Genomic DNA, 115343 nt, shown 5'->3' on the forward strand with positions numbered 1-115343 from the left:
GCCGGTGACGATCGCGCGTTTTCCATTCAGATTGAGATCCACTCGACCACGCTAACCAGCGTGCGGGCGCCGGTCGCCGATCTCGCTCAGGTTGAACCGAACCGTATTCGTATGAGGCCACGTCGTTTTCGGAATGCGAGTCTCCGCTGCTGGGAATAGCGAGCCGCTGTGTAACGGTACGTTGTTTGTGGGCCGTGCACAGAGCGATGGTTCCGACCAGGAGGTTTTCCCATGCGCACTCTTCCACTCACAAAGTCGTTGCACATCGCCGCACGCGTGGCGGCAATCATTGCCATCGCGTCGGCGCCGATCGCCACGACCGCACCGGCATTCGCCGATATCTCTGTCGATTCGCCGACGAGTACGGGCGAAGACTCGCACGGCAGGCCCGATCAGCGGCCGGCCACCGACGCTTGGTCGGACCCGAGCGGCGACTGGGTGAGTCGCGGCGACAGAAATCGGGGCCACTCCGAAGGTCGGTCGGGCTCACTTCCGGGCGGCTGGCCCGGTCTTCCGCCGCAGCCCCCATTCGCACCGTTCCCACCGCGTTCCGGCAGTGGCAGCGGCAGCGCGTCCGGCAGTTTCTGAACAACGCTGGGTATGGCGATGGTGCCGCTGACGCATTCAGGTCCGACTCGGTCGTTCGCAGAGATATGGCCGTATATCACTGCGGTGGTCAGCGGCGCGGTATTGCTGTTCATGATGTTCCAGCCCTGGGTGACGGCGTCGAATTGGAATGGATCGGCGAGTGTCAATGCTTTCGGCCGGGTCGTACATTCGACCAGAAATATGACCATTTGGAGTCAATCGGCACCGGCTTCCGCAAGGATCGACGGCATCTGGGCGATCCTCGCGACCATCGCGATACTCGTCGAGGTGATGGCGGCAATCCAAGCCATGCTGCGACGAAATGAACTGGCAGAGAGCGTCACTGCGATTGCGGCAATGGTGGTCACCGCTCTGGTACTGGTCGACGTGCTGAATCTCGACCGCAGCGTGCCCGAGATTGTCGCGTCGCTCGGGAGAGGCAATGACCTGGGCTCACAACTGGCGCTGGTGGTCGGGGCTGTCCGAGGTACACGTGCCTACCCTTGGCCTGGGCAGGAGATGCCGATCAAGCCCTCTGGGCTGACCCCGTGGGCGCTGGTGTCGATTCTCCTCACCGTGGGGTCGGCCGTCGGCGTGCTCATGCGTTCCTGGCGCGGTGGCCTGCGTGCGATCGTCACCGCCGCCGCTCGGCTGGTCTGAACAGCCCGGCCGGTCGAATCTTCCGGACACTGTGATCAAAGATGAGCTCGTCGTTCATATTCGGTAATAAGAATTTTCTACTTCTATGGTCCGGAAATGTTGTTTCGCACATCGGCTTGCAAGGCGTCCGGATAGCCTATCCGCTGCTGGTCCTCGCGATCACCGGCTCACCGATCTCGGCGAGCCTGGTGGCATTCGCGCTCTCGCTGCCGGGACTGATCTTCGAGATACCGGCGGGCGTCGCCGCGGATTATTGGGACCGCCGGCGAATACTGATGACGTGCCAGCGCGTCGGGCTGGCCGCCACCCTGCTGGCGGCAGCGGTAATAGTCGTACAGCCGCCGGGACTGTCGCTGTTTCTCGCGGTAGCCGCATTCGCGGAGGGTTCGGCATACGTCTTCTTCAATACCAGCGAACTTGTTCTGGTCCGAGATGTTCTCGCCGAGGAAGAGCTCCCCGCCGCGTTCTCGTTTCTGGAAGCCGAGCAGCCGATCGCCAATATGGCAGGCCGGACGTTAGGAGCGATCACGCTGGGTATTGCTCGTGGTCTGCCATTCCTGGCGAACGCCATGTCGTACATCTACTGCCTGTGGACCCTTGCCAAAATTCCTGCCAGAGCCGCAGTGGAACGACGAGCGGATACCGCGAATCCGGGTCCTGCTCGTATTTGGGATTGGGGGCACGTGTGGGCTGGGATGCGAAGCGTTCGAAGTGAACCGTTCGTATACGGCAGCACAGTGATACTCGGGTGCACGAACGTAATACTCCAGGTCTTCATACTGCTGATCACCGTGGAAGTGAAGGACAGCGGTCATCCGACCTGGACCATCGGCATGGTGCTGGGCGCCACCGGCCTGGGCGGTTTGTTCGCCGCCGCTCCCTCGGCCGGACTCGCGGGTCGGATCAACCCGCGAACCGCGCTGACGCTCATGCTGTGGGTCTGGGTCGTGCTCTGCACGATCATGGTGATCACCTCGAACCCGGTGCTGCTGGCGGTGTGCTGGATGGGTGTCGGGTTCATGGCGCCGATCGGCAATGTCCCGCTGACCCTGTATCGAGTGCGCGCTTTTCCGGGCGATCTGGTCGGCAGAGTCTTCGGCGCCAGCAAGCTCATCGCCCATGGCGGCACCGCGCTGGGCGCGCTGATGGCGGGACCGCTCTTGTCGACGCTGGGCATCGCTACGACGGGATGGCTACTGGTAGCCGCATTGGTCTTGCTGGCCCGGCGAGCACGGCGACTGCACGATCCCGGATTGTTCGCCGCTGCGCCACCGGCCGTCCCCGGCAACTGGATCGCGCGCGCTTCTTATCGTGGGCCGGACCCCAGCCGATAGGACACACCCACCCGGCTTCGGGGTTCGTTCATCGGTCCCAGCGCCGGGTGGCTCGGCGCGCGGACCGATCGTCCCGGTAACCGAGCAGTTCCGCCTGCGCGGATCGGGTGAGTGACGTTGTGGCGCTGGCTGTTTCGAAGCGGAGTCGCCGTACCCGATCGAGTTCGGCGCGCCAGGTTGTGCCGCTTTCGGCCAGTCGGCGCTGTAATGATCGGGGGCTGGTGGCGAGTTCGTGTGCCACGGTGTCGAGCGTGACCGGTCCGCGGTCGAGGGCGGCGGTGAGCACGGTCGTGAGTCGATCCGACCAGGTTGTCGCGCAGGGCGCCGGCGCGGGCATGGTCGCCGCGATCTTCTGCAGCAGGGCTGCCCGGCGGCTGTCGGCGGTATCGAGGGGCAGTGTGAGATCGGCCTTGCGGAGCACCACTGTGTCGCGAGGGGCGCCGAAATCGATTGCGGTGGTGCCGAAAGCATTCACCAGGCCGTCATGGGTGCGGGGTGCGGACTGGCGGAATGTCACTCGCGCGACCGCTACCGGCTGCTGAGTGCTCTGCCGGGCGCGCGCGACGACGGCGGTCAGCGCGAACTGCATGGCAAGGTCCCGGCCCCGCCCCTCGCCGTGGATCAGGTCGACATGGAAGCCGATCTCCTGCTCGGTTTCGGGGCCGGGGTCGAAACGGAAGTTGGTGCTGATGGCTCCCATACAGGGACCGCACACCGCCAGCCCGGCGCCCAGTGTCGGCGCCGTCGCGTACAGCAGGTCGTACAGTCCGAGTTCGCCCACCGCATAGCCTTCGGTGACATGCACGGCGATCTCGGGATCCGCGAGGTGATGCTCGGCCACTTCCCAAATGCGCAGGTACTTCTCACTCGGCAGCCGGACGTCGTCGCCGGTCAGTGACCACTCGGGCAATCCGCACTCGCGCAGCAACTGTGCCCGATCCAGCCCCGCCTCGACTGCCCGCTGTATGACGAACCGCGGCAACACGACACTGTCGGTCGAGGGAGGGGGCGCTGTGGTCGCGCGCCGGCCTTTTTCACTCGGCGGCAATGACACTCGCTTTGTCGAGCTTCCCGGCTGTCGCAGATGCGCCAGTGGCGGCACTGGTTCCCGAGAGTTGGCGTGTTTTGGCCTGCCCAAACCGATTGGTATCAATGAGAATCGGAGTCCGGTCCCGGACTCGACGATGGGAAATGTGTATGGACGGTACGGAGTGCACGACGGCTCGGCTCAGGAAGTCGTAGGTAGTTCGGCATGGCGAGTCAGGGCCTGGTCGATCAGGGCCGAGACCGCACGGCTGGCGATCAGCCGGGAGATCTCCCGGTCGGTCTTCATCGCGGCGAAGTCGCCGATCGCGCGTTCGGGTTGCCCGGGGTCGTGTGCGGACATGTGATCGAAGAGTTTGTCGGCATAGCGGGCGGCGAGTTGATCGCAGTCCGAGCTGAGCCGCTCGATGAAATCGAAAGCCGCACTGGGTGTGACGCCGGTTTCGACGAGTTGGGCGACCAGTTCGTGGGACTGCGAATCTGCCGGCCGGCGGCTGTCGAGCGAAATGGGCTCGATGAGCTCCGCATCCTCGGTGGTCGCAGCGGAGAGTTCCTCGCCCGCCTGGTCGGTCACGCCGAGTACGTCGGCGAGTCCCTCGCCGCGGTCCCACGCCTCAAGTAGCTCCCGGATGCCGTTCAGCTTCATGCCGCGGCTGAGCAGCCGGCTGATGGTCTGTAGTCGATTGAGGTGGTCCGGCCCGTAATAACCGGTGCGACCGCGTACTTCGGGCGACGGGAGCAGCCCGCGCTCGTGGTACACGCGAACGCTCCGCACGGTGGTGTCGGCTACCCGTGCCAGTTCATCGATTGTGTAGTCCACTGTGCCGCCATCGCCCTTTGGTATCGAAACCCCTTCCGCGCAGACGGTTCGGGGTTGAACGTGCCGTTAGCCGACGATACAAACAAAAGAACTTCTGGTCAATGTACCGTTGCATAACGGCATAAAGCTTGCCCGGCAGACACTGATCGGTTAACGTTCCAGAACCAGGCTTGAACAGCTGGTTTCCGGGGACTGTCGAACAGCCCTGACGATCCGCCCGATCAGTTGGGGCGCGCGCGAAAACGCGAGTCGCCCACGGCATTTCCGGAGACGGCCATGAGCACTGTTACCTGTATTTCCCTGTCTTTTCCGCACTCGCGGGCGCCCCGGGCCACGGTGACCGCGGCGAAGGCCGATCGGCCGCCGTGCGCGCAGTGCCCGAACGATTGGGACCTGGATGTCGGAACGCCCGAATCGTGGCGAGCGGCGGTCGAGGTCTGCGGCACCTGCCCACTCCGGTCGAAGTGTGAGCAGCTCGCATCGACGCTGGTCACGCGCGGCGATGCGCCCAAGGCGATGATCTGGGCCGGTGTGGCATACGACAATTCGGGCCGAGTGATCGAAAATCTGGATCGCTACCGCGTCACCCCGCTCGATCATCGGCGGCCGATGCGCATCATCCGGACGGGAGCCAGTGCGCAGCCCGCCGAATCCGCCCCGGCGGCACCCCGGCGGCACCTCGTTCTCGGTCGCCCACTGCGGCCGACCGGTACGGGCGGAGCGTAGGACATGTCGGTATCCGGGGATCGAATCGTGTGATGGTGGTTGGCAATTCATGATTGTGCTGGCATTGCAGATCGGTCGGTCGAATTTCGCCGCCGGCAGCGTCGGGGACGAGGACGGTGACCTCCTGCGCATACCGGTACCCGCGCGCGGAGCGTGGGACAGTTGCCGCGACCTGCTGCTGCAGGCGGCGGCCGGTGGCGAAGTCGCCGCGGTGGGCATTGCCTGCGAGGGGCCCATCGATATGGCCGCCGGTGTGGTGGCCCCGGCCGGAATCCCGCAGTGGCGAACGGGATTCGCCTTGGTGGACGCCGTCCGGAAGCTGTTCCCCACCGCCGCGGTGCAACTCGCGCTCGACGGAGTGTGCCTGGCCATGGCCGAGCGCACCTTCGGGGCCACCCGGAGCGTCATGGACTCGCTGGCGATATCTCTCGCGGAGCATATCGGCGGCGGCATCACCATCGGTGGTTTCGGTGTGGTCGGCCGCACCGGAAACGGCGGCAATATCGGGCATGTCTTGGTGCCGGGGTTCGATGAGCCCTGCGACTGCGGCGGCCGGGGCTGCCTCGAGGCGGTGGCCGGTGGCGCCGCCGTGCTGCGCTGGGCGCGGTCGCAGGGCTGGTCCGGGGAATCGATTCGGGCACTGGTGGATTCGGCCGGTGCGGGCGAGGGGGCGGCCGCGGCCGCGATCGCGAGGGCCGGAACCGCTGTGGGCCTGGCGATCTCGTCGGCTGCCGCATTGCTCGACCTGGATCTGGTGGTCGTCGGGGGCGATCTGACAGCGGCCGGGCCCCTGCTGTGGAAACCGCTCGGGCAGGCGGTCGCGGCGCATGCCAGACTCGGCTATCTGCCGGGCTTGCGTGTGGTGCCGTCGGAGCTCGGCGAGGATGCCGTCCTGCTCGGGGCGGGGGTGCTCGGATTGTCCGTCGAAGCTGCTGCGAAGGCCGATATTCCGGCAAGTAGCTAATTTTCAGTGAATACACCCGAATGGATGTATCTGACTCAGTCATTGTGCCGCTGACCATCGGTACGTTAAATTACTGACCAGAGTCCTTCGAGCTGCGAGATCGGAGGCACGGCGGTACAGGCGGAGACGATGCAGAACGGCTCGGTGATTCCATGGATAACAGTGGAGATGTTGACGCCGGAGATCATGTCCGTTGCGTCGGTGGGAAGTTCGCCCCGCGACTTCGCCGGGTGGCAGCGGGTACTGCAGCGCCAGTTGGCGAAAACCCCGGCGATCTACCACGGAATGAAGACCGCCGATATCGCCGAGGCGATCTGGTCCGCGCACAACCGGGCGCAGGACGGCGATCTGACGGTGCCCACCAAGGCCGGCCCGTACTCGGTGCTGATCCGGCTGGTGCTGGGACCGGCAGGTGACGTGCACGCGATCCGGCTCTGGATCGGACCGTCCACCGCACCGATTCCGCCGCCGCCCACCGCGATCGGCGCCATCTGGGACCTCGACTCGCAGACGGTCGCACTGCCGAGCGGCATCACCCGGCTGACCGGATCCGCTGCCGAGGAGTACGCGCCGAGAATGTCGATCGCCGAACTGTTCCATCGGGTTTCGGGATTCGACCGGCACGCCGAAGTCCTGGATCTGCTGTACGAGCCGAAGCAGGGCGGGAAGCTGCAGTTCGAGGCCACGATTGCCGGCGGTGCGCAGCAGCCGGGCCGGTGGCGTTTCACGCTCCGCGCCCGGAACGATGAACGCTGCTGCGGCGCTTGGTTTTTGATAGAGGACATCACCCCGGATCACATCCAGGCGCCGTATCCGGCGCTCGAATCCGTCGGGCTGCGCGAGGCGCACCGGCGCGCGGGGACCTGTCTGGCCATGATCCAGCTCGAGCGCACCAGCATCTCGCACTGGCTGACCGATCCCGCGCCGTGGGTGCGGTGGGACTATCTCTATCAGCCGCGCGATGTCTTCCATCCGGACGATCGGGAGCGATTGGTGGCCGCGAGCGCGCGCCTTCGGGCGGGCGAGACCGTGGGTGTCACCGTGCGCGCACTCAATTACGGCGGCTCGTACACGCCGACCTCATTACTTATTTTTCCCTATCCGGGGTTCTCCGGTCAGCAGTTGGCGATCGCGCAATTCGTGCGAGTCGCCGAGGACTTCCCGATGCCGGAATCGGCGGCCGCGGTATCCGACCGGCCGGAGTGTGCCCCGCCGATCGGCTACGACGAACAGTTGCGCCATCGGCTCCGGGGGCGAATGGACCGCGGGGCGCTGTGCTGATGAACCGAGGCCCTCCGGCCCGGCTTCCCACGAATGGGAACGAGCGGGAAATGCGAAATCGCCCGGCTCTCTACCATTTCCGGAGTGAGCACAGTGACCGGCAGATCGGCGAACTCGGGCGATGCGTTGCTCCGCCGGATGGCAGCCCGCCGCCGCCGGGACAATATTATTGTCGGAATACTGGCTGCTTCCGCGGTGATCGGCGGCGGACATGCGGTATTCGACGCATTCGCCACACCACCGCCCGGTCCCTCGGCGAGCTCGACGATTTCCCTCATCGGCCGTGCGCAATTGGCCGGATCTTTCGCGCGCGAATTCGTGGTGACATATCTGAGCGCCGCCGCCGGTCAGCAGGACCGGATTTCGGAATTCGTCGGCGCCGCACAGCAGATCACCCTGCCCGCGACCGGACGGCAGGTGACCGATGCGGAGATCGTCTTCAGCACGCGCACGGAATCCACCGGCAATCTCGACGTCTGGGCGGTCACGGTATCGGTGCGCATGCCGAGGCGGGCCGGGGCGACCGATGACGCCAGGCAGTACTACCGCGTCGCGGTCTCGGTCGTGGACGGGCGGTTGCGCGCGCTGACCGTGCCCGCCGCGGTGCCGCCGCCCGAGCGCGGCATCGATCTGGTACTCGCGTACTCGAACTCGTGCGCGGCGGATTCGCCACTGGCACAGGTGGCTTCGGGCTTTTTGCAGGCCATGCTGACCGGTTCCGGGGATATAGCGCGGTACACCACACCCGATTCCGGTATCACGGCACTGCGGCCCGCGCCGTTCAGCGCCGTGGAGACCACGGCGGTGACCTCCGACGACAGCGGGTGCGGGGCGAGTGCCGCCAGTGCGCGGGTGCTCGCCTCGATCAATCCGAAGGCCGACGGCGGCGCGGCACCGACGCTGGCGTACCCGCTGGATATGGTCCGCGCGGCCGGACAGTGGCAGGTGCGGTCGGTGGAATCGGTTCCCGCACTGCGCAATCCGATGACGGTGTCCAGCGGTCAGACAGCGAACAACGCGGCGGCCTCTGCCACCGCCGCCCCCACCACCTCGGCCGCTGCGGTGCAGATCCCGCCCGCGACGCAGAAATGATCGCGAAAGGACCTCCCTCATGGGCACTCAACTCGGCAATATTCTGGAAAGCGTACTGCTCGTCTTCCGCTGGATCGGACTGATCATTCTGACGATCGCGAGTATGGCGATCCTCATTTCGGAATCGACCAAGAGCAAACTCTCGCCCGGCAAGGTCCTGGCGGTCGCGGGTTCGGCGATCGTTGCGGCGGTGGTGTTCTGGATATTGCCGACGCTGGTCAATTACGCGCGCGTCGATTCGGACACGATCATCCCGAATGCGCCTATCGGCGGGTACCGGTGAGTCAGGTCATCAAGGTCTTCACGCCGATCAAGCGTGTTCCCACGGTGATCGGCAAGGCGCAGAACGGGCAGAAATTGCCGTTCGGTCCCTACACCCTGCCGCAGGTCGCGGCGGCCGCGGCGCTGCTGGCGATCTCCGCGGTGTGCTCGATGTCGTTGCCGGTCAATCCGGCGGTCACGTTCGTAGGCGGATTGATCGTCACCGCCGTGGCGGTGTTCGCACTCGGCCTGGTCCCCTACACGGGCGTGCGACTGACCTCACGGGTCCTGTGGGTAAGTCGCTTGGTCGCACGCCGCAAGCCCGTCTCGGCCTCCGGAATGCCGGTCGGCGAGGATTCCGCGCGGCACACCATGTTCATCGAGGAATCGGTAGTGGTGATATTTCCGGACAGCAGAAGGGCTTTCGATGGCGTTCGATCGTGATATCCAGCCCACCGCTGCGATTCGAGGGAACCTGCAGTTCACGCATGCGGGACTGGTGACCGCGACCTATTTCGTCAACCCCGCCGGATACGGCCTGCGGAACGCCAGTGACAAATACGACGTGAAAATGGCGCATCATGCGCTGATCGGCAATCTGCCGAGCGGTTCGCTGCTGCTGGGAATTCAGGCGCGGCTGAACACCATCGACGTGCTGAGCAAAATGGTGGAGGGCATCGACCTCGACGAATGCGAGGATTACGCACTGGAGGTGGTCGCCTCCTACGAACGAGTCCAGGCGATCCTCCCGCAGACGCGAATCTTCCTGCTGTCCATACCCGTCGGGTCGCTGAACACCGGAATGTCGGTGGTATCGCGGGTGTGGCGGGGCAATACCACCACCGTGGACGCCACGGCGATCGCGCGCGCCGAATTGGATGCCTACGAGGAGAAGGCGAAAGACATCCTCTCCGGTATCGGTGGCGAGTTCGATCCGGTTCCGGTGCCGGCGGCCCTGTTCCAGTGGTTGTGGGAGCACTATCTCTCGCGCGGCTCCGCGGGTGATCCGGTCGCGCCCACGCGCGTGGGCGCCCTGGACGATGCGACCGCGGCCGTATTCCGTTCCGCCGCACTGGATGAGGGCGCGCAGAGCGATAGCGGGCGGCGGCTGCGGCCCTCGTTCGTCCCGGTGATCAAGGTGGTGCAGCCGGACTTCTCGTTCCGGCCGTCCTATCAGGCGATGCTCACCCCGAACTCGTTTCCCTACGCGGGCATGACCTTTCCCGGCGGCAGCGAATTCCTCAGCGTGCTCGAGGGACTCAGCGACGTCACCGTCGATTGGGGGATGCGGGTCTCGACCAAGCCGGCGGAGCAGGTCCTCAAGTCCAATGAGACGAATCTGCGGCGCCTCGGCGAGCAGATGGACCAGCGTGACCAGGAGGTGTCCTTCGCGCAGAACACCCTCCTGTCGAAAGCGCAGATGCTCGGTGAGTACAACGATCACTTCGAGGTCAACAGCGGTGAATCGGAGGTGCTGTTCACCACGGTGATCGCCGTCGGCGGCCGGACCAGGGAGGCGACCACCGATGCGGTGAACACACTCAAGCGGCGGTACAAGCGATTTCAGATCGACCTCACCGCACCCGTCGGCGCCCAGGTGGACCTGTGGTCGATGCTGATCCCCGGCAGTACGCCGCGGCGCGCTTTCGATGACTTCGCCCATATCGTGCCGTCGGATATGTGGGCCGGTTTCGTGCCGCTGACCACCAGTCAGATCGGGGACGACAGTGGACCGGTGATCGGCGTGAACCTCATGTCCGGGAATTTCGAGCCGATCCACTTCGGGATCATGGAGGCGGCGCTGCACGATCTGTCCGCCTCGTTCGCGGTTACCGGCGAGCTCGGCTCGGGAAAGTCCTACCTGCTCAAGCTGATCGCGGTGCTCGTGCACGATATGGGCGGTCAGTTCCTGGCCATCGACCGCAGTCAGGTCGGGGAGTGGGAGCATTTCGCCTCCGCGATCGACAATGCGGTGATCATCGATCTGGCCGATCCGACGGTGTCGCTGGATCCGCTGCGGCTGTTCGACCCGCGCACCGCGGGGGAGCGGGCGCTGGATTCGATCCTGCCGCTACTTGATCTTTCACCTACTTCGGGCGCGGGTGCGGCGGCCAGCAATCTACTGGCGCCGAGAGGAATCGCTGAACACGGAATACGTAGTCTGCTGGACTTTTTCAAGGTTGTCCGGAAGCTGCGCGACGAGCCGGGAGCGGGCGAGGAATACGCGGATCTGGCGGCGCGACTGGGCACGATCGTCGACCGGGTGCCGGTGCTCTTCGACCAGCGGCTCAAACCCCTGCGTCTCGACGCCGCGGCAACCGTGGTGCGCAGCCATAATCTGGCGCTGCCGACCGCCGAGGAGCTCACCACCCCGCACCTGTACAACCGTTTGCCCCTGACCAAACGGCTCGGGACCGCGCTCTACGAACTTGTCGGCGTCGCTGCGCGAGAAGCCTTCCTGACCGATAACGGACGCTTCGGGCTGCTGGTCGGTGACGAGGCCCATCACTTCACCCAGACCCAGGTCGGATCGTCGGTCACCTCCGATTTCAGTCGTGACGGCCGCAAGCATCTCGCCGCGATCGGGCTGGCCTCCCATGATCCGGCCACCGACTTCCAAGGCGCGGCACACAATCTGATTCCGAACAGGTTCGTCTTCCGCCAGCGTGACGAGACCTTGGCGCGCAACAGCCTGGAGTGGCTCGGCGTGGATCTGAAGGAATCGCCGTTCCTGCTGCAGATTCTGCGGGAGGCCACCTCGCCGCCGGTGGGACCGGGCCGGCAGGTGCCGGAGGAACGGCGGGGCGAGATGTTCATGCGTGATGCGCTCAACCGCATCGGACGCGGGAAGGTGCTCGGCCCGGCGCGCCTGGATCGGGCCGCGGCGATCGGCAGCACGCCGAGCAGCGTGCGCGCACTGCCCGCGGCGGGCCGGGTGGTTTCGTGATCGCTCTTCTCGATCGGATCTCGCGCGCGGAGATCTGGGACTTCGAGCGCTGGCAATTGCGGACGCTTCTCGGGCGGGCTCGCGCCTGGGCCGGCGCGACCCGCAGGCGGCGCTGGATCACCGGTATCGCTCTGATGTTCTTCGTGCTGTTCGTCTTTCCCGGTCTGGTCGGCACGGCGGCCATGGCGGGCGCGGCGGGCTCGGGGTCCTCCGGTGACAGCGCACTGAGCTGGATGGACGTCAAGGACTCCTCCGGCGTGGAGTTGTCGAACTACGTGTTCGCCACGAACAACGGCAGTGTGCTGCATCCGATCACAACCGGTATCGCCCTGGTGATCTCCCTGGAGTTCGCCGGGTGGATGGTGATCGTGACCATCGGGATCTGGCTGATCACCTATGTGCTCAGCTTCCGCTGGCTGGATCTGTTCTCGGCACCGCTGCGGGCGGTGGCGCGGACGCTGAGCGGGCAGATCGCGATACCGATCGTCCTGATCACGGCCGCGACCATCGGCGCCTTCTTCGTAGCGTGGTTCGTGCTGCGCGGCCTGCACGCCAAGGCCGCCATGCAGATCGCGACCATGCTGGGTGTCGCGGTGCTCGCCCCGATATTCCTGGCGGATCCGCTCTCGGATGTGCTGTCCTCGGACGGCTGGCTGGTACAGGGGCGCGATCTCGGCATCGAGATCGCGGCCGGACTGAATGGGCAGAGCAATCCGCAACCGGGACAATTGGTTTCGAGCATGCAGGGTGAGCTCGCCGACAATTTCGCGCGGCGCCCGCTGCAGGTGTGGAACTTCGGGCATGTGGTCGACGTCAGTACAGCCTGCCGCAGCGCCTGGTCGGCGGCCGCGGGTGACGAGGATCAGACCGCGAAGGCGATGCTGGACTGTGGGGACAAGCCGGCGAACGCGGCCGCCGAGAAACCCGGTGTGGGGCAGATCGGCGCGGGAATACTGCTGCTCATCGCCGGCACGCTGCTGCTGGCGTTCGCCGCGGTGCTCGCGATCAAGATCGTCTGGTCGGCACTGGACTCGGTGTACCACGGGCTCATGGCCATATTCGGCTTCGCCGCAGGCGGATTCATCTACGGCCCGACCCAGACCTTCCTGATCCGCAGTGTGGTGCACGGCTTCTTCGCGGCCGCGCGCATGGCGGCCGAGGTCGTCTACCTCGGCGTGTACGTGCTGTTTCTCGGTGATCTGTTCAAACAGGCGCAGGGACAGGTGATGTCGGTGTTCGTCATCGGGGCGATCGTGGAGGTTGTCGCGATCCTGCAATTGCGGCGTCTCACAGCAGGTTTGGAGAAGGGCAACGACTGGGTCGCGAATCGGTTCGCCATGGCCGTTCAGAATGGTGGGCGGGCCCCCGCCGGAGGAGGTTCCGGCGGGGGAACGGTGCTGGGGATGGGCACCCTCGGCGCCAGTCGGGGGATGAGTCCGCTGGCCATGGTGGGGGCGGTGAGCACTATCGGCGCATCGCCGATCACGGAGTGGATGTGGGGGATGACCCGCACCCCGTTCCGGCCACAGGCGCGGAAAGAACGAAAGTCCTCGCTCGCACAGTGGGAGATATGGGGGACACCGGGATTCGCTGGGCCGGCCGGGACCTATGTCCAGTCCTATGCCCACTTTCCGGCGTTCGCCGCCGCTGCGCGCAAGGGTGCTCTGGCTTATGGCGGCATCAACACTGCGATGGGTGCGGCGGCCGCCATTCAGCACGCGGTCGACAGCGGTGCCGGCAGAGTCAATTTGCCCGCTGCCCTCCGCGGCGCCGGATTCACCGACGACAGGATTATCGAGCATGCCATCAGCTCTTGGGGAATCATCGACGACAATGCCCAAAATACGTTCTTGGCTGATAAACAGCTCGGTCGTGTGGTCGCCGGCATGCAGCGTGTGCAACCCGGAGGCAAGCCCCGAAGCGCCGAAGAGGAGGCGGCCGACTTGGCGACACTGCAATCGGCGGCTTACGTCTATAGGCGCGCGAGTAAGGGTGGCAGACCTCTCGACGGCGGGATGAGCACAGGTCGGCAGCGAGATTATGTCGAGAACTATATGGACCGTCCTACCAAAGAGAAGATGGAGGCTTTGAAGAATTTGGCGGATGGATCCACAAAGCCGGGAACCGCCGGGGTCTTTATGACAAGAGGCATACCGCCGCTCAGCGGTATCACGCAAGAGGAAGCGCAGGACATGTTGAGGTGGATCGGTAATGAGCACTCCTTCCGCGTGCTCGAGGCAGCAAACGCGTTGACTGCCGATCGAGGGAATCCGCTGCTCATGCGGCATCTCCAGGCGGAAATAGCCGATGCGCAGGCCACCGACAGTTACGCCAGCGGGATTGCGCCGAGTCCGTGGAAGATTGCGGCCAATCCCTATCCTGCGCTCAGTAGGCCCCGCCCTGTGCCCTGATGGTGATCTCGGCCGTGGGCCACCTGTAGGGAACCAGGAAGTGAGGCTTGGATGATTACACGGCTGGCGATCCTGCTGACCGCGCCGAGTTGGCTGCTGGTCACGGCGGCGGCCACGGCTGGACTCGGAACCATTCTGGCCGTGCTCGTAATCTTTTCCGGTGGAATCGCTTCGGCGACCTCCGCCGATCTGCATTACCAGTGCGACAGCGCGGTCGGGCCCGATCCGGCGGTCACCGAGACCACGACCACGACTACGTCCGCGCCGCCCGAGACGGTGACGCCCTCGGATGTGCCCACTCCCAACCCCTATGCCGAAATGACCGTGGCCCCGGGGGAAACCGGGGTCTCGAACTGGATGCGTGCCTGCCTGCCGGCCATGCGATCCGCGCCATATCAACTGCAGCCGTTGCGAACCGCCGATACCGGGTTCGCGCCCGAATGCGCGCGGCAGATCGCGATGACCCTGGTGGGCGGCGCGACGGGATCGGCTGCGGGAGCGCAGACAGACCCGGCGAGAATGACGGCGGTGGTTATCTCTCGTGCCTCCGCGACTACCGCGACCTGCGAATCCAGCTCCGGTACACGGGATGACGGCACTGCCTTGCGGTCAGGAGGAGTGGCGGTATCCGATCGCTCGGACTCGGGCAGTTGCCCGACCAGTCGAGGCACCGGGACCGTGGTGCTTCCGGATACCGTTGCAGCCCAATCTCTGTGCGGGCAGCGCGTGGACCCTGCCTGGGTATCCGCCGGTGATCTGGTGTACTGGGACTATCGGGACTATCGGGACTACGCCCCGACCCGGGTGGGAATAGCGGTCAGCGCGACGGACATCGTGGCGAGTGATCCGGCGACCGGTGTCATAGCGCAACAGTCGATTCCTACCGGGCCGGATGTCCGGGTGAAGCGTGTGCTCGGAGGATGGTCATGACGAGTCCGCCCAGTGCGGATGAGGAACCCGAGTCGGGGACCGCCGAGCTGTGGGGTGCTGCGGAGGACGCACAGCCGACGCCGTGGAACGCGCGCGTGGCGCGGAAGGACGACGAGACTCGCTCGGGTGCGGGATCTGTGCCCGGATCGATGCCTGGGACAACGACTTCGGGCAAGACAGACGGTCCGGCGACAGATGGCGTAGCGGGCACGCCCCCGGCAGCGGGATCGGGGGACGCCGCGCCAGGCTCACCCGGCGGTGCCGCCGCGCCGGGTGGTGCGCCGCCACCCGCGCAAGGCGCGCCCAGCACTGCGGCGGGGCCGGAAATCGGTGCGTCCGCCGGATCGCCACAATCGGCGGATGTCTCCCATTCCGGTTCCGATGGCACGAATTCGGCTGCGCCCCTGATCGATCCGGATACCGTCGCCAAGATCGCACCCGCCGTCGTGTCGGCGGCGCCGATGCTGCTCGCCATGCTGCCGATGCTCGCTTCGGCGCTCGGCGGCGGGGGTGGCGGCTCGACCGCGCCTGCAGGTCGAACAACCGGTGCCGGAACGGGTTTGACGCCGCAGGCGCAGAAAGCGTTGCAGGCGCTGCAACTTCTGAAGTCGGCCTACGGCAACGGCGGCGCCGATACCCCGGGCGCGAACTCGGCCGGCAGCGGAACCGGTTCGCTGGGAACGAGTTCCGGCGGTGGGTCGAGTACGAGTGGTACGGGCGCACCGGTGACGGGCACGAGTGGATCCGGTTCCACCGGATCGGGATCGACCGGAACCGGGGCCAACAGCTCCGGTGGCGGGTCGACGTCGACGGCGCTCACCGCACTGCGGCTGTATCAGCACACCGCGGCCGCCACCTTCAATAATCTCGACAACCAACTCGCCGCTTACATCACCAGTCTCGCCGGAAGCCAGGGCGTGAATCGTGCGGCGCTCAATCAATTGCTGCGGGAAGTCGATGTGGCACTGGCACATCTGGGCACCGGCGCCTACAGCGCGGCAGGGCAGCAGCAGGTGCACGCCATCATGACGCAGGCACTGGAGCAGGCTCAGACTCTGGTCACCGGTGGGCAGGCCACCTCGAGCGATCTCGCCGCGGCGATCAACCAGCTCACCGGCGAATACCTGTACAACCTGTCCGGGAAGAGCTATCCGGGAACATTGACCGCCGGCACCACAACCACTGCGCAGCACGCTATTTCGGTCGCCCTGAGCGAAGTCGGCAAGCCCTACGTATACGGCGCCGAAGGGCCCAATTCCTTCGACTGCTCCGGTCTGACCCAGTATTCTGCCGCGTCCGCAGGGGTGAGCATCCCCCGGACCGCGGCCGAGCAGTATCAGGAGCTCCCCAAGGTCGCCCCGGCGAACATCCGCCCCGGTGACCTCATCTTCCCCGCCGCCGAATACAACAGTGGCAGTCCGGCACACGTCATGCTCTATATCGGCAACGGCCAATGCGTCGAAGCTCCGCACACCGGCGCTTCGGTCCGCGTTGTCAGCCTGCCGAGCAGCTTCGCCGCCAGTCGATGGACATAGTGAGCGGGGCTGTGGATAAGGCTGCTCGGGGAGATCGGTTCCCATCGGTGGGAATCCCACAGAATAGAGGCAATCGGAGGATGTTTCGGACGATCTGCGCCTGGTCTGCCCGCTAAGGAGGCTGCTGATGGGATGGTGGCCGCACTGGGCGACTGAGGTAGTCGCTACAGCTGTCAGCGTCGCCGCGCCAGTCGTGGGAAATATGCTCCTTCCGGGGCTCGGTGGCTTCATCGGCGCCGGGCTGGGCAATGTCCTCGCGGATGAAATAGAGGGGGACAACCTCAGCGGCGGGCAAATGGCGCTGGCCTTCGGCGTCGGCGCGGCTTCAGAGTTCGTCGGGGGTGCGATCGGCGGCAGACTCCTCGGGAAGCTCGACAAACCAGGCCTGGTCAAGTCGACGGCGGGGGTTATGGGCGGGGGGCTCAAGAATCTGAGGCATCCTGTCAGTACATTTCTCGACAATGGTGACGCGATGCTCAAATATGGAGGCTTGCCACGCAATTGGGGCTATATCGGTAAGACCTTCGGTGGTGGTCTCGGATCGGCCACTGCGTTCGGTGGGACGCAGGCATTCGTGAATGCGACGAAAGGTTCGTCATCGGGCGGCGGGCAGGGCGCTCCGGCTGGGCAGACCTCGATCCCGGTCATACGGGTGCCGGTTGCGGATTCCGCTGATATCCCTGCCGGCAGGACGGCGATGTGGATGCCTAATGGACCGATACTCCGGAATTCTTGGCCTTCGAACTATCAAATGTCGCCGACGTATGACACCTACTTTCCACAAGTGAACACGTTCTTCGGGACCGCGTACGCCAGCCTCGGCAAGGGGGCCAAGACCGATCCGCCGAATACTCCCGGTCCAACGCTCGACATTTCCGGCACGGACCTCAGTGCCGCGCCGAACTTCTTCAATAATTACGCGAATGTGGCGGGGCAGCTCAATGCTGCGGTGACCGCGATGCAGGCGGCGGATACCGCACTGGTGCCGCTGGTGCAGAAGGTCGCCGAGGCCGGGGTCATGGGCCAGCAGGCGATCAACAGCGTGGTGGACACGATGCACCAGAGTGCGGAATCGTTTCCGCAGGAAGGCATGAGCGAGAACGACTGGGTCGGGCAATATCTCGCTGCTGCGATGCAGCAGGCTGAGAACATGCTGGGGAGCATTACCCAGGAGATGACGCTGCTGGCGAGTTCGACCGATCAGCAGGCCGCGACTGATACGGGACTGACCAAGCAGTTGGGAGATCTGTCGACCAAATTCGATGCGCAGCAGGCCGCGTTGGCCAAACTCGCCGCTCCGCCCAGCACCACGGGGGCCGATACAGGAACCGGCACGGGTACAGGAACCGGCACGGGCACGGGCACGGGAACCGTCACGGGGACCGGGGCGGACGGTTCGGGGTATGTGCCTCCGGTACTCGGATCGGGCACGACCGGCGACACGGGTACGACCGGGGACGGCGGGGCGGGCACCACCACGGGTGCGGGCACGACGACCGGCACCGGCCTGGGCACCGTCAGTCCTGCTGACCCCGGCACGACCGGCGGTACCGACAACAGCCAATTGGCCGATGCCATCAACGGTTTGGCGAATCAGTCCGCTGCGACACCGGCGGCCTCGCAGGCTTCGGTTCCGGATTCGGCGTCGTCGCTCGGCTCGGATCCGATGATGGAGAGCGAACTCATGAACAGCCTGCTGGGGCAGCATGGCACGGGCGATTCGGGATCCGGCAACGGGAACGGTGGAATAGACCCGGCGCGCTACGCGGACTACCCGCAATCGGTGCAACCCGCGCAGGCGGCCCCGGCGACCGCGCAGCCGGCCTCGGCCACCACTGCTCCGGCCGCGCAGACAGCGCCGGCCGCGAATCAGCAGCCCGCGCCGAATTCGTCGGCCAGCTCGTCGCAGCCGACCATCGCGCCCGGAAGCAATCCCGCTGCCACCGGTGATCAGGTCTTCACCTTCCCCGATGGAAAGTCGCAGAAGGTGTCGGCACCGGTGTTCAAGGCCTTGCGCGCAGCCGTCGACAATCACGGCTCCACCAATGCCCAAGTGGCCTATGCCGATACGCCGGCCGCCTGGTCGGACAAGAATCAGATCGGCGCCGCGATCGATCCGAGCCAAGCGATGACGGGAGACGTCGCCAGCTGGGACGGCGGCAGCGTCACGGCCATCGTGCGCAGAATGGGAACGGGTACCGACGGCACACTGGATGTCATCGTGAACGGCAATGTCGTACCCCTCGGTGCTGACGACCAGGGCAATATGGTGCCGCTCATATCCGATCAATCCGGCACGGCGCCGGCACCGGGCACGGCACCTGCGCCCGGCACCGCACCTGCGCCCGGCGCCGCGACTACACCCGGCACCACCGATAAGTCCAGCGCCGCAGGCATATTCGTGAACTTCGACGGATTCGCACACCCGAAGGGCATTGAACCCGCCAATTCCGATGACTCGTCGGCCGCCGGATCTAACGGCGCCGATCAGTCCCTGGCCGCCGCACTGCCGGCGCCGGCCGCCCCCACGGCCTGATATGCGGCCGGTACAGGAAGGGAGGCGGCGATGGCGATGAATGTCGATCCCCACGAACTCGTGGGTGTGGCATCGGTGCTCGCCGCGCTGGTGCGGGCGACGCACGGCGCCCTGCCTGTCGCCTGGGTACCGCCGGCGGGCGCGGATCCCGTTACCGCCGAATATGTTCCGCGGCTCAACGCACAGAAGGCCGCGCTGGCGAATCAGGTGATCGGGGCGCTGAACCAGGTCCATCCGATGGCACACCACATCGGAGCGGCGGCCGCCGACTACACCACGACCGACGACCTGTCCGGGCGCACGCTGGGGGGCGGTGGCGGCGATCCGGTGACGAATCCGGTATCGATGATGGAACCGATTGCGGCACAGCAGGTGCCGATCTCGTCGTTCCCGGTCTCATCCGGATCGGTCGACCCGCTCACCCTCGCGCGACAACTGCACGGCGGCCCGGGCCCGGGACCGGCGACCGAATTCGCGAACGAGCTGCGGACCTACCTCGCCGGATCGCATCGCGCGGCGGTGGACGGCCTCGGCGCCGCGTCCGACGCCTTGCAGAATTGGACGCCGGTGGGCACCGCGGTCGCCACTCAGCTGACCGGTCATCGCAACCAACTCGACGAACTCGGCACGGGCCTGAGCGATCTTGTCGACGGTATCGACGGTTACAGCAATGCTTTTCGATCCGCCAAGTCCCGGCATCCGACACCACAGGAGCTGATCACGGCCCGTCAGCAGCTGCTCGCGGCGATGCGGTCGAAGAACGCGGCGGCCATCGCGGCGGCACTGGCGACGTTCAACGAGCTGAATGCGCGTTCGGCGGAGACGTTCTCGCAGTATGTGGCCGAGGTCAATTCCCGCACCACCACTCCGGGATCGGGTAAGGGCGGTACGACCGGTGCGGGGTCCGGCACCACCACCGGTGCGGGTTCCGGTGGCAGCACGACCGGCGGTTCGACCACCGGCGGAACCACTTCTGGCAGTAAAGCTTCCAGCGGTACCGACCTCATGTCGCAGATGCTTCCATCGCTGATCAGCGCGATGACCTCGGGCGCGAACGGCCTGTCCGGGGCGAACAACAAGAGCACCGACGAAATACCGGACGATGTCACCGATCCCTATCAGGACAGTGGTTATCCCGGTATCCCGTCGGTGGTCGGCGGCGGCGCCCCCGGAGATTCCGGCGCGCCGGTCGAGGACATCAGCGGTGCTGGCCCTGCCGGCGTCGATGTGGGTCAGATGCCTATGGTCACCGCTTCGGCGACGCTGAACCCCTCCACTAGCCTGTCGCGGCCCTCCGCGATGGTGCCCTTGGAATCGGCCGGTGCGGGCGCCGCGGGCGTGCGCACCACCGCCGGTGGTTCGCCGATGATGCCGTACATGCCGATGTCGCCCGGAATGGGAGGCGCGGGCGGTGGCGGTGGCGGCGAACGCAATCGGGTGGTGGCCTGGCATCCCGACCGCCTCATGTATGTCGACAACACCCCGTACACGGAGGCGGTGATCGGTGAGAAGCCGACGATCGCGCCGACCGTGACACCGCCGACCCCGGCGCCCGCCACCCCGATTCCGAACTCCTCCGGAGGTTCCTCGTGAGCGATATCCACCCCGATGTGCAGGCGGCCCTGGACGCCGCCCGAGAGCTGCGGCACCGCATCGCCGATCTGCGCGAGAAGATCGACGGCATCCGCGCGCGCCGGCCGTCGCCGAGCGGTGCGGTCGTCCCCGAGGTGGATGCGATGGGGCGGCTGCTGGATCTCTACCTCGCACCCGGCACCACCGAGCGCTTCGACAGCGCCGAACTGGTGGAGGAGATCATGGCCGCCGTCCGGGAGAGCACCGCCGATGCGGGACGGCAGTACGAGGCGGTCACCAATGCCGAATCGTGGCAGGCCGAACCGGACGCCGCGGTACCGGGGCTGCCGGCATGACCGAACCCGCGAGCGTGACCGTGGCCGATACCGTGCACTGGTTGCACGACGAGGGTTTGATCCGATTGACCGGCGTCGCATGGCCGACGGTCGAAACGATTCTCGCGTACACCGTGGAGATAGCGACCGGGACGATCACCGCCTATCCGGCCGTGGGCAGCGCCACCGGTTCGGAACCGCTGACCGTGGAGGCGGACGACCTGCCGCATCCGGCCGGTACCCCGAAGCGCTTGGTCGTGGTGGGTTCGACCATGAGCGATGCCATGCTCGTACTCGATCTGGCCGCCGTCACCGCGCTCGCCCTCAATGCCGATCGGCCCGAGACCACCGCGCGCGCCTGGGTCATGCAGCTACTGCTCAATCCCGAGATCACGCTCACCACCAATAGCGCCGAACTGGCCGTCCCGGCCGGACCACGCTGCCGGTACACCTTCATTCCGGGTGGCGGCACCCTGTTCACCGTGGACGACCGGCAACCACCGGTCACGACGATCAGTCTCAACCCGGTCATCGAGGGCCCCGATCATCTCGATATCGCGGCCGACGGAACCGCGGAGCTGTATCTCGGCACCCGCTGCTGGCCGCTGCGGCGGGTACTGGGCGTCGAGGACCAGGTCTGGTCGGCGCTCACCGCAGAGCTGGAAACCGCAGCCGCACAACTTGATTCGACACCGGCCGAGGGCGCCGGCGCCCACCTCTAGGAGATGCCGATGACAACCGAGCACGACCTGTACGACACCGACGACGAGCTGCCTGCGGCGCCGGACTGGCGGACCATGACCTACGAGGTGTTCAATCCGGACCACACCGTCGGTGTCGCCTGCGACCGCGACGGCGAGATGATCGGCCTGCACCTCACCGACGATGCCCGCGACAACGGCGATGCCTGGCTGGCCGCCGAAATCCTCCGGCTGGCCCGGCTCGCGCATTTGAAATCCCGGGTGGGCCTGCGCGTGGAAATGGAGTACAACGGCACCCGCCCGTTCACCGTCGACTCCTTCGACCTGCCCACCGAGGCCGCGTACCGGGCCACCGAAGCGGCCGAGCTCGGCACCTCCTCGACCTGATCACAGACGGGATACCACCATGCTGGATATCGACGAGGCCGCCGAGGTGCTGGCGGCGGCGAGCCGGTTCACCGGCGCCGCGACGGGCGCGGCCGGCCGGATCGCCACCACCGTGGACGATCTGGAGTTGCGGTCGCGGCCGGAGTCGGCACTCGACCGCGATCTGGTCGCCGCACTGCACTGGGTCAAAACCGCTGTCGCACAGGCGGTGCAGGGCGATGACGGCCAGGCCGACGCGACCTATCTGCTCGCCGTGGCGCGGGTCGACGCGCTGACGGCCACGGACGTCTTCGGCGGAGTGGCCATAGACCGGTACGAATCGGCCTGATACGCAATGGAGCCCGAGTACGGCGGGCAGTACTGGGCGGTCATCGTCGGTGAGCACTGGCCGCGGATCGGTCCCGGCGACTGGTCCACTCTGGAGTCGGCCGTCCGTGACGGCGCTGCCGCACTCGACCTCACCGGCGTCGAACAGGCCCGGCGCGGATTCGACGATCGAGTGCGGGCGAGTGTCAGCCTGCAGGCGGTCAAGGAGGACATGCTCGCGCAGGGACGACGGCTGCGCGAATTGCAGGCGGTGCTCTCGGCCGCCGGGGACGCCTTCCACGAATTCGCCGCGGTGGTCGCCCGCACCCGGAATCGGATCCTCGACATTGTCGATGATGCCGTCGCCCGCATCGGGAATGCGCAAGCAGGACAGGACAACAGCGGTGGGGACACCACGCAGGCGGAGATCTTCGGCATTGTCCAGATAGCAGCGGCGGAGGTCGCGGCGGTGGCCGCGAACGCGCGCGCGATGATCGACTTCGAGCAAGTGCCCGGACTGGTCGCGATCGCCGAACTGCTGGGGCTGCCGTTTCCCTGGCACGGCTGGGGCGGCGGTGCGGGCCTGGGTCGGCAGCCGACGGGGCAGGGGCACCGCGCGCCCGGGGACGGCGGGCACCGCTGGGGCGCCGGGCACGCGCCCGGGTCGACCGAATCTCCGCATCCTGGAGCAGGTCCGGCCGCCGGGTGGTCGAATCCTCTTGCCGTAGTGGAGGGTCTGCTGCACGGGGCAGGGGGCGTGGGAACCGCGGGTCCGCTGGGCGGGGTGCTGCCACCAGATGCGCTGACCAGTGCAGATCCCATATCCGGGGTGGCCGCACCAGGTCTGGCACCCGGTGATGCCGCGGCAGGCCCGGCATCGGGTGACTCCAGTGCGGGACCCGGATCCGGTGACTCGGGCGCCGGCCTCGGAACCGGTGGGGGCTCGACGAGCGCGGATTCCGAAGCAAGAGGATACGGGCCGGTCGGCGCGGGGAGCGGGCACGACGCCGGGGGACACGGCGGCGCGCCGGTGTATCTGCCGCCACCTGATCGATCCATGGCTCCCGATGTCGGGGACCTGCCCGGCGCCTCCGCGCCGGACCCTGGCGGGACACCGGAATCTATTCCGGTGCAACCAGATTCGCCCGGCATATCGGGCCCCGGCGGGCCGAGCGCGGGCGCGTCGGCACCGGAGGGTTCCGAATCGTCCACGGCGGACGGCTCGGTCCTGGGATCGCCGGAGACCTCTGAGGCGCTGCGTGATTCCTCCGGCGCGGACGTATCGGCATTTGCGGCAAGGGATTCGGCGCAGTCGTCCGCTGATCGGATATCGGCGGCCGCTCTGGGCCCTGCGCCGATATTCCTCGCGTCGCCGATCGATATCGCGTCCGCCGGCTCATCGGCGCCGATCACGGCCGGGGGAGCGCAAAGCGCCTCGGCGCAGTCGGTTTCGGCAACACCCGGAATCGATGCACGCGGGGGCGCCCCGATCCAGGCATCCGATTCGCGAGGCGTACCCGGCTCGGCGAACCCGAGCGGCTCCGGCGTCGCGGCACACGGCCCGTACCCGCCGGGGGCGGTATCCGCATCGGGCAAGGCCGCAGCCGGTCCGCGCCCCGCCGGTGCGATTCCCGCCGCGCCGCCGCCCGGAACCGACGGTGCCGCCGCGATGATCCATGATGTCGTCGGCGCGGCCATGGCGGCGGCGGCCGCACCGGGCATCGTGATGGGTACCGGTGTCGACGGTGACCTCATGCTTGCCCGCACGCTGCTGGGCAGTGTGCTTGCGGTAGTGGACGATTCGCCGGTCGCTCCCGCCTGGGCGGTGTCGGTACTGCGGCATTCGGGCGGTGTGAGCGTGTTCCTGACATCGAACGAAGGGCGCGGCTGGCTGCCCGCGGGGCTGTTCCTGCCGCGCGAGATCTCGCTCCCGTGGGTATGGGAGGCCGCACAGGGGCCGCCCTGGGAGGGCGTATCGGATCCGGCGCGGGTACTGCTCGAGTTCGGGCTCGTCTGGGGTGCGGGCACCGGAGCGCGGATTTCGGCGGTGGCGTCCTCACAGACCATCGATGCGGGGTTGCGCGGCCAATTGCGCGATGTCGCACTGGCGGAGGCGGTCGGCGCGGAGGCGGGTATGAATCTCACTGCTCCGGGACCAGGTCTGATCGATCGTCTGGAACTGGTGAGTTCGCGGCGGTTGCTGGAGCGGGTGGCGGATGTTCCGCAGGAATTGATCGGACGCAGGTGCGCCGACCTCGCCTGGGACGCGCACGCCCGCACCGCGCGCATCGCGGGCGCCACCGAGACCTTCGGCGCGGTGGGTGCGCGGACGCGAATCATGAAGGCACTGCGGCAGCACCGCACCGTCTCGCCGGACTGGTGGGAGGAGTTGCGCGACGCGGACGATCTGCTGGCCGCGACCGCCGTCCCGCTGCGCCTCGATGTCACCGCGGTTCCGCTGGGGCAGTTGCGTTCCGAGTCCCGGTCCGCGGTCGGAGAACCGAACGCGTTACGCGCGTTGCTGTTTCAGCGGCGCTGCAACGAATTGGTGCATCTGCTGGCCGTCGAGCCGACCCGTCAGATGCTGCGCGATGCGGTGTACGTCCACGGTCAGCTCGCCGACCATCCGGCCATGGCGGGGACCGGCGCGCCGGCGAGTACCCGGCCGCCCACCATCACCGTCGGTCCCTGAGGTGCGCAGGTCTGGGCTGTGCGCATCGACCTCCACGGCCGCGTCGGCACCGGCTTCCCACCGGTGGGAAGCCGGTGATTTCGTTCCCTGCGAATCGAGTTGGAGATTGGGACGACCCCGCGCCGGTGCGACGGCCGAGCTTCCCTCCCGTGGGAAGGCTCGACAATCATTCGGTATCGGGAGGTTGAGAGGAGAGTTGATCCAGCATGCCGGACAGCATGGATATAGACCCTGCGGTGTTACGACAGCTGGCCGACCAACATGACCAGGTCGCGGTGGATACCCGGCACTGGTCGGAACCTCCCCATGAATGGCTGGGCACCTTCCAGGACAGCTACGGCAAGATCGCCGACCCCGTGCACCAGGCGCTGCTGCGTTACTACGACGCTCGCCAGAAAGCTGGAATAGCGCTCGCGCTCGAGCACAACCACACCGCCGCGGCACTCAGGGCCGCGGCGGACAATTACGAGAAGACGGACCACGAGAGTGCCGCGGCGATCGGTCGGGCCGCGGATCCGCAGGGTAGTGACCGGCACGACGGTCAGGTCCCGGCGACAGCGCCCCCGAATTATGCCGGGGCGCCTGCGAATTCACCGGCCGGCACCGGTCGGGCGCCGGTGAACTCCTTCGATCCGCAGCCCGGGGCCGCCGTTGTTCCGGCGCCGCCCGCGCACGGTGCTGTGCCCGACCCGGGTGCCGGTGCTACACCCGGGAACGCGGGATCCGGTGCGCCGAACGGGGCGGTCCCCGCGGCCGCCGAGCACCCTGCGGATGCGGGTGTTTCACCGGTACAGCCGCCCTTGTCCGACGGCCTCGGAACCTCTCCGGGTGCGCAGATCTCGAATATCGGCGACGGCGGCAGTGCGGCCGCGCCGCTCGGCGGTGACCGCGCGCCGCTCCTGAACGGGTTCGCGGACACCATGATTCCGGGCGGGGGCATGCCGCCGATGTCTTCGGATCAGTCCGCCTCGACCGCCCCGGCCGACGCTACGGCCGGCGCGGGCGACGCGGTCCCGCCGCCGATCCTGCTCACCCCGTTCGGCGCCGCCGTGGCCGCGGCCAAACGGCAGGAGGCCGAGCCCGCGCATGTGGTGAATGCCTTCGTCAATGACGATCTGGTGCTTGCTCGCACGCTGCTGGGCGCGGTGCTCGCGGCGGTCGACGCACCTGCCATCGGGCTCTCGTGGGCGGTGTCGGTCATGCGCGGCCCGGAGGGGTCGGCCCTGTTCATCACCTCCAACGAAGGCCGTGGCTGGCTACCCGCCGGGCTGTTCCTGCCGCGTGCGGTATCGAGCCCATGGGTGTGGGACGAATTGCTCGGTGCGGAGGGCGGATCGCCGTGGGAGGGCGTCTCCGATCCGGCGCGGGTGCTCGCGGAATTCGGGCTCGCCTGGGGTCCCAGGGCCGGCGCCGGTCTCTCGGCACTGGTGAGTTCCGGGCCGATCGACTCGGGCCTGCGCGCACGGTTCACCGAGGTGGCCATGGAGGGACTTGTCGGTCCCGCCTACGACGTCGACCTGCGCACCCCCACCGCCGACACCGCCGACCGATTGGGCCTGCTCGGCTCCGTGTCGGCAGCGGAAATGGTTGCGGCCGTGCCGGATTCGGAGGTACGGGCACGTACGGTGAAGCTGGCGGCGCAGGCGCACGCGCAGCTCGTCCGCGCCCAGCCGACGCCACCGGAATCGGCCGAGGTCCGAGTATTGCGCGACCGGGTGCTGGCCATGGTGCAGGCCGGCCAACCGGTCGGCCGTCGGCAGTGGGACGAATTGCGCGAGGCAGATGAATTGCTCGCCGCCTCCATGCTCTCGCGCCGGGTGGACGTGGGGCGGGTGGACCTCGGCGCATTGCGCATCGACGAGGAGGGATCGTTGTTGCGCGCCATGGTTTTCGAACGCCGCTGCGATGAACTGGTACTGCTCCTGGCGCAGGAACCGTCCCGGCAGGGGCTGCGCGATGCGGCCTACGCCTTCGAGCAGATCATGAATCATCCACGGTTCGTGGAGGTTCCGGCCGCGGTGGCGGTCCCGGAGACAGAAGGTGTATCGCTTCCGGCGGTGTCCGGCATCTCGGTGGTGTCCTCCACGCTCGCCGCCGGTCCGCCGACCGGTGCCTCCGTGAGCGCGCCCGAGTCCGTGCCGGTCGTCGCGGAGCAGCTCGGCGGCTGAACCCATGATGAATTGGATTCTGGCCCAAGTGAGCTGGGTGTTATCGGCGTCATCGCCTGCTGATGAACGGGAGCGCTGATGTCAGGGGAGGGCAGCCCCTCTGCCTCCGCCTCGGGTTCGCCGGAAGACCTTCTGCACGAGTGGGCGCTGGCGCATCCTCCGGCCGCTCCGCCGGTGCAGCCAGGTGTGAGCTCGGCACAGGCGCTGTTGCAGGCAGCGGTGAAATCGCAGCCCGCAGCAACGCCGACGACGACAGAGTCGTCGTTTCAGAAGCAGTTACTGGACGCCGCGGCCCAGCAGACGAAGGCCGATGCCGCTGCTGCCGCCGCGAAGTCGGCCGCCGACGCGAAGGCGAAGCTCGACGCCGACGCATTGAAGGGAGCTACCGATGGCCGGGTAGCGGCAATCCTCAATTCTCCTGAGGCGAAAGCCGCAGCCGCGGGCAAGCCGACGCCGGTGACCGATCTGGGCAACACCCTCGCGGTGGGCGACGACCTCGGTACCGGCCAGCGGCTGACCTCGGCGAAGAACGGCTACACCCTCGGCATCAACAGCGATGGCGACCTCGTTCTGACGCGAGCGGACGGGAGCAAGGTCTGGGAGTCGGCGACCAGTGACAGCACCGGCAAAGCGATGTGGGCGAAGCTCGACGCGAACGGGTCGCTCGATCTGAAGGCGGACGGGCACTACCAGGCGCTCACCAAATGGATGACGCCGGGGAATCTGGCAAATGCCGGCAGTCTTGTGCTCGAGAACGACGGCAGTCTGGTCGTGCTCGCCAAGGACGGCAAGACAGTCCTCTCCACGATATCGGCGGCCGACAAGACCAAGCACCACTACCTCGTCGAGCTGTATCACCCACTCGGTGCACCGGCGGCTCTGAACGGATACCTCGACACCACCCAGCAGTGGCTACAGGACGTCATCGACAAGATGGGGATCGGAAAGGTTGCGGACGTTCCGGATCTCAGCACCCTGATGCACACTCAAGGAATTCTCGACACCAGCGACGCTTCCAAGATGATCGATGCGTATAACAACAAAGTCGATCGGATCAGTTCGATCAACAACGATCTTCTCGGCAAGGATGTCGACGTCAAAGGGCTCGTCAGCAATATAGGCGAGGCAACGGCCACTGCACTCGGTCATATCGTGAATATGATCGATCCACTCAACACCATCCTGCGCGCTCCCTCGAATGCTGCTGGTGCGCCGTCTGTCGTGAAGAGTGATCCGGTTGATATCACTTATACGAAACAGGGAGATATCGACAGCGCGAAACTGAATTCCCAGACCGTCAGCTTTCTCTTCGGTGCGATCTCCGACTGTGTTGGCAAGGTGGAGGAACAGATGGCGTCCGTCACCGGCGCGGCGCACGCCACGGGTTCGGGTGTCGATAAGAGCTCCCCTGATTACGCGCAGGGGCTGGAGGACGGCAAAGCTGCCGCCAACGCGGCCGCAGTGGCCGCTGCCAACGCGGCCGCAGCCGGTAAGGGCAGTGGTCTGGGTGCTGGTTCCGGGACAGATTCGGGAGCCGGGGTGGGAGCCGCCGGAGCGGGGAGCGGCCTCGGGGCCGGGAATACGGACTACAGCGGTTTGTACAGTGACCTGCTGCCGAACGGCAGTGCGACCACCACCGGAACAGCCGGGACCGCGGATGGAACCACGGGCGTTTCGGACGGCACCACCGGTGGCGCAGGAGTGGGCGACACCGGTGCGACCGGCGATGGGACGAGCGCGGACGGCACGACCGGCAATACGAGTTCCGGGGGTTCCTCCTCGAGTACATCCGCCGCGATCGACGCGGCCATCAGCAGGCTGGAGAATTCGGCCTCTGCGTCGGGCGGCGGTGCATCGACCGCCGGCACCGGATCCGGAAGCAGCGGAAGCAGTTCCGATTCCATGCAGATGATGCAAATGATGCAGATGATCGAAGCCATGAAGTCCTCGACGACGGGTGGCAACGGTTCGGGCGGCTCCGATAATTCCGGTGATTCCTCGGATCCCCGGCGAAACGAATATCCGCAGCAGGGCCAGCCCGGGCAGCAGACACCCGCTCCCGCTGCCACCACACCCGCAGCGACCGCTGCCAATCCGCCGGCGGTCACCGCGAACTCCGCCGGTACCCCGCCGGCCACCGCGACGAAGTCGATGGTCGATATGAAGCTGCCGGACGGCTCGACCCAGCAGGTCTCCTCGGTGGTGGCGGCGGCGGTGAACCATGAGGTCAATAATCCGAACGGCAGCGACGCGCGCGGGGCGTACGACGGCACACCCGGTGCGGCCACAGCGACCAGCCCCTGGTCCGCGGTCGGCACCAGTCTGCTGCCCTCGGGCGAGTCCGTGCCGGATCTGCAGACCGGCGATGTGGTGCAGTGGGCCGATCGCACCGCGCTCATCGTCGTCGAGAACGGGCATCCGCAGATGATCCTTGATGGTCATATGGTGCCGTTCGATCCGGCGGCCTTTCTCGATCCGGCCAAACCACAGGATCCGAATATTCAGAAGCTGCTCGGCACGCACGGCGACCCCGGCACCTTCCAAGGGTTCTTCCACCCCAGTGGCGCCGAGCTCGACGCCGGAGCGCAACCGGGGGTTACCGCGGGCAATCCACAGAACACCACACCCCCCGCGGTCACTGCCCCGACTCCGACGTGAACGCTCTCGCGCAATGCGAGTTGACCTGTGCTGCTGAAGCTTTCGTCGACGATGCGGCAGAAGCCCGGGTTCAGGTCGCCGCGGCCTGGGCGCCCTGCGGATCGCCTGCCGGATTTCCGGCCGGGATCGGCGCGCCCTGTTGCGGTGCTCCCGGCTGCTGCTGTGGCGCGGTCGTCTGCTGCCCGGTAACAGTCTTGGCCGCACCGGGATTCGTTGCCTGCTGGTCTCCCGGTCCCTGGTCCTGCTTTGCATCACTATCGTGTTTGTCGTTCTTGTCGTTCGACTTCAGCAGTTCCGGCACGATCGCCGTGATCAGCGGGATCGCCATCATCGGAAGCATTTCCAGTATCGATCCGAGCCCGCCGGACCCCCCATCGCTGGAACCGGAAGTGCCCGCACTCGTCGTTCCCGCGCCGGCGGTGCCGCTTGTGACAGGCGTGGTGTAGCTGGCGTCGGTGACGCCGGAGTCGTTGCCGGTGGGATCCGAGCTGCCGGTGGGGTCGGAACCGCCGGAACCGCCGGAGCTCCCGGAGGAACCGCCGGCCATCCGCGCATTGTCCGCGGCCACCGTCGTGACCTTGTCGTACACCTGCTCCACCGCCGCGGCCACCTGCTGCATCAGGACGGTCTCCTTCGCGGAGGTCAGTTTGCCGGTGCCGACGGCATGTAGCTGCACATTCAGCTGGGTGACGACATGCTGAATCGAGGTGAGCGTCGAGTCCTTGCCCGACTGCATGACATCGGAGACCTGCAGTACCTGGCCATCGAGGGCCAGTAGCGCGCTCTGCCGTGATTCGACCGCGGCCAACGCCTGCTGATAATCGGTGGTGGTTGTTCCTTCGCCGAGATATCCGAAGACGACCGTGGTCATGAGATCGTCGACAGCCGGTGGCGGCTGGGTCGTGCCCCGCCCCAGTAGATCGACCGCGGTCTGCACAGCGGTCTGCGCCAGGCCGATGAAATGTTTTGCCGCCACCGAAGCGCCTGGCGGACAGTATAATTGGACGGTCCAGTAGTGGCCGCTGCCATTGCCGGACGGTGCGCACTGCGTTTGGAGCACCGCCGACCGGCCATCCGCCACATCCGTCGTCATCCGCCGACACCGCCTCCCTATACCGGTCCCATTGTCCGCTGTTCCCGCCGCTGGGAAAGCTCAGCGCGGGCCGCGCCGGTACGTGTACGCCATCAGCTACCCGAAAGTCATTGGCGCGCATGCATTTCGACGGCGATGTCGTCCACCTGAATCCCTTGGCTCTTCAAACGGTCGATGAGCTGGAATGTGTATTTGCGCGACGGTCTGTAGTGACCGCTGTTGTCACTGATCAGAGTGATTCTTCCATCGGAGACACTCAATTCGCCTGCGGCGGCGACCGGATCGCCCGCCAGGAAGCTGGAGTGTTTCAAGGTCACTCCATGCTCGTTCGAGGCATAAATTCGTCCGCGGCGGTCCATTACGAAGATCGCCCTGGCTTCACCACCCCAGTGGCTCACCGCAGTTGCCGTATCGAACGGCACCCCCTGCGCGTTGTACAGATGACCCTCGCGAACTGTCAGGGCGAACTGCTGTCGTTCGATCGGGTCGTAGTAGCGAACGCCCGGTTGCCATCCCCTCGGAAGATATTCCGCACCCGCGTTCTTCATTTCTGTCGTGTCGTATGTCTTGCTGATTCTCAGCGTTGGCGTATCAGGCTCCGTCGATGTGCCACGGAGGCGAACCGTGGGTGTGTCGAGTCCAGCTGTCGATTCGCCGCGCTGGGGAAGGTCGAGTTCACGGACGGTAGGTATGTGCGCACTCCGGGGATCGACCGAGCGATTCCGGTGCAGCCGTGAAGATACCGCGGTGTCGGTGGCCGAAATCCTTTCCGTACTGTCGGTGGCTCGGTGCTCTTTCACGCTGTCGATCAGGCCCCGGCTGCCGGCCTCACCCCGATACAGTTCGTCGGCAGACACGGCGAAGCCGTCCACGCCGGTTCTGAGGGATTGAACCGCGCCCTGGAACAATTTCGCGATCCTGCTTGTCACATGCTTTCCAATGGCCGCCCGTACCGCCTACATTCTCGGGTGTCCCCAGTGCTGGGAGGTGTGCTGTCCGGCGTCTGCTGCATAGTCGTTCAAGACCGAGTATTGGGACTGCCTGGGAGATTCAGCGGGTGGGACGGCGGGCGCTCCGAGGCTGCGAAGCGGTGGGGGAGTGGGAGAGCGGTGGAGCCGATGTCGCCGGTATTGACGGACAATCTGCACGGCGTGCTGCAGTCGCTGCTGGGTCTGTACGGGGCCGGACAGCCCGGTGCCGCGCAGGTGGCGGAGTTGGGGGCGGCGGTCGATGATGCCGTTGCGCATACCGGAGTCGCGGTGAACGCCTACCGTGATTCCCGCGATATGCAGGCCGCGGTCGCCGAATCGCACGGGAACAGGGACGGCGTTGTTGTCAAAACCGTTGCCGCGTCGGGGGACACGAGTACGGCCGGGCGGCTTCGGCTCACCGACCAGATCGCCGACTTCGAGTCGCGGGTGCGAGCGATCGCGACCATCGGTGACACCCGGTTCAGTGGACCGGCGCTGCTGGACGCCTACCAGAACACGATCGCCAAGGCGACCACGCAGGTCGGTACCGATGTCGCGGCGGTTCAGCATCAGGCGGCCCGCATCATGCCGGTTGCGGCGCCCCGGCTCACCACTCGTCGTTCTGCCGCACCGATACGTAACCGGCGCACTCGGCGTACCCGGCGCCGGAACTCCGTACCCACCGACGGCACCGCGGGCGGCAATGCCGTGCGGGCGGCCGGCGCCTATCTCGGCACGCCGTACGTCTGGGGCGGCGGGGGGTCCGGCGGTCCGAGCGGCGGCGGATTCGACTGCTCGGGTCTGACGCAGTACGCGGTCGCACAGGCCAGCGGCGGTCATGTGCAGCTGCCGCGCAGCACCTATGAGCAGATCTACAGCGGGGAGCGTGTGCCGGCGAGCGATGTGCGGGCGGGCGATCTGGTCTTCCCGGCGAGTTCGTTCAGTTCCCGTGGGCCCGAACATGTTCAACTCGCCGCCGGCAACGGCATGGTCATCGAGGCGCCGCACAGCGGAGCCACCGTGCAGTGGTCGCGGATGCCGGCCGATGCCGTCGTCGTCCGGGTGCTCTGAGCCGGAGAACCGTGCATGGCCATCGAGATACCGCACGACGTCGCGATGTTCCTCAATTTCGTGGGCGTCCCGTACCCGGACATCAATGAAGACCATGTGCGCGAATTGGCCCGGCACGTCCGGAGTTTCGCGTCGAATGTGCAGGGTACGCACGCGTCGGCGACCGGTGCGATCAACGATATGAACTCGGTCTACTCCGGATACTCGTACGAACAGCTGGTCGCGGCCTGGAGCCGGATGAGCGCCGGTCACCTGACCGATCTGGATGAGGCGTGCAAAGTTGTTGCCGCCGCGCTGGATATCGCGGCGCAGGTGATCACCGGGGTGAAGGTCGCGGTGCTCACGGAGCTGGCGCTCATGGCCGCCTCCTATGCGACGGCCATGGCGGCGACCGTGGTCACCTCGGGAATGTCGGCGGTGGTTGCGCAGACGATCGCAGCGGCGGCGCGCAAGATCGTGCAGGCCATGGAACAGATGGTGATCTCGTACATCCTGTCCGAAGTCATCATGAAGGCGATCGAACCGCTCGAACACGTCGTGGAGCGGATGGTGAGCGGGGCCCTGCACAGTGCCGCCGCCTACGTCATGGGCGTGACGCCCAGCAGTTCCTCGGTCATGCCGCTGCATATCGAACCCGACGAGGTCCTGCGCTACGCCGGCATGCTCGACAAATACGCCGACGATATGGTCGACCACGCAACGGTTTTCGCCGACAATGTGGCGAACCTGAGCTTCCTCACCTCGGACGGCGGAACCCCCGCGGAGGTCATCGATCCGGCACAGCCCGGGATCACTCCGGATCCGACTCGGCCCGAAACCCTTCCCGGCTCAACCCAGCCCGCGATCAGCCATGGCCCGGTGACTCCTAACGACAGTGGTTCCGGTGGCCCGGCGGCTTTGCAGGCGCGTCCCAGTGTCATGCCCCTGGTCAGCTCAGGCGCGAACCCGAGCTGGATACAAAACTCATTGTCATCCGGTAGTGCTGTGGCGCAGCATGATTCGCCGAGGTCCGGAAATGCGGGCGAACCTTCGAAGGCTATCGCGCCCGCTGTCGGTGCGAACACGAAGGCCGGCACACCTGCGGCGGTGTCGCACCCCGATACTGCGGTGGCCCGGCCCGTCAGCGTCACGCCACCGCCGCACGCCGCCCACGCCGCCGGTGTGGGCGCGGGCGGCGGTGTGGGTTCGACCACAGGCACAGGTGTGGGCGCGCGCGTAGACGCCGGCACGGAGCCGGGCGCGAGTGGGCCGCACTCCCCAGCGCACGTCGCGAGTTCCGCTGCTTCCGTGCCGGAATCCCCTGCATCGCAACCGGATCACGCGGTGCAGAGTGGCTCGCACACCGCCGCACCCGCCGGTGAATCGGCCGCGAAGGCCGCGGATATCGGGTCCGGCGCACGGCCCGACCTCACCGGCTCCGCGTCCGGTCCCGACCCTGATGGGCCGATCGCCGGTGCGGACTCTGTGCCGTCCTCGGGCTCGCCGCAGAGTAATTCAGCATCCTCCGCGCTACCGACGAGTGCGCAGCCGCCTGCGGCGAAGTCCGCGGCGCGTGGTCGCACCCCGATCGGCGCGGCCACCCCGTGGAAGAAGCGTTCCCGCCCGTCGGCTCGTCCGTCTGTCGCTCCCGCCGCAGGGGACGGCGGCGAACGCCGCCAGACCCCTTCGCCATGGTCGGCCCCGGGGGACCGGCCCGCTCCGCCAACTGTGTTCGCACCGAAGACGGAGCCGCCGGTTCCGGAAAGCGCGCCACCGGACAGTCGTGCGCACCGCGTCGATGGAGAGGATGCTCGATGAACCAGGTGGATTCCCCTCAGTGCCTTCAGTGCGCGGGCATCACCGGATGAGTCGCGTGTCGGAGATTCTGCAAGCGGCGGGCGCGCGTATCGTCAAAGTCGCAGGGCGCCTGACAAAGCACGACTCCTCGGTCGCCGTCGGCATGTCGAAAATCCTCGCCGAGAACGTCGAGTCGACGGCGGGCAGCGACGCTGTCGCCGCATCGGCGGTAGCGCGGGCGGAGACGGGTGCACAGGCAGGGGCGAGTGCTCTCGCATCGCGGTCGAATCACCTGATCGAGGAGCTGGCATCGCAGTTGCACGAAGTGTGGCGTAGTCCCCGGTTACTCGAGGACGGAACCTATGAACCGCGGCCCAAGCAGGTTCGTAATGATCCGGCATGGGTTCTCGCGCACGGCACCGATCAGGTGGATATCGCCAATACCGCGTATCGGGATCTGCCTCTGGACTACAAGCTGGAAAACCAGGAATCTGCAAAGGTGGCAATGCCTTTGGTCATCGGCGAGGTGACTTCCGGGCGTGATCCGGGTAGATCCGACTTCATAGAAGATGCGAGCCGTCGAGTTCACGACGCCTGGCTGGACCGCAATCGCGAATGGGCGCCGCCCGAGCAGGATCTGGCGTATTCCGAGCTGTCCGAGCCGGAGAAGGAGAAGGACAGAGTCGTCGTCCGGGCAGCGGTGAAACTTGTCCGGGATCAGCCGAGTGAATGAGGAACGCGGTGGAACCTTCCCACTGCGGGGAGGTCACGACGCTCGTTGTCGCCGAGTACACCCGCATACTCGATCACGCCGGAGAGAACTCATCGCACGGAACAATGGGACACGAGTTGCGAGGTGAATCATGACCGATCCGATTTCCTTGCCGCATCCGGCGGACGCGCCGGTGCTGGATGCCTATGTGGACCATGTCGAGGCGGTGCTGGACGGGCTGACGAAGGGGCTCGGAGACGGGACCGCAGCAACCATGACGGTCACGACCCTGGATGCCATGGGTCCGGATCAGTTGCAGGCCAGTGTTTTACAGAGTAAGTATCACGCCACGCAGACTCAGGCGAAGGAGTACGGCACCGATCTGAATTCGCTGGATACGAAGATCGCTGATCTGGCAGGAAAATCGGCGGATGTGGCCAACAATGTGAAGACCGAGGTCTCCGCCCTCGTGGATGCCATCACCACGATTCTGCACAGCGTTCCGGCCAAACCTACGCTGGCACAGCAGTTCGACGCGATCGGCGCCATCGACAAGGCCGTCGGTGCGGCGGAGAAGACGGTGTCGGATGCGTCCGTTTCACTGGCCGATCAAGCCGGGGATACGGGCGGATCGTCAGGTTCGAACGGCAGTTCCGCAATGCCCGCCGGCTATACGTCGCCTGCCAGTGCCGTCTCGCCCTCCTCCGGTGGCGGCGGTTCTCCGGGTGCGGTCGGGCCCAGTGGGTTCAAATACGGTCCGACCACCACGTCGGCTGACGGTGGTGAGCAGGTATCACCGCAGGATCTTTATCAATACCTGGTCGGAACCCATCACTTCACGGCTGCTCAGGCGGCGGGAATTGTCGGCAATATGCAGGTCGAATCGAGTTTGAATACCGGATCGCAGAACTTGAAGGAAGGTGCGATCGGCTTGTGCCAGTGGGAAGGTGGAAGGCGAACACAGCTGGAGGCGTTCGCGGCCGCAGAGGGCAAGAAGGTCACGGACTGGCATGCCCAGGTTGATTTCATGGTGCAGGAATTGCACGGTAGCCATGCGAATGCCTACGCCCAGATGCGGTCCGCGCAGACTCCCGGTGCGGTGGCGGCGGCCTTCGATCAGTACTACGAACAGAGCGCCGGCACCTCGCGTAGTCAGCGCATCGCCGATGCGACCAGTATCGCGCAGGCGATGTCCGCACTCTCCGTGTAATGGGAGCGGTCAGCGGAGAAGTCGGCCCTCGATATCGCTTCGCGATCGAGAGGGCAACCCTCGATGACGTTCCCGGCATCGTCAATGTCCTGATGGACGCGAGCCGCTGGACTTACCGTCACTTGCCGGTAGACCCTGAGAAGGCAGGCGTGCGAGGTCTTCTCGGCGATTGGGCGGCCCGCAAGCCGCACGAATACGAGACATTGATCCGCGCGGGAAGCGACAACATCTTCGTGCACAGACTCGAAAGTGGGCGGATCGCCGGGTACATTCACGCCACCGCGGCCGCCGAGTGTGTCGCCTGGCATATCGGAGACGAGTTTCACGGCACGGGACTGGCGGGTAGTTTGTTGCGCCGCATGCTCGAAGAAGCGGGGGATAGTGAGATCCGCACCCAGACAACCCGATTCGGAAAGCCCTATTCCACGTTCCTGAGGTTCGGTTTTCGTCCGGAAGGTGATCTCACCGAGACCCCGCCACCGATGGCCACTGTCGGAATCGACGCCGTTCAACAGAGATTGCGACTGTCACGGCAGGCGCGCCGGGATCTGTTGAGCGGACGGCTAGCGGACGCGTAAGCGCGGGAGTGTGGAGTTCGATGTGCGGCCGGTGGGGCGTCCAGTCCACCGGCCGCGTCGGTTGCCGGGAAAGGGGTGGTCCTTCAGCAACCGCATCTTCGAGGGGCGCCGGCGAACCGGATCGCGGCTGAAATGCCGTCGCACCCTGGGGCGGGCCTGAGGATGAGGGGTCTTGGGCCTGCCCGCCAAAAACATATCACCAAATAACGGTACAAGCAATAACGTACCAATGATTAGGTGCATATAACTCGGGTCGAGTGGAGCTGTGAAAGGCCTTGTGAGCGAATGGCACTCGGCCTTCCCAGCGGTGGGAAGTGGCGCTGAGCCGCGCGAATCTACTGTTCCTACAGGTGATCCAGGCGGAAGGAAGTCCGAGTTGTCAGCGGCCGAGGACGCGTTCTACACGGGGGTTCAGAACCTCGGATTGGTTGCCGGTGGGGTGCGCAATGACCAGCACGCCCGCGCGGCCTTCCGAGCGGCGACCGACCTCGATCCGGATATGTGCGATGCCTGGCTGGGCCGGGCCATGGCCGGAGAGGTCGATTCCGAGGTCATCTACGGGGCCTACCGGTCGGTGCACAATCTGTATCGCGATCAGCAGCGCGCAGGTCTCGGTGACCGCTCGCTGTGGTGCCAGGTCGAGATCGGCATGTACGGACTGCGCGTCGCCATGGCCGACCGTGACCAGATCGCCATTGCCCAGACCTGCCGATACGCCGAAGGCGGCGAATGGGAAGAGGCGCACGCGATTCTGGACCAGGTCCCGCGCGACGATGTGGCCGGCTTCGTGCGCATGTCCCTGTACTTCCGCACCCAGCGCTGGGTCGATGTGCTCGAAGCACGCAGCGCCGCGCCGTCTCTCGATGACGCCCTGCTCGATATCGCGGCCGAATTGATGGCGGCGCAGTCGCTCGCACATCTGAATCGCCTCGGTGAGGCCCTCCCGCGCGCGCAGCGGATCGTGGAGGACAGCTCCTCCGGCAATCTGTCCTACATTTGGGCCGATGCGCACTTCCTGCTCGGAATGGTGCTGCGGCACAACGGCGATCACGAAGCCGCCGATCGCGTGCTGAAGGGTCTGCAAGGTTCGGCGCTGTGGTCGCATCGCCCGGAGTGGCAGCGCGCGGTCGCGGACAAGAACTATCGCTTCGAGATCACCACGCCCGAGGTCATCGCCTCGCGCACCGACCGGTGGGATCCGAGCTCCGGCGACAATCCGGCCGAGGTGGCGGCCACGGCAGCGCGCTCGGAGCGGGAATCGCTGCTCGCGGAGGCTTCTCAGCTCCTGCAGGCGCAGATCGGCATGGACTCGGTCAAGGAGCAGGTGGACCGGTTGAAATCCGGCGTGCTCATGGATCAGGTGCGCGCCCGGCGCGGCCTTGCCGTGGACTCCCGCTCGCACCATCTGATCTTCTCCGGCCCGCCCGGCACGGGAAAGACCACCATCGCCCGCGTGATCGCGAAGATCTTCGCCGGTCTGGGCGTGGTGGAGAACGCCGATGTGGTGGAGGTCTCGCGCAACGATATGGTCGGCACCCATCTCGGCCATACCGCACCGAAGACCAACGCGCTCATCGATTCCGCGCTGGGCGGCGTGCTGTTCATCGACGAGGCATACACCCTCATCCAGGAGGGGCTCTCCGGCGGCGACGCCTTCGGCAAGGAGGCGGTCGACACCCTGCTGGCGCGGATGGAGAACGACCGCGACAAGCTGGTAGTCATCATCGCTGGATACGAGGATCAGATCGACCGCTTCCTGGCCTCCAATGACGGCCTCGCCTCCCGCTTCACCAAGCGCATCCGCTTCGCCAGCTACGATGCCGGTGAACTGGTGGAGATCGCCGATCATATTGCCCGCCACAAGGATTCGATTCTGGACGAACCGGCGCGGCAGGTGCTGCGAGCGCGCTGCACGCAGCTGTCCGGCGAGAAGCGCAATGGCAGGCGGCTGATCGATCTGGCGGGTAACGGCCGCTTCGTGCGCAATGTGGTGGAGGCCGCCGAATCCGAACGCGACTATCGCTTCACCCGCGAGAACGTGGATGTGGTGTCGATGACGGACGAAGAGCTCATGACGATCTCCGAAACCGATATCAGCGCGGCGCTGGAGGGGCTGGCACCCTCCGCGGGCTGAACTGCAGTGCCGGAAGAGATTTCGGGGTCGTGCCGACCGTGGTCGGCCCATCCCAGGGTTGTGGAAGGAGCGATGGTCTGTGCCCCGGTTCCGGGTGGTGACCAAACACCAGATCTCCGGCTGGCGGTTCCTGTTCCGCCGCATCGAACATGCCCTGGTCCGCCGGGACGCCTCGATGCTCGACGATCCGCAGCGCGGCCGGTCGACCGCGCTGTCGGTCGGGGTGGTACTGGCCTGCCTGCTCGTCGCGGGGGCCGCGGTGCTGTCGTTCTTCAAGCCCGCCAAGCAGATCGGGGATACGCACATTATCGCCGAGCAGGGCTCGGGGGCATTGTTCGTACATCTCGGTGGCCGATTGTTCCCGGCATTGAACCTGACCTCGGCGCGGCTCATCGTCGGTGCGGCCGAGAATCCGGTGCAGGTGTCCCAGGATGAACTGGCGAAGTATCCGCGCGGGCCGGTGGTCGGAATCCCCGGCGCCCCGGGCAGTATCGTCCAGCCCAGCGCCAAGGACTCCTCCTGGGCGGTCTGCGATACCACCAAGGTCGGTGCGGCCACGCCGGTCGATCAGGACACCGGACTTCCGACCACCCGGATATCGCCGATTCGCGTCACCGTGATCGGCAGCGCCCTCGTCGGCAACGAGGCGATCCGCCCGCTTGCGGACGGGGAGGCCAGACTGCTGCGGGAGGGTTCCACCACCTGGCTGGTCTATCCCGACCATGAGCACGGCGTCGTCCGCGCATCCATCGATCTCGGTGATTCCGCTGTCACCCTGGCCCTCGGAATCGACGCGACCGCACCGGTATTGCCTGCCTCGGCCGGTCTGGTGGACTCGATCCTGGAGGCGCCGCCACTGCGGGTGCCGGACGTTCCGGGCGCCGGGCAGATGACAACACTCTCCTCCGGCGAATCGGTGACGGTGGGTTCGGTGCTGACGGTCTCCACGGTGGACCGCGGCGCGGCGTACTACCTGGTGTCGCAATCGGGTGTGGTGCAGATCAATTCGGTGCTGGCGGCCATGATCCGCAATGCGAATTCACGCGGATCGGTCTCCACGATGACGGTCGATCCGGACGTGATCGCGACCAATCTGCGCCCTGGTGGCTGGCCGGGCACCGCCGCCTATCCGGCCGCCGCGGTTCACATCCTGGATCCGGAGCGGTTCGGAACCACCTGCTATCACTGGGCACGCGGCAGCGCCGATCCCAATGCGGCCACCCAGCTGCTGGTCGGCCGTCAACTGCCGCTCGCGGTCGATGATCAGAATCTGGCGGTCCCGCTGGTGACCGGTTCCGGTCCGCGCGGCAGTACCGCCGACGCCGCCTACCTGGGCCGCGATACCGGCCGCTATGTCCGGGTCACCGGAGCGGATCCGGCGTCGCCGCTACGGGAATCGCTGTTCTGGATCTCCGACAGCGGAGTCCGCTACGGCATCGAAACGAAGATCGACGCGAAACCCGACGGCTCCGACGACCCGACGCTGACAGCGCTGGGACTGCACAACCCGATCCTCGCGCCGTGGAGCATTGTGTCGCTGTTCGCGGTCGGCCCGGATCTGTCGCAGAAGGATGCGCGCATCCAGCACGACGGTATCGCGACCGATAAAGCCGCCGCCGGATTGAATGTGGGACAGCCGTGACGACCACTCGCCGCTTCGTACGCCCGGCCCGAATGGTGCGCGGCCCCAAGGCCCCCGCCGTCACCGAGTTGCGGCTGCAACCACCGACCGAATTGCCGAAACCTGTTCCGCCGTCCCGTATCAAGCTCATCATGCCGGTCGTCATGATGAGCGGTATGGCCGGAATGATGGTCATGATGTTCCGCGGCGGCGGCGCGGTCTCCCCGATGAGCATGTTCTTCCCGATCATGATGCTGGTCTCGGTCTTCGGTTCGATGGGCGGAGCGCTCGGCGGCGGCGCGTCGGGCGGGGCGCTCAATGAGGAGCGCAAGGACTATCTGCGCAGCCTCACCGATAATCGAAAGACCGTCCACGCCTCCGAGATCGAGCTGTACACCTATCTGCGCCACGCCCATCCCGGGCCCGCCGCCATCGCCCGGCTGATCGGCGGTCATCGCATGTGGGAGGTGCAGGTCGCCGGTCAGCAGTTCCTGCGGCTGCGGGTGGGCCGGGGCCGCATCGCCAATCAGGTGCGGGTGATCGTGCCGGAGGCGGCGCCCATTTCGGATCTGGATCCGGTCGGCGTGGTCGAACTGACCCGCTTCGCCAAGGCGTATTCCACTGTCGGCGGTATGCCGGTCGCGATCAATCTGCTGTCCGCACCGGAGGTCGGCTTCGACGGTGATCCCGACGGCGTGGCCGGGCTGGTGCGCTCGATGGTCGCGGAAGCCGTTGTGCTGCACGGTCCCGATCAGGTCGGCATCGCCGCGGTGCTGTCGGATCCGGATGCCCCGGAGTGGGGGTGGCTGAAATGGCTGCCGCACACCCAGCATCCGAGCGAGACCGACGCCATCGGATCGAGCCGGATGGTGTACCGCGGCGTCGGCGAGCTGCGGGCCAAGGTGCTGGCCGGGCTCAACCGCGGCCCGTTCTCGGCCAACAGCCAACCCTCGCTGGAGCGTAAGCACTTCCTGCTGATCGTGGACACCGGTGGCGCGGCGAACGAACGCGAGATCTCCGGCATCGACGGATGTACCTGGGTACGGCTCGGTGTCACCGAACAGCCGCTGCCGCGCGCACTCCGCTTCACCGTGGACGCGGATTTGGCCCTGCACGAGGTCAGCGCGCGGGGTAAGCGCCGCGTCGGGAGCGCCGACAGTATGTCGCTGGCCGGTGTCACCGCTGTGGCCCGGGCGATCTCGCCCTACCGGCTTTCGACGGTGGTGGAGGCGGTCGCCGCGGAGCAGGCCAGCGGCGGCACCACCTGGGAGGAGCTGGTCGGCATCACCGATCCGGGCGATATCCGGGTCGAACGGCACTGGCTCCGGGGCCGCGACAGTGACCGGGCCCGGCTGAACATTCCGTTCGGTTACGACCCGGCCGGTGGGGTGGTGTACCTCGATATCAAGGAATCCGCCGAGGAGGGTATGGGCCCGCACGGTATGTGCATCGGCGCCACCGGCTCCGGCAAGTCGGAATTCCTTCGTACCCTGGTACTTTCGGCAGTCGCCACACACTCGCCCGATCAGCTCAACCTGCTGCTGGTCGACTTCAAGGGCGGCGCAACGTTTCTCGGCTTCGATCGGCTCTCGCATGTGACAGCAGTCGTCACCAATATGGAAGAGGAGGCCGATCTCGTCACCCGTATGGAGGACGTGATCAATGGCGAAATGGCTCGGCGGCAGCGCATTCTGCGCGATGCCGGCAACTTCGCCAGCGTCGCCGACTACGAGCGTGCCAGGGAACAGGGCGCACAGCTCGATCCGCTACCCACCCTGCTGATCATTCTCGACGAGTTCGCCGAACTCCTGGAACAGCATCCGAGCTTCTCCAAGCTCTTCGTCGCCATCGGCAGGCTCGGCCGGTCGCTGCGCATCCATCTGCTGCTGGCCTCGCAGAAGGTCCCGGCCAGCCGGATGGGGGAGCTCGAGGCCCACCTCTCGTATCGAATCGCTCTGCGCACCAACCAGACCAGTGACTCCCGTGATGCCATCGGCACGGCCGACGCGTATCACCTCCCCAAGAAGCCCGGCGCCGGATACCTGCGCGTCGGCTCGGGCGATCTGCAGCGCTTCCAGGCCGCCTACGTCGGCTCGCCCTACACGGCGCCGCTGCAGGCCGTCACCGGAGGACCGCAGCGGGCGCGCCGGGTCAGCGGCGGATACCGTCCACCACAGTGGTTTTCGGCCGCACCCATAGTCGAGGCGGCGCCGGTCGTCGAGCCGGGACCGATCATCATCGAACCCGATGCACCCGAGAGCGAACCGATAACGGTCATGGAGACCGCACTGCTCCAGCTCGCCGGGCACGGCCGCCCCGCGCACAAGATGTGGCTGCCTCCGCTGGGCGTGCCGCCCACCCTGGATCGACTTGTGCAGCCGGTCGCGGGCGGTAGCCTGCGGTTGCCGTGGGCGATCATCGACAAACCCCGCCAGCAGCGGCAGGAGACGTGGTCGGTGGATCTGTCCGCGTCCGGCGGGCACGTCGCGGTCGTCGGCGGTCCGCAGTCGGGCAAATCGACCGCGCTGCAGACATTGCTGATGTCCGCCGCGTTCACCAATTCCCCCGAGCAGGTGCAGTTCTACTGCCTGGACTTCTCCGGTGGCCTGTCAGGTCTGCGTGGTCTGCCGCATGTCGGTTCGATCGCCGCGGCCCGCGATGTCGATCGGGTACGCCGCACGTTCGCCCTGATCACCAATCTCCTCAATGCCCGGCAGAGCTTGTTCGCCGAACTCGGTATCGATTCGATGCGTGAATTCCGGCGCCGCCGGACATCGGCGCGCGAATCCGCGCAACTGACTGCCCGCGGCGACGAGCACGGCGATGTCTTCCTGGTCATCGACGGCTGGGATATCGGATTCGCCGTCAGTGGACCGTATTTCGACGAGTATCTGCCCATAGTGGAATCGCTTGCGCTGCAAGGCCTCAACTACGGGATCCACCTGGTGATCAGTAGTTCGCGCTGGGCCGCCATCCGCCCGGCCGTCAAGGATCTGCTGCAGACCAGGCTGGAAATGCGACTCGGTGATCTCACCGACACCGTTTTCACCGCACACCGCAGCGTGGTCGCGGCAATTCCCGCCAATCGCCCGGGACGCTCCATCTCCACCGATGCGCTGCACATGCTTACCGCGCTGCCGCGTATCGACGGTATCGGTGACCCCGAATCCAGCGGCGCCGGCCTGAACGCCGCGATCGATCAGATCGCCCGGACCTATCCGGGGCGGCGAGCGCCCGAGGTGAAGTTGCTGCCGAGCACGATCACCATGGACCAGATCATGGCGGGACGGCCGGAGCCGGTGTCCGCGGCCCAGCGCCTGGTCATTCCGTTCGGCATTCGCGAATCCGATCTCGCCCCTGCCGCAGTCGATTTCGGCGTCTCCACCCACCTCGTGGTACTCGGATCCTCCGGGTGCGGGAAATCCACGGTGCTGGCCGCGCTACTGGAATCGATCCGCTTCCGGTTCACACCCGATCAGGCGCGCGTGCTGCTGATCGACTACCGCCGTCAGCATCTGGACGCCCTGCCCGAAGAGCAGCTGATCGGATACCTCACCAGCGAAAGGGATCTGGTCGACGGGCTACCGGGTTTCGCGGCCAAAATGCGCGGCCGCCGCCCACCGGACGGTGTGACCTCACAGCAGCTCAAGGAGCGCTCCTGGTGGAGCGGCCCGGAGATCTTCGTCGTCGTGGACGATTACCACATGGTCGCGGCGCGCGGCATGATGAATCCGCTCGACTCGCTCAAGGATCTCATCGTCGACGGGCGTGACACCGGCCTGCACATGATCGTGGCTCGCAATATCGCGCAGGCGGATACGGCGATGTACGACAACGTGCTCGGGCAGATCAAGAACCTCAATTCCTCGGGCTTCGTCATGGATGGCTCGAAACTCGACGGCATGCTGGTCGGCGATGTGAAGGCGACCAAACAGCCCGTAGGGCGCGGGATCTTCGTGGAGCCCTTGCATTCCCGCCGTGACCTGGTGCAAGCCGCCTTCCCAGCGGTGGGAATGCCATAGCGTTATCGGCACGACTCCCCTTCAGTCGGAATCGGTCGATTAGGAGAAGATCCGTGTACGTCAATGTCTCTCCCGAAGTTCTCCCAGCTGTCAGTGCGACTCTCACTGCCGCGCACACCAGTTTGACCTCCCTTGTCGGCGCGGCAATGGGTCCTGCCAAACCGATTGCGGGAGGGCAGGACTCAGTCGGAAAATGGGCTTCTTCGAAGATGGCCTCCTATCACGAGACGTTCTTCGGAAGCACGACTCCCGGATTGGCGCATTTGCTGGACGGAGCCAAGGTCCTTATTCCGGTGGGCGACGACTATGAATTCAGTGATACTTCCGGCGGCGTATCCATAGTCTCATCGGTTTCCGGTCTGCAGGTCTGACCGCTGTGCCGCCGTTCTGATCTCGGAGCTGAGTCATGATTTCACCGCCGGTCGGCGGGTCCGCGGACCCGTTGACGCTCTCCATGGAACTGTCGGCGGGGCCCGGTCCGGTGCCCATGATGGCCGCGGCCGTCGCGTACGCCGCCGTGGCCTCCGGCCTGAACGCCGCCGCCAATGGGTCCGACGGGTCTATGGGTGCGCTGGCTCTGGGATGGCAGGGAGCTTCCGCGGACCGGGCGCAGCAGGCATTTCGCAATCATGCCAACTGGTTACGGGAGCAGGCTCTCGTGGCCGAACAGGCGTCGATCGCCGCCGCTGCCGTGGCCGAGGCCAATGCGGCGGCCCTGGCTCTGATGCCGTCGGTGGCGGCGATCACCCTCAATCGAGCAAGGTTTGTCGCACTGACCGGTGCTGCGCTCCTGTCGGCGGCGACCCCCCTCGCGGAGGTCGGCATCCAGGCGTCGCTCGCCGAAAACGAACTCGAGTACGAGGCGATGCGGGCCCTGGCCATCACGGCGATGGTCACCTACGCGGGGCAGACGACGGCTGCCCTCGGCTCCTTGCCGCCGCCTCTGCCCGCCCCGCAGATTGTCAGTGGCGACGGCGCGCCGGCGTCCCAGGGCGGCGCAGCCGGTGACTACGCCGGTGGTGGCGGGCCGGGGAGCGGCGGCGGGAACAGTGCCGGTGCGCTGTCCGGCGGCGGATCAGCGGCGGGTTCCGGAGGTTCGCCCACGGGTGGCGGGTCCGGCGGGACCGCTTCCGGCGGTTCGAGTTCCGGTGGCACTTCGGGGCCGGGCGGGACCGGAGGAGGTCAGCCGGGCGGCGCGGGTGGCGGGCCCGGCGACGGTGCGGGCCAAGGCGGCCCGGGTGCGGATCCCACGAATCCATCTGCGCTGCAGTCGATGTCACCGCCGGAGAACGCATCGTCCGATCCGGGATCCGGCGGTTCTCAGGACGGCGGTATGTCCACACAGGACCTGGGCTCCGGTGGCACGTCCCCCTCTTCGCCGGCCCTGGGCGGAGGGGCCGGGGGCGTGGGCGGCACCGCTTCGCTCGGCATGTTCCGCGGCGGTCTCGGCGATATGCCGGGCGCGTCCACCGGTTTCCGGATGCCCTCGAACTGGGGTCCGGCAACCCGCGCATTCGGCGCCGGAGTGGGCGAACCGGCCATATCGGGAGCGCCCGCCCGGACCGTGGCCCGGGGCTCGAGCGCACCGGACGCTCAAATGCGGAAGCGGCGCGACAAGGACAAGGAGTCGTCGAAGGTCTTCGTGCCCGGGGCAGCGCAGGATGTGCCGGACCTCGAACAGCCGCCCGCGATCGGCGTCATCGAATACGCCGAGGACGAGCGTGATGAAGAGGAATCGGCCTCCGAATCGGTGCTCGCCGGAATTCTCGAGCCGGGAATCGACGACTCGGATTTCGAATCTGCTATCCCACAGCGTCCTCGGTGAATTGCACCGGGTTCGAAGCAAGTATGACATCGAAAGGGACATAAAATGGCGAGAAGATCTTCTGGTGATCCCGCAGAACTCCAGAGAAGTGCTGACAATACCGCCGATTGCCTCGGGGAATTGGAGACCGATCTCAAGAAACTGGCAGGCCTGCAGGATGATTTCGGCAACGCCCTGAAAAGCCCGGCGGCCGGCATGGCGGTCCAGAACGCCATGGGCAATGCCTGGCAATCAGGTAAGTCGCTGGGCTCCACATTGCAGGACGTCATCACCGTGCTCAAGCAGCATGGTACGAACGTCCACGCCCAGGATCTGGAAGGACAGTCGCGAGTCAACGCGGCCATCGGCGGCGACGGGCATTTGGACGTCGGACAGTGGAACCCGACTCCGAAGGTCGACACGAATTCGTGGGCGTAGCCCTGTCGCAGAATCATCAATGTTCAAGAAAGGTCTGTGAAAATCATGTTGTACGACTTTGAGGCCCTTGCTGCGCATACGCAGTCTCTGCAGACTGTTGTGAACTCTTTGGAGTCGAACGTCACGCGCATCAAGACGCTGCGGGATCAATTGGTTCACGCTTTCGACTTCGAGGGTGCCGCTGCCGAGGGCTACACGGCCACGACGACGGCCTTGACCACCAAGCTGGATCAATACAACTCGACCCTGCAATCGCTGAAGATCGCCATCCACAATGCCGGGCTCGACATGCAGACAACCGATACCAAGGGCGGCAACTCGTTCGCAGGTTTGATGCACTGATGAATGGTGGTGTAGCCCCGGCGTGCCGCGCCTTCCCGCGTGGGAAGTCAGGGCTTCACTCCATCGTCGCCATCCGGTATCCCCATGAACCGTGAACCCATTGCCGTCGAATTGACCGTCGACGCCGCGTTGCTGCTGAAGAACCTGGCCGAGATCGACTCGTACCCCTCGGTGCTGGCCCTGGTGCCGAACAGCTACGGCATCGAGGACGACCCCGCGAATACCGTTGTCGCGGCTGAACTCACGGCGCGCGGCATCGTGAACGACGGCCGGGTGGACCCGGTCGTCGTTCACTGGCTGCACTGCCTGTACCGGCCCGACACCGAGCTCGCCGTGCGCGTCGTGGGTACCGGTCTGGACGGGGAGCGGCACGGAATGCTGCGGTTCTCCCTGGTGCGCAGTGCCGACAGTCATGTGCTCGCGGTGCGTTGTGACGACCACATCGTCATTCAGGCTGTCTACCAGGCGGAACGGCGGTTGGATGCACTGTCGGCGGCACTGTCCGCCGCACTCGGGCCGGCGCAGGCACTGGCTTTCGAGCCGGTGACCGTGGCGCTGGATCAGCTCGCCCTCGTCCCGGCCGAACCCGGGCGCAGGCGCCGGGCACTGCTCGAACTGGGCGCCGCGCCACATACCGCCGGTGTCCTGACCCGAGTGCTCGGTGAAGTGGTGCGCCGGGCGGAGGTGCTGATATTCGAGCATCACGACGGCGCCGATGCCGTTCCCGAATTGTGTATGAGTGTGCTGGACACCCTGTCCGGGCGGATCGTGGTTACCCCCACAGTGGCCGCCGACGGACAGGTGCTGTCGACCTACGCGCCGGGCGATGATGCCTCCCTGCAGGCGGGCATCCGCGCCCTGGTCGACCTGCTGCCCGGCCGGAGTTGGTTCGAAACCAGTCGAGTGTGATTGTCCCTCTGGGATTTTCGAGAGGATGAGGGAAGTGAACCGAGTGCCGAGCACCAATGATCACGAGGTCGGGCCCGCAGCGGCCCGCGGCGGCTACGACGTCTTCTTCGCCGAGTTGATGGAGACCGAGGAGGCCGCCGGGGGCGGATGGCAGAGCACGGCCGGAGGTCGTGGCCACGAACCCCAGGGATCGGCGGCCGCACCGGCGAATTCGGCCGTGGCGGCGGATCAGCCGGATCCGGTTCCGCCACACCCTGGCGTCGTGGGCAGGCCGCCCAACATGCCCGAGCCCGCCCCGCCGATGGCAGCGGGTCAGTCTCGGATGGATCAGTCGCCGGGCGCGCCGTCGTGGCAGGTGGGTTCACCGACCGGGCCGGTGCAGTCGCGCGAGTACGTCGCCCCGCCCTCCGCTCCCGCTCCGGGTTTCGCTGCGCCGCAACCGGTTGCGCAGTCCGCCGAGCTCGCCTGGTCGCCCGGCCAGGTCGGCAGGCAGGAATCCGAGCAGGTGCAGGTGCTGCCGATCGCCCTGACCTCCTCCGATCTGCTCGCCGAACTCGCCGCCAGCAGGCAGGCGCAGTTGCGCTCGACCGCCGGTATGCGCGGTGCGCTGAACAAGGTCGGCTTCAGCCTCGGACTCTCGCCTGTCGAACAGCGCACCGAGGAGCGCCGCACGCGTATTCGCCGGCAGCTCACCTCGACCTATCAGATCGCCGTCATCAATGTGAAGGGCGGCGTCGGCCGCACCACCACGGTCGCGGCCCTCGGCTCGACCTTCGCCGACCTGCGCCCGGATCGGGTGGTCGCCATCGACGCCAATCCGGATTTCGGTGATCTGCCCAGCCGCACCGGCAGACACCCCTACGGTCTGTCCCTGCGCGATCTCGCGCAGGCCACGAATGTGGAAGCCTTCTCCGCGGTGCAGTCGTACACCTCCATCAACAATGCGGATCTGGCCGTGATCGCCTCCCCGTGGACCTCCGCGGCCACCGAGGCGCTCTCGGGTCAGGAGTATCTGAAAGCGGTGGAGGTGCTGCGCCTGCACTACAACCTGCTGCTGATCGACTGCGGCACAGGTGTTCTCGACTCCTCGACCGGGACCGTGCTGCAGACCAGCGACGCCGTCGTCGTCGTCACTCCGGCGACGGTGCGCGGCGTCACCGGCGCGGTCGCGACCCTCGAATGGATGAACACCCACGGGCTGCACCGGCTGGTCGCCAAAACAATGGTGGCGATCGTCTACCAGCATCCGGCCAAACCGGACGTCGAACTCGGCCGGATCGAGGAGCTGTTCGAGGCCGCACACCGCCCCACCTGTGTGCTGCCGTACGACCCGCACCTCGCCGAGGGTGGCGAGATCGACTTGCGACTACTTGCCAAAGAGACAGCGCTGGCCTTCGAGGAGCTCGCCGCCGGACTCGCCGATGCGTTTCCGGCCAATGTGGTTCCCGTGCGCGGAGATCGAGGGGGATGGCGATGACAGCGTCCACGACCGCCGCGCCGCCGCAGCAGCCGGCGGAGGTGGCACGCGCCCGCGTCGCGGTCCTGGTAGCCACCTATCAGGTCGATGTGGTGCTGCCGACGAAGTTCACCATCGAGACCTTCATCGGCGATCTGCTGACCGTGCTCGACGGCGCCATCGGTGACGAAGCCATCGATTTCACCCCCGAGAACGGTCAGTGGACACTCGCCCGACCCGGCGAGCCGCCGATTCCGCGCTGGCGCAGCCTCGGCGATCACGACATCTCCGACGGCGCCCTGCTGATGCTGACGGTGGTGGAGTCATCGGAGATCTTCACGCCGGTCGTGGAGGACATCACCGATGCGCTGGCGCTGATCAACGAGCGTGAGTTCGCCGAATTCGATGCCGATACAGCGGAACTCGCCGGAATCACGGCGCTCGGCGCGGGTGCGCTCTCGGTGGCGGCACTACTGTCCTGGTCGTGGACCAGGACCGGCTCGGTGCTCTGGTGTGCGCTACCCGCCCTGCTGCTCGGTGCGGCCTGCGGTATCGCCGCGCTGGTGAACCATCGCCGCCGGGCACCGGCGCGAATCGGGCTGGGACTCGCGCTGGCGGCGCTGCCGCTGCTGTTCGCCGGGGCCGCGATGCTGGTGCCGCCGGCCTACGGGCGGCCGGGACCGTTCGCGGCGGCGAATTTCGCGGCCGGTTCGGTGACGCTCGCGACCGCGGCGACCGCGATGCTGCGGCTGACCCGTGCGGGGATCGCCGCCCTGATCGCTCTGACCGCCTTGGGATCTGCGGTAGCCGTGGCGGCGATCGCGGCGACATATCTGGATCTGTCCGTGCGTCAGGTCGCCGGCGGTGGAGTCTTCGCCGGACTGGTGCTATTGACCGCCGCCCCTCGACTTGCCGTTCTGGCTGCCGGAATTCGGCCGCTGGACCTGCCGGATCCGGGTAGTGAGGTCGCGCCGGACACACTTGCCGATATCTTCGACGCCGAATCCTCCCGAACCGCGGGCGATGAGGAGTTCGAGGCCGGACGTTGGGACGGTAGTACCGGAATCGAGGCTCGCGCCCGGCTTGCCGTCACCAGTCTGCGCGGGCTCATCGTCGCGGTGTCGGTACTGCTGGCGGGCTCGGCGGTGGTCGCCGCCGGAGTGAGTCCCGGCGGCGTGCGCGAGATGGTGCTCGGCGCCGCCGTGGCGGGGTTGCTGGTGCTGCGCTCACGGTGGTATCCCGATCGGCTGCAGGCGATCACGCTGATCGCCGCGTCGGCGGTCACCGTGATCGGCATCGGATTCGTGCTGGCCGGCGCCTACGCCACCGCACCTGCCCGAGTGGCCGTCGCACTGGTTGTCGCGGCGGCCGCGGCCACGGCATGTGTTGCGGCACAACGTCTACCGGGTGTCCGGCTGTCACCGGTCACGCGGCGGATCATCGATCTGATCGAGTACGCTCTCATTCTCGCCGTCCCGGTGATCGCCTGCTGGATCATGGGCATCTACACCGCGATGCGGAGAATCTGATGCGGTTTTCCGGTGTGTACGCGGTGGCGGTGACCGCGCTGGCGCTGGTCTCGGCCGCGCCGGCGAGTGCCGTTCAGCCACCCCAGGTGGTCCTCGGCGTGGCCCCGGCAGATCCGCCGCCCGGCCCGGAGCAGCCGTACAAACAGGACAAGGGCTGTCTGGGCGCGGGCGTGCTGCCGCACAGTGATCTGTCGCAGCCCGCCCCGCCGGATCGGGCCCTGAACCTGCCCCGAGCTCGATCGCTGAGCCGCGGGGGCGGTGTCACGGTCGCGGTGATCGACACCGGTGTCGGCCCCAATCCCCGGCTGCCCAATCTTGTCGGCGGGGGAGACTACCTGCAGGCCGGCGGTGACGGTCTCACCGATTGTGATGCGCACGGCACGCTGATCGCCGGCATCATCGGTGCGACCGCCGACCCGGCGGACGGGTTCACCGGGGTGGCTCCGGACGCGCGGATCATCTCCATCCGGTCGCGCTCCGGCGCTTTCAGTCTCGCGAATTCGGTGAATTACGATCTGGTGCAACAGGAAGCATCCGATGCCCGGACACTGGCGCGGGCCATCACGCATGCCGCGAATCTGGGCGCCGGCGTGATTACCGTCTCGGTGCCGGTGTGCGTTTCGGTACAGCAACTCATCGATCAGTCCCTGCTGTCGGCGGCGATCGGCTACGCGGTACATGTCCGGGGAGCATTGATCGTGGCGGGCGCGGGCGATACGAATGGCAGTGTGTGCGAGCAGAATCCGGACATCGATCCGGGGCACCCCACGGACCCCCGCAATTGGGAGGAGGTCAAAACCGTCGCGACCCCGGGCTGGTTCGGAAGTGATGTGCTGACAGTCGGTTTCACCACGGCCAACGGCGAACCGATGCCCGATTCGCTGCTCGGTCCGTGGTTGTCGCTCGGTGCGCCTGGTACCGGAATCGAGTCGCTGGGACCCGGCGGCGGCGGGCTGGTCAATGGCGTCGGTGAACCCGACAAACTGGTTCCGGTCGCCGGATCGTCCTTCGCCGCCGCCTACGTCAGCGGCGTTGCGGCACTGCTGCGTTCGCGCTTTCCGAATGAAACGCCCGCCGAGATCTCCGCCCGCCTGCTCGCCAGCGCACACGCCCCGGCGCGCGGCCTCGACAATACGATCGGCGCCGGGGTGATCGATCCCGTTGCGGCGCTCGGCTATCACACGCCACCGCAACCTCCGGCCGGCTCCTTCGGCGGAACACCGCTGGCGATGCCCCCGGCGCCCCGTCCCAAGGATTGGCGGCCCGGCGGTGTCGCGGCGGGCATCATGGCCGCGGCCGTCCTGCTGGGGTGTGGCGTCGATATCGGGCGGCGAATGCTGCGGAGGTCGCGGTGACCGCGCCCCGCCCGCGAGTCGGTGGCCGCGATGCGGGCCCGCTCGCGGTCGTGGTGGTGCTCGGCGGTCCGCTGCTCGCCGTCATGATGACCCGGACCCCGTGGTGGGCCGTCCTGGTGACGGCCTCGGTGCTGCTGGCAACGGTGACCGTCCCGCTGCGCGGGCGAACGAGCGTGCGGTGGTTGCTCGCCTGGGGCGAATACCGCCTCGGCCGTACGGCGCGGGCCCGGAAGCTTCTGTCCCACTCGGTCATTCGTGATATCGAGGTGGTCGCGGGGGTCTGCGGCGTCCAGATCGGAGATGCGGTGCTGGTCGCGATGATTCAGCTCGCACCGGACCTCGACCTGCCTACCGTCATTGCCGAGGACACCGTCTACACCGAGGACACCGTTCCGGTCGAAGCACTGCTGCCGCTGCTGGAGCAGTACGGCATCACCGTCGACATAGACATTGTGACCACGGGCCAGCGCGTGCGTTCCGCGGGCGAGTACAGCATGCTCTACGACCAGCTGATCGGATCGCAGCCGGTGGTCGGCGACCGGCTCACCTGGCTGGTGATCCGCCTGGACCAGCAGCGAAACCTGGTGGCGCTCAGCAGGCGTGGCCCGGCGGCAGTCTCCGCGCCGCGCGCGCTGGCCACCGCGGCGCACCGGATCGCCGGACGCCTGCGGGAGCAGGGTATCGCCGCGCACGCGCTGCCGGCCGCCGCCGTGCGCGAGGCGATGGACCTCTTGCAGACGGGTATCGACACATCGGAATTGCAGGAGTCCTGGCGCCATCTGGAATCGGCGGTGCCCGGCCGCTATGTCACCAGCTTTCTCATCGACTGGACGAAGGTCGGCACGGCCGGCCTGGATGATTGCTGGAGCTGGAATCGCGGCCGCACGACCGTGGTGGTCAGCCTCACCGCCGATGCGAGTGGACCGCGCGGCGTCGTCCGATTCGTCGGACCCGCCGTGACCGATGCGCCGCCGGACTATCTGCGGCCGCTACCGGGACGGCAGTCGACGGCGCTGCTCGCCACCCTCCCGGGCCCCACCTCGTCGCGGACGCTGTCGCAGGACGATCCGGAGCGCCATATCGGCCCCGCCGGCATCCTCGCCGAGCTGGTGGTGCCGATCGGGCCCAATGGTCAGATACTCGGTGCCATCAGCGGAAAACCGCAGCACACCTTGGCTTTACCGCTGTTCGACCCGGCGCATTTTCATCCCCGTCAGCGCAGTATCGATGTGCGCGCCCTGCTCCCGGTGGCGCAGCAGATCATCCTGCGGGCCATGGTGGTCGGCGCGGCCGTGGAGGTGCATTCCGCGCGCCCGGACCGGTGGCGGCAGCTGGTGGCGGCGGTCGGAGATCCGGCCTCGCTGCGGTTGGCCCCCGGCCCCGGTGCGGCGGCGACGTCCGGCGGTGGCCTCGCCACGATCGCGGTGTTCGATCAGCTACCGCCGCAGGCCTCGGGCGCGCAGACCACGGTCACGATCGGTGATCCGGGCAATCCGCGGCGGCGCACGGCCGATCTCGCTATCCACCAGGTGGATTCGACCACCGTGGACGTCAGTATTCCGATGCGGACCGTCCGGGTCGAGCTGATCGAGCCGCGGGGGGAGACCCGCTACTTCGATTCGCCCGCTCCGGATTCCGCGCCGGTCGCCGAACCGGTGCCGCCGGTCTCGGCGTCGCAGCCGATGGTCGGCGCGGGAAAAGAAGGAATGTGAGCCGTAATGTCTGTCGATGTGGGAACGGATTTCGGGCCGGACGCCGGCGACGGTGCGGCGCCCGGCGAGGCGGATGAACTCACGCCGCGTCAGGCCGCCGCCGCGATCTTCTCGAGGCGCCTCTCGGAGTTGATCTCCGAATCCATGGTCTCGACCGAAGACGGCGCCACCCGATCGCTGACGCTGTATTCGCTGGCGCAGCACCTGGAATTGGCCTATCCCGATGTGGCCGTCTCCCAGTCGGGCCTGTATCGCCTCATGCACGGTGATGCGATACCCCGGCTCGATTTGATCATCGCCCTGGCCCGCGTATTCGATGTGCCCCCGGAGTATTTCGTCACCGGGGAACAGAAACCCTGATCCGGCAGGGCAGGTTCCCGGCCCTGGGAACAATGGCCGCTCGAGACGCCGACCAGCACGGATACCATTTCGTGCATGCCAGACGAGGACCCCGGAGATATCTTTCTCCGGCACAGAGGCGCGGTCCTGGAGGCGCTGCTTTCCGACCCGTCGTTCGGCGCGCCGGCGGAATCCGAGACCGGAACGGCGAACTCCGCGGAACCAGATTTTCCGGAAGAATTCGAGGTTCCGCCGCAGCCGGGGGCGGACGGCCCGAAAGCCAGTGAGCGAATTCTGGCCCTGCTCAACGCCGGTGCGGGCGAGGGCAGTGCGCCGGAGGAATTCGGGCCGGACTTCGCCGGGTTCGATCCGGCGCGATTACGCGGGGACCCGGATGCGGCCGCGGGTGAAGGACCTCGGCCGCGCCCGGTCGTGCCCGGTTCCGCCGACCGCATGCGCAGCGTGCTGGCAATGGTGCGAAAGCCGAAGGTGGCCTTGGCGATCGGCGCCGTGCTGGCGGTGATCGTGGTGCTGGTTCTCGTATCGGGCGGGGGATCGCCACCCTCCAATTCGGTGGTGATCGCCACCGCCGCACCGACTTCGGCCGCGGCGAATCCGCCGACCACCACCGCGCCCGCCGCCAGCACCGCACTTCAGGTGAAATCGGCGCAGGCGCACTGCCCCGCAGGCAGCACCGCGGGCATGGATGCCTTTGCCGGACAGGGGAAAGCGTGGTTGTGCGTGCGCGCCTTCAAGATAGACGGACAGGTGCTGACCATCGATCTCGGTCACACCTATCGGATCGATTCGATCGGCATCGTTCCCGGTTTCGACGATCTCGGCTCCGACGGAGTCGATCAGTGGACGAAATACCGCACCGCCAGCCGGGTTTCGTACCAGTTCGACGATGCCAATGCCTCCCGATACGTCCAGCAGACCCTCGATCAGCGCACCCTCGTCGTCACCAAACTGAGTCCGCCGGTGAGCGCGTCGCGCATCGTGCTGACCGTGCTGCAGTCCAAGGGTGATCCGGCGATCAATACCGTAGCCGTCTCCTCGATAGCGATCACGGGCCAATGACGGCCCCGGCGCTGCTGTGCCAATACTGCCTGCACCGCAATAGCGGTGCCGACTCTCTCTGCGCGCACTGCGGTGCGCCCCTGCGCGAGGTCGGCGCCGCGTTGCTGGGCACGGCGGCCGCGGCCACGGCGGTGGGCGTGGCACCTCCGCTGAGCGCTGTGGCGCCACTGGTGGAGCGGGCAGTCTCGGCTGTCGGGCAGTGGTGGGTCACGCTGGTGGGTATCGCGGCACTGCTGGCCGCGGTGGTCACCGTCGCCGTGTGCTGTTCGCCCGGTCTGCCCCCGATCGGGCAGCCGACGGTGCGCGAGACCTTACCGGGATCGCTGCGTGCGGCGGCGACCTGCGGCGGCGCCTCTCAGGCGGTGGTGCAGTGCGTGATCCCTGCCGGTAACGGCTTGCTGTTCGGCGGTATCGTCGGCGGCCGTGATCTGACGTTCTCGGTACAGGTCGAGGATCCGGCCCGGCTGTCGGATGATGTGCGCCGCTGGCGGGCGGCCGGTCCGGCCGTCATCGCCGACGGGACTCTGTTCGTGGCGATCGGCCCCGAGGCGGCCGTGTGGTACGCCGATACCCGCACGGGTGTGCGGATGGAGACGGCGACCTTCGTCAATCGTGTTGCCGCACAGACATTTCTGATCAGGTCCGGATTGGCCGCATGAGGCGCCGCCCGGGTGCTCCGGCGCGACCGGGGTCTTGGGTGTGGAAGTTTGCTACACTTTCAACGTGCCGTTAAGTAACGGCACATCAGTTACGTCTAATTCTCCGAGAAGCAGGTACGCTTTTCGATTCTGGAAGGTGTGATCGCCGTGGCAACCACCCAGCAGACGGTGTCCTGGACGCGATTTCGTGACGACCCCACCGACCTGGAGGCGGTCTACTTCCGCTGGATCGAGCCCGGTGCGAGCGCGCCGAAGGCGACCGACCGCGCTGAGCGCATCTTCCGCCACCACCTCGAACTCGCGGCCGTGCGCAAACCGGGCGCCGCGGTCACCCGGGTCTACCGGCCGGCGGACGGCAGCGAACTGGGCCCGGCGATCCAGATCGTGAACGACGATATGCCGCTGCTGGTCGACTCGGTGACCGCGGCGGTGCGCCGGCTGGGCGCACCCGCGATCGAGGTCGTCCATCCGGTGTTCACCGTGCTGCGCGATGCCCGGGGCAGGCTGCGGGCGCTCGCCCCCTCGGACAGCGGTGCTCGGCCGTCCACGGGCGACCATGCGGTCGCCGAATCATGGATGCATGTACAACTCGATCCGGCCGTCGGTGCGCAGACCCTCGATCGCATCGAGCAGCTGCTGCCCGCACTGCTGGCCCTGCTGCGGCAGACCGATCGCGACACCCGATCCATGGGCGATGCCATGCGCGCAGTCGCGGACCATCTGGATCGCTGGGTGGAATGGTCGGAGGGACAGGACGTTCCGGAGTGCGCACAGCTGCTGCGCTGGCTGGTGGACGATCGCTACACACTGCTCGGCTACGGCTACTACCCCGCCACGGCGGCGACCGAGGACACCCCGGCGCCGAGAATGGCCATGGGCGTGCTGGGGGAGCGGCACGGCGCCGAGATCGAGGTGCCGTTGCTCGGTGCGCGCCGCCCGGTGCTCCGATTGTCCGGCGTCGCACTGGATTCGGTCCTGCCCGGCTCGCCCGACGGGTTCATCGTCAGCGTCGCCGACTACGGCGGCAAGGTGCCGGGCGTCGATGACGCAGTACCTTCCGCGCCGCCCCGGGTGCGCGGTGAACATGTCTTCGTCGGCACCTTCACCGTGACCGGTCAGCACGAGAACATCCTCGATATCCCGGTCATCGCCCCGCGCGTGCGCCAGGTCGTGGAATGGGCGGGCTTCGGGTTGAATTCGTTCTCCGGCCAAGCCCTGCTGGAACTGCTGCAGACCTTTCCCCGGGTCGAACTGTTCGCCACCGATGCCCGCCGCCTCTTCGAAACAGTCTCCGCGGTGACAAGTTCGGGTATGCGCCGGCAGGTGCGGCTGTTCATCCGACCGGATGCGCGCAGCAGTGCTCTCTACTGCCTGGTCTATCTCCCGCGCGACCGGTACTCGACCGAGGTCCGGCTGCGCATGCAGGAGATTCTGCGAACCGAGCTCGAGGGTGAACTGATCGACTACTCCGCCCGGGCGACCGAATCGGAGCTGGCCGTCGTGTATTTCACGGTGCACCGACGCGCCGACGCGCCGCCGGCCGATACCTCCGAATCCGTCCGCGAGCGAATCCAATCGCTGCTGTTCGCCACCACCCGGACCTGGGGCGACCGATTGCTGGCGGCGGCCGCCGGATCGCCGGCGGTGTCGGCCGCGGTCGTCAAGGAGTACGCGGCGGCCTTCCCGCTCGGTTATCAGCAGGAGTACGAACCGATCCGGGCGCTCGCCGATCTCCAGCGCCTGCGCCGCCTGGGCGCCGCGGCGATCGATACGCACCTCTACCGGATCCCCGGTGCCCAACCGGGCGTTTGGCAGTGCGCGCTGTATGTGGAGGGCGAGGGCGCCTCGCTCAGCCGCGTGCTGCCCATGCTGCACAGCCTCGGGATGGAGGTCCTCGACGAACGCCCCCACGAACTGGTCCTGCCGGACGGGACCCGGCACTGGATCTACGACTTCCGGCTGCGGGTGCCCGCCGATCTGCTCGGCGCCGTCGAGGAGTCCGAGCTGGAAGCCGGTCCCGATGACTCCGGCGTTCCGGCCCTGCCGGAGAACAGTATTCGCCGCCGCTTCGCCGATGCGGTCGCCGCCATGTGGTTCGGCAGGGGGGAGGTCGATCACCTCAATGAGCTCGTGGTGCGCGCCGGGCTGCACTGGCGCCGGATCTCCGTTCTGCGCGCGTACGCGAAGTACCTGCAGCAGGCCGGTTTCGCCTACACCTACGGCAATATCACCCGGGTGCTGCTCGCGCATCCGGTCGCGTCGCGGCTGTTCGCCGAACTGTTCGAGGTCTATTTCGACCCGGACGGCGAGGATTCCGAGAATGCCGCTCGGGCAAGCGAACTCGTGGAGGCACTGCAGGCCGAGATCGACGCGGCGGTGAACCTGGATACCGATCGGATTCTGCGTGCGATCCTCGGACTGGTTCAGGCGACACTGCGCACGAACTACTACCGGATCGCGGCGAACGGCGAGGCGCCCGAATGCCTCTCGTTCAAGTTCGATCCGCGCCGGATCGCCGAATTGCCCAAGCCGCGACCGCAATTCGAGATCTTCGTGTACTCACCCCGGGTCGAGGGCGTGCACCTGCGCTTCGGTCCCGTCGCGCGCGGCGGGTTGCGCTGGTCGGAGCGCCTGGAAGACTTCCGCACCGAGATCCTGGGCCTGGTGAAGGCTCAGGCGGTGAAGAACGCGGTGATCGTCCCCGTCGGCGCCAAGGGCGGTTTCGTGGTGAAACGCCCACCGGCGGCCACCGCCGACCCGGCCGCCGACCGCCAGGCCCTGCAGACCGAAGGTATCGCCTGCTATCGCACCTTCATTTCCGGCCTGCTCGATGTGACCGACAATGTGGACCGCGCCACCGGCCGGGTGGTCCCGCCCGCGCGGGTGCGACGCCGCGACGGTGACGACACCTATCTGGTGGTCGCCGCGGACAAGGGCACGGCGACCTTCTCCGATATCGCCAATGATGTTGCGCAGCAGTACGGTTTCTGGCTCGGTGACGCGTTCGCCTCGGGCGGTTCGGTGGGATACGACCACAAGCGCATGGGCATCACCGCGCGCGGTGCGTGGGAGAGCGTGAAACGGCATTTCGCCGAGCTGGACACAGATACGCAGACAACGGAGTTCACGGTTGCCGGCGTCGGCGATATGAGTGGTGACGTCTTCGGTAACGGCATGCTGCTGTCCCGGCACATCCGCCTGATCGCGGCATTCGATCACCGCCACATCTTCCTGGATCCGAATCCGCACGTGGCTGACTCGTACGCGGAGCGGGAGCGGATGTTCGCGCTGCCGCGCTCGTCCTGGGCCGACTACGACCGCGCGATCATCAGTGCGGGCGGCGGCGTGTTCGACCGGAGCGCCAAGGCGATCCCGGTCAGCGCCGAGGTGCGCGCGGCACTCGGCATCGAGGCCGGGGTGGAGACGGTGTCTCCGCCGGAACTGATCCGTGCGATCCTGCGTGCACCGGTGGATCTGCTGTGGAACGGCGGCATCGGCACGTACATCAAATCCTGTGCCGAGACCGATGCCGAGGTCGGCGACAAGTCCAATGACGCGGTGCGCGTCAGCGCGGATGAGTTGCGGGTCAAGGTGATCGGCGAGGGCGGCAATCTCGGCGCGACCGCACTGGGCCGCATCGAATTCTGCCGGCGCGGCGGCAAGATGAACACCGATGCCCTCGACAATTCGGCCGGTGTGGACTGCTCCGATCACGAGGTGAATATCAAGGTGCTGCTGGACGGGGCGATCTCGGCCGGTGAGCTGCTCGCGGCCGAGCGCAACCCGCTGCTGGCGTCGATGACCGATGAGGTCGCGGCATTGGTGCTGCGGGACAATGTCTCCCAGAATTTCCGGCTGGGTATCTCGCGCGCGCACGCCGTGCAGATGGCGGCCGTCCATCGGCGGTTGCTGACCCGGTTGGAGGCCCGCGACGGTCTCGACCGCGCACTGGAAGGGCTCCCGTCCGATGCGGAGATGCGCGAGCGCATTGCCGAGGGGGCCGGTCTGTCCTCCCCGGAGCTGGCGAATCTGCTTGCGCACGTGAAGCTTTCCCTGAAGAACGAGCTGCTGGCCGGAGATCTGCCGGACAGTCCGGCATTCGCCGCGGTGCTGCCGGAGTACTTCCCCGCACCGCTGCGGGAGCACTTCGGGGCGGCCCTGCAGCGCCACCCGCTGCGCCGCGAGATCGTGGTCACGACCGTGGTCAACCGGGTGGTCGACTACGGCGGCACCACGTACGTCTTCCGCCTGGCGGAGGAGATGGGTGTCACGGCGGACGATGTCGTGCGCGCCTTCACCGTTGTTGTCGAGATCTTCGATCTGCACGATCTGTGGCAGCGCATCCGGACCGCGCCGATGCCGACAGCTGTCCGGGACGAACTGGAGCTGGAGACCAAGCGCACCCTCGACCGCGCCTCGCGCTGGCTGCTGACCAATCGCCCGCAGCCCGTCGCGATCGGCGCCGATCTCGCCCGCTACCGGGATGTGGTGCAGGGCTTGAGCATTCAGGTGCCGGCCTGGCAGCCCGGCGATATCGCGGACGATATTCTCGCGCGTTCGCACGGCCCGATCGAGCGGGGTGCGCCGCGTGCGCTCGCGGAGGAGGTCTGCATGCTCATCTATCGGTTCCCTCTGCTCGACGTCATCGATATCGCCGAGATCGCCGACCGCGAACCCCAGGAGGTGGCCGCCCTCTACTACGCCCTCGACCAGCATTTCGAAATCCAGCGCCTGCTCGATGCCGTGGTCGGCCTCGAACGCACCGACCGCTGGCGCACCCTCGCCCGCCTGGCGGTCCGCGACGATCTCTACGGTTCCCTGCGCTCGCTGACCCTCGATGTCCTGCGCACCACCCAGCCCGACGACGATCCCGCGGAGAAGATCGCCTACTGGGAGTCCGTCAACCGCGCCCGCCTGGCCCGCACCCGCGCCTGCATTGCCGAAATCTTCACCGCCGCAACCTATGACATCGCCACCCTCTCGGTGGCGGCCCGTCAGGTCCGCAGCATGATCAACGGCAGCGACTCGGGCACCACCCCGCTCGCGGGCTGACCGGGACGGTCCGGGAAAGGGCTGCGGCCGGGCACGGTGCGCGCTGCCGCTGAAGCTGTCGACAACCCCTCACACGAGCGGTGTCGACAGCTTCGGATGTCCGGGCTTCTTGAAAGCTGGTAGCCGGTGGTGAGCGGCGTTATCAGGACGCAGAAGGATTTCCGCAGTTATGGCAGAACTTCGCAGTGCCCGGCAGTGACGCGGCGCAGTGCCGGCAGCGGTGTGCGGCGGCGAGTTCGGTGCCGCAGCTCATGCAGAATCGGGCGGCCGCCTGATTGTGGGTCCGGCACCCGGTGCAGACTCTCGGCGGTGCGGTGTCGGCGGGCGGCGCGGCCGATCGCGTCGTCCAGTTGTTCGCCTGCTGCTGGATGGCGCTCAATCCCATTGTGGCGCCGAGGAATCCGGTGTCGGTGACGCCGCGGGCCAGGCCCTGGCCCGCGCCGAGAGCCAGTTCACCCGCGGCATAGCGCTGGAAGTCGCCGGTGAGGCGGATGTAGGTGGTGTCCTTGGCGAGCCGTTTGAGACGGTCCGCGTCCTCGGGGGCGGGGGTGATGTCGAAATTGCCCATGCGGGTGATGCGCAGGCCGTATTCGTACAGGGTGAGGTTGGTCTGTCGCAGGACGGCCGTCTCGATCGCCTCCAGGTGTGCCGACAGGCCCAGCACCGGCCACTCGCCGCGTGAGATCCCCTGTGTGACAGCGATCTTCATGGATTTGAGCAGAAATTCGGCCGCCCAGCCCTGCAGGGTAGAGGGTGTGCCGAGGTCGGCGGTGCCGGCGAGGGTGGTGATCAGCTCCGCGGGATCACGCACCGACAGCGCGAACTCGCCGAAGGCGCGCAGGGTCAGCACCTGTTCGCTGACCGGATCGGCGATATCGGCCAGGCGCCCGCCGAATTTGAGGCCGGGGAACTCGCGGGTGGAGACGAAGTACAGCTCGGCCCGATAGAAATTGCCGCCGGTGAGGGTATCGACGAGGGCGCCCAGAATGGGCAGTTCGTCGGCGTCGATCCGGTGCCGCCCCGGTCCCATGGTGGCGATGAGCTGACCGGATTTGACGAACAGCGCGATCTCGTCGGCATTGACGACGGCGCGGCTGTAGCGCCGGATGCTGGGGTCGGGCCACTTGTAGATCAGCTGGTTCTTGTGCTGTTCCGGGACGGCGATGAACTCCCGTTCGAACCATGCCATGGTGCGCTCCCTCTGGTGAATGACCCACACAGTGTATCGCTAGATGACGGCACAACATCTGTGTAGCAGCTCCCCGCGCGCTTTATTCCAGGTCAGATCATGTTGCCTCTAGGTTAAACCTTCAAGACCTCTTGAATGGGCCGTTGTGCAGCGGTACATTATTCGCAGATATGATCGCCGTCACGTGAAAGGCTCACCATGACAACCGTTCGACCACCCGTGACGCCGGGGGACTCCCTGCACGACGAGGACGCGGGCTATCACAAAGCGCTGCGCCCGCGGCAGTTGCAGATGATCGCAATCGGCGGTGCCATCGGCACGGGCCTTTTCCTGGGTGCGGGCGGGCGGCTGGCCAGCGCCGGTCCGGGCCTGTTCCTCGTCTATGGAATCTGCGGGGTGTTCGTCTTCTTCGTCCTGCGGGCACTGGGTGAGCTGGTGCTGCATCGCCCCTCCTCCGGCTCGTTCGTCTCCTACGCCCGTGAGTTCTACGGGGAGAAGATGGCTTTCGCGGTGGGGTGGATGTACTTCTTCCACTGGTGCATGACCGGGATCGTAGATATCACCGCGGTGGCCACCTATATCCACTACTGGGAGGCGTTCCGATCGGTTCCGCAGTGGCTGATCGCCCTGATCGCGCTGGCGCTGGTGGTGAGCATCAATCTCATCTCGGTGCGCTGGTTCGGTGAGCTCGAGTTCTGGGCGGCCCTCATCAAGGTCGTCGCCCTGGTCGCCTTCCTGATCATCGGCACCGTATTCCTGGGCGGGCGTTTCACCGTCGCGGGCGGGCAGACCGGATTCGGTGTGATCTCCAGCCACGGCGGGCTGTTCCCGGTGGGCCTCGCGCCACTGGTGCTGGTCACCACGGGCGTCGTATTCGCCTACGCCGCAGTGGAATTGATCGGCACGGCGGCGGGGGAGACGGAGAACCCCGAGAAGATCATGCCCCGGGCCATCAATTCGGTGATCGCGCGGATCGCGGTGTTCTACGTCGGCTCGCTCGTATTGCTCGGCCTGCTGCTGCCGTACACCGCCTACAAGGCGGGGACCAGTCCGTTCGTCACCTTCTTCACGAAACTCGGTGTGCCGGGCGCTGGTTCGATCATGAACCTGGTGGTGCTCACCGCGGCGTTCTCGAGCCTCAATGCCGGCCTGTACTCGACCGGGCGGATTCTGCGGTCGATGTCCATGAACGGCAGTGCGCCCAGGCTGGCCTCGCGCATGTCGAGCACCGGCGTCCCGTACGTCGGCATTCTCGCCACCGGCACCATCGCCCTGCTGGGCGTCGTGCTCAATGCCCTGGTGCCCGACAAGGCCTTCGAAATCGTCTTGAACATGTCGGCATTGGGCACGGTCGCGTCGTGGGCGGCGATCGTGCTGTGTCAGCTGCAGCTGTGGCGCTGGTGGCGCCGGGGTCTGATGGAGCGGCCGTCGTTCCGCCTGATCGGCGCGCCCTACACCAGCATCGCGACGCTGGCCTTCCTCGCCGGAGTGGTGGCGCTCATGGCCTTCAGCAGCGATGACGTGCAGCGCGGCGCGGTGCTCTCGATGATCTTCGTCATGATCCCGGCGCTCGTCGGCGGCTGGTTCCTGGCCCGCAGGCGGGTCTTCCAGATGGCGCGGGACCGGCAGGGCTTCACCGGTCAGTTCCCCGTTGTTGTCGAGCGGCCGCCCCGGGTACACGACATCGTCGATGCCGCCCCGCTCCCCGACGAGTCCGATCACCACTAGATCGCCTGCCGCCCCGGATATTTCGTCCGGGGCGGCTTCCTTCTCACTGGGGGGAACAGTGCACGGCCGAACATCCGGCGCCGCCTCGATAATGGGAACTCGATTCTACGGCGGGTTCGAGAGGTTTCCATGCGGGAGCAACCCAGCGCATCCGAGCGTCCGAAGCCGCATCCCTGGGCGAATCGGCGGGCCCGTGGCACCGAGGTCCCGCAGCAGCGCCCGCATCCCTGGGCGACCCGCCGGACGCCCGCGGCCACACCCGGCACCGGCGCGGCCACACCCGGCACCGCCGCCGCACCGGTTCTCGTGCCCGAGTCCGATCCGCTCCTCGCCGCCGCGCTGGCCTTGGATCTCGATCTCGACTTCGAGGACGACGCCGATCTGGAATCGCCCTCCGCGCGCAACGGCCGATCCCGCCCGAGTGTGCGCCGTCTCGGCGCCGGCCTGGTGGAGCTACCCCGCGTGAAACCCCTGGATCCGCGCCAGGCGGTGCTGGCAGATCCGGAAGTGCCCGAGCCCAAACGCTTCTGCTGGAAGTGCGCTCGTCCGGTCGGGCGCCGCACCCCCGAGTCGCCGGGGGTGATCGCCGGGAAGTGCGAGCACTGCGGCGCACTGTTCAATTTCCGCCCGGCGCTGTGCCCGGGCGATCTCGTCGCCGACCAGTACGAGGTGCAGGGCTGTCTGGCGCACGGCGGGCTGGGCTGGGTCTACCTGGCGGTGGACCGCAATGTCAGTGATCGCTGGGTGGTGCTCAAGGGCCTGCAGAATCCGCTGGACTTCGAGGCGCACGTGGTGGCCCTCGCCGAACGCCAATTCCTTTCCGAGGTATCGCATCCCAGCATCGTCAAGATCTACAACTTCGTGAAGCACAAGGCCGGGCGCGATATTCCGGACGGCTATATCGTCATGGAGTACGTCGGCGGGCGCTCGCTCAAAGCGATGCTCGATCAGCGCGAGCGGGTTCGGCTGCCGGTCGCGGAGGCCGTCGCCTACGCCATGGAAATCCTTCCGGCACTGGACTATCTGCATTCCCTGGGCCTGGCGTACAACGACCTGAAGCCCGACAACATCATGGTCGGTGAGGACGAGGTCAAACTCATCGACCTGGGCGCGGTGGCCGCCATGGACTCCTTCGGGAGCATCTACGGCACCCCCGGTTATCAGGCACCGGAGATCACCGAGACCGGTCCGACGGTGCTGACCGATATCTACACGGTCGGCCGGACGCTCGCCGCCGTGGTGCTCGACCTGCCCCGAGACGACCAGGGCGATTACGTGTCCGGGATTCCGGACCCGGAGGACGAGCCGCTGCTGCGCCGGTATCCGGGGCTGTACCGCTTGCTGCGGCGCGCCACGCACCCGGATCCGCAGCGCCGCTTTCCCTCCGCGTACTCGATGTACTGCCAGCTGGTCGGCGTGCTCAAAATGGTGCTCACGGTCGACACCGGTGCGGAGCATCCGCACGAATCAGTCGAATTCGGGGCCCTGCGAGGCGATTTCGGTATCGACGCTCTCGTCTGCCGGACCGATGGGATCGTCGACGGCATCGACCGCCGGGCCGTACTGGATGTCTCGGAGATCGTCGCGGCGCTGCCGGTACCGCTCATCGACACCGAGGATCCGTGTGCTGATCTGCTGTCGGCAGTCCTGCATGCCGAGCCGGTGCACGCACTCGACATGCTCCGCCGGATCGACAGCCGTATTCTCGCCGGCGCCGTACAGGCGCCCGAATCCTATGAACTCGAGCGCGCATTGGCGGCGGCCCGCGCTCATCTCGATCTCGGCGGGACCGTATCGGCATGTGCATTGCTCGCGGAGCTGAAACCGCGCTACGGGGTGGACTGGCGTATCGAATGGTATGTCGGGGTCGCCGCACTGCTGGACGGCTACGCCGAGCGCGCGTACGGGCATTTCGACGCGGTCTACGCCATGCTCCCGGGTGAGCTGGGACCGCGGGTGGCATTGGCGGCCACGGCCGAACTCGTCCTGCAGGACCGGGCCGGCGGCGGTGATCCGGAGCGCTGGCAGCACGCCGCCCTGGAACACTATCGGACGGTGTGGCGGACCAATCACGGATTGGTCAGTGCGGCAGCGGGATTGGCGCGCCGACTGGTGTCCGTGGGCCGCAACCTCGACGCGGTCGCCGTGCTCGACCAGGTCCCGGCCACCTCACGCCATTTCGACGTGGCCTATCTGACGGGCAGCCTGCTCATGGTGTCCCGCGCTGCCGCCGATATCGCCGACGCCGATCTCGCGGCGGCCGCGACCCGCCTCGAGAACCTGTCGGAGGAACCGCGGGCATTGCAGCTGAAGGTCGTGGTGGTGGGGGCCGCGCTGGAATGCCTGCGCGGGGGCGGCCGCCCGGAACGCCCGGACGTCACCGTGCTCGGTTACCCGCTGACAGAGCGGGGCCTGCGGCTGGGACTCGAATCGTGCCTGCGGGCCGTGGCCCGGGCGGCGCCCGATCGCTTCCATCGTTATCGCCTGGTCGATCTCGCCAATCAGGTGCGGCCACGCACTCGCTGGTAGCCGCGGGCTATCGCGCGATGCGGACGTAGACCGGCACCACGACCGCCGCGCCCACGAGCAGCAGCCACCAGGCCCAATTGCCCGACGTCAGCGCGAGCACCACCGTGAAACTGAGGATCGCACCGATGATCACGGCCAGACGGGGCGCGATCGGATTGGCCGGCGCGGGCGGCGGCGGTGCGGCATAGGCGGGCAGATCGGTGAAGAGCCAGGCGAGTTGCTGCTTGGTGGTCGCCTCGATGGCCCGGTGGCAGCGTTCGTCGAATTGGGCAGCGTCGAGTCTGCCGATGACGAAGTGGCGCGTGAGCTCGTCCAGTGCGCGTTCGCGCTCCGCGGCGCTCAATCGGGCCTGCGCTGAATCGCTCATCGCGACAGCGTAGGCGCCTCGGCGATATCGCCGCCCGACCCGAATCACCAAGGGCGGGAAGGCAACGCCGCCGAAGACGGCAAATGAACGTTTGTCCTGGGCGGAAGCGAACGGCCTGGACAGTGGATCGCTCGTCGGCGGTACACCGTTAAATGTGACACCGGCTTATACAGAGAATCTGTTTCGGTGTGGTTTCCTGTACATATGGTAGGAGGGGTTGAGTACACGATCGACGAGCTTGCTCGCGCGGCCGGGACGACAGTGCGGAGCGTGCGCGTCTATCACGAACGGGGGGTGCTGCAGCCGCCGCAGGTGAAGGGCCGTACCGGGTACTACGGGCCGGAACATCTCAAGCGAGTGCACACCATCAGCAGGCTGCTCGATCGGGGCATCAAGCTCAACGGCATCAAGGAGTTGCTCGCGGCCTGGGACCGCGGCGACGATCTCGGTGATGTGCTGGGAGTCGGAGATCCGGGTGAACCCGGCGCGGTGAGTGTGGCGGCCGGCGACACCATCTCGGCGGCCGAACTGCAGGAGTACTTCGGATCCGCACCGAACGGCCTGGCGCGCGTAGTCGCCGCTGGCGTCTATGAGCCAGTCGATGCGGCGACCTATCGGGTTGCGGATCGGGAGCTGGCCCGGTTCGTCGACCAGCTGACGGCCGTCGGCGTATCCGCCGCCGACGCACTGACCGAATTGGAGAAGCTGCGCGCCGATTGCGATCGAATGGCTCGCCGCGTCGCGGATCTGATCCATCGCACGGCCTGGGAGTCGTATCGGAACTCCGATCGGACCGTGGCGGATACCGCCGAACTCGCCGAGAGTGTCGGCGTCCTCCGCTCGGCGCCGATCCCGGCGGTGGCCGGAGTGCTGCCCCGGCTGATCGCCCGGTCGGTCGAGCAGGATGTGGAACTCACCGAGGCCCTCGGGAACCCCTGAGGCACAAGGCTTCCGCTTCCCAGGGGTGAGGATACTTCATACAACGTACCGTTGATCAGCGGTACATTGACGGCGTACTCAGAGGCGCCGTCGCTGTATCGACGTTGGCGCCCGGCGCGAACGATCAATGGAGACGTCGATGAATATCGGGAACACTCCCCGCCCCGGCACCCACGATCCTTCCCGTACTCGCTGGTGGCGGCGCTGGGCGGGCGGCGCTGCCGTACTGGCGGTCATCGCCTCCGCGGGAGCGGCGGGGGTGGCTCTGGCCCCGGAGGCCGCCGCCGGTACCCCGGGCTGCCTGTGGAGCGGCGCTCAATTCCGGCAGGACGGAACGGTTTACGCCGGTGGTCTGTCATTCACCTGTCGCCGCAACGAGATCGGAGCATCGTACTGGTCCCATGAGTGGGCTCCGGGGCAGATGAGTTCGGTGGCGAGCCCCGGCACGGGTTACCCGATCGGTTCCTTCTCCCCGGGCGCCTGGCAGCCGGGTTCGGATTACAACGACTACTGCGTCGGCGACCAGCTGGTCGAGGGAACCGATGCGGTGTACGAACTGCGGGCCGACGCGACGGGTTTCCTGTCCTGGCATGCCGTTGCGAGCATCGCGCAGTGGGACTTCACGGTGAGCTCTCCGCATCCGCTGCCGACCCGGCGGTCCGCGAGTCTGTGCATCGACGGCGTCCTCTCCTGACGCTGGTCGCGAATGCCTCAGGTGGGGTTGCTGTTTGATTGCGGAGGGTGCGTGAACGGCTCGGGCGAGCACCCCTGCGCGGACCTACTTAGGTAGGTCCGCGCGAACCTACCGATTGCGCATTTGCGCCAGCACTGTCGACAATCTCACTCTGATCCGGCGTCGAGAGCGAGTAAGAGATGGCACGTGTGACCCTGTGGATGCAGATGTCCCTCGACGGTTTCGCCGAGGGCGCGGACGAGCGGGTGCACTGGCCGGTGGTGGACGAGGAGCTGTACTCCTCGATGCTGGATGAGCTACGGGCGGCCGAGGCGTTCCTGTACGGGCGCAAGACCTACGAGATCATGTCGTCGTTCTGGCCGACCGCTGACGGCGATCCGGCGATCTCGCAATTCTATATCGACTTCGCCGGCTGCTGGAAAGCGAAACCCAAGGTCGTATTCTCACGGTCCCTCGATCGAACGGACTGGAATACCAAGGTGATTCGGCGCCGCGCGGTCGAGGAGATGGTCGCATTGCGAGAGGGGACCGACGGCCACCTGATCGTGTTCGGCGGTATCGAGACGGCCGCAATGTTCATGACGCACAACCTGATCGACGAATATCGGCTGTTCGTGCACCCGCTGGTGCTCGGCGCCGGGGTGCCGCTGTTTCCCCCGGCCTTCGATACGTCCGAGCTGCAGCTGGCGAGCGTGACGGCCTTCGACAGTGCGGTGGTCATGATGCACTATCGGCGAGAGTGCGCCGGCGTGCGGCCGCGGGCGCAGCGAACGCTGGCATCTTAGCGTAGATCGAGCCGCCCGGTCGCCCGGTTCGCTGCTTGTGGCTTCCGGCGAATCATCTACTGGGCCAAGGCCCTCCGTCTGTCCCGGCAATGCGCTAGCCTGCCGAGACTATGTCGGGTTTTGGCACCGTTCAGATGTACGCCACCGGGAGTTTTCTCGGGCGGCGCCGTGAATTGACGCGGATCGGCGATTTGCTGGATCGCAATGCCCGGCTGCTCACCCTCATCGGACCGGGTGGCATCGGCAAGACGCGACTGGCCGCCCGGGCTCTGGTCGAGGCGCACCGGAGCCTGGGCCTGCCCGTGTTCTGGGTGTCTCTCGCAGAGCTGCCCGCGGGCGCCGATATCGAGGATCTGGTGGAGTCCGCGACCCGGGTCGACTCCTGGGCCGCCGAGCGCCGGGACGGCATGCTCACCACCGTTCTCAGCGGCGACCCCGCCGTGCGCCGAATCCTGGTGATGGACAACTGCGAGCACGTGCTCGACAGCGCCCGTGCCGTGATCGCCCGGTTGATCGAGGGATTCCCGGGCTTGACCATCGTGGCCACCAGTCGTGAGCCGATCGGATGGGACGACGAGTACATCGTGACGGTGCCGCCGCTGTCGGCCGGGCAGTCGGTCGAATTGTTCTGCGGGCGAGCCGATCTCCTGGAGCGGCCCATCGGGAACGGCTCCGACCAGATGGCCGTGGTCGAGCAGATCTGCCGGCACGTCGACAACAACCCGCTGTTCATCCGGCTGGCGGCGGCCCGCCTGCGATTCCATCCGCCCGCGATGGTGCTGCGCGAGCTCAGTGGCGATCCGGCCGATAAGCGCCTGCACTGGTCGCGCGGCCAGGTGGTGAGCGCGGACCCGCGCCACCGCGGCGTATACGACGTCATCGCCTGGTCATTCGAATTGTGCAGTGCGCCCGAGCAACTCCTGCTCGAGCGCATGTCGATCTTCGCCGCCGGTTATGTCACCGGCGAGCAGTCGCTGCGCAATGGCGCCGAACTCGACGGTGTCATCGCGGTGTGCGCCGACGAGCGGCTGCCCGCGGCGCAGATCCCGGCGCTGGTCGAGCGATTGGCCGAGCGGTCACTGGTATCGATGCATCTGGAGCCGACCACCATGCGGTGGTATCTGGTGGAGAGCGTGCGCGTATTCGCCTGCGAGCGGTTGCGGCGCGAGAACCCGGACGACGCGGCGCGTACCGTGATCCGGCACCGGCACTATTTCCGCGACAAAATCGTTGCGGGACAATACGTCTGGAACAAGCCGCAGGAGCGGACCTGGCTCGACGGTGCGCAGGCGTCCTGGGGTGACGTGCTGATGTGCATCGAGAGCGGCTTGGCCGATCCGGACGAGGCGGTCGTGAGTCTGGAGATACTCGCGACCCTGCTGTGGATGTGGGTCCCCTTCGTCACTTTCGGCGGCACCGCGCTCATGCGTGTCACCGACCGCGTCTTGGAGGTCACGCGCCGTCTCGATCCGCCGCCCTCCGGTCTGCGCACCCGGGCGGTGGCCGTGATGGCCTGGATCGCGCTGTGGGAAGGGCGCAGCGCTGAGGCGATGCGGCTGCTGGACCAGTGTGTCGAGGTGACACGGCCGAGTCCGCTGGGCGCCTGGCGCGAGGCCGGTGAGGATCTCGTCCTGGTGCCGGCCGCCGAATGGCTGTGGGGCATCGAACTGCTACTGCTGCACCGGGATCCGCGCGCCATCCCGGCGCTGAGTCGCGCCTACCGGAAGTTCGCGGCCGTCCGTGATCCGGTAGGTGAGGAGGTCAGCGCGATGCTGGTCGCCATGGCCGCGGCGTTCATCGGTACCGAGGCGCAGGCGCTGGACCACACCGAGCGATACACCGTGCGGGCCAGTGCGGCCGGATCCACTCTCTCCTACGGCTGGGCGCTGCTCGCGCGGTCGGTCGCGCTGGCCAAGCACGGCCGGGCCGACGAGGCGATGGTGATGTCGTACGAGGTCCTCGAACAACATCTGCTCGAGGGCGATATGTGGGCGGCGACCTGGGCCGTGGGCGCCCGGATCGCGGCGACGACGGCACAGCTCGCGCAGCAGTTGGTCGAGGGGAAAACCGAGGCCGCGCAATTGAATACCGCGGCCACGCGGGTGGCCCGGCTGATCGGCGCGCTGCGCGTCAGCCACGATGCCATGGGGCTGGTGGTCGACAGCATTCCGCTCATCGTGGGGGAGATACAGCCCGCCGCGATGGTGGCGGAGGCGGTGCTGGGCGCTGCCGCCTACGCGGCGGCGGAAGCCGAGGGCGCCACGGTGCGACCGGAGTTCGCCGAATTGCGGCGTTTCGGGCTGAATCCGGAGCACGAATCCTGCGCCGCCGTGGTTGTACCCTCCCGCTGGAATGCGTTGTCACCGGCGGAAAGTGATGTGGCGATGTACGCCGCGGCCGGATGGTCGAACAGTGCCATCGCCCGGGCTCGGCACAGTTCGACGCGGACCGTCGACGCGCAACTGGTGAGCATCCGGCAGAAGTTGGTCATCGCCTCCCGCACGGAGATCATCCGGCAGGTACCGGCGGAACTGGCCGACCGCGTGCGGACCGCCGCGGAGCGCCGCCCGGACGCGCCGGCGCTCCGAGCTTCGCGAGACTGATGTTCCGGGCCTCGCGCGAGTGATGTTCCGGGCTTCGCGAGAGTGATCAGTGCTCGCCGCACTCCGGGGATATCTCGCAGCCCTGCGCGCGGTGGCTCGTGCTGTCCGGCGAATAACTCGGCGCCCCGGCCACCGTGCGATCCCCGACACGCCGATTGTCGGTATTGCCGTCCTGAGGTAACCGGTAGTAGTGCCCGTAGCCCCAGCCGGCGCCGTCGTCGTTGAAACCGCTGGTGGCGCCCGCCCGCGGCGAGCGGCCGCCGTTAGTGGTGCTACCGCTCGTGGTGCCGTGCCCGCCGCTCGTGGTGCTGCGTCCGCCGGGTGCATTGTGTGTCCCGCCCCCGTTGTGCGTGCCCCCGCCCCCATTGTGGGTGCCGCCGGAGGAGGAACCCCCAGGCGCGGCAAGAGCTTCGGGTGCGATCGATACGGTCGCGGCGGTCAAGGCACAGGCGAGCAGGGAGGCGGCGACGAACTTCCGCGCGGGATGGGTGAGAGACATGATGATGGTCCTTGTGTGCGATAGGTAGTTGTGACACGACCGGCGCGGGGGATCCGCGTACTGAACGTGCCGTTGACTAACGGTACATCGAAATACGTGTCATCGTTCGTGTCGCACTGTTCCCATGGTTGACAAGGCCTGCTGCGCTTTTCGGAACGCGACATCGCCCTGCGTCGAAATCGCGGTGAGTGCAACCGATGCCCGAGTTGGTGCGCCTCGCTAACGTTCACTGGTCGGACGCTTAGCGGAGGAGTGTGCATTGACCACGGAGTCGACCATCGACGTCGATACCTCGTTGCACCCGCTCGACGACCCCGTGCGGGCGTCGTTGCGTGGGGAGCACAGGCGGTTCGCCCACTGGGTGGGTGAGATCGGGCGGTACGACCCGGAGGTCGCCCGGTTTGTCGGGCATCCGCCGGTGCTGGAGGAGCAGGACTGGGCTGATCTGGCTGAGGTGGTCGGGCCTGGCGGGGTGACCGCGCTGCGCGGGCACGGTCATGTGCTGCCGGAGGGCTGGTCGCTGCTGGATCAGTTCGGGTCGGTGCAGATGGACGGCACCGGGCTCGAGGTCGCCGCCGATCCGGAGCTCGAGGTGCTCACCGCGGCGGATGTGCCCGAGGTACTGGAGTTGATCGCGCGTACCGAGCCGGGCCCGTTCGCGCCGCGGACCATCGAGATGGGGACGTATCTGGGTCTGCGGGTGGACGGCCGATTGGTGGCGATGGCGGGGGAGCGTATGCATCCGCCGGGCTGGACCGAGATCAGTGCCGTCTGCACCGATGCCGAATTCCGGGGGCGGGGTCTGGCCAGTCGGCTGGTCCGGGCCGTCGGCGCGGGGATTCGGGCGCGTGGTGAGACGCCGTTCCTGCATGCCGTCGCGCACAACACGACGGCGATCAGTCTCTACGAAACGCTGGGATTCACTCTCCGCAAGCGCGGGCAGCTGACCCTGGTCCAGGCACCCTGACACGGAAGCGAAATCACCGATGAGCCACGGCCCCTTCGAACTGACCTACGCCGCCGCACCGGATCGGTACCAGCGGATCCCTTACCGCCGCACCGGAAACTCCGGCCTCGATCTGCCCGCCTTCTCCTTCGGCCTGTGGCAGAAGTTCGGCACCGATTACGCGTTCGCGACGCAGCGCGAGATCATCCTGCACGCCTTCGATTTGGGCATCACCCATTTCGACAATGCCGACCGCTACGGCCCGCCGCATCGCGCCGCGCAGCAGACGTTCGGCAGGGTGCTAGCCAAGGATCTCGCGCCTTATCGGGACGAACTCATCCTCTCGACCAAGGCGGGCAACCCCATTGGCCCGAGCCCGTATCTGCGGGGCGGGTCGCGTAAGTCGATTCTGACCTCGCTCGAGCACAGCCTGCGCGATCTGGGCACCGATTATGTCGATATCTTCTATCACCACAGTCCGGATCTCGAGACGCCGCTGGAGGAGTCGGTCGGCGCGCTGGTCAGCGCGGTGCAGCAGGGCAAGGCGCTGTACGTCGGCATTTCCAACTACCAGCCCGATCGTGCCCATGCGGCGGCCGAGCTGCTGCGGCAGGCGGGCGTCCCGCTGCTCATCGATCAGGCCCGGTATTCGATCTACGATCGCCGTCCGGAGCGAAATGGCCTGCTGGACGCTGCCGTACAGGACGGCTTCGGCCTGATCGTGTATTCGCCGCTGGCGCAGGGGCTGCTGACCGACAAGTACCTGGAGTCGATTCCGGTCGGCGCGCGGGCGCGCAACAGCACCTTCCTGTCGCCGGACGTGATCGACGAGACCTACCGGCGGCGCACCGCCGAGCTCAATAAGATCGCCGAGGCGCGCGGGCAGTCACTCGCCCAGCTGGCGCTGCAGTGGGTGCTGCGGCGGCCGGAGGTCACCTCCGCGCTGATCGGCGCGAGCTCGACCGCGCAGCTCGATCACAATATCGCCGCGCTGAACTTCCCGGAGCTCACGGCGGACGAACTCGCGCTCATCGAGGAGCACGGCGTGCACGGCACCGGCCTCGCACTGTAGATCCACCGGAACGAATGAGAGGGGTTGGGAGCTGAGCTCCCAACCCCTCTGTGGCACTTGTCTATTCGTGCAGCAGCGGCAGCAGCTGGTTGCCCTGCCGTTCGATCTCCGTCAGGTACGGGGTGTCGGACAGTACGAAGTGCGTGATTCCCAGGTCACGGTACTTGCGCAGCGATTTGGCGACGTCCTCGGCGGAGCCGACCAGCCAGGTGGTGCCGGCGCCACCGCCGCCGAACCGGCCGGGTGCGGTGTAGAGATTGTCGTCGAGCACATCCCCGCGGGCGGCCAGATCGAGCAGCCGCTGCTGTCCCACGGCGGCGCTGCGCAGCGGATCGCGCAGCGCGCCTTCGGTGCTGGCCATCCGCGCCACCTTCGCCTCCGCGTCCGCCCAGGCCTGCTCGGTGGTGTCCCGGACGAAAGTGGTTATCCGCAGCCCGAATTCGAGCGGCGGGTGTTCGCGCCCGAGTTCGGCGCTCAGTGCCCGCAGGCGTTCGATCCGCTCACGCACGCCGTCGAGCGGCTCGCCCCAGAACAGCTGGACGTCGGCCTCGGTGGCGGCGACCCGTTCGGCCGCCTCGGAAGCGCCGCCGAAGTACAGCTTCGGGTGCAGCCGGTCCCCGCGCGGGGTGATGCGCGGTACGACCGTGGAGTCGGTCACCTGATAGTGCTCGCCGCGGTAGGTGACGTTCTCCTGCGTCCAGAGTTTGCGGATGAGCTGGAGGAACTCCTTGGTCCGGCCGTACCGCTGCGCCTGATCCTCCTCGGCCGCACCGTAGGCCCCGAGATTGTCCTTCCCGGACACGATATTGACGCGCACCCGCCCGCCGGACAGCTGATCGAGAGTCGCTGCGGCGGTGGCGAAGTGGGCGGGCTGCCAGTATCCGGGCCGAATCGCGACCAGTGGTTCGAAGCTCGTGGTCCGGGCGGCCAGGGCGGTGGCGACGGTGAGCGTGTCCGGCCGGCCCCAGCCGGTGCCGATCAGCGCCCCCTTCCAGCCGTGCTCCTCGAGGGCTTCGGCCTGCGCGCTGAGGGTTTCCAGGCTGTTGTGATCGGTCGTGACCGGCTCGCCGCGGTGCCCCGGGGTGACCTGATTCGGGATGTACCAAAGGAATTCGAGACTCACCTCGAAAGTATCGACCTCGCCCGTGGCCGCGGCCCCGGCCCGGCGCCCGCCATCCGGTCAGGAAATGCGCCTGACCAGCAGCGGATCACAAGGCTGAGACATTAATTCGTCGAGATTCCAGCAGCCAGCTCACCGAGCAGCTTCCAGGTCCGCCGCTGATCGTCCGGACCGGCCAGATCGGTGCTGGTGAGCACGACCTCGGTGGCCCCGGCCTCGAAATAGCGCCGGATCTGGGCGGCGACGGTCTCCTCGTCGCCGATCACGGCCAGGTCCGCCGCCCGGGTCGCGCCCTCGAGTTCGATGACCCGGGTGTAGGAGGGCACCTGGTCGTAGAACGAGAGCTGCCGCACCGCCTCGGCGCGCGCCGCCTCCACATGGGCGGTGACCACCGCCGGTACGAACGCGACAATGCGCGGCGGTGTCGAGGACGCCTTGGTGATGGCCGGAACAATGTGCTCGCCGAGGGTTTTCGGGCCCGCCAGATACGGCAGCGTGCCGTCGGCGAGTTCGCCGGTCACCCGCAGCGACTGCGCCCCCATGGCCGCGACCAGCACCGGTACCCGCGGCTGCGCGCCCGGGAGGGCGGTGGGCATCGGGGGAGTGGCGGTGAGCAGTTCACCGTGGAAGTCGGCCGTCCCGGTATCGAGCAATTCCCGCAGCGCGGTGAGGAATTCGCGCAGGCGGGCGATGGGCCGATCGAACGGCAAGCCGAAAGCGCCTGCGGCAAAGCTGGATCCGACCGCCAGCCCCAGGTGATAACGCCCATGTGTGGCCGCCTGCGTGGTCTGGGCCTGTGCGGAGACCAGCAGCGGATGACGGCCGACCACCGGAATCGCCGAGGTGCCCACCTGTAGCTGCGGCACCTCCCGGCCCACAATGGCGGCCAGAGCGGCCGAGTCGTAATCCATCCGCTGGCCGAACCACACCGATCGCACCCCCGCCTGCGCCGCTTCGCGCGCCGCGAGCACGATCGCATCGACATAGTTCGTGGTATTCGCCTGGGCGAGAGCTATTCCGAGGTTCACGACCCAGTGCAACCACACGCGATCGCACGATGTTCCGGCTTCGCGCTTACGAATTGGGCAGGATCACCGCACGACCATCGATCGTGCCCGCGTGCAATCGCTCATAGGCCAGGGGCGCTTCGTCGATGCCGAAGATCTCCACGTGCACCTCGACCTCACCGCCGCGGGCGATCTCGAGGACCTCGATCAGTTCCGCCCGAGTGCCCCAGTACGGGGCCGTCACCGCGGTTTCGTAAGGGAGCGAACCGAATCCGACGGGTACCGAGCCACCGCCGATTCCCACGATGGTGAGATCGGATTCCACGCCCGCGCAGGCGGCCGCAATGGATGCGGTGGGCGGCGCACCGACGAAGTCCAGCACCACCTCGGCGCCGCGTCCGCCGGTGAGCGCCTTGACCTTCTCCGGTGCGGTGGAATCGGAGAGGAGCGTTTCGTGCGCACCGACGCGGCGTGCGAGGTCGAGTTTGTCCTCGGACACATCCAGGGCGATGACGCGGGTTGCCGTCATCGCGCGCAGCAGCTGAATGGCCACATGGCCCAGGCCGCCCGCGCCGATCACCACGGTGGTGCTGCCCGGAATCAGTTTGGGCACAGACCTTTTGATCGCGTGATAGGGCGTGAGCCCGGCATCGGTGAGTGGCACGCTGCGCACCGGATCGAGATCGCCGAGCGGCACCAGGTGGCGCGCATTGTCGACGATCATGTACTCCGCCATCGCGCCCGGCGCACCCAGACCCGGCGGGAAGATCTTCAGCTCGGTGGCGCGCAGGCAGTAGTTCTCCTTGCCCTCCGCGCATTTGTGGCACGCACCGCATCCCCACGGCCCGTACACGGCCATCATGTCGCCGACCCGGACGCCCTCCACACCGGATCCGAGCGCGGCCACGGTGCCCGCACCTTCGTGACCGAGGGTGAGCGGCAGCGGGAATCGAATGGCCTCGGCCGGCAGGCTCATCACCATGACGTCGGAGTGGCAGACCCCGGCGGCCGCGACCTTCAGCAGCACCTGACCCGGCCCGGGCTCCGGATCGGGCACGGTGACCACTTCGGGCTTGCCGCCCACGGTCCGATATTGCACAGCCTTCATGCCAACCTCCGTTCAGAAAACCTCTCGGAAGAGCTGCCGGTGTGTCCGCAAACCGAAGGCTACTCCGGTGCGCGGGGCCTGCGAATGCTGGTGTGTGCAGGCCCCGCTCAGCTCAGCGAGTGCTCAGCGCCTGCACGGCGTGCGCGCCGGCCCGGCGGCCGGAAAAGACGCAGTCAGCCAGGGAGAGTCCGCTGACGTAGGAGTTGGAGCAGACGCCGACCGCTGCCCGGCCCGCCGCGTACAGGCCGGGAATGGTGCCGCCGTCGGTCGTGCGCACCGCGCCGGTGTCCTCATCGACCAGCAGCCCGCCCAGGGTGAGCATCGGCATCGGATAGGTCAGCTTGGCCTTGAAGGAGATGTCGAGGAGCTGGAACGGCCCGCTGCGCAGCGGGCGGCGAATATCGGCCGGTTTGCCCATCGGATCGGGCAGATTCTCCTCGATCGCACGATTGTGCGCGTCCACGGTTTTGCGCAGCGCCGCCGGTTCGATGCCCGCGCGGGCCGCGACATCCTCGATCGACTTACCGGTGATCGGGTTCAGCCGCATGAGCCGTTCGGCCTGCATGCGCTGGAACCACACCGACTGCGGCCCGATCTGCCTGCGGGATTCGGTGACCAGTTCCGAATCCAGCAGCAGCCAGGCCCGATTGCCGGGGCTGGTGGCGATCGCCGCGCCCATGGCCGCGCCGTAGCGGGATTCGTCGATCATGCGCTGGCCGTTGGCATCCACCGCGATCGAGCCGAAGAACGCACTCGGCGGCGCGATGAACCGCCAGGTCGACATGGCATCCATTTTGCCGGTGGCCGCGCCGATCGCCTCGGCCATGGTGATGCCGCTGCCGTCGTCGCCGGCGGTGCCGAGCGGCAGGCCCTCGGCCCACGGGTAGGCGGGGGCGTGGCGTGCGACCATCGCGCCATTGGCAATGAACCCGCCGGTGCTGAGAATGACGCCGGACCGCGCCTCGATGCGCACCGGCACACCGTAGCGGCGCTCCATCCGATCGAGTTGCGACTGCACGAGTTGCCGCAAACCCGGGTGGTACACACCGGGTTTCGCGGAGATCTTGGCCAGCGCCGTGAATCGCTTCAGCACCGCCTCGGAGGCGCCGGCGAGGGTGATGGCCTCCACGCCGACCACGCGGCCGTCCTCGACCACGAGTCCGGTTGCGCGGGTGGCGGTTTGGGTCCGCACCCCGTGCTTCGCCGCGGAGACCGCCAGCGGCCCGAACAGCTTCTTGCCCGAGACGCCCCGCCCGTGTGCGCGATGCCCGCGCTGCCGCGGCTTCGCCAATTCCCGGAAACCGCCGGAGTTTTCGCTGCCGGAGTAGTACAGGTAGTGCTCATCGGTCGGGTACGAGGTCTTGTACGGGCACAGCGACGGCTGGAAAGGCACACCGTGCCCGGTCAGCCAGTCGATCATGGCCGCCGAGCCCTCGCAGAATCGGCGCAGCGTCTGCTCGCTCACCGCATCGCCGACCTCGGCGCGCAGATAGGCGAGCATATTGTCGACATCGTCCTCGACACCCGCTGCGCGCTGCACCCAGGTGCCGCCGCCGGCGTACACGATGCCGCCGGACAGCGCGGTCGCGCCGCCGCCGATGAACCGGTCGAGGGCCAGTACGTCCGCGCCGGATTCGCGCGCGGCCAGTGCTGCGGCGACGCCCGCGCCGCCGTAGCCGACCACCACGACATCGGCCGAAGAATCCCAGGTCCGCACCTTTGCGACCACCTTCCAGAACGAAGAACGCCCACCCCATGACAAGCGAGGCGAACTATAACGCGTTCTAGTTCACGATGCTATCGGAGGACGGGGCCGCGAGACAGGCCCGATCAGGCCGAGATCTGTGCGATGAGCCCGTCGATATAGGCGCGGAACAGGTGCGCCATATCGACGCTGTCGGGTTCGAGCAGCCATTGCAGTTGCAGGCCGTCCATCATGGCGAAGGTCTGGCGGGCGACGGCCCGGGTGTCCACATCGGTGCGGATGGTGCCGTCGGCAATGCCGTCGTCGAGCGCGCCCGCGAGCGCGGTCTCGAAGGTGCGATACCGGTTCACCACCCAATCGCGCGCCGGATGGTCCGTGGTGACCGCCTCGCTGGTGACCACGGTGAAGAGCCGGACCAGTCCCGGTACGTGCATATTGTGTTCGACGAGCACGGCCAGTCGTTCCAGTGCGTCTTTGCCGCGAAGTTGCCGACTGAAGCCGAGGCGGTCGTAGTCGAGCCGGTCGCGATAGTCCAGAACTGCGGCCAGCAGTGCCGCCTTGTTCGGAAAGTAGTGCAGCAGACCGGGTTGCGAGAGCCCGCAGCGCGCGGCGATCTCGGCGATGGACGCGCCGTGATAACCATTGTCGGCGAAGGCCTTCAGAGCTTCGTCGATGATCTGCTCGCGGCGGTCCTCGCTCCGTCGCCGGCGTTGGGGGTGCGGGGCCATGAGCAGCGACACTAGTCGCGGCGCCAGGAGCTGCGACGACAGGTCAGATAACAAAATAGTCACAGTACCGAGTGAGCACTCGGTAAGTGGGTTATCCGCTGGCAGACTCGGGGCGAGCCGTACAGGGCCGTACGAGGAAGGACAGCCGATGACTCAGGGCACCGAAGCACCGATCGAATCGATCACGCTGCAGGGCGGAGCGGGCACGCTCGCCGGATGGGAGACCACTCCGCCGAGCGGCGCCGAGAATCGCGGCACGGTAGTGCTGGTGCCGGGGTTCACCGGCTCCAAAGAGGACTTCGAGTACATGCTCCCGCTGCTGGCCGCGGCCGGTTATCGCGCGGTCGCCTACGACCAGCGCGGGCAGTGGCAGTCCGATGGTCCGGACGATATCGCCGGGTACACGATGGACGACTTCACCGCTGACCTGCTCGCCGTTGTCGACCAGGTCTCCCCGGATGCGCCGGTCCACCTCGTCGGCCATTCCTTCGGCGGCTATGTCTCGCGCGTCGCGGTGGTCGCCCGGCCCGAGCGCTTCCGCAGCTTCACCCTGCTGGCCTCCGGGCCGTCCTCGGTCGAGGACATCAAGTTCCCGCCGCCGCAGGCCGTCGCGCAAATCGTGGAAACCGCTGGGCAGGAAGCGATCTGGCAGCAGATGAGCGCCGCCATGACCGCGGCCGGGCAGCCCCCGTCGCCCGAGCGCATGCAGTTCCTGCATCAGCGCATTCTGCAGACCAAGAAGGCCAATATCCTCGGCATCCTCGAGAATATGGAGGCGCCGCCGCTGGCCGATCCCACCGCCCTGCGTGATGCCGGTGTGCCGCTGCTGGTCGCCTACGGCGACACGAACGACCTCTGGGACCCCAGCGTCCACGAGAAGTTCGCGCAGCAGTTGCACGCTAGGACCGCGGTGTATCCGGGCTCCGGGCACGTGCCCAATGAGACCGTTCCCGATCGCGTGTCGGCGGATCTGGTGAACTTCTGGGAGGAACTGGCATGAACGACGTCATCGACGACCTGCTCGCCAAGCTGGATCTGGCGGCCAAGGTCCGGCTCATCTCCGGCTCGGGCGTCTTCCGCTTCGCCGGTGATACCAGCATCGGCCTGGCCGAAATGCCGGTGTCGGACGGCCCGACCGGTGTGCGCGGTGAACTCTGGGACGAACGCGACCCCTCGGTGAGCCTGCCCTCGGGTACCGCGCTGGCCGCGACCTGGGACCGCGCTCTGCTCGGCCGCATCGGCGGGCTCATCGCCGCCGAGGCCCGGCGCAAGGATGTCTACGCGGTCCTCGGGCCGACCATGAATCTGCACCGATCCCCGCTGGGCGGCAGGCATTTCGAATGCTTCTCCGAGGATCCGATGCTCACCGCCGAGATCGCGGCGGCCTATGTGGACGCGGTGCAGGCGCACGGTGTGAGCGCCTGCCCGAAGCACTACGTGGCCAATGACTCCGAGACCGAACGCTTCACGGCTGATGTCATCGCCGACGAGCGCACGCTGCGTGAGCTGTACCTGTACCCGTTCGAGCGGGCGGTGCAGGCGGGCACGTGGATGATCATGGATTCCTACAACTCGGTCAACGGCACCACCATGACCGAGAACGCCCTGCTGGACGAGCCTTTGAAGGGCGAGTGGGGTTATGACGGTGTGGTGGTGTCGGACTGGACCGCGGTGCGTTCCACCGCCGGCGCCGCCAAGGGCACCGATATCGCCATGCCCGGCCCCTGGGAGCTGTGGGGCGCGCCCCTGATCGAGGCGGTGCGCACGGGCGAGGTGCCCGAGTCGGCCATCGATGAAAAGGTGCGCCGCATACTGCGTTTCGCCATTCGTGTCGGCGCGCTGAACGGAACCCCGCAGCAGCCACCGGCGTTCACCGACGAAGCCGCTCAGCACCTGGTGCGGGAGGCAGCGGCCCAGGCCATGGTGCTGGCCACCAATGACGGCACCCTGCCGCTGGGCAAGCCCGCGCAGGTCGCCCTGCTGGGTGCGGCCGCGACCGAGCCCCGCTTCATGGGCGGCGGTAGCGCCACAGTCATTCCGGCGCATACGACTTCGCCGCTGGAGGGCCTGTCCGCGGTCCTGCCGGTGCAGTACACGCCGGGTGTGCACCTCAATGACCATATGATCGCGGTCCCGCTGGACCTGGTCACCGATCCGGAGACCGGCACCGCCGGTTTGTCGCTGCGCTACCTCGACGGTGACAAGGTCCTCGATACCGAGCACCGCACCGCGGGCGGCCTCATGCTCTTCGGCAATGCGAATGCCATGGCGGCCAAGTCCTTCGAACTGCGCGGCACACTGCGCGTCGATACCGCGGGGGAGTGGCGGATCGGTTTCGCCGGTGTGGGCAAGCTGCGCCTGGATATCGACGGCGAGACCGTGCTCACCGAGACCGTCATGCCCGACGGCGCCGATCCGGTGGAGATGCTGCTGAATCCGCCGCAGCGCTGGGTGACGCGCACGCTGGCCGAGGGTGATGAGCTGGAGGTGCTCATCGAGCTGGCCCCGGTGCTGGATTCGGGTCTGCCCGCCATGGGTCTCACCTTCGCGGTCGGCCGCCCGCGCCGCGCCGCCGACGAAGAGTTCGCCGCCGCAGTGGAATTGGCCCGCACCTCCGAGGTCGCGGTGGTCGTGGTCGGTACCACCGAGCAGATCGAATCCGAGGGTTTCGACCGCAAGGATCTGCGCCTGCCCGGCCGTCAGGACGAACTGGTGGCCGCGGTCGCCGCGGTGAATCCGCGCACCATCGTGGTGGTGAATTCCGGTTCGCCCGTGGAGATGCCGTGGCGTGACGATGTCGCCGCCGTGCTGCTGACCTGGTTCCCCGGCCAGGAATTCGGTTCGGCCCTGGCCGATGTGCTCACCGGTGCGGCCGAACCCGGTGGTCGCCTGCCCACCACCTGGCCCAAGGTGCTGGCCGATGTGCCGGTGGTCGATACCAAGCCCGCCGCCGACAATTCGCTGCCCTACACCGAGGGCATTCATATCGGCTACCGTGCCTGGCTGAAATCCGGTGTGGCGCCGGCCTATCCGTTCGGGCACGGCCTCGGCTACACCACCTGGGAACTGTCGGACGTGACCGTGACCGGCCACACCGCGACGGTCACCGTCCGCAATACCGGTGACCGGACCGGCCGCCAGGTCGTGCAGGCCTACCTGTCCCGCACCGGCAGCACCGTGGATCGCCCGGTGCGCTGGCTCTCCGGCTTCGACCTCGTCGAGGCCGCCGCCGGTGAAACCGTCACCGCCACCATCGATCTGCCGGAGCGTTCGTTCCAGCACTGGACCGATCAGGGCTGGGCCGTCGAACCCGGCGCGTTCACCCTGCACATCGGCACCTCGGTCGAAAATCTGCCCCTCACCGCCCAGATCTCCTGACCTACAGTTTCCGGTCAGCACCCGCAGGTGCGAACCGGAACCACCCCGTCATCCCGGCATGCTTGTGGCCGGGATCCACCCCACCCGCTGACACCCAGTGAGTACGGATCCCGGCCACAACCGGGCCGGGATGACGAGGGATATCCGTCCCAACGATGGGCGGGTGTCGGACGGCACGGTCGCAAGAGCTGCGAATCCTTTATCCACTTTCACTCGTACACTTTGGATTTCACCGTGGCTCACTCTGACGCCGATACCTCCCTCGCTGGGAACTCCGCTACCGCCGGTGCTCCCACCAAGGGCTTGCTGCCCCTGCTGTTTCTCGGCAATGCGGCCATGTACGCGATGTATTCCGGCGTCGGCGGTGTGCTGCTGCCACTGCAGGTCGAACATATCGACGCGGCCGACAAGGTCGCCAATCTCGGTCTGGTAGCGGGTATTTCGGCGATCTTCGCCACGATCTTCAACCCCGTCGCAGGTGCGCTGTCGGATCGATCCGGCCGCCGCAACCCCTGGATTCTCGGTGGCGGTCTGGCCGCGATCGCGGCCATGGCGCTGCTCGGCAGCGTGAATACCGTGCTGCTGGTGACCATTGCCTGGTGTGTGGGTCAGGCGGTCATGAACATCTATCAGGCGGCCATCACCTCGGTGGTTCCGGACCGGGTGCCGCTGGCACGTCGTGGAGTCGCTTCTGCGGCAGTGGGTCTCGGCCTGCCGTTCGGAACGGTGGCCGGTGTCGGCCTGGCCTCGGCCTTCGGCTACCGCACCGGCTACCTCGTGCTCGGGGTGTTCGTCGCGGCGGCCGCCGTCATCTTCACCGCCGGTGCGCGCGAGCAGCGTATGCCCGCCAAAAAGGCGGCGTCCCTGCGCGATCAGGGCCGCGCCTTCCTGAGCGTGTTGCGGGAGCACGACTTCCGCTGGGCCTTCATCGGCCGTTTCCTGCTGGTCCTCGGCTATTTCTCGGTTGTCGGCTACCAGCTCTACATTCTGCAGGACCATATCTCCCTGCCCGGCGGCTTGAAGCCGTCGACCGCGGTGGCGGTGCTGACGGGCATTTCGGCTGTGGGCATGACGATTTCGACGGTGGTCGGCGGTGTGCTCTCCGACCGCTTCAACCGCCGCAAGCTCTTCGTCGGGCTGTCCGCGGGCATTGCGGCTGCCGCACAGCTGATTCCGGTCATCACCCCGACCTGGCCGGGCATGCTGGCGTTCGCGGCCGTCAACGGTGTGGCGTTCGGCTGCTATATGGCGGTCGATACCGCCCTGGTCACCATGGTGCTGCCGAAGGCGGAGGACGCCGCCCGCGATATGGGCGTGCTGAATATCGCGAACGCGGCCCCGCAGATCCTCGGCCCGTTTGTCGCCTCGGCGGTGGTCAGCCTGGGCGGTTACGCTCCGCTCTTCCTCTTCGGCGGGGTGCTGTCGGTACTCGGCGCACTCGCCGTCGCACCCATTCGCTCGGTGCGCTGACCGGTTTCGGCGCAGGCCTCGGCCAGCCCCTCCAGCCAATCGCGAATCGCCGCCTGCTGCTCGGGCGTGAACCGCGCCTCCAACTCGGCCTCCCGGGCGGCGACCGCAATGCGCGCCGCTGCCAACCGCTTTCGCCCTGATTCGGTGACATGAATCTGGTGGGTGCGCCGATCGGTGGGATGCGGACTGCGTTCGATCAGGCCCTCCGCTTCCAGTCCGCCGAGCATTTCATTGGCGGCCTGCCGGGAGCTGGCCACCTCGCGGGCAATGTCCGCGACCGAGAGCCCGGGGTGCGATTCGGTCATCATGAGCGTCGCGTACTGCGAGGTCGAGAGCCCGAAAGCCTTGAGCTCCTCGCCGATTGCCGCGCGCATGGTCAGCCAGACCGTGCGGACCATGAAGGTCAGTGAACCGCCCTCGCCGCGATAGGAACCCACCGTCCAGCCTTCCTCAGAGATTGACAGGTTCCTGACGATTCTGCATCCTTAGATCGTCAGGTTCCTACCAATCGTACCGAAGGTGCCCATGACCACGCCTGCGACGCTGCCGAAATCCCGGCAGCGGCTGATTCTCGCCGTACTCCTGCTCTCGTCATTCCTGATCTGGATGGACAACACCATCCTCGGCATTACCGCCGAAACCCTCGCCGACCCGGTCCGCGGCCTCGGCGCCACCCTCTCCCAGCTGCAATGGGCCACCGGTTCCTACACCCTGGTCTTCGCCGCCCTGATGTTCACCGCGGGCGCGCTCGGTGACCGTTTCGGGCACCGGACCGTCCTGACCATCGGCATGGCGACCTTCGCGGCCGCCTCGGTGTGGGCGGCCTTCGCCGGCGATGCCGAGGAGCTGATCCTCGCGCGCGCCGCCATGGGCGTCGGCAGCGCGATGATCATGCCCGCCACCATGGCGATCCTCACCTGGACCTTCACCGGGCCCGCGCGCAATACCGCCATCGGCATCTCCTCGGCCTCGGCCGGTGTGGGATTGGCGGCGGGCCCGCTGATCGCCGGCGTGCTGCTCGACCACTTCTGGTGGGGCTCGGTGTTTCTCATCAATGTCCCGGCCGTGGCGCTCGCCCTGATCGGAATCATCGCCCTGGTCCCGCAGTTCCGCAGTCCCACCGAGCGTCCGCTCGATCCCGCCGGATTCGTGCTGTCGATCAGCGGCCTCGGCGCACTGGCCTACGGCCTGATCCGTGCGGGGCAGGTGGCCTCGTGGACCCCGCTCGATGTATGGGCCCCGATCGTCTCCGGAGCGGCGCTGCTGACCGCCTTCGTGATTGTCGAATTGCGTATGCGGCAGCCCAGTTTCGATCCCCGGCTGCTCGCGGGCCGGATCTTCGGCGGCGGTAATGCGGCCCTGTGCCTGCTGCTGTTCGCCATGACCGCCGCCGGTTTCTACGGTGCGTTCTATCTGCAAGGCGCACGGGGCTTTTCACCGCTGGAGGCCGGTGTTGCCAGCTCCCCGGCCGCGTTCGGTGCGATGATCGGCGGTCCGCTCGGCATTCGCCTGGTGCGCCGCTGGACGATTCGCCCGGTGACCGCGACGGCGGTGACCGTCGCGGCGCTGGCCATGGGCAGTTTCGCCTTGTTCGGACTGCATACCCCGCTGATCTGGAACGAGATAGTGCTTGCGGTGCAGGGTATTTCGATCGGCGTCGTCATGGGTTCGGTCACCGCCGCCCTGATGAACACCCTCCCGCTGGAACGCGTCGGCGCCGGATCCGCGGTCACCAATACCGTGCGCCAGACCGGCAGTGTGCTCGGAATCGCGGTGGGCGGCACCATCATGTCCATCACCTACCGGCAGGCGATCGACGGTTCGCTGCGGGATGTGCCCGGTCCGGTGCGGGATCAGGCGCGGGTGTCCGCCGAACAGGCCCGGCATATCGCCGCCACCCTCGGGCGGCCCGATCTCGCTCATGCCGCGGACGGGGCCTTCATCCATGCCATGCACGTCGGCTCGGTCTGGACCATGGTGATCGCCCTCGCCGGAGCCGCCGTACTGGCAATCACCATGCGCCCCAGTCGAACTCCCGCCGCACCGGCTCCGGAGCCCGTGCGGTCAGAGGAAGTTCTTCTCCAGCAGTAGTCCGAGCACATTCGGGAACAGATCCGGAAAGTCCATGGGGACAATGCCGTAGTGACCGGCCTGGGTGCGGTGCGCGGTCAGATAGCGCTCCACCTGCGGCATGATCGCATCGGCATTGTCCCTGGGCCAGGCATTGTCGGAATAGCTGGTGAAGTTGATGTACATCAGCGAGTTGTTGCTGTCGGCGGCCGCCTTGTCGAAGCAGCTACTGACATAGGAGAACTTGTCGCCACCGGACGACCCGACATCGGCCGAGCCGGTGCCGCCGATCGTCTTCCCGCCGCCGAATGATCCTGTGCCACCGGCGGATCCGGAGTCGATGCCCATCAGGCCGTTGGCCTTGTAATGGTCCTGGAGGCAGAAGTAATTGTTCGACAGATTCCCATTGTCGCCGCTGGGCCACTGCAGCGCGGGCAGCTGATTGCCGAACTGCGCGATCAGCACGATCCGCCCGCGCGCCTCACCGAGCGTCGGCACGTGGTCGCCGATCCAGAACAGCGGCCGGTACCCCTTGACGTCGAGATAGCCGTCGAAGATCTGCTCGAAGTTGCCCCCGACGTCATTGTCGGTGCCGTCCTCCTTCTTGACCCGCATGACGATGACCTCACCGGGATTGCGGGCCAGGAAGTTTCGGCAGGCATCGAGCACCCCGTCGAAGGTGATGCCCTGGTACGCCGCCGAGTGATACACCCCGAACGAATCGCTCGTATGGTCCTGCAGGCCGTTGAGGCGCATATCCAGGAAGCGGATGCCCTGCTGGAATTGATCGGCCAGCGCCCAGTTCTGGGTCTGCGCCCAGGGTGTGCCGTGCAGCGCGTTGGTGCAGCAGGAGTCGTGGGTGCCCGGAATCGTCAGCCGCAGTAGGGAAGTGCTGTCGGGCAGTGCGCCCATCCAGGCCTGCGGGGCGCCCACGCCGCGCCGCAGCGGCAACGGTGTGGCTTGGGCGCCGGTAGCGGTCAGCCCGGCCACGGCGGCCCCGGCGGTCGCGGCGACGGCGGTGCGCACGAATTCTCGGCGAGTCAGTCTCATCAGGTCCCTCGTTCTGCATGCCCGAAATGCGAGCATGCGTATCGAGCGGGGAGCCTAACTTGGACAAGAGACCAAGATCGTCGGTTCAGTGAATTTCTCTGGTGAGAGTGATGGTTGTCCAGCCGCCCACATGGATTCGGTCACCCGGCTGCACCGGGACGGGAGTTTTGGCGGGAATCGGGGTCGGGCTGTCGTTCATGCAGGTGCCATTGGTGGATCCGAGGTCGGTCACCGTGACGGACTCCCCGTTCAGGTGCAGCAGGGCATGCGAGCGCGAGACGGCGATATCGGCCGGGGCGATCGCCAGATCGATCTCCGGATACAACCCCTGCGTCGTGCTGTGCTTGCCGATGAGAATATCCCTGCCGTGCAGCGGGATTCGGCGCTCGGGGTAGTAGTCCGGGAAATCGACCCGATCGACATCGGGGCCGTTCTGGGCGAGCATGCGGTTGTAGTGCGCGAGGTCCGCGGTGACGATCGCGACCCACGTCGTCGCCGTGCCACCGGGATCCACCTCCGGCACGGCGGGATTCACCGTCGTAGTGACCGGTGCCGCCGGTGCGGGCAATGCCGAATCGTGGCCGCAGTCCTCACAGAAGCGGCCATCGACGGCCGCCCCGCAGGCCGGACACCGGCCGAGTTGCGTGGCAGCGGCCGGACTTTCGCCCGCCGGTGTGGCAGCTGTCAGCGGCGACCCGCAGACATCGCAGTAATCGGTCGCCGTCGAGGCATGTCCTTCGGGACAGGTCGCCATTACGAACCGCTCTCCTTGCGAACGCGCGCGGTCTTGCTGGAACGCACATCCAGGGCGATCTCGTCGGCCGCGTCGATATGGGCCCGCAGTCGCACCGTTCCGGTCCGATCATCCACCTCGACAACGGCTTTGAGCAGTTTCGCGGTGTTCTCGTTGCCCGATTCGCTCGCCAGCTGCACGGCCCGCTGCAATTTGGCGGTGGCGGTGGCCAGATCGCCCACCTTGCGCGCCGTCAGCCCCTCCTGCACGGCCTCAGCCAGTTCGGCCTGGCCGGTGTAGTGGGCCACCCGCCGGCTGATACGCGCGGAGAGATCGGTGTCGGTGGTCCACGCCGCTTTCACCAGTCCCTGCCCCAGTACCTCGCCCTCGGCCACGAGACTCACTCGGGCAGCGAGCTTTTCGCGGCCGGGCGGGGCGGGCTCCAGTTCGATCTGCAGGTGATATTCGCGTTCCTCCGCGCCCCAGGCGCCCAGCGGATACTCCCCGATCTGGGCGGAGGTCTCGGTGCGGCGCGCGGTGAAGTCCGTGATCGAGGGATCCACCTGTTTGACCATGCGCACCGTCGCCCCGACCGGTGTCCACACCCGCAGTGTGAGTTCCGGAATGGCCTTCGCCATGGAGGTCTGCATCATCTCGGCGAAATCGGCGGCCAGTAGATCCGGTGTCCGCACCACATCGAGCGTGCCGTGCAGCGCACTCGCGATGGCCCGCAGTTCGTTGGGCTCCCAATCGGCGCCGACGCCGCGGCAGTCACAGGTGAACAGCCCCTCCGAGGCCTTGATCTCCGCGGCGAGCTGCTGCGGCTTCTCGTGTTCGTTGCGGCCGTCGGTGAGCAGGATGGCGTGCGCCATGGCGCTCGGATGCCGCTGCGCGATCATGCGCGCGAGTCCGAGCCAGGTGCCCATGGCGGTGCCGCCGTGCGGCTTCAGCTTGTCCAGCGCGTGCCGGGCCTCGGTGCGAGACCTGTTGTCCGCCACCGCGGTGGCGCCGTCGCGGGGATAGACGACCTCGGCCTTGTCGGTGCCCTCGACAATGGCGAACCGGGTGCCGTCGGCGATGACCTGCAAAGCCGCCAGGGTGGCATTGCGCGCGCCCGCGAACTTGTCGCCCGAGCCCATGGAGCCGGAGCAGTCGATGATCAGGATCTCGACCCGCTCCGCCGGGGGAGCGGCGACCATCAGCTCATCGGTGGTCTCGACCGAGATCACCGCGTCCACGGTGCGCACGCCCTCGGCCAGATACGGGTTCTGATCGACGCTGATCGAAATGCCTTCGACGGCAGGGGAACTCATGGTGCTTCTCCTGGTTGCTCGGAGAACGGAACGGGGACGAGCGCAACGGTGATGTTGTCCTTGCCGCCGGCGGCCAGCGCATAGTCGACGAGGGCGCGCGCGGCGGGCATGGGTGCGTCGGCGGTGGCGATCGCGGCCAGCGCCGGGGATTCGGGCAGATAGTTCCAGAGTCCGTCGCTGCAGATCAGCAGTACGCCGGGCGCACGGGCGTGCAGCGTCCGCACGCAATGATCCGACCACGGCTCGGGCTCTCCGTCCGCGCCGAGCCAGCGGGTCAGCACATGCGCGTGCGGGCTGTCCATGGCGCTGTCCGCGTCCATGGCGCCGGTATTGACCATCTCCTGGGCGAGGGAATCGTCGAGGGTCAGCCGCTGTGAGCCCTCCGGGTCCGCCTGCAGCCAATAGGCCCGGCTGTCACCGACATTCGCGATGGTCAGATGTGCGCCGCCGGACTCGTCGAACTGCACCACCGCGCCGACGTAGGTGCAGGACGGGGACCTTCCGTCGGTGCCGATATCGCGCACCGCCTGTGCCGCCTCGCGCAGTCCGGCCATGACGCTGTCCTCGGCGGAACTGCCCGCGGCCAGGGCCGTCAGGCAGGCGTCGACGCCGGTGCGCACCGCCGCGCCCGAGGCCGCCTGCGGATCCTCGGAGGTCGAGACCCCGTCGCAGACCGCGATAATCAGGGCCGGGGGTGTGCCGGGGTTGGAACTGTCCAGCACGGCCACGGCGACGGCATCCTCGTTGTGTGCGTGCACGTTTCCGCGATCGGTGACCAGGGCGACCGCGCCGAGGTCCGCTTCGAACCGATCGTGCTCCGGACCGCGCTGCCCGCAGACCAGGCAGAAACCGTCGGCGTCGAAATTCTCACCGCCGCAACCCTGGCAGGCCGGAGCGGCCTCCGAATCGTAGGTCAGCGTGGTGCCGGTGTAGCGCTGCACGGTGGCGACGGCGGGGCGCACCAGACTCGTCGGCCGCGTATTGTCGCTGTTCGCCGTCGGTGCGGCGGTCGGCGGCAGGGCGATGCGCTGGATCCCGAGCTGTCGCCCGCACTCCTCGCAGAAGCGATCGCTCACCGCGGCGAAGGTGCCGCAGGCCGGGCAGCGGGCGGTCACAGCGTGGTCCTCGGGCGAATGGTGTTCGCCTGCTCCACGAGGGCGATGCGCTCCCACATATCGTCTGTTTCGTGCGCGAGATCGCGATAGCAGCGTTCCAAACCGGTACGCACCCCCTGTAGATCGAGTGTCACCCCCAGTAGCGGGGAGTGATCGGTGGGTACGCGTCCCAGGTGCAGCCAGTGCAGCGCCGCCTCGAGTACGCGCAGCCGGGCCTGTGCGGCCCGGCGTCGGGAATCCAGGGTGAGCCGCTCGATCCGCCCGCCGGCATCGCGCAGCAGGTGTTCGGTGAGCTCGCCCGGGCGTTCCACGCTCAGCAGCGTATCCACAGCCGCCACACCCGCTTCGGTGTGCACCGCCGAAGCGGGGTCCACCTGATCGAGCACGGCGACCGCGCCGTCGCGGTCGCGGGCCGAACGCCGCAGCCGCGCCAGCCCGAACGCGGCGCTGGTGTAGGAGTGATCGGTGCGCCACACCAACTCGTAATACCTTGTGGCGCTGCGCAGTGCGGGCTCTTGATCCGGTTCGTCACCATCGCGCGCCAGGAGCTCCGAGGTGACGGCCAGGGCCAGTTTGGGCGCCGGATCGCCGGGCAGCGCGGTGTAGAGCGCATCGAATTCCGCTGCGGCCGCGAACCAATTGCGGCGCAGCAGCATGGCCTGGCCGCGGAACCAGATCAGTCGCCAATCGCCTTCGAGGGTCTGCTCCAGCTCGTCGATCCGGCGCAGGGCGTCGGTGGCGTCACCGAATTCCAGTGCGGCGCGGATCAATCGGAGCGGAATCTCCACCGATTCGTCCTTGCCGGTCACCACCGAGAGCAGTCCCGCGGTCAGCTCGCGCTCCAGATCCGCCGGGGTGACCGCGCTGGTGCTCGCCAGCAGCGCGGCCCCGCTGTCATTGGGGTCGATCATCGGAACCGGCAGTGCCGCAATGAGTCTGCCGGGATCATCCGGCAGCGCATCGCCGATGCCGAAGACTCCGCGCGGCGGTCCGAAGCGGGCGGACAGGCCCGGCCGGGCGCGGCCGTCGTCGATCGAGAGCACCTCCCGCAGCACGCCGGTGAGCTGATCGGTCATCTCCTCGGTGCCGCTGAAACGCTCCTGCGGATCGAGATGTGTTGCGCGCAGCAGGAATCGGTACAGCGATTCGTACCGCGCCAGCAGCGGCTCGGTCTCCGGGCTCGGCAGCGGGCCCAGCTGCCCGTTCTCCTGCGGGACCTTGAGCAGCAGCACCGCCAGCGTGCGGCCCACGGTGTAGACCTCGGAGGCGACGGTCGGCCCGGTCTCGGCGATCTCCGGCGCCTGATAGCCGGGTGTGCCGTAGATGGCGCTGTGCTCATCGCTCATGGCGATGACCGCGCCCAGATCGATGAGTTTGAGCTGCTCCTCGGTCTGCATCACATTGTCGGGCTTGAAATCACAGTAGGCGAGCCCGCGCGAATGCAGATAGCCCAGCGGCGGCAGCATTTCCAGGACGTAGGCGATGGCCTGTGCGGCGGGCAGCCACACGCCCTCCGCTTCGCGCCGGCGCCGCAGCAGCTGTTTGAGCGAGGTGCCGCCGACGTACTCCATGACGATGTACCCGGCCGGTTCGCCATCCGCGCCGATATCCTCGGCGAAGTTGTAGATGCGCACGATATTCGGATGATCGACCTGCGACAGGAAACGCCGCTCGGCCACCGCCGCCCGCATGGCGTCCGCGTCACCGGTATTGAGCAGGCCCTTGAGCACCACCGGCCGCCCGTTGACCTTGTGATCGAGCGCCAGGTAGATCCAGCCGAGCCCGCCGTGCGCCAGCGGCCCCAGCACCTCGTACTGCCCGCCGACCACATCGCCGCGAACCAGCTTGGGCGTGAAGGAGAATCGGGTGCGGCAGTGCCCGCAGAAGCCCTCGGTGCGCCCGGGCTGATCGCCCCTGCTGCGCCCGACCGGCCGATCGCACTTACCGCAGAATCGCTGCTGCTCCGACACCACCGGATCGGCCATGACCGCCGCGGACGGATCGATCGGCGCGACCGGCGGCACCGTGACCATGCCCGCGCCGAGCCGTCCGCGCGTGCCGCCGGAGGAACCGGTCCCGGTCCGCACCGAGCGCACACTGCCGCGCCGGGACCCGCCGACCGAAAGCGAGTGGGAGCCGGCGACACTCCGGCTGCTCTGCGCGCCGGACACGAGCGTGGCCGCGGCGCTGGGCGCGGTGCCGCAGATTTCGCAGTAGCCGTCGGAGACCTTGCCTCCGCATCCGGGTTCCGCGCACCGCAGCGGTCCGTCGGGCACGTTCGGCGAGAGCTCGCCGCCGGGTGCCGGTGCGGTGCCGCACACCGTGCAGTAACCGTCCTGGATCGTTCCCGTGCAGCCGGTTTCGGTGCAGTTCACGGTCGTCTCCCCGATTTCTGAGCGATGAGCTGCCGGTAGTCGGTAATGGCCCGGGTGACGGCTGCCAGATCGCACGGCTTACGTGTCAGGAGTCCGGCGGCAATCCGATTCGAGGCCAGGACCTCTCGCTCCTCGCTGACACCGAGGCGCGCGGCCTTGGCGCTGTAGGCCTCCAGTCGCCCCCGCAGTTCGGCCCGGCGATCGAGCAGACCCTGGGCCAGCTGTTCGGACTCGGTGGCGGCGGTCAGCGCGGTGGCAATGCGGCCGCGCAATTCCCAGAGAGCGGTGGGATCGCCCGCGGCGGCCGCCAGCACGGACAATTGCGCATCGAATTCCGCGCTGTTGTCGGGGTGTTCGGGCAGCGGGCCGCTGAGAATGGTGCGCTGCACCGCGAGGCGGGCCAGGTGCGCCCGCTCGTAGGTCGTGCGCAGTGTCTGCACCTGCGTGCGCATACGTGTAATCGTCGCATCCCGGTCCGCGGCCATGGCGGCCAGCTCGCGGCGCAGCACCTCCGCGTCCCGCATGCGGCGGGTGATCTCGGCGAGCCGGCGGTCGATCTCGGCCGGGGTCAGGGTCAGTGGATCGGCGGTCGCACGGGTGCTGAGATCATCGATATCGGCTGCGAGGGAACGCAATTCGGGCGCGCCGGTACCGATCCGCCCGAGCTCCGCCCGCACCGGAGCGATATCGGTCATGACCCGGCTGTTCACCGCCTCGACCGCGTCGAGCACCTCGACGATCTGCGTGAAGGCGGCCCGCATCCGCGTCACCAGTTCGGTGAAGCCGATATGCACCACCTGCTCGCGCGGGCCGATCAAGGTGCGCTGCGCCAGCGGAATCGCGGTGCGGGCCACCTCCATCGGCTGCCCGCGCAAAAGAACGGTGAGTTCCTCGCGATCGAGTGCGTCGAGCCGGCGGCGGGTGCGCGCCGCGTGGGCCTGATCCAGAATCGTGCGCAGCCGGCCGAAGTCCTCCCACATCAGGTCCAGCGCCTCCTGCGCCGGCGCCCAGCGCTGGGCGGTGACCCCGGTGGGCGGGAAGCGGCGCAGCAGCACCAGCCCCGAATGCTTGTCCAGGTCATACAAAGTGGCGGCGATGGCGTCGAGCTCGCGTTCCCGCGCGGCGATATCGCGGTCGATGTCGGCGACGGAGAGAATATGCGGGGGATTCTCGGTCATCGCCGCTCACCCGATGTAGCGGGGCGCGGGCGGTCCGGCCGCGGGGCCGAGGGCGGCCAGCCGGGCGCTGTAGAGCCGCTGCCAGGTACCGTCGCCGCGAATCCGCTCGAGCACGCCGTTGACGAAGCGCACCAGGTCCTTCCTGTCCTGCTGTATGCCGACCGCATAGGGATCCTGCGCCAGCGCATCGCCGACCATGTCGAGATTCGGGTCCTGCTGCTTCAGGCCGTAGAGAATCGGAGTGTCGGTGCTGACGGCGGCCACCTGTCCCTGCTGCAGCGCGGTGAGACAGTCGAGCCAATTGCTCATACCTATCACTGTCGGCCGTTGCGGCAGCGCGAGGATCGGATTGAGCGTAATGGTGCCGACAACGCCGCAGACCTTCTTGCCCGCCAGATCCGCGGTCGACCGGATTCCGGAGTTGTTCGGCACCAGCAGCCGCTGATCGGAAACGAAGTAGGCCGAGGAGAATTCGATGCTCTTACGGCGTTCGCAGGTCGGCGTGAGGGTTTCCACCACGATGTCGACCTGCTGGTTCCCCTGATCGGGCTGCAGTGCGGTAATCCGGTGCGCGGAGTCCAGGGGCTGTAGTTCGACCCGGTCCGGGTCGCCGAAGATATCCCGGGCGATCTCGCGGGCGATATCGATATCGAAGCCCTCGATCTGCCCGTTCGCGGGATTGCGGTAGCCGAACATGAACGAGTTCTGATCAACCCCGACCCGTAGCTTTCCGCGCGCGAGAATGGCCGCCATGGTCGACCCGGCCGGCATATCGCCGGGCCGTGGCTGCACGCCAGGGCGCAGACTCGCGGTGGCATCGCAGGTATCGCTGCCGCGCTGATCGGGTGTGCTGGTGATCTCGGCGGCCCCCGGCGGGAGCAGGGTCTCGGCGGGCAACTGCATGGGTTGCGAACCGGGGGCGTGCGCACTGCAGGAGGTGACGAGCAGCGCGACGCCGGCCATCAGCAGCATTCGAAAGCGCGTGCTCACAGGAACTCCTGTAGTCGCGGCCAAATTCCGACGACGATGGCGACGGCCGCGGCGAGCAGCAGGACCAGGGTGCCGAACGGGCTCAGGATGAAGGCGTCGCCGGCGGCGTCCACATCATCGCGCACCTGCTGCCGCGCTCGATCGAGTTCGGCGCGCAGTGAATCGTCGAGTGCGGCGAAGCGGAAGGCGGATCCGGCCGCATCGGTGCCGATGGCCTGGCGCACGGCGCCGTTGTAGTCATTGTTCCGATTCGAGGCGAGCTGGGCGCGATGCCCGGCCTGCCAGCTGGAGAAGGCCTGTGGCGCAGCCGATTGCGGGGCGACGACGGTCAGCAGTTGATTCTGCAACTCGGTGGTGTCGGTGGTGAAGATGTCCTCGCTGGCATCGATATCACTGCGGGTGATGAGCTGCATCGTCTCCTCGGTACGCGCCTGCTGCGCGAGAATCCTTGCCCGCGAGAGGGTTTCGAAGCGCACGGTGGCCCCCGCGGGTCCGGTGTCGATGACGCCGGTCGCGGTGATACTCGCGGCGGCGATCCACAGCAGCGCCAGCACCGCCGCGCCTGCCGCGATGGTCACGCCGAGGTTGAACCGGCGGTTGGTGCGGCGCAGCAGCACCACCGATCCGGCGATCAGCGCGATCAGCAGCACCAGCAGCATGGCGACGCTCAGTAGCGGCAGCGTGGAGATATCGCGCTGGTCCGCGCGCAGCTGCGCCACCCGATTCTGTTCCAGCTTCTGGGCATTGGGCAGCACCGAATGCTGCATGAGCACCGATGCCTGCCGCAGATACGCCGAGCCCACCGGCAGCCCCTGGCGATTATTGGCCCGGGCCGCTTCCACGAGCCCGGTATAGGAGGGCAGCTCGGCGGCGATACTCGCCACGATCTCCCGGGTCTGGGTATCGGAGGCGCCGGTGGTGGCATCCGCGAGCGCCGCCGCCGCGTCGGCGAGGGCCTGCCGGTACTGCGTGCGCACCCCCGGTGATTCGATGCCGCCGGAGAGGAAGGCCGTGGAGGCGGCCGCATCGGCCGCGGACAGTGCGACATACAAACGCTGCGACGCATCGGCGAGCGGTTCGGTATGCCGCAGCACCGAATCACGCCGAGTCTGCTTCTCGCCCAGCTGATTCACGCACACCAGACCCGTGACCAGCGAAATCAGGACGAGTCCGGCGACCACCGCACTCAGAACGCCCGGTGCGGTGCGCGCGAAACGCCGCGCCCATCCCGCTGCATTGCGGACGGTCGTCGATAGACGACTCCTGCGCACCCCTGCCCCCGTTCAACGGCTCATCTCCCCGTAGGGCGATGGTACGGGAGCTCGCCGGGTTGTGTCGATCGAGTTCCGACCAGTTGGAATTGCATTGCCGAGTCATGCTTTTCGCATACTCGGCCGATGCCGAACGGACCGTGAAATCCAGATTTAACCGTGCGTAATAGCCGGGAAACGTTGTGGCACAACACTTGGTTCACCAAATGTGACGCCAGACACCATTCGTCACAGCTAATTTAGTGCCGGAAGCGGTTCGGTGCCTGCCCGCTCCCGCGGTGAGGTAGCGCTGAATCATGTCACCGTATCCCGATTGGCTGAACCCCGGCGACAATGCCTGGCAGTTGGTAGCTGCCACGCTCGTCGGACTCATGAGCATTCCCGGTATCGCCATCCTCTACGGCGGTATCGTGCAACGGAAATGGGCCGTCAACACCATACTCATGGCCTTCACCGGGTTCTCCCTGGTGCTGGTCGTGTGGGTGCTCTGGGGCTTCAATATGGGGTTCGGCGAACCCGTCAAGATAGGACCAGGAATACTGCGGGCCGCAATCGGCCACCCGCACACCATCCTCGGCGCCAATAATCAGAACCAGGCGGTGATTCCGCTACTCGACGGACTGATGCCGAAATTCCGTTTCTCACAGACGACGCTGGCGTACTTCCAGTTCGTCTTCGCCGGTATCACGCCACTATTGTTCCTGGGCAGCGTGATCGGCCGAATCAGTTTCAAAGTGTGGTTGATCTTCGTACCGCTCTGGACGACGCTGGCCTATTCGGTGAACGCCTTCCTGCTGTGGGGCGGCGGCTGGTGGTCGCAGATGGGTGCGATCGACTACTCCGGCGGCTACGTTATCCACTTGGCCGCGGGCACCACCGGATTCGTGGCGGCGGCGGTCATCGGCCCGCGGCTGGCACGGGACCGCGAACGCGCCGTCCCGAACAATCTGCCCATGGCGGCGGCCGGCGCCGGCATCCTGTGGCTGGGCTGGAACGGATTCAATGGCGGTGACCCGTATTTCGCGGGTGCGGACGCGTCACTGGCGGTGCTCAACACCAACCTGTGCACGGCCGTAGCGCTGCTGACCTGGGTCATCTGGGATATGTTCGCGGGCCCGTCGCGGCGGCCGAACTTCCTGGGCGCCATCAACGGCATGATCGCGGGCCTGGTCGCCATCACCCCGGCGGCGGGTTTCGTCAACAGCTTCGGCGCAATGGTCATCGGCCTGGTGGCTTCGAGCCTGGTGTGGCTGTCGTGGAACAAGCTGGGGCGCACCAGATTGTTCCGCAAGGTCGACGACACCCTCGGTGTGGTGCATACCCACGGTGTCGCCGGACTCGCGGGTGGTCTGCTGGTCGGCGTGCTCGCGGACCCGCATATGAAGGTCTATCTGGGCAATGGCGCGGATGTCTCCGATGCCACCTACGGCGGCTGGCTCTACGGCCACAATCCGAAACTGCTGCTGTGGCAGGCAGGTGCGGCGCTGACCATCATCGTGTGGGACGCCTTCATCACCTTCGCGATCCTGAAGATCCTCGGCCTGTTCATGAACCTGCGACTACCCGATGAAGTGCTCGAAGTCGGCGACGTCGGCGCGCACGAGGAAGAGGCCTACCCGGATGACACCCTTGTGAGCTCGCGGGCGGGGCTGAAGCAACCTGTCCGACAAGCGGAACCGGAGCTGCCCAGCAAGGAATCCTGATGACGGCGCCGCTACAACTCGGCGGCTCGATCGGTTATCACGATATGGATCCGGGCGGCGAAAGCGACGCCAAACTCATCACGCTGGTGCTGCCGCCCGGCCTGTTCGACGAGATCAAAAGAGCCCTCGCGACTTTCGGGGTGCGGCGAATGGTGGTCACCCAGGTGTATCGCGTGGACGACCGCGACAGCAAGGTCGAGAGCTATCGCGGTCGCCGGTTCGAGAGTGATGTCTCGGCCGGGCTCCGGATCGAAGTACTCGCCAGGACGGAGGATGTCACCGATCTGGTCCGCATGGTCAGCCGGATCGGGGCCAACTACGAGTTCTCCAATATTCAGATCTGGATGATCGACGCCAGGAGGCTGTGACTCTGTGACTCTGTGACTCGAAAAACGGTGGGGCCGTGCACATATGTGCACGGCCCCACCGTCGTGTCGAGGACAGGTCAGGCGTCGGCGCCGACCTGAACGTCCAATGCGTCGAGCACATCCTGGGTGGTCGACACCAGACCCAGTCGCGGGAAGATCTTCCCGAACGCGTGCTCGTGCGAGGCCAGATCGCGGTCGGCGCTGGCGTCTTCGACGACCACGACCGAATAGCCGTGCTCCTGCGCGGCCCGAGCGGTCGACTCCACCCCGATGCTGGTGGCAATGCCGGTCAGCACAATCCCGGTGATGCCGCGCCGGCGCAGCTGCAGATCCAGCTCGGTACCGTAGAAGGCGCCCCACTGCCGCTTGGTGATCCGAATATCGGTGGGCTGGATCTCGAGGTCGTCGACCAGCACGTCCCAGCCCTCGGGCGGGGTGAAGGCCTGAGCGCCCGAATCGGTGATCCGGCCCGGTGCGGCGTCCGCCCGATCGGCCGAGAAGGACACGCGCACAAGCACAACCGGCAGATCCCGCTTCCGGAAGGCGCGTGCCAGCGCCACCGAGTTCTGCACCACCTCGGCGGCGGTGTGCGGCACGGTCTGCATGCCGACAACACCCTGCTGCAGGTCGATCACTACGAGGGCGGTGCGTGGTTCCAGAATCGTCGAAGACACGAAGCGAATCCTTTTCTACGAGTACGAAACAGTGGTCATGGCCCGACCAGTCGATCGAGCAGTGGAATGGCGGCGATCAGCGAATCCTGTTCGGCCGGAGAGAGTTTGGTAGCGATAGCGGTGGCGAGCCAGTCTTCCTTCGCCACGTGGGCCTGTTCGAGCACCCGCACACCCGCGGGGGTCAGCGACATCAGGACCTGACGCTGATCGGAGGGGTGGGCCGACCGCGTCACCAGTCCGCGCTCCTCCAGTGCGGCGAGCGTGGTCCGCATGGACTGTGGCCGCACCTTCTCCGCGCGCGCCAGATCGGCCACCGACATCGATCCGTCGGTGCCGAGGCGGCTCAGGGCCACGGCCTGGGAGGGGGTCATATCGATCGCGCCGCGGGCGGTGCGCAGATGCCGAAGTAATCTGCTGGTCGCCACCCGCAAATCGGCAGCCGCGCCCGCCAGCTCCTGCGCTGACCTGCGTTCGCCGGGTTCACTCACCGGGCCAGCTTGCAATACATCAGCTTAACTTGCAAGTTAACCTGTTTAGTTTGCCGCGAATGTCACGTCCGAACTCCGCCGGTCCCAGGGGCCGGGCTCCGGCACAGTGGGGGAATGGTCAGGACGAATCCGCGAAAGTGCGATCGATGACGGCGGATATTCAGTTGCCGCCCGTGCGCGCCGCCCGCATCGCCGCCCAGGACTGGCCCGCGCTCGCCGCCGACCTGGACGACTACGGCCACGCGCTGATGGGCCCGCTGCTGACAGCCGAGGAATGCCGCACGCTGGTGAATCTCTACGACCAGCAGGACCGCTTCCGCTCGACCATCGATATGGCCCGGCACCGCTTCGGCTCCGGCCAGTATCGCTATTTCACCCACGATCTCCCCGAGATCGTCGCGGACCTGCGCGCCGCGCTCTACCCGAAACTGCTTCCCATCGCCCAGGATTGGGCGGCCCGCCTCCGCAAGCCGGGAACCTGGCCCGAGCGACTCGACGACTGGATCGCGCAGTGCCACGCCGCCGGACAGCAGAAGTCCGCGCAGATCCTGCTGCGCTACGGCCCGGGGGACTGGAACGCCCTGCACCGGGACCTGTTCGGCGACATGATCTTTCCGCTCCAGGTGGTGATCGGACTCGACGTCCCCGACCTCGACTACACCGGCGGCGAATTCCTCATGGTCGAACAGCGCCCCCGTGCCCAATCCCGCGGCTCCGCCCTCCGCCTCCCGCAGGGCCACGGCCTCATCTTCACCACCCGAGACCGCCCGATCCCCAGTGCCCGCGGCTGGTCCGCCGCCCCCATGCGCCACGGCGTCAGCCTGGTCCGCTCCGGCCGGCGCCACACCCTCGGCCTCGTCTTCCACGACGCCTGATTCACCGTGGCCTCCGGTACCTCACGCGAGGTACCATGGGGCAGGACATGGGTTACTACTGGTTGCATCGAGCATTGCGAATGGCCGCCGAGTTGGGATTGTCTCCAGCCGATATCGATGACGTCGTCTACGGCCGGCGCAGGAAGGTGGTCCCCGCCGGCGGGCACGATGTCACCGCCCTGACGTTCTGGGGCCGCACCCGCGCCGGGCGTGCGGTCATCGTGTGGACGCGGCGCCTACCGGCTGACGACGACGAAGCATCGGCCATCACCGACCATCAGATCATCGGCATCACCGAGATGACCCCGCAGCAGCTGAAGACCTTCACGGAATGGGAGGACGAACAATGACCAGTGAAATCCCCGGCACCGCAGCCGAATTCGCGGCGTGGGCCGAAGGCATGGAATTCGATCAGAACGCGCCCGCGCCCGTGGGGCTACCGGGCCCGGCCGACAAGCCGGCCGACGGCATCCCGGTGAAGCGGTCCGTCAAGTGGTCGGTCGACCTCGACGAGCGATTGAAGGCCACCGCGGAGGCCAAGGGCATCACACAGTCCGAACTCATCCGCCAGTACATGGAGATGGGCCTGGCCGCCGAGGGGTCCGGCATGGTCGTCAACCTCGCCGACGCCCTGCGCGTACTGGCCACCGTCGCCCACCGCCCGGCCGCCTAATCGGCGCCGGCCGAAACCGCATTGCTGACCGGGCAGTTGCCTTCGCTTCGGCCGCATGCGGCGAAGTCGCAGAGGCGACACAGCCACGGCTGTGAACGGTTACCGGTGCGGGCGGAGCGTTGCTCGGCTCTGGCGAGGGTCACTGTGGTCAGCATCGTGTCCAGCACTGCCGCGAGATTGTCGACCTCGTCCGCAGACAATGCCGATAACGCGCTCGTCAGCGACGTCTCGCGAGTCTGAAGTATCTGCGCGGCCATGTGGCGGCCGGTTCGGGTCAGGACCAGGGACACGGCCCGTCCGTCCTCTGCTCCGACGCGCTCGACGAGACCTTCCGCGGCGAGACGGTCGACGAGGCGGACAGTGCCCGAGTGGGTCAGTCCCAGCACGGAACTCAACTGGGTGACCGATCCGCCGTCGAGGAACTCGTGCATCGCCGCCAGTGCGGCGGGGGCCGACGGGCCCAGTGCCGCAACCGCTTCGATGGCAGTGTTCATCCGGTCGGCGACCACGAGACTCAGGGCGCCCAGGACATTGGCTGCATGCTGAAGGCTTGACTGGGTTTGCGTCACGGCTCTACTTTATATGCATGAGTCACACATATTCAACGCCGGGGTGCGTTGGATGACGGCTCACGTAACCGAGGAAAGGCACGACCCATGGAAGCACGCATGAAGAGCATGGCGAATTCCGACTTGATCAAAGGAATCCAGCATCTGCAGAAGGCGATTCACGGCGGTGGCGTCGACCCGCTCGTGCTCGAGCTGGTTCATTTGCGGGCCAGCCAGATCAACGGCTGCAGCCCGTGTGTGTTCGCCGGCGTCCAGGCGGCGAAGAAGCAGGGCGAGACCGAGGAGCGGCTGCACAGCGTGGTCGCCTGGCGCGAGACCCCGTTCTTCACAGAGGAGGAGCGCGCAGCACTCGCACTGACCGAGGCCGCCACCCGGATCCAGGACGGCTCACCGGGAGTGGCCGACGAGATCTGGGACGCGGCTGCCACCCACTTCGACGAGAACCAGATGTCCGCGATCATCTTGAACATCGCAATCACCAACTTCTTCAACCGGATCAACCACACGATCCGGGAGCCGGCGGGCAAGGCCTGGGGGTGACCTGGCTCATTGCGGCGCTCTGATTGCTGGAGGGTGTCTGATGCCGGCAATAGGGTGGTGGCATGTTGACCACGCTCGCTGTCGAGAACTATCGGTCGCTACGGCGTCTGGTGGTGCCGCTCGGGCAATTGAATGTGGTCACCGGGGCGAATGGCAGTGGCAAGTCGAGTCTCTATCGGGTGCTGCGGCTGCTGGCCGATTTCTCGCGTAATGGCGCGGTTGCCGGGCTGGCACGCGAGGGCGGGCTCGATTCGACGCTCTGGGCGGGGCCCGGGCGGACCGCGCGCGGGGAACCGCTGGCCCTGCGGCTCGGGTTCGCGGGCGACGACTTCGGTTATGCGGCGGACCTGGGTGTGCCGGTGCCGGATATGTATTCGATGTTCAACCGGGATCCGGAGATCAAAGCCGAGGCGGTGTGGGCCGGGCCGGTGCTGCGCCCGGCGGCCATGCTGGCCGAACGCGGCGGGCCGGTGGTGCGCTTGCGGGCCGGCAAGGGCGGCTGGGAGATGGTGCCGCATGCGCTGAAACCGTTCGACAGCATGCTCGCCGAATTGGCCGACCCGCAGCATGCGCCGGATTTGCTGGTGTTGCGCGAACGCATCAGAGGCTGGCGCTTCTACGACCATCTGCGCACCGATGCGGACGCACCCGGCCGCGCACTGCAGATCGGGACCCGGACCATGGTGCTCGCGCACGACGGCGCCGATGGCGCGGCCGCACTGCAGACGATTCGGGAGATCGGTGATGCCGAGGGCCTGAATCAGGCGGTGGATCATGCCTTTCCGGGCAGTGAGATCGAGATTGCCGGTCGGGACGGGCGTTTCGAACTGCTGCTGCACCAGCCCGGACTGCACCGCCCGCTCGGCTCCGCGGAACTCTCCGACGGCACCCTGCGCTATCTGCTGCTGGTGGCGGCCCTGCTGTCCCCGCGCCCGCCGGAGCTGCTGGTGCTGAACGAGCCGGAGACCAGCCTGCACCCGCAATTGCTCGGCCCGCTCGGCGAACTCATCGCCAAGGTCGCCGAGGACACCCAGGTGATCGTGGTGACCCATGCGCGGGAACTGCGCGACGTGCTGGCCGCGCACGCCCCGGACCTGCACACCATCGAACTGGTCAAGGAGGACGGCGTGACCGTCGTGGACGGTTTGCGACCGCTGGAGGAACCGCCGTGGCACTGGCCCAAGCGATAGCGGGCATCGGCGGGCGGCGGAAGGCCATAGTGTGGGCGAGGTGAGTGTGGAGGGTGCGGGGGCCGCGGGACCACTGCCGCGTGGGCGGCACGGGCTCAGCCGCGAACAGGTGGAGTCCTCGCAGTATCAGCGATTGTGTACCGCCGTGCTGGAGGCGGTGGGGGAGCTGGGGTACGGCGCCACCACGGTCGCCGACATTGTGAGCCGGGCGCAGGTGGCGCGCCGGACCTTCTATGCCGTCTTCGGCGGCAAGGACGAATGTTTCGCCGCCGCTTACGATCTCGCGGTGGGTAAGGCCCTGGATCAATTGCAGGACACCGTCACCGGAATGGTCGGCGTGAGTTTCCCCGACCGCGTGCGGCTTTCGTTCGAAATCTACCTGCGGGTCCTGGCCGACAAGCCGGCCGCCGCTCGCGCGCTGTATGTGGAGACCATGGCCGCCGGCCCGGGCCTGGTGGCGCATCGGGCCCGGGTGCACCGCCGTTTCGCCGAATACATCATGGCCGTGGTGCGCATCGGCGTGCGCGACGGCGAACTCGCCGCGGAGCCGGATCCGGAACTGATCGATATGCTGCTCGGCGGCATCGACGACCGCGTGCGGTCCTGCCTGAACGAGCGCGATGCCTCCCACCTGCCGGAACTGGCCTCCCTGTTCACCCGCACCGCCCTCGCCCTCACCCGCCCGCCCGCGTGAAAATGATTGGCCAGGACCAGATGCGGGCTGATAACGTCCGGCGCACCGTGACATCACGCAAGGAGGTGAGACCCATGAACGTTGTACCCGTGTGGGTGCTCCCCCTCGTCGTCATGGTCGCGCGAACGCTGTAGCTGTCGCCGGGAGCGCCTGCGAGACAAGGCAATCCCGAAAGGCGACACCATGAAATCTGCTAATTCCACCTCGGCCAAAAAGGGCGGGGGCATCGAAATCGACGGCATCGTCGTCGAATGTCTGCGCAATGCCACTTTTACGGTGGAGCTCCCGAACGGCCACCAGGTGCTCGCGCACATCAGCGGGAAGATCCGGAAGAACTACATCAAGATCACACTCCAGGACCGGGTGCTCGTGGAGCTCAGCCCCTACGACCTCACCCGCGGGCGGATCCTCTTCCGGTACCGGACGTAGCTGTCCCGCACCACAATCGGCGGCCCGCTGACAGCGGGCCGCCTTGTCATCTGCCACAGGGAAGTGTTCCAGGTCACACCACACCCCTACTGTCGCAAGCGAATTCGACGTAGTGGGAGAGGTTCTATGAGGCCGAAGATGCGAGCGCTCGGTGGTGCCGTGTGTGCCGGAGTCACCGCGATGGGGATGGCGCTGTCCAGCGGCGTGGCGAACTCCGCGCCCGAGGCGTTGTCGCCGAGTACGGCATCGGACACCGTCGGCGCGGGTCCCGAACTGTCCGCGCCGCTGGCGGCCTTCGCCTACGGATTGACCCATCCGGATGCCGCCCCGCCCGGCGCGAACGATTGGACCTGCAAATCCAGCGCCGAACATCCGCGCCCGGTGGTGCTGCTGCACGGCACCTGGCTCAATGCCTACGACAGTTTCGCCTACCTGTCACCGCGCATCGCTCGCGCCGGGTTCTGCGTCTTCGCCTTCAACTACGGACGCGAGGGCCTGCTCGAGGGTGGTGGACTCGGGCCGATCCTGCCGGGCCGCTACGGTGTAGGGCCGCTGGAGGATTCGGCGCGGCAGGTGGCGGGTTTCGTGGACCGGGTGCTGGCCGCCACGGGGGCGCCCGCGGTCGATGTGGTGGCGCACTCCCAGGGCGGGCCGGTGACCAGCCAGTACCTGAAATTCGAAGGCGGACAGGGAAAGGTGCGGAAGGTGATCTCACTCGGGGCGACCAGCCACGGCACCTCGCTGATGGGCATCGCCTCGCTGGGGCGCTGGATCACGGATATGGGCGTGAATATTCTCGGCTTCTACGAACCGATCCTCGGGCAGTCGAATATCGAACAGACGGTGGGGTCGCCGTTCTACACCAAGCTCGATGCCGACGGCGATACCGTGCCCGGCGTCGACTACACCGCCATCGGCACCGAGCACGATGAGGTGTCCAATCCGTACCAGTGGACCTTCCTGCGGCAGGGACCCGGCGCCACGGTGGACAACATCACGTTGCAGCAGGGCTGTGCGCAGGATCTGTCCGACCACCTGACGATCATGTACTCGCCGCGCGCGGCCTCGATTGCCTTGCGCGCCTTGGATCCCGCCGCGCATCCGGACCTCGAATGCACCTTCAATCCCTGGCTGATCGGTGGTGATGGGCATCCCTGAGCCACAACTGCCGGGTGACGACCCGTTCTACCATTCGCCGGTGCCGCTCGGCCGCCTCGCACCGGGCACGATTCTGCGCTCGCGGCAGGTCAGGCTGGGGCTCTTCGGGCTGGTGCCGCAGAAGATCACGGCGTGGCAATTGCTGTATCGCACTACCGATCTGCGCGGCGCACCGGAAGCGGCGGTCACCACGGTGCTGCTGCCGTGGGGCGCCGATCCGGCCGAGCGGCGGCCGCTGCTGTCGTTCCAGTGCGCGATCGACGCCGTCGCGCCGATGTGCTTCCCCTCCTACGCATTACGGCACGGCGCTCGCGCGCTCGGATCCGTACCGCAGCTGGAGCTACCGCTCATCGCCAGTGCGCTGACGCGCGGCTGGGCGGTATCGGTGCCCGATCACGAGGGGCTCGGCGGGCATTTCGGCTCGGCCCGCGAACCGGGCTATCGGGCCTTGGACGCGGCGCGCGCCGCACTGCGATTCCCGGCCCTGGGTTTGGCCGCCGATACCCGAATCGGCCTGTGGGGCTACTCCGGCGGCGGTCTGGCGACCGCATGGGCGGCGGAGCTGGCCGCCGAGTACGCGCCGGAACTCGATATCGCCGGCGCGGTCGCGGGATCACCGGTCGGTGATCCGGCCGCGGCGTTCGTGCGCTTGAACGCCTCGCCGTACGCGGGCTTCGCCATGGTGTTCACCGCCGGACTGCGGCGGGCGTATCCGCAGTTGCGCCAGGTGCTGAGCGATCATCTGTCGGCGGCGTATCTGGCACTGCTGGATACCGCCGAGCGCACTCCCACCCTCCCGCTGCTGGCCCGCTTCGCCGGGCGCGATGCCGACCGCCATGCGCGCGCGGGGCTCGCGGCCATGCTGGATCATCCCGAGCTGCGCATCGTGCTCGACGACATCCGGCCCGGCACACGGGCTCCCGCCATGCCCATGCTGGTCCTGCAGGCGGTGCATGACGAGGTGATCGCGGTGGCCGATATCGATGCGCACGTCGGCCGCTATCTGTGGCGCGGGGCGCACGTCAGATATCTGCGGGACCGGCTCAGCATGCATCTGCCGCTGCAATTCCTGGGCGCGCCCACCATGATCGACTGGCTCGCCGATCGATTCGACGATCAGCCGCTGGGTCTGCCGGGGAGCGAGACGGTGTGGTCGGTGGCGCTGTCGCGGCGGTCGAGGTCGCAGCATGTGCCGTTCCTGGCGCTGGTGCTGCGAATGCTGTGCGGCCGTCCGGTACCGGGACGTGCCGGCAGCCGCGAAGTGCGGCGCCGGATCGCGGTATGACGTAGTCGCTAGGTGAGCGTGTGCTCGACGTACCTGTGCTGCTCCGCATTTCGATAGGTGCGGGCCACCAGCGCGGAGCGCAGGTACCACAGCCCCGCCGATTGGGCGGGATCGAAACCGGTGAGCTGACCGATGCGCTTGAGCCGGTAGTCGATGGTATTGGTGTGCACGCCGAGTCCGCGCGCGGTGCGGCGGCGGTTCAGATCGTTGCCCAGATGCCGGCGCAGGGTCTCCAGCAGCTCCGGATACTCGTCGAGCGGATCCAGTAGCGCCCCGAGGTATTCGCGGCCCGGACCCGGCCGGGTCAGCTGATACTCCATGGCCAGATCGTCGAAGCGGTACAGGCCCGGTTCGCACTGCAGGCGGTGCACCATATCCAGCAGTTCGTGCGCCTGATCGGCTGCCGCCGGAATCGCCTGTGTCGCAGCGTGCATGACGGTCGCGGTGAGGGGCGCCCGCGTGGCGGCGGACAGTCCTGCGACGAGATCGTCGAGAGTCGCGGGGTCGGTGCAGGATTCGGGCAGCAGCACGGTGCCGCCCTCGATGCTCAGCATCGGCAGCGCCCGTCCCGCACTGCGCGCGGCCAGCGCCGATTGCAGGCGGCGCAGTGTGCGCTGCGCCAGCACCGCCGCATCGATGGCCGGTGCGGCACTGCGCGGCCGTGGCGGAATGCGCAGGGCCAGCACGAAATACGATTCCTCGATCTCGATGCCCGACGACCGCGTCCGGGCCGTGGCAGGCTGCCCGCCCAGCAGTGCGGACGTGACCGCGTGTACGGCGGTGTGGTGTTCGGCCAGCACCGCGGAGTCGACGGCCGCGAGCACCTCCAGCAGTCGTTCGAGGACATCGGCGGTGAGTTCGAGGCAGGTCCGGGTGACGACGGTCGCGGGGGCTGCGGTGGCCGGCACAGCGGTGGTGGGTGTTGGCAAGTGCGACTCCGTATTTCAGGGAACGCTGGAGTTCCTACTGGAGCGTAACTGTAATGCCGGTCACGTCGCGGGGCAATTGATACCTGCTTGTGTCATGGATACGTACGACCGTATGCTTAGTTCATGACAGTGATGGCGCAACCACTCACCGAGGCTTCGGATCCCTACTGCCTGTCGCCCTCGGCTGCCGCCGGCCTACTCCACGACGCACCCTGGCGACGGTTCGCCTCGCTCGGCGACAGCCTGTCGGTGGGCGCGGGCGATCCGACCCCCGGCTACCTCGATCTCGGCTGGCCCGAACGGATTCGGCAGATCCTGTGCCGGGTGCGCCCGGAGCTCGAGTACCTCAATACCGGCCGGATCGGCGCCACGACGCAGCAGGCGCTCGACGAGCAGAGCGCCCGGATCCTCGCATTCCGCCCGGACCTGCTGATCGTGCCCAGCGGCGCGAACGACATCGTGCGCCGCGAACCCGACTGGCCGCAGATCGAACGGACATTGCGGCGCATGTGGGAACTGGCGGCCGGGACCGGAGCGCAGCTCGCCGCCTTCACCCTCGGCCGTGCCTTCGTCGTTCCGGTGTTCCCGGATTGGCCGGACCGGTTGCGGGCGCTCAACGAGATCACCCGCGCGCTGGCGTCGGAGTACGGCGGTGTCATCGCCGACTGTGCGGACCACCCGTTCAACGACCGCCCGAACCTGCTCAGCGCGGACCGGATTCACTTCTCGACCTCCGGACAGGCGGTCATCACCACCTTGCTGGTGCGACAGCTGGCCTACGTTCTCGGGTCGGCATAGCCTGCCGGAGTACGATCGACCGTATGGACAATCCCGCGTCCGCCTCCGAGATCACCGACAAACGCCTGCTCCGCGGCGCCCGGACCCGGCAGATCGTCCTCGGCCGCGCCGTGGACATCGCCTCCCTGGAGAATCTGGAAAGCCTCAGCTTCGGCCGATTGGCCATGGACGTCGGGCTCAGCAAGGCCGGCATCCAAACCCTCTTCCGCACCAAGGAAACGCTGCAGCTGGCCACCGTCGACCATGCGCGCCGCATGTTCATCGACGCGGTCGTCCGCCCCGCCCAATCGAAACCCCCTGGCGCACAACGCCTTCGGGAACTGATCGCCCGCTGGATCGACTACGCCGAAACCCCGCTGTTCGCCGGCGGCTGCTTCCAGGCCGCCAACCTCAGCGAGTTCGACAGCCGCCCGGGCCCGGTGCAGGACGCGCTCGCGAGCTACCAGCAGGAATGGATCTACGCCCTCTCCCACGAACTACGCCAGGCCATCGTCGCCGGTGAGATCGCAGACCTGGATGCCGATCTCGTAGCCTTCCAACTCGACGCCATCCTCCGCTCCGCGAATACCGCCCTGCGCCTGGGTGATACCACCGCCGTCGAGAAGATCCACCGCACAGTCGACGGCGTCCTCGGGTCGCGGTAGCGGCAAACCGAAACCCCTGCGCCGCGTGGCACAGCGCCCCCGGTCAGGGTTCACCTGCGGCTGGTGGGCCATTGCAGCAGGCCGGTTGTGCAGTGGCACCACCGCATTCGGCATCGGCTCGCTGAACGCCCCGTCTGATCAGCAGGTCGGGGCGAGTTCGAAGAGTGCGAATATTTCGGGGTCCTGGTAGACGGTGGTGCGGGCGATGCGATCGCCGGCCAGGGTGAAGATCTGCAGGGTGTGCAGGACGTACTCGCCTGCGGAGTCTCGGACGTAGGCGGCGACGGCGGGTTGGCCGTTCGCGGCGGCGGGCAGCAGGCGCCAGTCCGTGCCGCGCAGTGCGAAGGCGCGGGCCAGGAAGGCGGTGTAGTCGGCGGGGCCCCGGTACCAATTGAGGTAGGGCGGCATTTCCAGGATGACGTCGTCGGTGAGGAGTTTTTCGATCGCGGACAGATCCGCGTTCCGGAAGGCGTTCACATATCGGTCGATCACGGCCTTGCGGTCGGTGGGCTCGGTAATGGCGTCTTCGTGAATACCGCTTTCGGACAGTGTCTTTCGGGCCCGCTGCAATGCGCTGTTCACCCCTGCGGGCGTCATTTCGAGCGCCTCGGCGATCTGTGCGGCGGGCCAGTCGAGCGCCTCGCGCAGCACGAACACCGCGCGTTGGCGAGCGGGCAGGTGCTGCATGGCCGCGACCAGGGCCAGGCGCAGACTGCCCTGTGCCGCAGCGACTTCCGCCGGATCACCGATCATGACATCCGGAATCGGTTGCAGCCACGGCACTTCGCCGCCGTGCACCAGCGCCTCGCGGGGGTCGTCACCGGGCGGTCCGCCCAACCCGGACGGGAGCGGCCGCCTGGTGCGCTGCTCCAGGGCGGTCAGGCAGGCGTTCGTGGCGATCCGGTGCAGCCAGGTGCGCAGCGAGGCCCGGCTCTCGTCATAGCTGTCGCGGGCGCGCCAGGCGCGCAGCAGCGTCTCCTGCACCAGATCCTCGGCATCGTGCACCGAGCCGAGCATGCGGTAGCAGTGCGCCAGCAACTCTCGGCGATAGGGATCGGTGCGGGTGGTGAATTCCTCGGCCACCTCCCTGTTGTACGCGACGGCGGTGACATTCACGAGCACCGATGCGGACATCCACGAGCACCGATGAGTTTGTGCGCCCGCGCCGGTAGGTACTCACGAGCCGCTGAATCGGCGGCGCGAATTCGAGGAGGATCACCATGAACGACATCGCAGTGCAGACCGATGAGCGGGCCGCCGTACTCGCCGTGATCGACGGCGTCTACGGCGCCTGGGCGAACAATGACGCCGATGCGCTGGCCGCCAATTTCGATGCCGATGCCAGCTCGGTGACGCCGGGCTGGCCGGGTGCGGGCCGCGAGGCCGTCCGGGCCCGCTTCGCCGCCGCCTTCGCCGGGCCGTGGCGGGGTTCGCGGGTGGTGGACGAGCCCTCGACCGTGCGGTTCCTGAATCCGGATACCGCAATCGTGGTGGGCCGCAGCGCGGTACAGCTGCCCGGGAAGGCCGAGACCGAACCGCCGGTGCTCGGCACCTGGGTGATCGCCCGGCCGTCCGGGCAGTGGCTGGTGCACGCATTCCACAGCTGCCCGGCCTGAACGTCGAAAAAGCCCCCTCCCCGCACTGCGAGGAGGGGGCTGATCGGAAACAGATCGATACAGATCCGACGACCTACGGCACAACCTCGACCACGTCACCGGGGTTGAGGTAACTGAAGAACTGCTTGGCGCCGTCGGGCGTCATGCGAATACAACCGTGCGACTTCTTATCCGTCGGCCCGATGTGGAATGCGATGTCTCCATTGAAGAAAATCGCGTACTCCATCGGCGCCTGGTGCATGGTGCTCCAGTGGAACGGTTCCTTGAACGCCACCTTGAAGACACCCGGCGGGGTTTCGAAGCCCGGCATACCGTGGGAGATCGGGGTCGGGCCGAAGGTGACCTTCCCATTGTCCATCAGCCACGCCTCATTGGTGCCGAGCCGCAGGCAGGCGCGAGCCTGCGCCGAGCACGGCGCGACCGCCGGGAGTGACGGAATGATCGCCGGCACACCCGGTACATCCGGACCGCCCGGCCACAGTGGATCGGCCTGTGCGGGCGCGGCCGTCAATCCGGCAGCCGCGACACCCACGAAGACAACTGAACGCGCTGCCAAGCCGAGGGAACGCTTGCTCATCATCGAGACATCTGACCTCTCTAGCCTTGCCCGCCACCCTGTCGACGCGGCTGCCAGGGCGAGGGGACATCACGTTGGCACAGCATGGGACCCCCTCGGGAGGTACCAAGTGATCATTCTGAAGGTTGCACGGTGAGATTTGCGGGACAACTCGCGACGGGCGCGCCGACACGCGTGCGAATCACCGAACCGGCGGCAGGGTGCGGTCGTTGGGATCGGCCCAGGTGGGCATTTCGGCGCCATTGTTCGGAATGTCCGGCCGCGGGGCATTGCCGGACCCGCGAATCTGCAGTCCGGGCGGGGGATTGGTGCAGTAGGCCCAACGGGCGAGAGTGCCGTCCTGCACCACGTAGGGCGCGGTGTCCTTGGCCGAGTACCGGCACCACGGCCGCGGCCAGATATCGACGACCGTATAGAACTCGTTGTCGTGTGCGGGCGCACCCATGGCCGAGGTTCCGACCACCAATGCCGGGAACAGTGCGTGGATGGCCGGAATCCGCAGCATCGCGGCATTCACGATCGCCGCCAGGGTGGTGGTGAGGCTCTGGATCGGGTCCGCATCGCGATCCAATGTTGCCGAGGCGACGGCGAGCTGGCCCGGTGCGCGTTCGAGCAGCTGTCGCAATTCTGCATTGGCCGCATTCGCCTGATCGAACAGCAGCTGCGAATTACGGGTCAGCGTGCCCAGATCGGGCTGTGCGTGCGAGGTCGTGCCCGCGATCAGGCGCAGATTCTCGATGAGGTTCTCGGTCTGCGGCAGCAGCCGGTCCAGACCCGCGGTGGCCAGGCTGATGCCGTCGATGAGATGCCGGAGCTGATCAGGCCCGCCGCTGAGCGCGGTGTCGAGTTCGGTGAGGATGGTGCTGTACTTGTCCGGATCGATCTGGGCCAGCAGGCCACTGGTATCGATCAGCGTCTGCGAGATCGGGGTCGGCGTCGTCATCCGCTTCGGATCGAAGTGGATGACCATGCCGTCCTTCAGAAATGGCGCGCCGTCGGAGTGCGGCTGGAAGTCGATGTACTGCTCGCCGGCGCCCGACAGCGCCGCCACCTTGATATCGGTATCGGCCGGAATCCGGTACCGGTCTTCGATTTCGGCGACCGCGGCAACCTGCGCGCCACCGTCGGTGATCGAGACCGACCGGACCTTGCCGACCCGATATCCCCGCCAGGTCACGTCATTGCCGGGTTGGACGCCGCCCGACCGATCCAATTGCACGGTCACCGCGTACGACCCACCGGGCCGCACCCGCGCGATATCGAAGGCCAGGTAGCTCGCCCCGGCCAGCATCATCGACACCAGGGCGACATTCGACACCAGTGTCTTGTGGTTGTGCAGAATGCCCACGGGCCCGCCTTCATCGCCGATCACGGACAATTCGGTTCGGTGCACTTGTGCTGTGCCCGAAGAGCAGCGCAGCAAACTCTTGGCGAAACTGCGGCAATACTAGCGACGGTGCCGTCGAAGACCGGCCCGGCACGGCGTGCGACCCGTCGGAGATTGAAAATGACTGGCGCGCTCCGCTAGTCGTGGGGCACTGTGGTCCGCATGTTCACGCAGCCCATCGTCGCCACATCCGCATTCGCGGGTGCGATGGCCGCTGCATTCGTGGTCTCCGCATTCGACGGCGCACGAAGCTGACCTTCTCCGGGATGTCCCGGGACCTCAGGCGGGGAAGGTCGCTCGCCGCTGAGGTCCCTCGAATCACGCTGTGTCATTTCACGCTGTGTCATCGCCGCAGCCGCAAGACGGAGAAATCATCATGGCCAAGCAGGCCTACATTCGCACCAAGCCGCATCTGAACATCGGCACCATGGGGCACGTCGATCACGGCAAGACCACGCTGACCGCCGCCATCACCAAGGTGCTCGCCGAGCGGGGCGGTGGTGCGTTCGTACCGTTCGATCGCATCGACCGCGCCCCGGAGGAGATCGCGCGCGGGATCACCATCAATATCTCGCACGTCGAATACGAAACGGCCACACGGCATTACGCGCACGTGGACATGCCGGGGCACGCCGACTTCGTGAAGAACATGATCACCGGGGCCGCCCAGCTGGACGGGGCGATTCTGGTGGTGTCGGCGCTGGACGGCGTCATGCCGCAGACGGCCGAGCATGTGCTGCTGGCCCGGCAGGTCGGGGTCGAGCACATTGTGGTCGCCCTCAACAAGGCCGATGCCGGGGACGGCGAGCTGCTGGAGCTGGTCGAGCTCGAGGTGCGAGAGCTGTTGTCCGCCAACGGGTACGACGGTTCCGGGCTGCCCGTGGTCCCGGTTTCCGGGCTGCGTGCGCTGGAGGGTGACGCGCAGTGGTCGCAGGCGCTGCTGCGACTGCTCGATGCGGTGGACGAGTACATA

98 protein-coding genes (2 of these 98 only partly in view) are annotated in these 115343 nt (G+C 67.1%); 69 read left to right on the forward strand and 29 right to left on the reverse strand.

Translation table 11 applies throughout. From position 1 onward, the window contains the following. A protein-coding gene (locus ABZX86_RS23255) for an SDR family oxidoreductase (protein WP_355126629.1) crosses the window boundary here: on the reverse strand, positions 1 to 42 show its beginning. Its footprint begins 756 nt before the window's first position; the window shows 42 of its 798 coding nt (coding positions 1-42); its start codon is at positions 40 to 42; its stop codon lies beyond the left edge, outside the window. A gap of 747 nt (positions 43 to 789) precedes the next feature. On the opposite strand from ABZX86_RS23255, the gene ABZX86_RS23260 reads away from it, so the two are divergent. After that, on the forward strand, positions 790 to 1248 hold the full coding sequence (locus ABZX86_RS23260; protein ID WP_355126631.1) for a hypothetical protein: 459 nt from the start codon (positions 790 to 792) through the stop codon (positions 1246 to 1248). Positions 1249 to 1289: 41 nt separating this feature from the next. Beyond that, a complete protein-coding gene (locus ABZX86_RS23265; protein WP_355126633.1) occupies positions 1290 to 2582 on the forward strand; it encodes an MFS transporter in 1293 nt (430 codons plus the stop codon). Between the two features lie 28 nt (positions 2583 to 2610). Here the strand turns inward: ABZX86_RS23265 and ABZX86_RS23270 are convergent, their stop codons facing one another. After that, a complete protein-coding gene (locus ABZX86_RS23270; RefSeq protein WP_355126635.1) occupies positions 2611 to 3567 on the reverse strand; it encodes an AraC family transcriptional regulator ligand-binding domain-containing protein in 957 nt (318 codons plus the stop codon). A gap of 243 nt (positions 3568 to 3810) precedes the next feature. Beyond that, positions 3811 to 4446: a MerR family transcriptional regulator gene (locus ABZX86_RS23275; RefSeq protein ID WP_355126637.1), complete on the reverse strand. Its 636-nt coding sequence runs from the start codon at positions 4444 to 4446 to the stop codon at positions 3811 to 3813. A 276-nt stretch (positions 4447 to 4722) separates the two neighbouring features. Here ABZX86_RS23275 and ABZX86_RS23280 point away from each other — a divergent pair, with 276 nt between their 5' ends. The 19 genes from ABZX86_RS23280 to ABZX86_RS23370 all read left to right on the forward strand — a co-directional run bounded on the left by ABZX86_RS23280 (position 4723) and on the right by ABZX86_RS23370 (position 29948). Then, positions 4723 to 5172: a hypothetical protein gene (locus tag ABZX86_RS23280; RefSeq protein WP_355126639.1), complete on the forward strand. Its 450-nt coding sequence runs from the start codon at positions 4723 to 4725 to the stop codon at positions 5170 to 5172. Positions 5173 to 5221: 49 nt separating this feature from the next. After that, on the forward strand, positions 5222 to 6136 hold the full coding sequence (locus tag ABZX86_RS23285; protein WP_355126641.1) for an ROK family protein: 915 nt from the start codon (positions 5222 to 5224) through the stop codon (positions 6134 to 6136). A 162-nt stretch (positions 6137 to 6298) separates the two neighbouring features. Beyond that, on the forward strand, positions 6299 to 7417 hold the full coding sequence (locus tag ABZX86_RS23290; RefSeq protein ID WP_355126643.1) for a hypothetical protein: 1119 nt from the start codon (positions 6299 to 6301) through the stop codon (positions 7415 to 7417). A gap of 84 nt (positions 7418 to 7501) precedes the next feature. Continuing rightward, complete coding sequence (locus ABZX86_RS23295; RefSeq protein WP_355126645.1) at positions 7502 to 8509, forward strand: conjugal transfer protein; 1008 nt, start codon at positions 7502 to 7504, stop codon at positions 8507 to 8509. 19 nt (positions 8510 to 8528) lie between these two features. Further along, the gene (locus ABZX86_RS23300; RefSeq protein ID WP_355126647.1) at positions 8529 to 8792 is read left to right on the forward strand and encodes a hypothetical protein; all 264 of its coding nucleotides are present in this window, start codon (positions 8529 to 8531) and stop codon (positions 8790 to 8792) included. After that, positions 8789 to 9214, forward strand: coding sequence for a hypothetical protein (locus tag ABZX86_RS23305; protein ID WP_355126649.1), 426 nt, complete (start codon positions 8789 to 8791; stop codon positions 9212 to 9214). Before ABZX86_RS23300 ends, ABZX86_RS23305 begins: the two co-directional genes overlap by 4 nt. Beyond that, positions 9198 to 11717 (forward strand): ATP-binding protein, encoded by a 2520-nt coding sequence (locus ABZX86_RS23310; protein ID WP_355126651.1) that lies wholly within the window; start codon positions 9198 to 9200, stop codon positions 11715 to 11717. Before ABZX86_RS23305 ends, ABZX86_RS23310 begins: the two co-directional genes overlap by 17 nt. Further along, positions 11714 to 14128 (forward strand): hypothetical protein, encoded by a 2415-nt coding sequence (locus ABZX86_RS23315; RefSeq protein WP_355126653.1) that lies wholly within the window; start codon positions 11714 to 11716, stop codon positions 14126 to 14128. Before ABZX86_RS23310 ends, ABZX86_RS23315 begins: the two co-directional genes overlap by 4 nt. A gap of 51 nt (positions 14129 to 14179) precedes the next feature. After that, positions 14180 to 15058: a hypothetical protein gene (locus ABZX86_RS23320; RefSeq protein WP_355126655.1), complete on the forward strand. Its 879-nt coding sequence runs from the start codon at positions 14180 to 14182 to the stop codon at positions 15056 to 15058. Beyond that, positions 15055 to 16593, forward strand: a complete 1539-nt coding sequence (locus ABZX86_RS23325) for an NlpC/P60 family protein (protein ID WP_355126657.1) — start codon at positions 15055 to 15057, stop codon at positions 16591 to 16593. Before ABZX86_RS23320 ends, ABZX86_RS23325 begins: the two co-directional genes overlap by 4 nt. A 784-nt stretch (positions 16594 to 17377) precedes the next feature. Then, on the forward strand, positions 17378 to 19129 hold the full coding sequence (locus ABZX86_RS23330) for a hypothetical protein (protein ID WP_355126659.1): 1752 nt from the start codon (positions 17378 to 17380) through the stop codon (positions 19127 to 19129). A gap of 30 nt (positions 19130 to 19159) precedes the next feature. After that, a complete protein-coding gene (locus ABZX86_RS23335) occupies positions 19160 to 20722 on the forward strand; it encodes a PPE domain-containing protein (protein WP_355126661.1) in 1563 nt (520 codons plus the stop codon). Further along, positions 20719 to 21057, forward strand: a complete 339-nt coding sequence (locus ABZX86_RS23340) for a hypothetical protein (RefSeq protein ID WP_355126663.1) — start codon at positions 20719 to 20721, stop codon at positions 21055 to 21057. Before ABZX86_RS23335 ends, ABZX86_RS23340 begins: the two co-directional genes overlap by 4 nt. After that, on the forward strand, positions 21054 to 21758 hold the full coding sequence (locus ABZX86_RS23345; RefSeq protein WP_355126665.1) for a hypothetical protein: 705 nt from the start codon (positions 21054 to 21056) through the stop codon (positions 21756 to 21758). Before ABZX86_RS23340 ends, ABZX86_RS23345 begins: the two co-directional genes overlap by 4 nt. 9 nt (positions 21759 to 21767) lie before the next feature. Continuing rightward, on the forward strand, positions 21768 to 22124 hold the full coding sequence (locus tag ABZX86_RS23350) for a hypothetical protein (RefSeq protein ID WP_355126667.1): 357 nt from the start codon (positions 21768 to 21770) through the stop codon (positions 22122 to 22124). 19 nt (positions 22125 to 22143) lie between these two features. After that, positions 22144 to 22452, forward strand: a complete 309-nt coding sequence (locus tag ABZX86_RS23355; protein WP_355126669.1) for a hypothetical protein — start codon at positions 22144 to 22146, stop codon at positions 22450 to 22452. A 6-nt stretch (positions 22453 to 22458) separates the two neighbouring features. Beyond that, positions 22459 to 25122, forward strand: a complete 2664-nt coding sequence (locus ABZX86_RS23360; protein WP_355126671.1) for a hypothetical protein — start codon at positions 22459 to 22461, stop codon at positions 25120 to 25122. A 206-nt stretch (positions 25123 to 25328) separates the two neighbouring features. Beyond that, positions 25329 to 27290: a type VII secretion target gene (locus ABZX86_RS23365; RefSeq protein WP_355126673.1), complete on the forward strand. Its 1962-nt coding sequence runs from the start codon at positions 25329 to 25331 to the stop codon at positions 27288 to 27290. 78 nt (positions 27291 to 27368) lie between these two features. Next, positions 27369 to 29948, forward strand: a complete 2580-nt coding sequence (locus ABZX86_RS23370; RefSeq protein ID WP_355126675.1) for a hypothetical protein — start codon at positions 27369 to 27371, stop codon at positions 29946 to 29948. Between the two features lie 70 nt (positions 29949 to 30018). Here ABZX86_RS23370 and ABZX86_RS23375 read toward each other — a convergent pair whose 3' ends face one another. Together ABZX86_RS23375 and ABZX86_RS23380 are read right to left on the reverse strand one after the other, a co-directional pair. Beyond that, positions 30019 to 31041: a hypothetical protein gene (locus ABZX86_RS23375; protein ID WP_355126676.1), complete on the reverse strand. Its 1023-nt coding sequence runs from the start codon at positions 31039 to 31041 to the stop codon at positions 30019 to 30021. A 107-nt stretch (positions 31042 to 31148) separates the two neighbouring features. Beyond that, on the reverse strand, positions 31149 to 31970 hold the full coding sequence (locus ABZX86_RS23380; protein WP_355126678.1) for a hypothetical protein: 822 nt from the start codon (positions 31968 to 31970) through the stop codon (positions 31149 to 31151). 189 nt (positions 31971 to 32159) lie between these two features. On the opposite strand from ABZX86_RS23380, the gene ABZX86_RS23385 reads away from it, so the two are divergent. From ABZX86_RS23385 to ABZX86_RS23485, 21 genes are all read left to right on the forward strand, one after another. Further along, on the forward strand, positions 32160 to 33083 hold the full coding sequence (locus ABZX86_RS23385) for an NlpC/P60 family protein (RefSeq protein ID WP_355126680.1): 924 nt from the start codon (positions 32160 to 32162) through the stop codon (positions 33081 to 33083). A 15-nt stretch (positions 33084 to 33098) separates the two neighbouring features. Then, on the forward strand, positions 33099 to 34880 hold the full coding sequence (locus ABZX86_RS23390; protein WP_355126682.1) for a hypothetical protein: 1782 nt from the start codon (positions 33099 to 33101) through the stop codon (positions 34878 to 34880). After that, complete coding sequence (locus ABZX86_RS23395; RefSeq protein ID WP_355126684.1) at positions 34846 to 35592, forward strand: hypothetical protein; 747 nt, start codon at positions 34846 to 34848, stop codon at positions 35590 to 35592. The genes ABZX86_RS23390 and ABZX86_RS23395 overlap by 35 nt, the downstream gene beginning before the upstream one ends. Positions 35593 to 35722: 130 nt before the next feature. Next, the gene (locus tag ABZX86_RS23400; protein ID WP_355126686.1) at positions 35723 to 36781 is read left to right on the forward strand and encodes a phage tail tip lysozyme; all 1059 of its coding nucleotides are present in this window, start codon (positions 35723 to 35725) and stop codon (positions 36779 to 36781) included. Beyond that, positions 36781 to 37359 (forward strand): hypothetical protein, encoded by a 579-nt coding sequence (locus tag ABZX86_RS23405; RefSeq protein WP_355126688.1) that lies wholly within the window; start codon positions 36781 to 36783, stop codon positions 37357 to 37359. The genes ABZX86_RS23400 and ABZX86_RS23405 overlap by 1 nt, the downstream gene beginning before the upstream one ends. Positions 37360 to 37735: 376 nt before the next feature. Continuing rightward, entirely contained in the window at positions 37736 to 39493 is a 1758-nt protein-coding gene (gene eccA / locus ABZX86_RS23410; protein ID WP_355126690.1) for a type VII secretion AAA-ATPase EccA, read from the forward strand. Between the two features lie 79 nt (positions 39494 to 39572). Then, positions 39573 to 41135, forward strand: coding sequence for a type VII secretion protein EccB (gene eccB / locus ABZX86_RS23415; protein ID WP_355126692.1), 1563 nt, complete (start codon positions 39573 to 39575; stop codon positions 41133 to 41135). Beyond that, positions 41132 to 45136, forward strand: a complete 4005-nt coding sequence (gene eccCa / locus ABZX86_RS23420) for a type VII secretion protein EccCa (protein WP_355126694.1) — start codon at positions 41132 to 41134, stop codon at positions 45134 to 45136. Before eccB ends, eccCa begins: the two co-directional genes overlap by 4 nt. A gap of 53 nt (positions 45137 to 45189) precedes the next feature. Further along, positions 45190 to 45507 carry a hypothetical protein gene (locus ABZX86_RS23425; protein WP_355126696.1) on the forward strand — a complete coding sequence of 106 codons (318 nt, stop codon included), beginning with the start codon at positions 45190 to 45192 and terminating at the stop codon, positions 45505 to 45507. A 35-nt stretch (positions 45508 to 45542) separates the two neighbouring features. After that, complete coding sequence (locus ABZX86_RS23430) at positions 45543 to 46961, forward strand: PPE domain-containing protein (RefSeq protein WP_355126698.1); 1419 nt, start codon at positions 45543 to 45545, stop codon at positions 46959 to 46961. Between the two features lie 120 nt (positions 46962 to 47081). Beyond that, positions 47082 to 47378, forward strand: coding sequence for a hypothetical protein (locus ABZX86_RS23435; protein WP_355126700.1), 297 nt, complete (start codon positions 47082 to 47084; stop codon positions 47376 to 47378). A 45-nt stretch (positions 47379 to 47423) separates the two neighbouring features. After that, positions 47424 to 47720: a WXG100 family type VII secretion target gene (locus tag ABZX86_RS23440; protein ID WP_355126864.1), complete on the forward strand. Its 297-nt coding sequence runs from the start codon at positions 47424 to 47426 to the stop codon at positions 47718 to 47720. Positions 47721 to 47804: 84 nt separating this feature from the next. Next, positions 47805 to 48629, forward strand: a complete 825-nt coding sequence (locus ABZX86_RS23445; RefSeq protein WP_355126702.1) for an ESX secretion-associated protein EspG — start codon at positions 47805 to 47807, stop codon at positions 48627 to 48629. 34 nt (positions 48630 to 48663) lie between these two features. Then, positions 48664 to 50106, forward strand: coding sequence for a MinD/ParA family protein (locus ABZX86_RS23450; protein ID WP_355126703.1), 1443 nt, complete (start codon positions 48664 to 48666; stop codon positions 50104 to 50106). Further along, positions 50103 to 51614 carry a type VII secretion integral membrane protein EccD gene (gene eccD, locus ABZX86_RS23455; RefSeq protein ID WP_355126705.1) on the forward strand — a complete coding sequence of 504 codons (1512 nt, stop codon included), beginning with the start codon at positions 50103 to 50105 and terminating at the stop codon, positions 51612 to 51614. The genes ABZX86_RS23450 and eccD overlap by 4 nt, the downstream gene beginning before the upstream one ends. Further along, positions 51614 to 52969 carry a type VII secretion-associated serine protease mycosin gene (gene mycP, locus ABZX86_RS23460; protein ID WP_355126707.1) on the forward strand — a complete coding sequence of 452 codons (1356 nt, stop codon included), beginning with the start codon at positions 51614 to 51616 and terminating at the stop codon, positions 52967 to 52969. The genes eccD and mycP overlap by 1 nt, the downstream gene beginning before the upstream one ends. After that, positions 52966 to 54681 (forward strand): type VII secretion protein EccE, encoded by a 1716-nt coding sequence (gene eccE, locus ABZX86_RS23465; RefSeq protein ID WP_355126709.1) that lies wholly within the window; start codon positions 52966 to 52968, stop codon positions 54679 to 54681. Before mycP ends, eccE begins: the two co-directional genes overlap by 4 nt. Positions 54682 to 54687: 6 nt before the next feature. Then, positions 54688 to 55041, forward strand: a complete 354-nt coding sequence (locus ABZX86_RS23470; RefSeq protein WP_355126711.1) for a helix-turn-helix transcriptional regulator — start codon at positions 54688 to 54690, stop codon at positions 55039 to 55041. 75 nt (positions 55042 to 55116) lie between these two features. Beyond that, on the forward strand, positions 55117 to 56100 hold the full coding sequence (locus ABZX86_RS23475) for a discoidin domain-containing protein (protein ID WP_355126713.1): 984 nt from the start codon (positions 55117 to 55119) through the stop codon (positions 56098 to 56100). Continuing rightward, complete coding sequence (locus ABZX86_RS23480; protein ID WP_355126715.1) at positions 56097 to 56759, forward strand: hypothetical protein; 663 nt, start codon at positions 56097 to 56099, stop codon at positions 56757 to 56759. Before ABZX86_RS23475 ends, ABZX86_RS23480 begins: the two co-directional genes overlap by 4 nt. Positions 56760 to 56906: 147 nt before the next feature. Beyond that, complete coding sequence (locus ABZX86_RS23485; RefSeq protein ID WP_355126716.1) at positions 56907 to 61811, forward strand: NAD-glutamate dehydrogenase; 4905 nt, start codon at positions 56907 to 56909, stop codon at positions 61809 to 61811. A 142-nt stretch (positions 61812 to 61953) separates the two neighbouring features. On the opposite strand, the gene ABZX86_RS23490 is transcribed toward ABZX86_RS23485, so the two are convergent. Continuing rightward, positions 61954 to 63000 (reverse strand): SPFH domain-containing protein, encoded by a 1047-nt coding sequence (locus ABZX86_RS23490; protein ID WP_355126718.1) that lies wholly within the window; start codon positions 62998 to 63000, stop codon positions 61954 to 61956. A gap of 198 nt (positions 63001 to 63198) precedes the next feature. On the opposite strand from ABZX86_RS23490, the gene ABZX86_RS23495 reads away from it, so the two are divergent. Together ABZX86_RS23495 and ABZX86_RS23500 are read left to right on the forward strand one after the other, a co-directional pair. After that, entirely contained in the window at positions 63199 to 64728 is a 1530-nt protein-coding gene (locus tag ABZX86_RS23495) for an amino acid permease (protein WP_355126720.1), read from the forward strand. A 129-nt stretch (positions 64729 to 64857) separates the two neighbouring features. Continuing rightward, on the forward strand, positions 64858 to 67257 hold the full coding sequence (locus ABZX86_RS23500) for a tetratricopeptide repeat protein (RefSeq protein ID WP_355126722.1): 2400 nt from the start codon (positions 64858 to 64860) through the stop codon (positions 67255 to 67257). Positions 67258 to 67264: 7 nt separating this feature from the next. On the opposite strand, the gene ABZX86_RS23505 is transcribed toward ABZX86_RS23500, so the two are convergent. After that, positions 67265 to 67624, reverse strand: a complete 360-nt coding sequence (locus tag ABZX86_RS23505) for a DUF1707 domain-containing protein (RefSeq protein WP_355126724.1) — start codon at positions 67622 to 67624, stop codon at positions 67265 to 67267. Positions 67625 to 67828: 204 nt separating this feature from the next. Here ABZX86_RS23505 and ABZX86_RS23510 point away from each other — a divergent pair, with 204 nt between their 5' ends. From ABZX86_RS23510 to ABZX86_RS23525, 4 genes are all read left to right on the forward strand, one after another. Next, positions 67829 to 68563, forward strand: coding sequence for a MerR family transcriptional regulator (locus ABZX86_RS23510; RefSeq protein WP_355126726.1), 735 nt, complete (start codon positions 67829 to 67831; stop codon positions 68561 to 68563). Positions 68564 to 68702: 139 nt separating this feature from the next. Then, on the forward strand, positions 68703 to 69257 hold the full coding sequence (locus tag ABZX86_RS23515; RefSeq protein ID WP_355126728.1) for a hypothetical protein: 555 nt from the start codon (positions 68703 to 68705) through the stop codon (positions 69255 to 69257). A 179-nt stretch (positions 69258 to 69436) separates the two neighbouring features. After that, a complete protein-coding gene (locus tag ABZX86_RS23520) occupies positions 69437 to 70042 on the forward strand; it encodes a dihydrofolate reductase family protein (RefSeq protein WP_355126730.1) in 606 nt (201 codons plus the stop codon). Positions 70043 to 70152: 110 nt separating this feature from the next. Next, the gene (locus ABZX86_RS23525; protein WP_355126732.1) at positions 70153 to 72645 is read left to right on the forward strand and encodes a LuxR C-terminal-related transcriptional regulator; all 2493 of its coding nucleotides are present in this window, start codon (positions 70153 to 70155) and stop codon (positions 72643 to 72645) included. Between the two features lie 46 nt (positions 72646 to 72691). On the opposite strand, the gene ABZX86_RS23530 is transcribed toward ABZX86_RS23525, so the two are convergent. Continuing rightward, positions 72692 to 73144 (reverse strand): hypothetical protein, encoded by a 453-nt coding sequence (locus ABZX86_RS23530; protein ID WP_355126734.1) that lies wholly within the window; start codon positions 73142 to 73144, stop codon positions 72692 to 72694. A 259-nt stretch (positions 73145 to 73403) separates the two neighbouring features. Here ABZX86_RS23530 and ABZX86_RS23535 point away from each other — a divergent pair, with 259 nt between their 5' ends. Continuing rightward, positions 73404 to 74111, forward strand: coding sequence for a GNAT family N-acetyltransferase (locus tag ABZX86_RS23535; RefSeq protein ID WP_355126736.1), 708 nt, complete (start codon positions 73404 to 73406; stop codon positions 74109 to 74111). A gap of 19 nt (positions 74112 to 74130) precedes the next feature. Next, positions 74131 to 75162 carry an aldo/keto reductase gene (locus tag ABZX86_RS23540; protein WP_355126738.1) on the forward strand — a complete coding sequence of 344 codons (1032 nt, stop codon included), beginning with the start codon at positions 74131 to 74133 and terminating at the stop codon, positions 75160 to 75162. Positions 75163 to 75223: 61 nt separating this feature from the next. On the opposite strand, the gene ABZX86_RS23545 is transcribed toward ABZX86_RS23540, so the two are convergent. The 5 genes from ABZX86_RS23545 to ABZX86_RS23565 form a co-directional block, all read right to left on the reverse strand. Further along, on the reverse strand, positions 75224 to 76285 hold the full coding sequence (locus ABZX86_RS23545) for an LLM class flavin-dependent oxidoreductase (protein ID WP_355126740.1): 1062 nt from the start codon (positions 76283 to 76285) through the stop codon (positions 75224 to 75226). 101 nt (positions 76286 to 76386) lie between these two features. Continuing rightward, the gene (locus ABZX86_RS23550) at positions 76387 to 77310 is read right to left on the reverse strand and encodes a TIGR03564 family F420-dependent LLM class oxidoreductase (protein ID WP_355126742.1); all 924 of its coding nucleotides are present in this window, start codon (positions 77308 to 77310) and stop codon (positions 76387 to 76389) included. Positions 77311 to 77356: 46 nt separating this feature from the next. Beyond that, on the reverse strand, positions 77357 to 78397 hold the full coding sequence (locus tag ABZX86_RS23555; RefSeq protein WP_355126744.1) for an NAD(P)-dependent alcohol dehydrogenase: 1041 nt from the start codon (positions 78395 to 78397) through the stop codon (positions 77357 to 77359). A 112-nt stretch (positions 78398 to 78509) separates the two neighbouring features. Further along, the gene (locus ABZX86_RS23560) at positions 78510 to 80114 is read right to left on the reverse strand and encodes an FAD-binding protein (protein WP_355126746.1); all 1605 of its coding nucleotides are present in this window, start codon (positions 80112 to 80114) and stop codon (positions 78510 to 78512) included. A gap of 113 nt (positions 80115 to 80227) precedes the next feature. Beyond that, positions 80228 to 80830: a TetR/AcrR family transcriptional regulator gene (locus ABZX86_RS23565; protein ID WP_355126748.1), complete on the reverse strand. Its 603-nt coding sequence runs from the start codon at positions 80828 to 80830 to the stop codon at positions 80228 to 80230. Positions 80831 to 80978: 148 nt separating this feature from the next. Here ABZX86_RS23565 and ABZX86_RS23570 point away from each other — a divergent pair, with 148 nt between their 5' ends. From ABZX86_RS23570 to ABZX86_RS23580, 3 genes are all read left to right on the forward strand, one after another. Then, complete coding sequence (locus tag ABZX86_RS23570; RefSeq protein ID WP_355126750.1) at positions 80979 to 81830, forward strand: alpha/beta hydrolase; 852 nt, start codon at positions 80979 to 80981, stop codon at positions 81828 to 81830. Then, the gene (locus ABZX86_RS23575; protein WP_355126752.1) at positions 81827 to 84208 is read left to right on the forward strand and encodes a glycoside hydrolase family 3 C-terminal domain-containing protein; all 2382 of its coding nucleotides are present in this window, start codon (positions 81827 to 81829) and stop codon (positions 84206 to 84208) included. Before ABZX86_RS23570 ends, ABZX86_RS23575 begins: the two co-directional genes overlap by 4 nt. Before the next feature lie 234 nt (positions 84209 to 84442). Next, complete coding sequence (locus tag ABZX86_RS23580) at positions 84443 to 85678, forward strand: MFS transporter (RefSeq protein ID WP_355126754.1); 1236 nt, start codon at positions 84443 to 84445, stop codon at positions 85676 to 85678. On the opposite strand, the gene ABZX86_RS23585 is transcribed toward ABZX86_RS23580, so the two are convergent. Further along, positions 85597 to 86115, reverse strand: a complete 519-nt coding sequence (locus tag ABZX86_RS23585) for a MarR family transcriptional regulator (RefSeq protein WP_355126756.1) — start codon at positions 86113 to 86115, stop codon at positions 85597 to 85599. The two genes, ABZX86_RS23580 and ABZX86_RS23585, sit on opposite strands and share 82 nt — an antisense overlap. Before the next feature lie 88 nt (positions 86116 to 86203). Between ABZX86_RS23585 and ABZX86_RS23590 the strand changes: the two genes are divergently transcribed. Then, positions 86204 to 87769 carry an MFS transporter gene (locus ABZX86_RS23590; protein ID WP_355126758.1) on the forward strand — a complete coding sequence of 522 codons (1566 nt, stop codon included), beginning with the start codon at positions 86204 to 86206 and terminating at the stop codon, positions 87767 to 87769. Here ABZX86_RS23590 and ABZX86_RS23595 read toward each other — a convergent pair. The 8 genes from ABZX86_RS23595 to ABZX86_RS23630 form a co-directional block, all read right to left on the reverse strand. Then, positions 87743 to 88798, reverse strand: coding sequence for a phosphatidylinositol-specific phospholipase C (locus tag ABZX86_RS23595; protein WP_355126760.1), 1056 nt, complete (start codon positions 88796 to 88798; stop codon positions 87743 to 87745). The two genes, ABZX86_RS23590 and ABZX86_RS23595, sit on opposite strands and share 27 nt — an antisense overlap. An 85-nt stretch (positions 88799 to 88883) precedes the next feature. Then, positions 88884 to 89552, reverse strand: a complete 669-nt coding sequence (locus ABZX86_RS23600) for an FHA domain-containing protein (protein WP_355126762.1) — start codon at positions 89550 to 89552, stop codon at positions 88884 to 88886. After that, a complete protein-coding gene (locus ABZX86_RS23605) occupies positions 89552 to 90844 on the reverse strand; it encodes a VWA domain-containing protein (RefSeq protein ID WP_355126764.1) in 1293 nt (430 codons plus the stop codon). The genes ABZX86_RS23600 and ABZX86_RS23605 overlap by 1 nt, the downstream gene beginning before the upstream one ends. Then, the gene (locus tag ABZX86_RS23610; protein WP_355126766.1) at positions 90841 to 91959 is read right to left on the reverse strand and encodes a protein phosphatase 2C domain-containing protein; all 1119 of its coding nucleotides are present in this window, start codon (positions 91957 to 91959) and stop codon (positions 90841 to 90843) included. Before ABZX86_RS23610 ends, ABZX86_RS23605 begins: the two co-directional genes overlap by 4 nt. Then, entirely contained in the window at positions 91956 to 94334 is a 2379-nt protein-coding gene (locus ABZX86_RS23615; protein WP_355126768.1) for a tetratricopeptide repeat protein, read from the reverse strand. The genes ABZX86_RS23610 and ABZX86_RS23615 overlap by 4 nt, the downstream gene beginning before the upstream one ends. Next, complete coding sequence (locus tag ABZX86_RS23620) at positions 94331 to 95512, reverse strand: hypothetical protein (protein ID WP_355126770.1); 1182 nt, start codon at positions 95510 to 95512, stop codon at positions 94331 to 94333. The genes ABZX86_RS23615 and ABZX86_RS23620 overlap by 4 nt, the downstream gene beginning before the upstream one ends. A 6-nt stretch (positions 95513 to 95518) precedes the next feature. Further along, complete coding sequence (locus ABZX86_RS23625; RefSeq protein ID WP_355126772.1) at positions 95519 to 96502, reverse strand: glutamate ABC transporter substrate-binding protein; 984 nt, start codon at positions 96500 to 96502, stop codon at positions 95519 to 95521. Then, positions 96499 to 97773 (reverse strand): hypothetical protein, encoded by a 1275-nt coding sequence (locus tag ABZX86_RS23630; RefSeq protein ID WP_355126774.1) that lies wholly within the window; start codon positions 97771 to 97773, stop codon positions 96499 to 96501. The genes ABZX86_RS23625 and ABZX86_RS23630 overlap by 4 nt, the downstream gene beginning before the upstream one ends. 296 nt (positions 97774 to 98069) lie before the next feature. Between ABZX86_RS23630 and ABZX86_RS23635 the strand changes: the two genes are divergently transcribed. Both ABZX86_RS23635 and ABZX86_RS23640 read left to right on the forward strand, forming a co-directional pair. Next, the gene (locus ABZX86_RS23635) at positions 98070 to 99476 is read left to right on the forward strand and encodes an ammonium transporter (protein ID WP_355126775.1); all 1407 of its coding nucleotides are present in this window, start codon (positions 98070 to 98072) and stop codon (positions 99474 to 99476) included. After that, positions 99476 to 99844 carry a P-II family nitrogen regulator gene (locus tag ABZX86_RS23640; RefSeq protein ID WP_327140289.1) on the forward strand — a complete coding sequence of 123 codons (369 nt, stop codon included), beginning with the start codon at positions 99476 to 99478 and terminating at the stop codon, positions 99842 to 99844. The genes ABZX86_RS23635 and ABZX86_RS23640 overlap by 1 nt, the downstream gene beginning before the upstream one ends. A 77-nt stretch (positions 99845 to 99921) precedes the next feature. Here ABZX86_RS23640 and ABZX86_RS23645 read toward each other — a convergent pair whose 3' ends face one another. Together ABZX86_RS23645 and ABZX86_RS23650 are read right to left on the reverse strand one after the other, a co-directional pair. Continuing rightward, positions 99922 to 100518, reverse strand: coding sequence for a hydrolase (locus ABZX86_RS23645; RefSeq protein WP_355126777.1), 597 nt, complete (start codon positions 100516 to 100518; stop codon positions 99922 to 99924). Between the two features lie 35 nt (positions 100519 to 100553). Further along, a complete protein-coding gene (locus ABZX86_RS23650; RefSeq protein WP_355126779.1) occupies positions 100554 to 101006 on the reverse strand; it encodes a MarR family transcriptional regulator in 453 nt (150 codons plus the stop codon). Positions 101007 to 101152: 146 nt separating this feature from the next. Between ABZX86_RS23650 and ABZX86_RS23655 the strand changes: the two genes are divergently transcribed. From ABZX86_RS23655 to ABZX86_RS23665, 3 genes are read left to right on the forward strand one after another with little or no spacing between them, the layout of a single operon-like run. Next, positions 101153 to 101881 carry a 2OG-Fe(II) oxygenase gene (locus ABZX86_RS23655; protein ID WP_355126781.1) on the forward strand — a complete coding sequence of 243 codons (729 nt, stop codon included), beginning with the start codon at positions 101153 to 101155 and terminating at the stop codon, positions 101879 to 101881. A gap of 35 nt (positions 101882 to 101916) precedes the next feature. Further along, entirely contained in the window at positions 101917 to 102231 is a 315-nt protein-coding gene (locus ABZX86_RS23660) for a hypothetical protein (RefSeq protein WP_355126783.1), read from the forward strand. Continuing rightward, on the forward strand, positions 102228 to 102554 hold the full coding sequence (locus tag ABZX86_RS23665; protein ID WP_355126785.1) for a CopG family transcriptional regulator: 327 nt from the start codon (positions 102228 to 102230) through the stop codon (positions 102552 to 102554). The genes ABZX86_RS23660 and ABZX86_RS23665 overlap by 4 nt, the downstream gene beginning before the upstream one ends. On the opposite strand, the gene ABZX86_RS23670 is transcribed toward ABZX86_RS23665, so the two are convergent. Continuing rightward, a complete protein-coding gene (locus ABZX86_RS23670; protein ID WP_355126787.1) occupies positions 102551 to 103123 on the reverse strand; it encodes a MarR family transcriptional regulator in 573 nt (190 codons plus the stop codon). The two genes, ABZX86_RS23665 and ABZX86_RS23670, sit on opposite strands and share 4 nt — an antisense overlap. 87 nt (positions 103124 to 103210) lie before the next feature. Between ABZX86_RS23670 and ABZX86_RS23675 the strand changes: the two genes are divergently transcribed. The 6 genes from ABZX86_RS23675 (at position 103211) to ABZX86_RS23700 (ending at position 108419) form a co-directional block, all read left to right on the forward strand. Next, entirely contained in the window at positions 103211 to 103663 is a 453-nt protein-coding gene (locus tag ABZX86_RS23675; protein ID WP_355126789.1) for a carboxymuconolactone decarboxylase family protein, read from the forward strand. 62 nt (positions 103664 to 103725) lie between these two features. Continuing rightward, on the forward strand, positions 103726 to 104853 hold the full coding sequence (locus ABZX86_RS23680) for an AAA family ATPase (RefSeq protein ID WP_355126791.1): 1128 nt from the start codon (positions 103726 to 103728) through the stop codon (positions 104851 to 104853). A 40-nt stretch (positions 104854 to 104893) separates the two neighbouring features. Then, positions 104894 to 105547 carry a TetR/AcrR family transcriptional regulator gene (locus ABZX86_RS23685; RefSeq protein ID WP_355126793.1) on the forward strand — a complete coding sequence of 218 codons (654 nt, stop codon included), beginning with the start codon at positions 104894 to 104896 and terminating at the stop codon, positions 105545 to 105547. 183 nt (positions 105548 to 105730) lie between these two features. Beyond that, positions 105731 to 105976, forward strand: a complete 246-nt coding sequence (gene infA, locus ABZX86_RS23690) for a translation initiation factor IF-1 (RefSeq protein WP_355126795.1) — start codon at positions 105731 to 105733, stop codon at positions 105974 to 105976. Positions 105977 to 106162: 186 nt separating this feature from the next. Continuing rightward, the gene (locus tag ABZX86_RS23695; protein WP_355126865.1) at positions 106163 to 107134 is read left to right on the forward strand and encodes an alpha/beta fold hydrolase; all 972 of its coding nucleotides are present in this window, start codon (positions 106163 to 106165) and stop codon (positions 107132 to 107134) included. A gap of 40 nt (positions 107135 to 107174) precedes the next feature. Further along, on the forward strand, positions 107175 to 108419 hold the full coding sequence (locus ABZX86_RS23700; RefSeq protein ID WP_355126796.1) for a lipase family protein: 1245 nt from the start codon (positions 107175 to 107177) through the stop codon (positions 108417 to 108419). Between the two features lie 8 nt (positions 108420 to 108427). Here ABZX86_RS23700 and ABZX86_RS23705 read toward each other — a convergent pair whose 3' ends face one another. Beyond that, on the reverse strand, positions 108428 to 109348 hold the full coding sequence (locus ABZX86_RS23705; protein WP_355126798.1) for a helix-turn-helix domain-containing protein: 921 nt from the start codon (positions 109346 to 109348) through the stop codon (positions 108428 to 108430). A gap of 123 nt (positions 109349 to 109471) precedes the next feature. Here ABZX86_RS23705 and ABZX86_RS23710 point away from each other — a divergent pair, with 123 nt between their 5' ends. After that, on the forward strand, positions 109472 to 110146 hold the full coding sequence (locus tag ABZX86_RS23710) for an SGNH/GDSL hydrolase family protein (RefSeq protein WP_355126800.1): 675 nt from the start codon (positions 109472 to 109474) through the stop codon (positions 110144 to 110146). A 23-nt stretch (positions 110147 to 110169) separates the two neighbouring features. Next, complete coding sequence (locus ABZX86_RS23715; protein ID WP_355126802.1) at positions 110170 to 110790, forward strand: TetR/AcrR family transcriptional regulator; 621 nt, start codon at positions 110170 to 110172, stop codon at positions 110788 to 110790. A 138-nt stretch (positions 110791 to 110928) separates the two neighbouring features. Here ABZX86_RS23715 and ABZX86_RS23720 read toward each other — a convergent pair whose 3' ends face one another. Continuing rightward, complete coding sequence (locus tag ABZX86_RS23720; RefSeq protein ID WP_355126804.1) at positions 110929 to 111924, reverse strand: sigma-70 family RNA polymerase sigma factor; 996 nt, start codon at positions 111922 to 111924, stop codon at positions 110929 to 110931. Between the two features lie 86 nt (positions 111925 to 112010). Here ABZX86_RS23720 and ABZX86_RS23725 point away from each other — a divergent pair, with 86 nt between their 5' ends. Continuing rightward, the gene (locus tag ABZX86_RS23725; RefSeq protein ID WP_355126806.1) at positions 112011 to 112406 is read left to right on the forward strand and encodes an SgcJ/EcaC family oxidoreductase; all 396 of its coding nucleotides are present in this window, start codon (positions 112011 to 112013) and stop codon (positions 112404 to 112406) included. 73 nt (positions 112407 to 112479) lie between these two features. Here the strand turns inward: ABZX86_RS23725 and ABZX86_RS23730 are convergent, their stop codons facing one another. Together ABZX86_RS23730 and ABZX86_RS23735 are read right to left on the reverse strand one after the other, a co-directional pair. Next, a complete protein-coding gene (locus ABZX86_RS23730) occupies positions 112480 to 112986 on the reverse strand; it encodes a L,D-transpeptidase (RefSeq protein WP_355126808.1) in 507 nt (168 codons plus the stop codon). Positions 112987 to 113164: 178 nt separating this feature from the next. Beyond that, positions 113165 to 114331, reverse strand: coding sequence for an MlaD family protein (locus tag ABZX86_RS23735; protein WP_355126810.1), 1167 nt, complete (start codon positions 114329 to 114331; stop codon positions 113165 to 113167). A gap of 415 nt (positions 114332 to 114746) precedes the next feature. Between ABZX86_RS23735 and tuf the strand changes: the two genes are divergently transcribed. Continuing rightward, a protein-coding gene (tuf, locus tag ABZX86_RS23740) for an elongation factor Tu (protein ID WP_355126812.1) crosses the window boundary here: on the forward strand, positions 114747 to 115343 show its 5' portion. The gene runs 579 nt beyond the window's last position; 597 of the gene's 1176 nt are visible here — the first part of the coding sequence; it begins with the start codon at positions 114747 to 114749; its stop codon lies off the right edge, out of view.

Origin of the sequence: Nocardia sp. NPDC006630 (genome assembly GCF_040611495.1) — a bacterium.
GTDB lineage: Bacteria > Actinomycetota > Actinomycetes > Mycobacteriales > Mycobacteriaceae > Nocardia.

Excerpts from the sequence above, each read along its gene's own strand:
- ABZX86_RS23260 (WP_355126631.1), top strand. The coding sequence starts at position 790 with ATGACCATTTGGAGTCAATCGGCACCGGCTTCCGCAAGGATCGACGGC.
- ABZX86_RS23265 (WP_355126633.1), top strand. The coding sequence starts at position 1,290 with ATGAGCTCGTCGTTCATATTCGGTAATAAGAATTTTCTACTTCTATGG.
- ABZX86_RS23280 (WP_355126639.1), top strand. The coding sequence starts at position 4,723 with ATGAGCACTGTTACCTGTATTTCCCTGTCTTTTCCGCACTCGCGGGCG.
- ABZX86_RS23285 (WP_355126641.1), top strand. The coding sequence starts at position 5,222 with ATGATTGTGCTGGCATTGCAGATCGGTCGGTCGAATTTCGCCGCCGGC.
- ABZX86_RS23300 (WP_355126647.1), top strand. The coding sequence starts at position 8,529 with ATGGGCACTCAACTCGGCAATATTCTGGAAAGCGTACTGCTCGTCTTC.
- ABZX86_RS23310 (WP_355126651.1), top strand. The coding sequence starts at position 9,198 with ATGGCGTTCGATCGTGATATCCAGCCCACCGCTGCGATTCGAGGGAAC.
- ABZX86_RS23320 (WP_355126655.1), top strand. The coding sequence starts at position 14,180 with ATGATTACACGGCTGGCGATCCTGCTGACCGCGCCGAGTTGGCTGCTG.
- ABZX86_RS23325 (WP_355126657.1), top strand. The coding sequence starts at position 15,055 with ATGACGAGTCCGCCCAGTGCGGATGAGGAACCCGAGTCGGGGACCGCC.
- ABZX86_RS23335 (WP_355126661.1), top strand. The coding sequence starts at position 19,160 with ATGGCGATGAATGTCGATCCCCACGAACTCGTGGGTGTGGCATCGGTG.
- ABZX86_RS23345 (WP_355126665.1), top strand. The coding sequence starts at position 21,054 with ATGACCGAACCCGCGAGCGTGACCGTGGCCGATACCGTGCACTGGTTG.
- ABZX86_RS23350 (WP_355126667.1), top strand. The coding sequence starts at position 21,768 with ATGACAACCGAGCACGACCTGTACGACACCGACGACGAGCTGCCTGCG.
- ABZX86_RS23355 (WP_355126669.1), top strand. The coding sequence starts at position 22,144 with ATGCTGGATATCGACGAGGCCGCCGAGGTGCTGGCGGCGGCGAGCCGG.
- ABZX86_RS23360 (WP_355126671.1), top strand. The coding sequence starts at position 22,459 with ATGGAGCCCGAGTACGGCGGGCAGTACTGGGCGGTCATCGTCGGTGAG.
- ABZX86_RS23365 (WP_355126673.1), top strand. The coding sequence starts at position 25,329 with ATGCCGGACAGCATGGATATAGACCCTGCGGTGTTACGACAGCTGGCC.
- ABZX86_RS23370 (WP_355126675.1), top strand. The coding sequence starts at position 27,369 with ATGTCAGGGGAGGGCAGCCCCTCTGCCTCCGCCTCGGGTTCGCCGGAA.
- ABZX86_RS23375 (WP_355126676.1), bottom strand. The coding sequence starts at position 31,041 with ATGACGACGGATGTGGCGGATGGCCGGTCGGCGGTGCTCCAAACGCAG.
- ABZX86_RS23385 (WP_355126680.1), top strand. The coding sequence starts at position 32,160 with ATGTCGCCGGTATTGACGGACAATCTGCACGGCGTGCTGCAGTCGCTG.
- ABZX86_RS23390 (WP_355126682.1), top strand. The coding sequence starts at position 33,099 with ATGGCCATCGAGATACCGCACGACGTCGCGATGTTCCTCAATTTCGTG.
- ABZX86_RS23400 (WP_355126686.1), top strand. The coding sequence starts at position 35,723 with ATGACCGATCCGATTTCCTTGCCGCATCCGGCGGACGCGCCGGTGCTG.
- ABZX86_RS23405 (WP_355126688.1), top strand. The coding sequence starts at position 36,781 with ATGGGAGCGGTCAGCGGAGAAGTCGGCCCTCGATATCGCTTCGCGATC.
- ABZX86_RS23430 (WP_355126698.1), top strand. The coding sequence starts at position 45,543 with ATGATTTCACCGCCGGTCGGCGGGTCCGCGGACCCGTTGACGCTCTCC.
- ABZX86_RS23440 (WP_355126864.1), top strand. The coding sequence starts at position 47,424 with ATGTTGTACGACTTTGAGGCCCTTGCTGCGCATACGCAGTCTCTGCAG.
- ABZX86_RS23445 (WP_355126702.1), top strand. The coding sequence starts at position 47,805 with ATGAACCGTGAACCCATTGCCGTCGAATTGACCGTCGACGCCGCGTTG.
- eccD (WP_355126705.1), top strand. The coding sequence starts at position 50,103 with ATGACAGCGTCCACGACCGCCGCGCCGCCGCAGCAGCCGGCGGAGGTG.
- mycP (WP_355126707.1), top strand. The coding sequence starts at position 51,614 with ATGCGGTTTTCCGGTGTGTACGCGGTGGCGGTGACCGCGCTGGCGCTG.
- ABZX86_RS23470 (WP_355126711.1), top strand. The coding sequence starts at position 54,688 with ATGTCTGTCGATGTGGGAACGGATTTCGGGCCGGACGCCGGCGACGGT.
- ABZX86_RS23475 (WP_355126713.1), top strand. The coding sequence starts at position 55,117 with ATGCCAGACGAGGACCCCGGAGATATCTTTCTCCGGCACAGAGGCGCG.
- ABZX86_RS23480 (WP_355126715.1), top strand. The coding sequence starts at position 56,097 with ATGACGGCCCCGGCGCTGCTGTGCCAATACTGCCTGCACCGCAATAGC.
- ABZX86_RS23490 (WP_355126718.1), bottom strand. The coding sequence starts at position 63,000 with ATGGCATGGTTCGAACGGGAGTTCATCGCCGTCCCGGAACAGCACAAG.
- ABZX86_RS23495 (WP_355126720.1), top strand. The coding sequence starts at position 63,199 with ATGACAACCGTTCGACCACCCGTGACGCCGGGGGACTCCCTGCACGAC.
- ABZX86_RS23500 (WP_355126722.1), top strand. The coding sequence starts at position 64,858 with ATGCGGGAGCAACCCAGCGCATCCGAGCGTCCGAAGCCGCATCCCTGG.
- ABZX86_RS23505 (WP_355126724.1), bottom strand. The coding sequence starts at position 67,624 with ATGAGCGATTCAGCGCAGGCCCGATTGAGCGCCGCGGAGCGCGAACGC.
- ABZX86_RS23510 (WP_355126726.1), top strand. The coding sequence starts at position 67,829 with ATGGTAGGAGGGGTTGAGTACACGATCGACGAGCTTGCTCGCGCGGCC.
- ABZX86_RS23515 (WP_355126728.1), top strand. The coding sequence starts at position 68,703 with ATGAATATCGGGAACACTCCCCGCCCCGGCACCCACGATCCTTCCCGT.
- ABZX86_RS23520 (WP_355126730.1), top strand. The coding sequence starts at position 69,437 with ATGGCACGTGTGACCCTGTGGATGCAGATGTCCCTCGACGGTTTCGCC.
- ABZX86_RS23525 (WP_355126732.1), top strand. The coding sequence starts at position 70,153 with ATGTCGGGTTTTGGCACCGTTCAGATGTACGCCACCGGGAGTTTTCTC.
- ABZX86_RS23530 (WP_355126734.1), bottom strand. The coding sequence starts at position 73,144 with ATGTCTCTCACCCATCCCGCGCGGAAGTTCGTCGCCGCCTCCCTGCTC.
- ABZX86_RS23540 (WP_355126738.1), top strand. The coding sequence starts at position 74,131 with ATGAGCCACGGCCCCTTCGAACTGACCTACGCCGCCGCACCGGATCGG.
- ABZX86_RS23555 (WP_355126744.1), bottom strand. The coding sequence starts at position 78,397 with ATGAAGGCTGTGCAATATCGGACCGTGGGCGGCAAGCCCGAAGTGGTC.
- ABZX86_RS23565 (WP_355126748.1), bottom strand. The coding sequence starts at position 80,830 with ATGGCCCCGCACCCCCAACGCCGGCGACGGAGCGAGGACCGCCGCGAG.
- ABZX86_RS23570 (WP_355126750.1), top strand. The coding sequence starts at position 80,979 with ATGACTCAGGGCACCGAAGCACCGATCGAATCGATCACGCTGCAGGGC.
- ABZX86_RS23575 (WP_355126752.1), top strand. The coding sequence starts at position 81,827 with ATGAACGACGTCATCGACGACCTGCTCGCCAAGCTGGATCTGGCGGCC.
- ABZX86_RS23590 (WP_355126758.1), top strand. The coding sequence starts at position 86,204 with ATGACCACGCCTGCGACGCTGCCGAAATCCCGGCAGCGGCTGATTCTC.
- ABZX86_RS23595 (WP_355126760.1), bottom strand. The coding sequence starts at position 88,798 with ATGAGACTGACTCGCCGAGAATTCGTGCGCACCGCCGTCGCCGCGACC.
- ABZX86_RS23600 (WP_355126762.1), bottom strand. The coding sequence starts at position 89,552 with ATGGCGACCTGTCCCGAAGGACATGCCTCGACGGCGACCGATTACTGC.
- ABZX86_RS23605 (WP_355126764.1), bottom strand. The coding sequence starts at position 90,844 with ATGAGTTCCCCTGCCGTCGAAGGCATTTCGATCAGCGTCGATCAGAAC.
- ABZX86_RS23620 (WP_355126770.1), bottom strand. The coding sequence starts at position 95,512 with ATGACCGAGAATCCCCCGCATATTCTCTCCGTCGCCGACATCGACCGC.
- ABZX86_RS23635 (WP_355126775.1), top strand. The coding sequence starts at position 98,070 with ATGTCACCGTATCCCGATTGGCTGAACCCCGGCGACAATGCCTGGCAG.
- ABZX86_RS23640 (WP_327140289.1), top strand. The coding sequence starts at position 99,476 with ATGACGGCGCCGCTACAACTCGGCGGCTCGATCGGTTATCACGATATG.
- ABZX86_RS23655 (WP_355126781.1), top strand. The coding sequence starts at position 101,153 with ATGACGGCGGATATTCAGTTGCCGCCCGTGCGCGCCGCCCGCATCGCC.
- ABZX86_RS23660 (WP_355126783.1), top strand. The coding sequence starts at position 101,917 with ATGGGGCAGGACATGGGTTACTACTGGTTGCATCGAGCATTGCGAATG.
- ABZX86_RS23665 (WP_355126785.1), top strand. The coding sequence starts at position 102,228 with ATGACCAGTGAAATCCCCGGCACCGCAGCCGAATTCGCGGCGTGGGCC.
- ABZX86_RS23675 (WP_355126789.1), top strand. The coding sequence starts at position 103,211 with ATGGAAGCACGCATGAAGAGCATGGCGAATTCCGACTTGATCAAAGGA.
- ABZX86_RS23680 (WP_355126791.1), top strand. The coding sequence starts at position 103,726 with ATGTTGACCACGCTCGCTGTCGAGAACTATCGGTCGCTACGGCGTCTG.
- infA (WP_355126795.1), top strand. The coding sequence starts at position 105,731 with ATGAAATCTGCTAATTCCACCTCGGCCAAAAAGGGCGGGGGCATCGAA.
- ABZX86_RS23695 (WP_355126865.1), top strand. The coding sequence starts at position 106,163 with ATGGCGCTGTCCAGCGGCGTGGCGAACTCCGCGCCCGAGGCGTTGTCG.
- ABZX86_RS23710 (WP_355126800.1), top strand. The coding sequence starts at position 109,472 with ATGACAGTGATGGCGCAACCACTCACCGAGGCTTCGGATCCCTACTGC.
- ABZX86_RS23715 (WP_355126802.1), top strand. The coding sequence starts at position 110,170 with ATGGACAATCCCGCGTCCGCCTCCGAGATCACCGACAAACGCCTGCTC.
- ABZX86_RS23720 (WP_355126804.1), bottom strand. The coding sequence starts at position 111,924 with ATGTCCGCATCGGTGCTCGTGAATGTCACCGCCGTCGCGTACAACAGG.
- ABZX86_RS23725 (WP_355126806.1), top strand. The coding sequence starts at position 112,011 with ATGAACGACATCGCAGTGCAGACCGATGAGCGGGCCGCCGTACTCGCC.
- ABZX86_RS23730 (WP_355126808.1), bottom strand. The coding sequence starts at position 112,986 with ATGATGAGCAAGCGTTCCCTCGGCTTGGCAGCGCGTTCAGTTGTCTTC.